General features: G+C 71.4%; 104 protein-coding genes, 4 pseudogenes and 1 riboswitch (2 of these 109 running past the window's edge). Of the genes and pseudogenes, 37 read left to right on the plus strand and 71 right to left on the minus strand.

All coding sequences use genetic code 11. The features are described from left to right. Window positions 1-728, plus strand: partial view of an ArsR/SmtB family transcription factor gene (locus ACQP10_RS18310; RefSeq protein ID WP_346021521.1) — the 3' portion only. 244 nt of this gene lie to the left of the window's left edge; only the last 728 of its 972 coding nucleotides appear in the window; the start codon falls outside the window, past its left edge; it ends in the stop codon at window positions 726-728. 27 nt (window positions 729-755) lie between these two features. Here the strand turns inward: ACQP10_RS18310 and ACQP10_RS18315 are convergent, their stop codons facing one another. Continuing rightward, window positions 756-1,109 carry a hypothetical protein gene (locus tag ACQP10_RS18315; RefSeq protein ID WP_433541788.1) on the minus strand — a complete coding sequence of 118 codons (354 nt, stop codon included), beginning with the start codon at window positions 1,107-1,109 and terminating at the stop codon, window positions 756-758. Window positions 1,110-2,184: 1,075 nt separating this feature from the next. Then, window positions 2,185-2,332, plus strand: a riboswitch (cyclic di-AMP (ydaO/yuaA leader). Between the two features lie 11 nt (window positions 2,333-2,343). On the opposite strand from ACQP10_RS18315, the gene ACQP10_RS18320 reads away from it, so the two are divergent. Then, window positions 2,344-3,093: a glycoside hydrolase family 25 protein gene (locus ACQP10_RS18320; RefSeq protein WP_346021519.1), complete on the plus strand. Its 750-nt coding sequence runs from the start codon at window positions 2,344-2,346 to the stop codon at window positions 3,091-3,093. Window positions 3,094-3,096: 3 nt separating this feature from the next. Here the strand turns inward: ACQP10_RS18320 and ACQP10_RS18325 are convergent, their stop codons facing one another. The 3 genes from ACQP10_RS18325 to ACQP10_RS18335 all read right to left on the minus strand — a co-directional run bounded on the left by ACQP10_RS18325 (window position 3,097) and on the right by ACQP10_RS18335 (window position 8,431). Continuing rightward, complete coding sequence (locus ACQP10_RS18325) at window positions 3,097-4,296, minus strand: cytochrome P450 (protein WP_433541789.1); 1,200 nt, start codon at window positions 4,294-4,296, stop codon at window positions 3,097-3,099. A gap of 197 nt (window positions 4,297-4,493) precedes the next feature. Then, complete coding sequence (locus tag ACQP10_RS18330) at window positions 4,494-7,685, minus strand: BTAD domain-containing putative transcriptional regulator (RefSeq protein WP_433541790.1); 3,192 nt, start codon at window positions 7,683-7,685, stop codon at window positions 4,494-4,496. 134 nt (window positions 7,686-7,819) lie between these two features. Beyond that, window positions 7,820-8,431, minus strand: coding sequence for a TetR/AcrR family transcriptional regulator (locus tag ACQP10_RS18335; RefSeq protein WP_346021516.1), 612 nt, complete (start codon window positions 8,429-8,431; stop codon window positions 7,820-7,822). A 95-nt stretch (window positions 8,432-8,526) separates the two neighbouring features. Between ACQP10_RS18335 and ACQP10_RS18340 the strand changes: the two genes are divergently transcribed. Next, window positions 8,527-10,020 carry a carboxylesterase/lipase family protein gene (locus ACQP10_RS18340; RefSeq protein WP_392571880.1) on the plus strand — a complete coding sequence of 498 codons (1,494 nt, stop codon included), beginning with the start codon at window positions 8,527-8,529 and terminating at the stop codon, window positions 10,018-10,020. Between the two features lie 185 nt (window positions 10,021-10,205). Here ACQP10_RS18340 and ACQP10_RS18345 read toward each other — a convergent pair whose 3' ends face one another. The 5 genes from ACQP10_RS18345 to ACQP10_RS18365 form a co-directional block, all read right to left on the minus strand. Then, complete coding sequence (locus ACQP10_RS18345; protein WP_346021514.1) at window positions 10,206-11,360, minus strand: hypothetical protein; 1,155 nt, start codon at window positions 11,358-11,360, stop codon at window positions 10,206-10,208. Between the two features lie 198 nt (window positions 11,361-11,558). Beyond that, window positions 11,559-12,221: a cytochrome c oxidase assembly protein gene (locus ACQP10_RS18350; RefSeq protein ID WP_433541791.1), complete on the minus strand. Its 663-nt coding sequence runs from the start codon at window positions 12,219-12,221 to the stop codon at window positions 11,559-11,561. Then, window positions 12,200-12,487, minus strand: a complete 288-nt coding sequence (locus ACQP10_RS18355; protein WP_433541792.1) for a hypothetical protein — start codon at window positions 12,485-12,487, stop codon at window positions 12,200-12,202. Before ACQP10_RS18355 ends, ACQP10_RS18350 begins: the two co-directional genes overlap by 22 nt. Beyond that, window positions 12,484-13,038: a DUF2243 domain-containing protein gene (locus tag ACQP10_RS18360; RefSeq protein ID WP_433541793.1), complete on the minus strand. Its 555-nt coding sequence runs from the start codon at window positions 13,036-13,038 to the stop codon at window positions 12,484-12,486. Before ACQP10_RS18360 ends, ACQP10_RS18355 begins: the two co-directional genes overlap by 4 nt. 239 nt (window positions 13,039-13,277) lie before the next feature. Then, a complete protein-coding gene (locus ACQP10_RS18365) occupies window positions 13,278-14,159 on the minus strand; it encodes a LysR family transcriptional regulator (RefSeq protein WP_433541794.1) in 882 nt (293 codons plus the stop codon). 125 nt (window positions 14,160-14,284) lie between these two features. On the opposite strand from ACQP10_RS18365, the gene ACQP10_RS18370 reads away from it, so the two are divergent. Beyond that, on the plus strand, window positions 14,285-14,959 hold the full coding sequence (locus ACQP10_RS18370; protein WP_346021510.1) for an alpha/beta fold hydrolase: 675 nt from the start codon (window positions 14,285-14,287) through the stop codon (window positions 14,957-14,959). Between the two features lie 54 nt (window positions 14,960-15,013). On the opposite strand, the gene ACQP10_RS18375 is transcribed toward ACQP10_RS18370, so the two are convergent. Next, a complete protein-coding gene (locus ACQP10_RS18375; RefSeq protein ID WP_433541795.1) occupies window positions 15,014-16,153 on the minus strand; it encodes a hypothetical protein in 1,140 nt (379 codons plus the stop codon). 189 nt (window positions 16,154-16,342) lie between these two features. Then, window positions 16,343-17,281 (minus strand): RNA polymerase sigma-70 factor, encoded by a 939-nt coding sequence (locus ACQP10_RS18380; protein WP_433541796.1) that lies wholly within the window; start codon window positions 17,279-17,281, stop codon window positions 16,343-16,345. Window positions 17,282-17,490: 209 nt separating this feature from the next. Between ACQP10_RS18380 and ACQP10_RS18385 the strand changes: the two genes are divergently transcribed. Together ACQP10_RS18385 and ACQP10_RS18390 are read left to right on the plus strand one after the other, a co-directional pair. Beyond that, a complete protein-coding gene (locus ACQP10_RS18385; protein ID WP_433541797.1) occupies window positions 17,491-17,988 on the plus strand; it encodes a carboxymuconolactone decarboxylase family protein in 498 nt (165 codons plus the stop codon). A 14-nt stretch (window positions 17,989-18,002) separates the two neighbouring features. Continuing rightward, window positions 18,003-18,764, plus strand: coding sequence for an SDR family oxidoreductase (locus ACQP10_RS18390; RefSeq protein ID WP_346021506.1), 762 nt, complete (start codon window positions 18,003-18,005; stop codon window positions 18,762-18,764). A gap of 93 nt (window positions 18,765-18,857) precedes the next feature. Here the strand turns inward: ACQP10_RS18390 and ACQP10_RS18395 are convergent, their stop codons facing one another. Beyond that, on the minus strand, window positions 18,858-19,502 hold the full coding sequence (locus ACQP10_RS18395) for a flavin reductase family protein (protein ID WP_433541798.1): 645 nt from the start codon (window positions 19,500-19,502) through the stop codon (window positions 18,858-18,860). A 150-nt stretch (window positions 19,503-19,652) separates the two neighbouring features. Then, window positions 19,653-20,531 carry an alpha/beta hydrolase gene (locus ACQP10_RS18400; protein WP_346021504.1) on the minus strand — a complete coding sequence of 293 codons (879 nt, stop codon included), beginning with the start codon at window positions 20,529-20,531 and terminating at the stop codon, window positions 19,653-19,655. Between the two features lie 294 nt (window positions 20,532-20,825). Here ACQP10_RS18400 and ACQP10_RS18405 point away from each other — a divergent pair, with 294 nt between their 5' ends. Then, window positions 20,826-22,790, plus strand: a complete 1,965-nt coding sequence (locus ACQP10_RS18405) for a BTAD domain-containing putative transcriptional regulator (RefSeq protein ID WP_433541799.1) — start codon at window positions 20,826-20,828, stop codon at window positions 22,788-22,790. 4 nt (window positions 22,791-22,794) lie between these two features. Here ACQP10_RS18405 and ACQP10_RS18410 read toward each other — a convergent pair whose 3' ends face one another. Next, the gene (locus tag ACQP10_RS18410) at window positions 22,795-23,565 is read right to left on the minus strand and encodes an SDR family NAD(P)-dependent oxidoreductase (RefSeq protein WP_433541800.1); all 771 of its coding nucleotides are present in this window, start codon (window positions 23,563-23,565) and stop codon (window positions 22,795-22,797) included. On the opposite strand from ACQP10_RS18410, the gene ACQP10_RS18415 reads away from it, so the two are divergent. Both ACQP10_RS18415 and ACQP10_RS18420 read left to right on the plus strand, forming a co-directional pair. After that, window positions 23,564-24,019, plus strand: a complete 456-nt coding sequence (locus ACQP10_RS18415; RefSeq protein WP_433541801.1) for a substrate-binding domain-containing protein — start codon at window positions 23,564-23,566, stop codon at window positions 24,017-24,019. The two genes, ACQP10_RS18410 and ACQP10_RS18415, sit on opposite strands and share 2 nt — an antisense overlap. Window positions 24,020-24,458: 439 nt before the next feature. Then, entirely contained in the window at window positions 24,459-25,577 is a 1,119-nt protein-coding gene (locus ACQP10_RS18420; protein ID WP_399500761.1) for an epoxide hydrolase family protein, read from the plus strand. Between the two features lie 26 nt (window positions 25,578-25,603). Here ACQP10_RS18420 and ACQP10_RS18425 read toward each other — a convergent pair whose 3' ends face one another. From ACQP10_RS18425 to ACQP10_RS18435, 3 genes are all read right to left on the minus strand, one after another. Next, on the minus strand, window positions 25,604-26,836 hold the full coding sequence (locus ACQP10_RS18425; RefSeq protein WP_433541802.1) for a multicopper oxidase domain-containing protein: 1,233 nt from the start codon (window positions 26,834-26,836) through the stop codon (window positions 25,604-25,606). Between the two features lie 50 nt (window positions 26,837-26,886). Beyond that, on the minus strand, window positions 26,887-28,248 hold the full coding sequence (locus tag ACQP10_RS18430) for a hypothetical protein (RefSeq protein WP_433541803.1): 1,362 nt from the start codon (window positions 28,246-28,248) through the stop codon (window positions 26,887-26,889). Window positions 28,249-28,578: 330 nt separating this feature from the next. Then, window positions 28,579-29,796: an MFS transporter gene (locus ACQP10_RS18435; RefSeq protein WP_433541804.1), complete on the minus strand. Its 1,218-nt coding sequence runs from the start codon at window positions 29,794-29,796 to the stop codon at window positions 28,579-28,581. Between the two features lie 327 nt (window positions 29,797-30,123). On the opposite strand from ACQP10_RS18435, the gene ACQP10_RS18440 reads away from it, so the two are divergent. Next, window positions 30,124-30,768, plus strand: coding sequence for a TetR/AcrR family transcriptional regulator (locus ACQP10_RS18440; protein ID WP_346021499.1), 645 nt, complete (start codon window positions 30,124-30,126; stop codon window positions 30,766-30,768). A 4-nt stretch (window positions 30,769-30,772) separates the two neighbouring features. Continuing rightward, window positions 30,773-31,594: a class I SAM-dependent methyltransferase gene (locus ACQP10_RS18445; RefSeq protein WP_346021498.1), complete on the plus strand. Its 822-nt coding sequence runs from the start codon at window positions 30,773-30,775 to the stop codon at window positions 31,592-31,594. A gap of 120 nt (window positions 31,595-31,714) precedes the next feature. On the opposite strand, the gene ACQP10_RS18450 is transcribed toward ACQP10_RS18445, so the two are convergent. The 11 genes from ACQP10_RS18450 to ACQP10_RS18500 all read right to left on the minus strand — a co-directional run bounded on the left by ACQP10_RS18450 (window position 31,715) and on the right by ACQP10_RS18500 (window position 44,692). After that, window positions 31,715-32,908: a TIGR04053 family radical SAM/SPASM domain-containing protein gene (locus ACQP10_RS18450; protein WP_399500764.1), complete on the minus strand. Its 1,194-nt coding sequence runs from the start codon at window positions 32,906-32,908 to the stop codon at window positions 31,715-31,717. Next, on the minus strand, window positions 32,905-34,326 hold the full coding sequence (locus ACQP10_RS18455) for a nitronate monooxygenase (RefSeq protein ID WP_399500765.1): 1,422 nt from the start codon (window positions 34,324-34,326) through the stop codon (window positions 32,905-32,907). Before ACQP10_RS18455 ends, ACQP10_RS18450 begins: the two co-directional genes overlap by 4 nt. Further along, window positions 34,319-34,891, minus strand: a complete 573-nt coding sequence (locus ACQP10_RS18460) for a hemerythrin domain-containing protein (RefSeq protein ID WP_346021495.1) — start codon at window positions 34,889-34,891, stop codon at window positions 34,319-34,321. Before ACQP10_RS18460 ends, ACQP10_RS18455 begins: the two co-directional genes overlap by 8 nt. A 21-nt stretch (window positions 34,892-34,912) precedes the next feature. Further along, window positions 34,913-35,395: a hypothetical protein gene (locus ACQP10_RS18465; RefSeq protein WP_433541805.1), complete on the minus strand. Its 483-nt coding sequence runs from the start codon at window positions 35,393-35,395 to the stop codon at window positions 34,913-34,915. Window positions 35,396-35,432: 37 nt separating this feature from the next. Next, window positions 35,433-36,119, minus strand: coding sequence for a respiratory nitrate reductase subunit gamma (narI, locus tag ACQP10_RS18470; RefSeq protein ID WP_346021493.1), 687 nt, complete (start codon window positions 36,117-36,119; stop codon window positions 35,433-35,435). Next, window positions 36,116-36,829 carry a nitrate reductase molybdenum cofactor assembly chaperone gene (gene narJ / locus ACQP10_RS18475; RefSeq protein WP_399500766.1) on the minus strand — a complete coding sequence of 238 codons (714 nt, stop codon included), beginning with the start codon at window positions 36,827-36,829 and terminating at the stop codon, window positions 36,116-36,118. Before narJ ends, narI begins: the two co-directional genes overlap by 4 nt. After that, window positions 36,826-38,376 carry a nitrate reductase subunit beta gene (narH, locus tag ACQP10_RS18480; RefSeq protein WP_433541806.1) on the minus strand — a complete coding sequence of 517 codons (1,551 nt, stop codon included), beginning with the start codon at window positions 38,374-38,376 and terminating at the stop codon, window positions 36,826-36,828. Before narH ends, narJ begins: the two co-directional genes overlap by 4 nt. Next, the gene (locus tag ACQP10_RS18485) at window positions 38,376-42,008 is read right to left on the minus strand and encodes a nitrate reductase subunit alpha (protein ID WP_433541916.1); all 3,633 of its coding nucleotides are present in this window, start codon (window positions 42,006-42,008) and stop codon (window positions 38,376-38,378) included. Before ACQP10_RS18485 ends, narH begins: the two co-directional genes overlap by 1 nt. Window positions 42,009-42,426: 418 nt before the next feature. Further along, window positions 42,427-42,588: a hypothetical protein gene (locus tag ACQP10_RS18490; RefSeq protein WP_346021490.1), complete on the minus strand. Its 162-nt coding sequence runs from the start codon at window positions 42,586-42,588 to the stop codon at window positions 42,427-42,429. A gap of 179 nt (window positions 42,589-42,767) precedes the next feature. Continuing rightward, entirely contained in the window at window positions 42,768-43,583 is an 816-nt protein-coding gene (locus ACQP10_RS18495; RefSeq protein ID WP_346021489.1) for an MFS transporter, read from the minus strand. A gap of 332 nt (window positions 43,584-43,915) precedes the next feature. Then, on the minus strand, window positions 43,916-44,692 hold the full coding sequence (locus ACQP10_RS18500; protein ID WP_433541807.1) for an SDR family oxidoreductase: 777 nt from the start codon (window positions 44,690-44,692) through the stop codon (window positions 43,916-43,918). Window positions 44,693-44,893: 201 nt separating this feature from the next. Between ACQP10_RS18500 and ACQP10_RS18505 the strand changes: the two genes are divergently transcribed. Then, window positions 44,894-45,766, plus strand: a complete 873-nt coding sequence (locus ACQP10_RS18505) for a helix-turn-helix transcriptional regulator (protein ID WP_346021487.1) — start codon at window positions 44,894-44,896, stop codon at window positions 45,764-45,766. A 58-nt stretch (window positions 45,767-45,824) separates the two neighbouring features. Here ACQP10_RS18505 and ACQP10_RS18510 read toward each other — a convergent pair whose 3' ends face one another. Beyond that, the gene (locus tag ACQP10_RS18510) at window positions 45,825-47,129 is read right to left on the minus strand and encodes an MFS transporter (RefSeq protein ID WP_346021486.1); all 1,305 of its coding nucleotides are present in this window, start codon (window positions 47,127-47,129) and stop codon (window positions 45,825-45,827) included. Between the two features lie 504 nt (window positions 47,130-47,633). Further along, window positions 47,634-48,320: a TetR/AcrR family transcriptional regulator gene (locus ACQP10_RS18515; RefSeq protein WP_433541808.1), complete on the minus strand. Its 687-nt coding sequence runs from the start codon at window positions 48,318-48,320 to the stop codon at window positions 47,634-47,636. 137 nt (window positions 48,321-48,457) lie between these two features. Here ACQP10_RS18515 and ACQP10_RS18520 point away from each other — a divergent pair, with 137 nt between their 5' ends. From ACQP10_RS18520 to ACQP10_RS18530, 3 genes are read left to right on the plus strand one after another with little or no spacing between them, the layout of a single operon-like run. Then, window positions 48,458-49,903, plus strand: coding sequence for a purine-cytosine permease family protein (locus tag ACQP10_RS18520; RefSeq protein WP_399500770.1), 1,446 nt, complete (start codon window positions 48,458-48,460; stop codon window positions 49,901-49,903). Next, window positions 49,900-51,531, plus strand: coding sequence for an amidohydrolase (locus ACQP10_RS18525; RefSeq protein ID WP_433541809.1), 1,632 nt, complete (start codon window positions 49,900-49,902; stop codon window positions 51,529-51,531). Before ACQP10_RS18520 ends, ACQP10_RS18525 begins: the two co-directional genes overlap by 4 nt. Next, window positions 51,528-52,628, plus strand: a complete 1,101-nt coding sequence (locus ACQP10_RS18530) for a C45 family autoproteolytic acyltransferase/hydolase (RefSeq protein ID WP_433541810.1) — start codon at window positions 51,528-51,530, stop codon at window positions 52,626-52,628. Before ACQP10_RS18525 ends, ACQP10_RS18530 begins: the two co-directional genes overlap by 4 nt. Before the next feature lie 272 nt (window positions 52,629-52,900). On the opposite strand, the gene ACQP10_RS18535 is transcribed toward ACQP10_RS18530, so the two are convergent. Next, window positions 52,901-53,638, minus strand: coding sequence for a class I SAM-dependent methyltransferase (locus ACQP10_RS18535; RefSeq protein ID WP_433541811.1), 738 nt, complete (start codon window positions 53,636-53,638; stop codon window positions 52,901-52,903). Between the two features lie 358 nt (window positions 53,639-53,996). On the opposite strand from ACQP10_RS18535, the gene ACQP10_RS18540 reads away from it, so the two are divergent. Together ACQP10_RS18540 and ACQP10_RS18545 are read left to right on the plus strand one after the other, a co-directional pair. Then, window positions 53,997-54,797, plus strand: a complete 801-nt coding sequence (locus tag ACQP10_RS18540; RefSeq protein ID WP_433541812.1) for a hypothetical protein — start codon at window positions 53,997-53,999, stop codon at window positions 54,795-54,797. After that, window positions 54,794-55,171 (plus strand): GntR family transcriptional regulator, encoded by a 378-nt coding sequence (locus ACQP10_RS18545; RefSeq protein ID WP_390002070.1) that lies wholly within the window; start codon window positions 54,794-54,796, stop codon window positions 55,169-55,171. Before ACQP10_RS18540 ends, ACQP10_RS18545 begins: the two co-directional genes overlap by 4 nt. A 174-nt stretch (window positions 55,172-55,345) precedes the next feature. On the opposite strand, the gene ACQP10_RS18550 is transcribed toward ACQP10_RS18545, so the two are convergent. Beyond that, entirely contained in the window at window positions 55,346-55,921 is a 576-nt protein-coding gene (locus ACQP10_RS18550; RefSeq protein ID WP_346021474.1) for a helix-turn-helix domain-containing protein, read from the minus strand. Between the two features lie 116 nt (window positions 55,922-56,037). Here ACQP10_RS18550 and ACQP10_RS18555 point away from each other — a divergent pair, with 116 nt between their 5' ends. Next, a complete protein-coding gene (locus ACQP10_RS18555) occupies window positions 56,038-56,874 on the plus strand; it encodes an EamA family transporter (protein ID WP_433541813.1) in 837 nt (278 codons plus the stop codon). 38 nt (window positions 56,875-56,912) lie between these two features. Then, on the plus strand, window positions 56,913-57,620 hold the full coding sequence (locus tag ACQP10_RS18560) for a B3/B4 domain-containing protein (RefSeq protein ID WP_433541814.1): 708 nt from the start codon (window positions 56,913-56,915) through the stop codon (window positions 57,618-57,620). On the opposite strand, the gene ACQP10_RS18565 is transcribed toward ACQP10_RS18560, so the two are convergent. The 3 genes and pseudogenes from ACQP10_RS18565 to ACQP10_RS18575 all read right to left on the minus strand — a co-directional run. Then, window positions 57,597-57,911, minus strand: coding sequence for a hypothetical protein (locus ACQP10_RS18565; protein WP_433541815.1), 315 nt, complete (start codon window positions 57,909-57,911; stop codon window positions 57,597-57,599). The two genes, ACQP10_RS18560 and ACQP10_RS18565, sit on opposite strands and share 24 nt — an antisense overlap. Window positions 57,912-57,988: 77 nt before the next feature. Further along, window positions 57,989-60,898, minus strand: coding sequence for an ATP-binding protein (locus ACQP10_RS18570; protein ID WP_433541816.1), 2,910 nt, complete (start codon window positions 60,896-60,898; stop codon window positions 57,989-57,991). A 77-nt stretch (window positions 60,899-60,975) separates the two neighbouring features. Beyond that, window positions 60,976-61,203, minus strand: a pseudogene (locus ACQP10_RS18575) (AfsR/SARP family transcriptional regulator); the annotation flags it as partial. A gap of 198 nt (window positions 61,204-61,401) precedes the next feature. On the opposite strand from ACQP10_RS18575, the gene ACQP10_RS18580 reads away from it, so the two are divergent. Together ACQP10_RS18580 and ACQP10_RS18585 are read left to right on the plus strand one after the other, a co-directional pair. Continuing rightward, on the plus strand, window positions 61,402-61,830 hold the full coding sequence (locus ACQP10_RS18580) for a DUF4267 domain-containing protein (RefSeq protein ID WP_346021469.1): 429 nt from the start codon (window positions 61,402-61,404) through the stop codon (window positions 61,828-61,830). A 76-nt stretch (window positions 61,831-61,906) separates the two neighbouring features. Beyond that, on the plus strand, window positions 61,907-63,217 hold the full coding sequence (locus ACQP10_RS18585; RefSeq protein ID WP_433541817.1) for an FAD-binding oxidoreductase: 1,311 nt from the start codon (window positions 61,907-61,909) through the stop codon (window positions 63,215-63,217). Between the two features lie 235 nt (window positions 63,218-63,452). Here ACQP10_RS18585 and ACQP10_RS18590 read toward each other — a convergent pair whose 3' ends face one another. Next, complete coding sequence (locus tag ACQP10_RS18590; protein ID WP_390002081.1) at window positions 63,453-63,947, minus strand: GyrI-like domain-containing protein; 495 nt, start codon at window positions 63,945-63,947, stop codon at window positions 63,453-63,455. Window positions 63,948-64,317: 370 nt separating this feature from the next. Here ACQP10_RS18590 and ACQP10_RS18595 point away from each other — a divergent pair, with 370 nt between their 5' ends. Together ACQP10_RS18595 and ACQP10_RS18600 are read left to right on the plus strand one after the other, a co-directional pair. Further along, window positions 64,318-65,130, plus strand: coding sequence for a phytanoyl-CoA dioxygenase family protein (locus ACQP10_RS18595; protein ID WP_433541818.1), 813 nt, complete (start codon window positions 64,318-64,320; stop codon window positions 65,128-65,130). 61 nt (window positions 65,131-65,191) lie between these two features. Next, on the plus strand, window positions 65,192-66,016 hold the full coding sequence (locus tag ACQP10_RS18600; RefSeq protein WP_433541819.1) for an RNA methyltransferase: 825 nt from the start codon (window positions 65,192-65,194) through the stop codon (window positions 66,014-66,016). A 370-nt stretch (window positions 66,017-66,386) separates the two neighbouring features. Here ACQP10_RS18600 and ACQP10_RS18605 read toward each other — a convergent pair whose 3' ends face one another. After that, on the minus strand, window positions 66,387-67,601 hold the full coding sequence (locus tag ACQP10_RS18605; RefSeq protein WP_433541820.1) for an amidohydrolase family protein: 1,215 nt from the start codon (window positions 67,599-67,601) through the stop codon (window positions 66,387-66,389). A 102-nt stretch (window positions 67,602-67,703) separates the two neighbouring features. Here ACQP10_RS18605 and ACQP10_RS18610 point away from each other — a divergent pair, with 102 nt between their 5' ends. Together ACQP10_RS18610 and ACQP10_RS18615 are read left to right on the plus strand one after the other, a co-directional pair. Further along, a complete protein-coding gene (locus ACQP10_RS18610; RefSeq protein WP_346021463.1) occupies window positions 67,704-68,171 on the plus strand; it encodes a MarR family winged helix-turn-helix transcriptional regulator in 468 nt (155 codons plus the stop codon). Window positions 68,172-68,488: 317 nt separating this feature from the next. Beyond that, the gene (locus tag ACQP10_RS18615; RefSeq protein WP_433541821.1) at window positions 68,489-69,739 is read left to right on the plus strand and encodes a M4 family metallopeptidase; all 1,251 of its coding nucleotides are present in this window, start codon (window positions 68,489-68,491) and stop codon (window positions 69,737-69,739) included. Window positions 69,740-69,841: 102 nt separating this feature from the next. Here ACQP10_RS18615 and ACQP10_RS18620 read toward each other — a convergent pair whose 3' ends face one another. The 15 genes and pseudogenes from ACQP10_RS18620 to ACQP10_RS18690 all read right to left on the minus strand — a co-directional run bounded on the left by ACQP10_RS18620 (window position 69,842) and on the right by ACQP10_RS18690 (window position 86,292). Further along, window positions 69,842-69,937 carry a zinc ribbon domain-containing protein gene (locus tag ACQP10_RS18620; RefSeq protein WP_386150776.1) on the minus strand — a complete coding sequence of 32 codons (96 nt, stop codon included), beginning with the start codon at window positions 69,935-69,937 and terminating at the stop codon, window positions 69,842-69,844. 45 nt (window positions 69,938-69,982) lie between these two features. After that, complete coding sequence (locus ACQP10_RS18625) at window positions 69,983-70,333, minus strand: hypothetical protein (RefSeq protein WP_433541822.1); 351 nt, start codon at window positions 70,331-70,333, stop codon at window positions 69,983-69,985. Beyond that, window positions 70,294-72,639, minus strand: coding sequence for a BTAD domain-containing putative transcriptional regulator (locus tag ACQP10_RS18630; RefSeq protein ID WP_433541823.1), 2,346 nt, complete (start codon window positions 72,637-72,639; stop codon window positions 70,294-70,296). The genes ACQP10_RS18625 and ACQP10_RS18630 overlap by 40 nt, the downstream gene beginning before the upstream one ends. 376 nt (window positions 72,640-73,015) lie before the next feature. Further along, on the minus strand, window positions 73,016-73,378 hold the full coding sequence (locus ACQP10_RS18635; RefSeq protein ID WP_433541824.1) for a hypothetical protein: 363 nt from the start codon (window positions 73,376-73,378) through the stop codon (window positions 73,016-73,018). Window positions 73,379-73,587: 209 nt separating this feature from the next. Then, window positions 73,588-73,752: pseudogene (locus ACQP10_RS18640) on the minus strand (IS3 family transposase); the annotation flags it as partial. A 482-nt stretch (window positions 73,753-74,234) separates the two neighbouring features. Continuing rightward, window positions 74,235-75,947: a glycerol-3-phosphate dehydrogenase/oxidase gene (locus ACQP10_RS18645; protein WP_433541825.1), complete on the minus strand. Its 1,713-nt coding sequence runs from the start codon at window positions 75,945-75,947 to the stop codon at window positions 74,235-74,237. 4 nt (window positions 75,948-75,951) lie between these two features. Then, entirely contained in the window at window positions 75,952-77,472 is a 1,521-nt protein-coding gene (gene glpK / locus ACQP10_RS18650; RefSeq protein WP_433541826.1) for a glycerol kinase GlpK, read from the minus strand. 23 nt (window positions 77,473-77,495) lie between these two features. Beyond that, on the minus strand, window positions 77,496-78,926 hold the full coding sequence (locus tag ACQP10_RS18655) for an aldehyde dehydrogenase family protein (RefSeq protein ID WP_433541827.1): 1,431 nt from the start codon (window positions 78,924-78,926) through the stop codon (window positions 77,496-77,498). Next, the gene (locus tag ACQP10_RS18660) at window positions 78,923-80,182 is read right to left on the minus strand and encodes an ABC transporter substrate-binding protein (RefSeq protein WP_399500781.1); all 1,260 of its coding nucleotides are present in this window, start codon (window positions 80,180-80,182) and stop codon (window positions 78,923-78,925) included. Before ACQP10_RS18660 ends, ACQP10_RS18655 begins: the two co-directional genes overlap by 4 nt. Before the next feature lie 11 nt (window positions 80,183-80,193). Continuing rightward, the gene (locus ACQP10_RS18665; protein WP_346021455.1) at window positions 80,194-81,210 is read right to left on the minus strand and encodes a branched-chain amino acid ABC transporter permease; all 1,017 of its coding nucleotides are present in this window, start codon (window positions 81,208-81,210) and stop codon (window positions 80,194-80,196) included. Further along, window positions 81,207-82,088 (minus strand): branched-chain amino acid ABC transporter permease, encoded by an 882-nt coding sequence (locus ACQP10_RS18670; RefSeq protein WP_346021454.1) that lies wholly within the window; start codon window positions 82,086-82,088, stop codon window positions 81,207-81,209. The genes ACQP10_RS18665 and ACQP10_RS18670 overlap by 4 nt, the downstream gene beginning before the upstream one ends. Window position 82,089: 1 nt before the next feature. After that, window positions 82,090-82,806 carry an ABC transporter ATP-binding protein gene (locus ACQP10_RS18675; protein WP_346021453.1) on the minus strand — a complete coding sequence of 239 codons (717 nt, stop codon included), beginning with the start codon at window positions 82,804-82,806 and terminating at the stop codon, window positions 82,090-82,092. Continuing rightward, on the minus strand, window positions 82,803-83,546 hold the full coding sequence (locus ACQP10_RS18680) for an ABC transporter ATP-binding protein (protein ID WP_346021452.1): 744 nt from the start codon (window positions 83,544-83,546) through the stop codon (window positions 82,803-82,805). Before ACQP10_RS18680 ends, ACQP10_RS18675 begins: the two co-directional genes overlap by 4 nt. A gap of 46 nt (window positions 83,547-83,592) precedes the next feature. Beyond that, on the minus strand, window positions 83,593-84,753 hold the full coding sequence (locus tag ACQP10_RS18685; protein WP_433541828.1) for a M24 family metallopeptidase: 1,161 nt from the start codon (window positions 84,751-84,753) through the stop codon (window positions 83,593-83,595). Between the two features lie 9 nt (window positions 84,754-84,762). After that, the gene (locus ACQP10_RS18690) at window positions 84,763-86,292 is read right to left on the minus strand and encodes a class I adenylate-forming enzyme family protein (protein ID WP_433541829.1); all 1,530 of its coding nucleotides are present in this window, start codon (window positions 86,290-86,292) and stop codon (window positions 84,763-84,765) included. Window positions 86,293-86,476: 184 nt separating this feature from the next. On the opposite strand from ACQP10_RS18690, the gene ACQP10_RS18695 reads away from it, so the two are divergent. Then, window positions 86,477-87,127: a TetR/AcrR family transcriptional regulator gene (locus tag ACQP10_RS18695; RefSeq protein WP_346021449.1), complete on the plus strand. Its 651-nt coding sequence runs from the start codon at window positions 86,477-86,479 to the stop codon at window positions 87,125-87,127. 62 nt (window positions 87,128-87,189) lie between these two features. On the opposite strand, the gene ACQP10_RS18700 is transcribed toward ACQP10_RS18695, so the two are convergent. From ACQP10_RS18700 to ACQP10_RS18710, 3 genes and pseudogenes are all read right to left on the minus strand, one after another. After that, window positions 87,190-87,768: an MFS transporter gene (locus tag ACQP10_RS18700; protein ID WP_433541830.1), complete on the minus strand. Its 579-nt coding sequence runs from the start codon at window positions 87,766-87,768 to the stop codon at window positions 87,190-87,192. 41 nt (window positions 87,769-87,809) lie between these two features. Then, window positions 87,810-88,214: pseudogene (locus tag ACQP10_RS18705) on the minus strand (MFS transporter); the annotation flags it as partial. Further along, window positions 88,211-88,750 carry an ArsR/SmtB family transcription factor gene (locus ACQP10_RS18710; RefSeq protein WP_433541831.1) on the minus strand — a complete coding sequence of 180 codons (540 nt, stop codon included), beginning with the start codon at window positions 88,748-88,750 and terminating at the stop codon, window positions 88,211-88,213. The gene ACQP10_RS18710 and the pseudogene ACQP10_RS18705, both read right to left, overlap by 4 nt. Before the next feature lie 200 nt (window positions 88,751-88,950). On the opposite strand from ACQP10_RS18710, the gene ACQP10_RS18715 reads away from it, so the two are divergent. Beyond that, window positions 88,951-89,709: a hypothetical protein gene (locus ACQP10_RS18715; protein ID WP_346021446.1), complete on the plus strand. Its 759-nt coding sequence runs from the start codon at window positions 88,951-88,953 to the stop codon at window positions 89,707-89,709. Window positions 89,710-89,938: 229 nt separating this feature from the next. Here the strand turns inward: ACQP10_RS18715 and ACQP10_RS18720 are convergent, their stop codons facing one another. Both ACQP10_RS18720 and ACQP10_RS18725 read right to left on the minus strand, forming a co-directional pair. Beyond that, window positions 89,939-90,850, minus strand: coding sequence for an MBL fold metallo-hydrolase (locus ACQP10_RS18720; protein WP_346021444.1), 912 nt, complete (start codon window positions 90,848-90,850; stop codon window positions 89,939-89,941). Window positions 90,851-90,874: 24 nt separating this feature from the next. After that, window positions 90,875-92,140, minus strand: a complete 1,266-nt coding sequence (locus tag ACQP10_RS18725) for an MFS transporter (RefSeq protein WP_433541832.1) — start codon at window positions 92,138-92,140, stop codon at window positions 90,875-90,877. A gap of 132 nt (window positions 92,141-92,272) precedes the next feature. Between ACQP10_RS18725 and ACQP10_RS18730 the strand changes: the two genes are divergently transcribed. The 4 genes from ACQP10_RS18730 (at window position 92,273) to ACQP10_RS18745 (ending at window position 94,839) form a co-directional block, all read left to right on the plus strand. Beyond that, on the plus strand, window positions 92,273-92,482 hold the full coding sequence (locus tag ACQP10_RS18730; protein ID WP_346021442.1) for a hypothetical protein: 210 nt from the start codon (window positions 92,273-92,275) through the stop codon (window positions 92,480-92,482). Beyond that, window positions 92,469-93,860, plus strand: a complete 1,392-nt coding sequence (locus ACQP10_RS18735) for an amidase (RefSeq protein ID WP_346021441.1) — start codon at window positions 92,469-92,471, stop codon at window positions 93,858-93,860. Before ACQP10_RS18730 ends, ACQP10_RS18735 begins: the two co-directional genes overlap by 14 nt. Window positions 93,861-93,984: 124 nt before the next feature. After that, window positions 93,985-94,548 carry a TetR/AcrR family transcriptional regulator gene (locus tag ACQP10_RS18740; RefSeq protein ID WP_433541833.1) on the plus strand — a complete coding sequence of 188 codons (564 nt, stop codon included), beginning with the start codon at window positions 93,985-93,987 and terminating at the stop codon, window positions 94,546-94,548. Window positions 94,549-94,596: 48 nt separating this feature from the next. Beyond that, window positions 94,597-94,839 carry a hypothetical protein gene (locus tag ACQP10_RS18745; RefSeq protein WP_433541834.1) on the plus strand — a complete coding sequence of 81 codons (243 nt, stop codon included), beginning with the start codon at window positions 94,597-94,599 and terminating at the stop codon, window positions 94,837-94,839. Here the strand turns inward: ACQP10_RS18745 and ACQP10_RS18750 are convergent. Together ACQP10_RS18750 and ACQP10_RS18755 are read right to left on the minus strand one after the other, a co-directional pair. Next, on the minus strand, window positions 94,832-95,428 hold the full coding sequence (locus ACQP10_RS18750) for a response regulator (RefSeq protein WP_390002153.1): 597 nt from the start codon (window positions 95,426-95,428) through the stop codon (window positions 94,832-94,834). The two genes, ACQP10_RS18745 and ACQP10_RS18750, sit on opposite strands and share 8 nt — an antisense overlap. Then, window positions 95,428-95,895 (minus strand): sensor histidine kinase, encoded by a 468-nt coding sequence (locus ACQP10_RS18755; protein WP_433541835.1) that lies wholly within the window; start codon window positions 95,893-95,895, stop codon window positions 95,428-95,430. Before ACQP10_RS18755 ends, ACQP10_RS18750 begins: the two co-directional genes overlap by 1 nt. Window positions 95,896-95,981: 86 nt before the next feature. Here ACQP10_RS18755 and ACQP10_RS18760 point away from each other — a divergent pair, with 86 nt between their 5' ends. Further along, window positions 95,982-96,938 (plus strand): IS481 family transposase, encoded by a 957-nt coding sequence (locus ACQP10_RS18760; protein WP_433539471.1) that lies wholly within the window; start codon window positions 95,982-95,984, stop codon window positions 96,936-96,938. Window positions 96,939-96,992: 54 nt separating this feature from the next. Here the strand turns inward: ACQP10_RS18760 and ACQP10_RS18765 are convergent. From ACQP10_RS18765 to ACQP10_RS18775, 3 genes and pseudogenes are all read right to left on the minus strand, one after another. Then, a pseudogene (locus tag ACQP10_RS18765) lies at window positions 96,993-97,376 on the minus strand (histidine kinase dimerization/phosphoacceptor domain-containing protein); the annotation flags it as partial. A gap of 199 nt (window positions 97,377-97,575) precedes the next feature. Then, window positions 97,576-98,265, minus strand: a complete 690-nt coding sequence (locus tag ACQP10_RS18770; protein WP_346021436.1) for an ABC transporter permease — start codon at window positions 98,263-98,265, stop codon at window positions 97,576-97,578. Then, entirely contained in the window at window positions 98,262-98,975 is a 714-nt protein-coding gene (locus tag ACQP10_RS18775; protein ID WP_346021435.1) for an ABC transporter ATP-binding protein, read from the minus strand. The genes ACQP10_RS18770 and ACQP10_RS18775 overlap by 4 nt, the downstream gene beginning before the upstream one ends. Before the next feature lie 314 nt (window positions 98,976-99,289). Here ACQP10_RS18775 and ACQP10_RS18780 point away from each other — a divergent pair, with 314 nt between their 5' ends. Further along, window positions 99,290-100,165: a glycosyltransferase family 2 protein gene (locus tag ACQP10_RS18780; protein WP_433541836.1), complete on the plus strand. Its 876-nt coding sequence runs from the start codon at window positions 99,290-99,292 to the stop codon at window positions 100,163-100,165. Window positions 100,166-100,313: 148 nt separating this feature from the next. Here the strand turns inward: ACQP10_RS18780 and ACQP10_RS18785 are convergent, their stop codons facing one another. The 9 genes from ACQP10_RS18785 to ACQP10_RS18825 form a co-directional block, all read right to left on the minus strand. After that, window positions 100,314-101,075: an aminoglycoside adenylyltransferase family protein gene (locus ACQP10_RS18785; RefSeq protein ID WP_433541837.1), complete on the minus strand. Its 762-nt coding sequence runs from the start codon at window positions 101,073-101,075 to the stop codon at window positions 100,314-100,316. Between the two features lie 82 nt (window positions 101,076-101,157). Then, window positions 101,158-101,748 carry a rhodanese-like domain-containing protein gene (locus ACQP10_RS18790; RefSeq protein ID WP_346021432.1) on the minus strand — a complete coding sequence of 197 codons (591 nt, stop codon included), beginning with the start codon at window positions 101,746-101,748 and terminating at the stop codon, window positions 101,158-101,160. A gap of 132 nt (window positions 101,749-101,880) precedes the next feature. Further along, complete coding sequence (locus tag ACQP10_RS18795; RefSeq protein ID WP_433541838.1) at window positions 101,881-103,278, minus strand: MBL fold metallo-hydrolase; 1,398 nt, start codon at window positions 103,276-103,278, stop codon at window positions 101,881-101,883. Window positions 103,279-103,545: 267 nt separating this feature from the next. After that, window positions 103,546-103,815 carry a metal-sensitive transcriptional regulator gene (locus ACQP10_RS18800; protein ID WP_346021430.1) on the minus strand — a complete coding sequence of 90 codons (270 nt, stop codon included), beginning with the start codon at window positions 103,813-103,815 and terminating at the stop codon, window positions 103,546-103,548. An 85-nt stretch (window positions 103,816-103,900) separates the two neighbouring features. Further along, on the minus strand, window positions 103,901-105,076 hold the full coding sequence (locus ACQP10_RS18805; RefSeq protein ID WP_433541839.1) for a hypothetical protein: 1,176 nt from the start codon (window positions 105,074-105,076) through the stop codon (window positions 103,901-103,903). 387 nt (window positions 105,077-105,463) lie between these two features. Next, window positions 105,464-105,859: a VOC family protein gene (locus tag ACQP10_RS18810; protein WP_346021428.1), complete on the minus strand. Its 396-nt coding sequence runs from the start codon at window positions 105,857-105,859 to the stop codon at window positions 105,464-105,466. Window positions 105,860-105,933: 74 nt separating this feature from the next. Beyond that, window positions 105,934-106,659 carry a helix-turn-helix domain-containing protein gene (locus ACQP10_RS18815; protein ID WP_433541840.1) on the minus strand — a complete coding sequence of 242 codons (726 nt, stop codon included), beginning with the start codon at window positions 106,657-106,659 and terminating at the stop codon, window positions 105,934-105,936. Between the two features lie 303 nt (window positions 106,660-106,962). Then, complete coding sequence (locus ACQP10_RS18820) at window positions 106,963-107,388, minus strand: VOC family protein (protein WP_392571999.1); 426 nt, start codon at window positions 107,386-107,388, stop codon at window positions 106,963-106,965. Window positions 107,389-107,659: 271 nt separating this feature from the next. Further along, the gene (locus ACQP10_RS18825) at window positions 107,660-108,595 is read right to left on the minus strand and encodes a LysR family transcriptional regulator (RefSeq protein ID WP_346021425.1); all 936 of its coding nucleotides are present in this window, start codon (window positions 108,593-108,595) and stop codon (window positions 107,660-107,662) included. A 134-nt stretch (window positions 108,596-108,729) separates the two neighbouring features. On the opposite strand from ACQP10_RS18825, the gene ACQP10_RS18830 reads away from it, so the two are divergent. From ACQP10_RS18830 to ACQP10_RS18845, 4 genes are all read left to right on the plus strand, one after another. After that, window positions 108,730-109,986 (plus strand): MFS transporter, encoded by a 1,257-nt coding sequence (locus ACQP10_RS18830; RefSeq protein ID WP_346021424.1) that lies wholly within the window; start codon window positions 108,730-108,732, stop codon window positions 109,984-109,986. A gap of 41 nt (window positions 109,987-110,027) precedes the next feature. Continuing rightward, window positions 110,028-110,675 carry a cysteine hydrolase family protein gene (locus ACQP10_RS18835; protein ID WP_346021423.1) on the plus strand — a complete coding sequence of 216 codons (648 nt, stop codon included), beginning with the start codon at window positions 110,028-110,030 and terminating at the stop codon, window positions 110,673-110,675. 251 nt (window positions 110,676-110,926) lie between these two features. Beyond that, a complete protein-coding gene (locus ACQP10_RS18840) occupies window positions 110,927-111,208 on the plus strand; it encodes a hypothetical protein (RefSeq protein ID WP_346021422.1) in 282 nt (93 codons plus the stop codon). Next, window positions 111,201-112,089: the 5' portion of a polyprenyl synthetase family protein gene (locus ACQP10_RS18845; protein ID WP_346021421.1), read on the plus strand. Its footprint extends 101 nt past the window's final position; 889 of the gene's 990 nt are visible here — the first part of the coding sequence; its start codon is at window positions 111,201-111,203; its stop codon lies beyond the right edge, outside the window. Before ACQP10_RS18840 ends, ACQP10_RS18845 begins: the two co-directional genes overlap by 8 nt.

A 112,089-nucleotide genomic window follows, 5' to 3' on the forward strand; every position in this document is an offset into this window, starting at 1 on the left:
CCACCGCGCCCGGCTTGGATCTGGAGCTGGCCACCATGCGCGCCACCCCGCCCGAGCGGGTCCGCGCCGACCTCGCCGGAATGGACGGTCCCCGACTGGCCGCCTTGCGTGAGGACCCCGCGCGCGGGCTGGCGGAGCTGTCGGAGGTGATCCGCGCCTACTGGGACGTGGCGCTGGCGCCGTACTGGCCGGGCATCCGCACCCTGCTCGACGGCGACATCCTGCACCGGGCCCGGCTGCTGGCGGAGGGGGGCGTGGAACGGCTGCTCAACGACCTGGACCCGACCGTCCGGTGGGAGGACGACGCCCTGCTCGTCGGGCACCGGCACGTGTCGGGCGGGCGGAGGCTGGGCGGGCGGGGGCTGCTGCTGGTGCCCTCGGTCTTCATCTGGCCCCGGGTCTTCTCGGTCACCGTCCCGCCGTGGCAGCCCACGCTGCGTTACTCGCCGCGCGGGATCGCCACGCTGTGGGAGCGCCGCCGGACCGAGGTGCCCGAGGCGTTGGCGGCCGTGCTCGGCCGCTCCCGGGCGATGCTGCTGGGCGAGCTGGCCGCCCCGGCCTCGACCACCGAGTTGAGCCGGCGCACCGGTATGTCCATGGCCGGGGTGTCGCGGCACCTGACCGCTCTGCGCGCGGCGGGGCTGACCGGCGCGCACCGGTCGGGCAGGTTCGTGCTCTACGCGCGTACCGAGGCGGCCGAGACCCTCCTCTCCGGGCAGCCGCGCTGAGCCGATGCCCTCACGACCGTCCCCGGGTCAGGGGAGGCCGTTGCGCCCGCGGTAGTCGTTCCACGCCCGGACGCAGAAGTCGTGGCGCCAGTCGTCCTCCCGGAAGTTACGGCAGGCGTAGGCGGCGTCGAACCGGAGGCCCACGCCGCCGGGGCCGCCATGGCCGCCGGGACCGGCGGGACCGGCGGGGGCGTCACGACCGTCGCGGGCCGATGCGCCGGGGGCGCCGGGGGCGCCGCCGTCGGCCCGGTCCCGCGGCCCGGCCCCGGAGCCGGGCGACCCCGGACCGTGCCCGTGGTCGTGGCCGTGCGGGGTGCGGGGGGTGCGCGGCGGGTTCGGGAGGTCCCGCGTCTCCCGGTGGCCCGGCCCTGCGCCCTCCACCCGCGGTCCCGCGACGCCCTCGGTCCCCGGCCCCGTTCCCGCTCTCCCCCGCGCGGCGGCCTCCGGCGTACGGCGTGCCGCGGCGTGCCGCCGCTCCCCCGCCGGGCGCGGCCGTCCAGCGCCTCCGCCGCGCCCGCCCGGGGCCGTACGAGACGGGGCTTCAGCTCGCGGACGACCATGACCCTGCCGGGTGCGGAGGACGGCGTGCGGGCGGCCCGTGGCGGGTGGACGACCGCCGTGCCGCGCGGGGCGAGCGACGGCGCGGGCGCCTGGGCCGCCATGACGGAGGGCCGGTCGGCCACCGGGGACCAGCCGGAGGACCAGACGCCGAGCCCGGCGGCCACCAGGAAGGCGCCGATCAGCGCGGGGCGCAGCATCCGGTCGCGCCGGGGACGCGGACCCGTCCAGGAACGCGGCGGCTCCTCGCGCGGGGAGCGCGACCTGGCCGAGGTGGCGATGCCGGCGTCCACCAGCGACCCGTGCACGAAGGGGTCCCCGGGGTTCTGCGCCGGGCCGTCGTACCGGGCCGCGGGGCGGACCGGCGGACGGGCCGGGGACGCGGCGGGTCCGGACGAGGTGTCCGGGGGCCCGCCGTACGGCCTGCGACCGCGGGGACCCGCACCGGGTCCGCGCCCGCGGGCCGGATCGTGGTCATCCTGCATCTCGCCTCCCCGTCGCCGGAACCGATCCGCCCTCCAGCCTGCCGAACATCACCGCCCGTACGCGTCAGGTAACGGCGTGCTCTTACGGAGCTGTTACCAAGGGGACACCACGAATCCCCATAGACCGGACGTCATGGACGGGGTCGCCGTCGGCGGCGACCACCCGGGAGCCCGGCCGCCACGGCGGGCGGCCCGGTCTCCGGCCGGTCCGCGCGGTGAGGCGTCAAGTTTTTACCATGGGCCCGGATCCCCGGCGGCCACGGCGGTCCGGAGCCCGCGGAAACCCCGGCGCATCCCGCTCCACCCCAGGTCACTTGCCCTTTCCGTGGGGCGGCGCATACCTTTGGTCATCGCGGCCCGAGAGCCGCTTCATTGACCGGACCCGACGCCGTCCTGTGGCGATACCCGCCGACGGCGTACGGACGCCGAATCCGCGCCTTCTCAGCGGAACCGGGGACCCACCTTTCCGGGGTGAATCGGACGCCCTCCATCAGCGCGCCCGTAGGGCACTTCCAGGCCCGAACCCGTCAGCTAACCCGGTAGGCGACATGGAAGCAAGGAGTCGACACCCCATGCGCAACCCCCGGATCAGCAGGTTCGGAAACCGCCTCGGCCTGGCCCTCGCGGGCACGGTCCTGGCCGGTGCCGCCGTCGGCGGCGCCGTCCCCACCGCGGCCCTGGCCTCGTCCGCCGGGCACGCCACGGCCGCCCAGCACGTCTCCCAGCAGGAGGCGCATCCGCTCACGTACGGCCTGGACATCTCCAACTACGAACCCACGTACGACTGGAACGCCAGCTCCGCCCAGTTCGGCATCATCAAGGCCACCGAGGGCACGGGATTCCGCGACGGCTCCTTCGCCCGGCACTGGAGCGAGCTGGGCAAGAAGGGCATCGTGCGCGGGGCGTACCACTTCGGTCACCCGGGCAACGACCCGATCGCCGAGGCCGACCACTTCCTGTCCGTCGTGAACGCGCAGCCCGCCAAGCGCGGCGACCTGCTCGTCCTGGACCTGGAGGCCACCGACGGCCGCTCCGTCGAGGAGGTCAACGCCTGGGCCAAGACCTGGCTGTCGTACGTGAAGGACAAGACCGGCGTCACGCCGATGTTCTACAGCGGCCTGAACTTCGCCGAGACCTACGGCAGGGGGCTGGAGCAGTACCCGCTGTGGGTGGCCGCGTACAGCATGGACAAGGGCGCCATCACGCCGCCGGCCGACTGGAAGACGTGGACGATCCACCAGTACACGGAGTCGCCCATCGACCAGAACGTCTCCGCGCTGAGCCCGGACCAGCTCCGCGCCCTGGGCCGCCAGACGGCCTGACGGTCAGGCGTCCCAGGTGACCGGGAGGCTCCTCACCCCGAAGATGTCCGCGATCTCCGGGCGCAGGGAGACCTCCTCGGCCGGTACGGCCAGGCGCAGCGTCGGGAAGCGGCCGACCAGCGCGGGGAACGCCACCCGCATCTCGACGCGGGCCAGCTGCTGACCCAGGCACTGGTGGACGCCGTGTCCGAACGCCACGTGCCCGCCCTCCTCCCTGCGGAGGTCGAGCACGTGGGGGTCGGTGAAGCGCTCGGGGTCGCGGTTGGCGGTGTGGTTCGACAGGACGACCGTCGTACCGGCCTCGATGGTCCGGCCGCCCAGCTCGACGTCCTCCAGCGCCGTCCTCATGAACATCTTCGCGACGCTCAGATACCGCAGCAGCTCCTCCACGGCCCGGTCGGTGAGCGCGGGATCGGCGCGCAGCGCGGCCAGCTGGCCGGGGTTGCGCAGCAGCGCGAAGGTGCCCAGCGCCAGCATGTTCGCGGTGGTGTCGAGCCCGGCCGCCAGCAGGATCAGGCTCATCCCCCTCAGCTCCTCGTCGGTCAGGTCGCTGTCGGTGAGGTCGCTGAGCACGTCGTCGGTCGGGTCGGCGCGCTTGGCGGCCACCAGCTCCGCGAGGTACTCCTGGGTCGCGGTGTAGGCCGTGATCAGGGTCTCTTCGTCCGTCTCCCCGTTGAGGAACGAGTCGATGTGCTCCTGGAAGGAGCCCCGGTCCTCGTACGGCACCCCCAGCAGCTCACAGATGACGATGGCGGGGATGGGCTTGGCGAACGCGGTCACCAGGTCCGCCGGCGGCCCGGCCTTCTCCATGGCGTCCAGGTGCTCGGCGGTGATCTGCTCGATCCGCTCGGTGAGCAGGCGCATCCGCCGTACGGTGAACTTGCCCATCAGCGGTTTCCGGTACCGGCTGTGCTGCGGATCGTCCATGAGGATGAACTCGCCGGGGGACGCCGGAGGGGCCTCCATGCCGGAGTAGTCGATGAACGGGTGGTGGAGCATGAACTCCTTGCGCGAGCTGAACCGCGGGTCGGCCAGGACCGCCCGGACCAGGTCGTATCCGGTGACCAGCCAGCCCCGGTGCCCGTCGGGGAAGACGTAGCGGCTGATGGGGCCGTGCCTACGGGCGTCGATCAGCTCCGCCGGCGGGTCGAAGGGGCAGCCGGGCCGGCGCTCGGCCGGTAGCGCGGTGACGGTGTGTTCCATGATCGTTCCTCTCCTCGGCCCGGGTTCCAACGGCATCCACCATCGTCGGCCGCGCTGACATCGGGCCGTCGCCGTACTGACACGGCCGCTGACACGGCCACCGCGTGCGGGCCGCCGGCCGGCGGGCTCGGTCACGGCGGCGATCACCCGGTGTGCCGGGCCCCCGTCGATCGGCCGCCCGCGGTCGCGCGCGGCGTTCAGGGAGCGAGGGTGATCTCGGCCAGCTCGCGCCAGTCCCGCCGACGGCCGTCACGGGTCGCCTCGGCGAACGCGGTCTCACCGAGGCGGCTCCGCGTCTCCGCGGCGATCCTGGCGCCGTCCGGCTGCGAACGGTCCGGTGTGCCGCGCACGCCGTCGCTCGCCGCGAGCAGTCGTGCGGCCTGTTCGTGGTCTCCCCGGCGCAGCGCGAGGTCCGCGATCCCGAGCAGCACCCCGGCGATCGCCGGCGGATACCCCGTCTCCGCGGTCTCGCGGAGCGTCTCGCTCCAGTGCGCGCGGGCCTCGTCGAGATCCTCGATGAGGTAGCCGTACAGGCCCGAGGCCCTAACGCAGAGCCAGACGCCCGGTTCCCCGCCGTCGCCCAGCGCCGCCCGGGCCGCCGCCAAGTGCCGGCGCACCTGGTCCGGCTCGCCGCGCCAGCGCGCCAGTTGCGCCTTCGAAAGCGCCAGCTCGGCGAGCACGTGCGCGTCCGGCCAGGCGATCCCGTCCGCGCACCGCTGCGCCTCGGCCATGGCGGAGGCGCAGGCCCGCTCATCGCCGAGCAGCCAGTGCAGCTGGGCCTGCCGCGTCCGCAGGCCGACCACGTCCTCGGTCGCGCCCATCTCGGTCAGCGCCACGGCCGCCTCCTCGTAGTGCTCGCACGCGCGCGCGAACTCGCCGCGCATGGCGAGCCGATCGGCCAGAAAGGCCAGCGCCAGCGAGATCCCCGACCGGTCGCCCAGCGCGCGGAACTCGGCCAGGGCGATCCCGGCGTCGACGTCCACGCCGGTCTCGTCGCCGTCGTGCGTGAGCCGCAGCCGGCCGCGCGTGAGCCTGGCCTGCGCGCGCACCCATGGATCGTCGCCGGCGATGAGCGGCTCGAACGCGGGCAGGAACTCCGCCGGCTCCCGCAGCATCCGCTCCAGCGGGGCGACGAACCCGAGCAGCGGGTTGCGATGCCCGCCGCGCCGGGTGAGCCGGTGCGCCCGGAGGATCCACTCCCGCGCCTGGTACTGGTCGCGGCCGGGCCCGGAGGTCGCGAACACCGTCACGATGAGATACGCCGTCGCCCGCACCTCGTCGGGCACCGCACCGGGCACCTCGTCGGGCAGCGAGGCCGCCGCGACGCTCAACTCGGCGCCCTCGGCCCGGTGCCCGCTGAGGAACCAGTACCAGCCCACGGCCGAGACCAGCCGCATCGCCTCCTCGGCCCATCCTTCGGCGATCGCCCGGCGCAGGGCCGCGGCGACGTTGTCGTGCTCGGACCTGAGCACGGCCAGCCACTCCAGCTGCCCGGCCCCGCGCAGGTGCGGCTCGGCCGTCTCGGCCAGCTCGGTGAAGCAGGCGAGGTGCGCCCGGCGCGTCCGCTCGGTCTCCCCGGCCTCGGCGAGCCGGTGCGCCGCGTACTCCCCGATGGTGTCGAGCATCCGGTAGCGCGGCGCGCCGTCGCCTTCGGCGAGCAGCAGCGACTTCTCGACCAGCGCGGTCAGCAGGTCGAGCACCTGCTCCCCGGCGAGCGTCTCGTCCCCGCACACCCGTTCGGCCGCCTCCAGGCTCGCACCGCCGGAGAACACCGAGAGCCGCCGCAGCACGCGGCGTTCGGCCTCGGTCAGCAGATCCCAGCTCCAGTCCACGACCGCGCGCAGCGTCCTGTGCCGGGGCAGCGCCGTACGGCTGCCGCCGGTCAGCAGGCGGAACCGGTCGTCGAGCCGGTGCGCCAGCTGGCCGACGGACATGGTGCGCAGTCGTGCCGCGGCCAGTTCGATCGCCAGCGGCATCCCGTCGAGCGCCCGGCAGATCCGCGCCATGGCCGACAGGGTGTGCGCGTCCGCGCCGATGTCCTTGCGCACCAGGCCCGCGCGGTCCCGCAGCAGCCGCACCGCGGGCGAGGCCCCGGCATCGGAGGGGCCGGCCTCCTTCGCGGGCAGGGCGAGCGGCTCGACCTGCCACAGCACCTCCCCGGTGATGCCGAGCGGCTCCCTGCTCGTGGCCAGGATCCGCAGGCTCCGGCACTCCCCCAGGAGACGGTCCGCGAAAGCCGCGGCCGCCTCGATCACGTGCTCGCAGTTGTCCAGGATCAGCAGGGCCGCGCGCTCGCGGACCGCGGCGATGAGCCGGTCCATCGGCTCCCCGCCCCGCGCGCCGCCGAGCAGCCCCTGGCCGCGCAGGCCGATCGCGGCGAGGGCGGCCTGCGCCGGATCACCGCCCGCCGGCACCGGGGCCAGTTCGACCAGCCACACCCCGTCCGGCAGCCCGGCGAGCATCGTCCGGGCGGTCTCCGTGGCCAGCCTCGTCTTGCCGGAGCCGCCCGCCCCCGTCAGGGTGACCAGCCGGTGCCTGCCGGCCAGCTCGGCGACCGCGGAGACGTCGTCGTCCTTGCCGACGAAACTCGTCAGCTCGGCGCGCAGGTTCGTCCTGCGGTTCCCCGCCCGCTCGCCCAGTTCTCCCCGCTCGCCCGGATCGCCCAGCTCGCCCCGGAGCAGAGCGGTGTGCAACGCGGAGAGCCCGGCCGACGGGTCGGCGCCCAGCTCCTCGGCGAGCCGCTCGCGCGTCCGCTGGTACACGGTCAGCGCCTCGGCCGTGCGTCCCGTCTCGGCGAGGGCCCGCATCAGTGCCGCCACGAGCCCCTCTCGCAGCGGATACGCGGTGACCAGCCCGGTCAGCTCGGAGACCAGTTCCGGGCCGCGGCCGAGACGGATGTCCGCCTCCACCCGGTCCCCGAGCGCGGCGGCGCGGAGCTCTTCCAGGCGCGCGACCGCGGCGTCGAACGCGTCGCTGTCGCGCAGTCCGACGTCCTCCATGGCCGTGCCGCGCCACAGTGCCAGGGCCGAGCGCAGCAGATCCGCCCGCGCCGCGGGCCCGGCGGCGCGGGCCTGATCGGCCAGGCGCTCGAAACGGCACACGTCCACGGCGTCGGGGGCCACGGCCAGCCGGTACCCGCCGGCGTCCGCCTCGATCACGCCGTCCGGCAGCACCCTGCGCAGCCTGGACACCAGCGCCTGGAGGGCGTTCACCTCGTCCGCGGGCGGCCGTCGCCCCCAGATCCAGTCGACCAGCCTCGCACGCGTGACGGTCCGTCCGGGTTCGAGGGCGAGTACGGCCAGCAGTGCGCGCAGCCGGGTCCCGGGGACCTCCACCACGGCTCCATCGCCGTTCCGGACCTCGAACGGCCCGAGCAGTCCGACTCGCACACCGGTGATTGTCCCGCACACCGGTGGTCGGGCCGAACTGCGGCGACGGCCGGCGGCGGCCGTAGCCGGGTGGGCGTCATCGGCGTCATCGCCGGCGATGGAGCGTCGACCCTGTTCCTGCGCGCGGGCGCGGGTCACGCACGCCGGTCGTTCCCGCTGAACAGCCTGTCCAGATGCAGATCGATCGCGGCGAGTGCGTCCCGGGGCCCGATCACGCCCAGTTCGATCAGGGGGGTGAGGCCGGTGAGGGCGAGGAGCAGGTTGGTCTCGGTCGCCGGGTCGCGGTCAGAGTCGATGTGTCCGTCGGCGATCGCTTGGCGGACCAGCCGCTCGATGAGGGCCCGTCCTTGGACGAGGCCACGGCGCGCCTGCTCGTGGACGGCCTCGTCGTGCAGCGCCTCCAGGACGTAGGCGGCGCTCATCCGGCTGGTCGCGCGGGCGTCGGCATGGAAGGGGAGCATTTCCACGAGCGTCAGCCGCAGCACGTCACGGGGGTGCGGACGGTCACCGAGCTTCTCGAGGCCCTGGCCGACGCGCAGCGAGGTCTGCTCGGACGCGAAGTCCATGGCGAAGGAGAGCATGGCGGCCCGGGAGGCGAAATAGTGTTGCAGCTGCCCGAGGGAGATGCCCGCCTCCTGCGCCACCACGCGCATCGTCAGATGCGCGACGCCGCGCTGCCCCACCACCCGCCACAGCGCGCGGGCGATCGTTTCGCGGCGTCCGCGGTGATCCACCTGTTTCGGCATCGCCGGCCTCTTCCTCGTATCCCGGGCCTTTCCAATACAGTTGACATAATACAGTTGACCCATAATCCTGGGGCCCGACAGGGAAAGGAAGCGCCATGCCCGAACAGCCAAGGGTGCGGACCACGGAAGGTGTGGTGCAGGGGCGCCGACGGCAGGGGCACGCGGTGTTCCGCGGCATCCCCTATGCCCAGCCCCCGGTGGGAGCGCTCCGCTTCGCCGCGCCCGCCCCGCCGCACCGCTGGGAGGGGACGAGGCAGGCGGCGGAGTTCGGCCCCGTGGTGCCGCCGTCCCTGCCGGTCGACGCGGGTCCGCCGCAGGGCACGGACTGGCTGACGCTCAACGTCGGCACTCCGGATCCGGGTGCGGCAGGACTGCCGGTGCTGGTGTGGATCCCCGTGGGCGGCTACATCTCGGCGGCGTCGAGCGACCCGATGTACGACCCGGCGGCGCTGGCCGAGGCGGGACTCGTCGTGGTGACCGTCAACTGCCGCGTGGGCGCGGAGGGCTTCGCGTTCCTCGACGACGCGCCGCCCAACCGCGGATTCCTCGACCAGATCGCGGCGCTGGAGTGGGTACAGCGGAACATCGCCGCCTTCGGAGGCGACCCCGGCCAGGTCACCGTGGCCGGACAGTCCGCCGGGGCAGGGTCGGTCGCCGCCCTCCTCACGATGCGGCGGGCGCGCGGTCTGTTCCGGCGGGCCATCGCCCACTCGGTGCCGGGGCTGTACAGCACCCCCGCGCTGGCACGGCAGGTCACCGCCGCGCTCGCGGACCGGCTCGGCGCGGCGACCCCCACCGCCGCGGCCCTGCGCGACACCGACCCCTGGCGCCTGGCCGCAGAGCTCACCTCCTTCAACGCCGGCCTCCATGCACACCGGGAGAGCTGGGGACGGCTCACGGAGACCGGCACCGCCCTTTGCCCCGTCATCGACGGCGAGGTCCTCCCCGAGACGCCCTGGTCCGCGCTGGCCGGCGCGCGCGCGAGCGGGACCGAGCTGCTCGTCGGCCACACCCGGGACGAGTTCCGGCTGTTCAGCGTCATGAGCGGACGGCAGGGCACCTTCACCGAGCAGGACGCCCGTGCGGCCCTGGAACTGCTCGCCCCCCAGCCGCACGGCGCGAAGGCGTACCGTGCCGCGTTTCCGCAGGCCGGCCCGGAAGAGCTGGTGGAGACGGTGTACTCCGACGCCCTCTTCCGCATGCCGTCACAGAAGCTGGCCGAGACGAACGCCGCAGCCGGCGGCACCTCGTATCTGTTCGAACTGCGCTGGACCGCCCCGGTCCTCGGCGGCGCCCTGGGCGCCTGCCACAGCCTCGACGTCCCCCTGGCGTTCGGCACGCTGGACAGCCCCATCGGCGCGCGGCTCATCGGCGACGAGCCCACCCCTGAGGCCATCGCGCTCGCCCGCGAGCTCAAGGAGACATGGATCCGCTTCGTCACCACCGGCGACGCGGGATGGGCCGCCTACCGACCCGGCCAGCGGCTCACCCGCGTCCTGGACGCCGAGTCGGAGACCCTGCCCTACCCCGAACACGCCTCCCGCCGGATCTGGGAAGGCCACTCCCCCGCCCCCTTCGATCTCTCGTAGGGCTGCTCACGATGGTCGGCCGGAAGACCCGGTGGTTCCTCGTGTGCCGCGGCCTCGACCGTGGCCGGCGGGTGTTGCGCGTCGATCGGATCGCACGGGCATCGGCGACGGGCGTGCACTTCGAGCCGCGGGAGGCCCCCGGAGGCGACCCGCGCTGAAGCCGACTCACCGGGCCGTTCGGGCCGTCAACGCGGATCGGGCGAACGCTCCCCGGCGGCGGCACGCAGCTCGGCGATCACCGCCCGCTCCCGCAGCGCCGCGGCCTCGGCCTGCAGCGCCTCGATCCGCTCGCGCAGGTCCGCGCTCCTCATCTGCTCCAGGGTCAGCAGGGTGCGGACCTCGTCCCGCTCCGCGCGGGCCTGGGCGGCCTCGGCCGCGGCCCGGTCGGCGGCCTCGGCCACCCGGCGTGCCGCCCGCTTCTCGGCGTCGGCCGCCCGCCGTTCCGCCCGGGTCGTCCTGATCCTGGCCTCGGACGCCTCGGCCTGGGCCTTGGCCCGCGCCCGCGCCTCCTCGTCGGCGCGGGCCAGCGCCCGGTCCCGCTCGGCCTCCAGCACCCGGGCGCGGGCCTCGGCGGCGGCGACGGCCCGTTCGGCGGCGGCCCGCGTCTCCTCGGCCTCCGCCGCCGCCCGCCGGGCCAGGTCGCGCTCGGCGTGCGCCCGTTCGGCCAGCTCCCGCTCGTGCGCGGCCCGCGCCTGCGCCTGCCGGGCCGCGGTCTCGGCCGCCTCCACCCGCTCGGACATCTCCCGCACGCCCGTGTCCATGGCGGCCTCGGCCCGCTCGGCCCGCCGCCGGGCCTGCTGTTCGGCGTTCTTGGCCAGGCGCTCGGTGGCGGCGGCCTCGTGCAGCGCGGCCAGGGCCTGCTCCCTGGCGGTCTCGGCGTCGGCCAGCGCGATGTCCCGCTCGGCGTTGGCCTCCTCCACCTGCCGCACCATGGCGTCGCGCTCGCGCCGGGCGTGGCCGGTGGCCTCGCGGGCGAGCCGTACCTGTTCCAGCGCCTGCTCGCGCTCGGCGTGGGCGAGCGCCACCCGGGCGTGCGCCTCGGCCTGCACGGCGCTGAGCCTGGCCTCCACCCCGGCCGGGCTCAGCTCGTCGGACAGGGCCTTGGCCAGCGGGGCGATCGCCGCGGCCATGCCCTTCTCCATGCGGTCGTAGAACTCCTCGGCCCGCGCCAGCGTGCCCTCCAGGCCCGGCGCGGCCCGCTTCAGCTCCCGCTCCCGTTTGGCCATCGCCTGGCAGCCGCCCTGCGGGCAGTAGGCCCGGGGGCGTCCCCGCCCGGGGCGCTGCTCGATCGGCGCACCGCAGTGCTTGCATGCCGTCACCACGCCTGCCTCCCTGACCACCGGACGAGCGTAGCCTTTTCCAATTTCCAGAAATAAAAAAACAGTAATTCGGGCATGGGCGTGTCGCGAGGATCGTCCGCCGGCCGTGTGTCCGGGATCATCCGCCCGGCCGTACGTGCGGAACCCGGCCCCGGAACGGCCACCGGCCCCCGGACGCGACCGCTGTCTCGTCGTTCCCCGGGGACCGGTCCCGGCCGCTTACGATCCGGAGACGGCGGGTGCGGCCGGTTCGGGGGTGAGGCGGTTCCGCGGAGCGACGCGCGACCGGGCGGGCCGCCAGGTCGTCACCAGCGCCAGGGCCAGCAGCAGCTCGGCGATGTCGCCGCCGTAGTACATGATCTCCGCGGCGCCCAGCAGCTCCGGCCCTGGGGCCGTCACGGCGACGAACAGCCCGGCGTACATCAGTTGCGACAGGGTGGCGTGCGCGGCGATCGACACGCCCAGCACGACCAGCCGCTTCGGCACCGAGGGGCGTCGCGGCGCCGGGTCAGGCCCGGCGATCACCCAGGCGAACAGGAAGCCCGCCAGCACGAAGTGCAGGTGGACGAGCGGGTGCAGCAGCGGGTCGGCGCAGGCGATGCCGTACAGGGGGGTGAAGTACAGCGCGGCCATGCCGCCGACGTTCAGTGTGAACGCCACCCAGGGGTCGGTCAGCACGTGCGCGGGACGGCTGCGCAGTACGGCGGTGACGCGGCGCGCGCGGGCGGCGGGCAGCGACCGCAGCAGCAGCGTCACCGGGGCGCCCAGCACCAGCCCCAGCGGGGCGAGCATCGCGATGAGCAGGTGCTGCAGCATGTGCCCCCGGAAGTCGGTCTCGGCGAACGCGGCGACCGGCCCGGTCAGGCCCGCGGCGAGCAGCACGGCCCCGGTGGTGAAGGCCGCCGTGCGCCACCGGCTCCACCCCTGGGCTCGCGCCGCCGCAGCGCCGCCGCCGCCAGGTACGCCGCCAGCAGTACGGCGACGCCCGCCACCGGCAGCGCACCGGAGAGCCCGCCGTGGTGCGCCTCGTGCGCCAGGAGCGAGGCGTCGCCGGCCCGCCGGGTGAGGAGGTCCGCGGCGGCGACGGGCGTCCCGTGCGCCGGGGGGATCACGGCGGAGAACACGGTGGGGCTCACGGTGGGGCTCACGGCGTCGCCATGGTGGCACGCGGGGTGTCGCGGCAGAGGTCCACCGTCGGGCCGCCGCGCTGCAGCAGCCAGCCGGCGACCATCAGCAGGACGCCCAGCAGCAGGAAGCCGATGTCCCACCACGTCTGGTAGGCGTCGGTGCGGACGTGGTGGATGCCCAGGACGTGGTGGTCGATGATGCCCTCGACGAGGTTGAACAGTCCCCAGCCGAACAGGATCCAGCCCCACAGCATCCGCGAGCCCCACACCCGGCCCCTGGAGCGGGTGACCCGCGCGTGCAGCAGGCTCAGGCCCACCAGCACCGCCAGCCAGCAGAACACATGGAAGAGCCCGTCCCACAGCGTGTTCATCCGCAGGCCCGGAACGGTGTCGGCCGGGTAGTACCCCACCCCGATGTTGTCGGTGTTCGTACTGGTCAGCATGTGGTGCCACTGCAGGACCTGGTGCAGGAGGATCCCGTCGACGAACCCTCCGAGCCCGACCCCCAGGAGCGTGCCCGGCAGGGCGATCTCCCGTCTCGTCGCCACCGCTCCGGCCGTGGTGTCTGTCATCTGCGAGCCTCCTCGTCCGTCTCCGTCCGGTGCAGCCGCCGCGTCGTTCGTCCCGAGCCCGGCGGCGGCCCACCGGCACCTGCCGCCGATCCGGAGGAATATGCCGGAGCTCTCCCCGTTCCGGCGGGGCGACGTGGGAGAACGGGCTGCGAAAAGCCCGGAGCAGATCGAATGGTAGGTCTCCGGATCATCGCGGCGGGGTGCGGAAACGCCGCCGCGGAGGGTCCTTGGCCCGGCCCTTACCCGGGTACGGCGAACGCCCGGCGGGCGTGCGCGAGCAGCTCGCGCACCGCGGGGTTGGACGTGCTCTTCCACACCAGGACGAGCAGGGCCGGCGTCTCGACGTCGTCGAGGGGCAGGGCGACGAGCCGGTCGCGATGGTGTTCGGTCATCGAGGCGCTGAGCACGGCGACGGCCAGCCCGCGGGCGGCGAGGTCGGCGACGGCGTCGGGGGCGCTCGCCTGCAGCGTGACCGCCGGTTCGAGTCCCCGCGCGGCGCAGGCGCGGTCGAACACGGTGCGCACGCCGGTGCCGGGCGGCATGCACACGAGCGGGTGCGCGCACAACTCGGCCAGGGTCGTCCGCGGCCGTCCCGCCAGGGCGTGGTCCGCCGGGACCGCCGCGACGAGCCGCTCGCTGACCACCGTCAGCGTCTCCAGCCCCTCGGGGAGGGCGGCCGTCCCGGCGAGCGCCAGGTCGAGGGCGCCGGTGCGCACCCCCTCCGCGAGCCGGTCGGAGCCGTCCTCCAGCAGCGAGATCTCCACGCCGGGGTGGGCCCGGTGGAACGCGGCCAGCGCCTCGAACAGCGGCGTGACGGTGCAGCCGACCACCATCCCGGCGGTGAGCCGTCCGCGGACGAGGCCGGTCACCTCCCCCACCGCCCGGCCCGCCGCACCGGCGGCGGCGAGCGCGGCGCGGGCGTGTTCGAGCGCGGCCTTGCCCGCGACGGTGAGGGTGGCGACGCGCGCCGAGCGGTCGAACAGCTCGGCGCCCAGCTCGCGCTCCAGCCGGCGGATCTGGGCGCTGACGCCGGACTGGCTGATGTGCACCCGTTCGGCGGCACGGGTGAAGCTCCGCTCCTCGGCGACGGCGACGAAGTACTCCAGCTGACGCAGCTCCATAAGCGTTGATTCTAGATCTCAGCAGAATCATCTGTTGGACTTCTGGCTCGGAGCCGTCCAGGCTGGAAGACGCCGGCGACCCGCGCCGGTTCCCGAGCCGATCGACCGATTCAAGGAGCACGACCTTGGCGACCTTCGTCCTCGTCCCCGGCATGTGTCACGGCGGCTGGAGCTACCGGCCCCTCACCGACCGGCTGCGCCGGGACGGCCACGAGGTGTACCCGCTGACGCTGACCGGGGTCGGCGAGCGCGGCCACCTGCTGAACGCCGGGGTGAATCTGGAGACGCACATCCTGGACGTGACCGCCGTACTGGAGGCCGAGGAGATCCGCGACGCGGTGCTGGTCGGCCACAGCTACGGCGGCATGGTCATCACCGGGGCGGCGGACCGCGTCCCGGACCGGGTGGACTCCCTGGTGTACCTGGACGCCGTCGTGCCCGGGGACGGCGATTCCTGCTGGGACCTCGTCCCCGGCCGGGAGCGCGAGTGGTACCTGGACGTGACGGAGACCGGGTACGCGACACGGCCGCTGCCGTTCTTCGACCCGCGCGCTACGCCGCACCCCCTCGCCTCGCTGCTCCAGCCGATCCGGCTGACCGGCGACCTCGCGCGGTTCCGGCGCAGGGACTACGTGTACGCCACCGAATGGGACGGAGAGTCGCCGTTCACCACCGTCTACCGGCGGCTGCGTGAGGACCCGTCGTGGACGACGCACGCGCTCTCCGCCCGGCACAACCTCATGCGGGACGCGCCCGACGACCTGCTGAAGATCCTCCTTGAGGTCGCCGGGACCGCCTGAACCTGCCCCGCCCGAGTCCGGCCCGTCACGCCCCGGGGCGTGACGGACGCCCGGCTAACGGTCCCGGGCCACGTAGGTGACCGTCGCCGGATGGGCGACCCGGGTCGCACCGTCGTAGCAGGCGTGCGTGATGGACACGAGCCCCGTGGCGGATGCCTCCGTCCAGTTGCCGTACAGGTTGCAGAACTCCGCGCCGTAGCCGAACGCGGTGACCTGGACGTTGCCCGGGTAGCCGTATTCCACGTTGACGCTGCTGAAGGAGACCCGCCTCAGGCCGGACCCGGCCCCTCTGAGGTCTATGCTCCCGGGCACCGAGTTGTAGCTGACCGGGTACGGCGTCGGCAGGTAGGGGCTCACGGTGTCGGGGGCGTTGTCGAAGGTGTAGGCGAACGCCGTGTACGGCGCGACGGGCGCCCAGACGACGGCGTTCGCCCGATGGTAGGTCAGGTTCCACCCGGTGTTCAGCGGGGCGCCGGCGGCGTCGTGGCAGCGCACCACGATGTTCTGCGCGGCCGTCGTCGCGCTCCAGCCGCCCAGCTTGCAGCGCGCCGGAACGGCCGGGTCGACCGCGGTGACCTGGATGCTCCCGGCCAGGCCCGTCGAACCTAGCCCCGGCAGGGCGACCCGCCACAGACCCGGGGACGTCCCCGGCGTCACGGTGTTCACGGCGGTCGGCGCGGAGGAGTTGAACTGCGTGGCCACGGCGGAGCCGTTCCAGCGCACGTATCCCAGCGACTGGGACGGTATCGGGTGTATGTACTTGCCGCTGTAGCTGAAGGTCACGGAGAACCACGGGGCGGCCACCGGGCCCACGCCGTACCGGTGGCACTGCACCGCCACGATCAGGTCGTCACCCGACGGCCACTGATCCTGGACCTGGCACCAGTCGGGAGAGGAGGAGATCGCCGTGACGTGGGCCACTCCCCCGGCCGCCAAGCCGAACTGCGGGAACCTCACGAGCACCTGGCCGGGGTCCCCGGTGGTGGCGTCGGCTTTGAGCCCGGAGGTCCACGTGCCGAACTGGTAGGAGACGGTCGGGGTGGAGCCGCCCCTGACGACGGCCCACGCCCAGCGGGGCAGGTCGGCCGCGCCGTCCGCGGCGGACACGGCGGGCACGGCGGGCACGGCGAGCCCGGCCGCGACCAGGACGGCGGCACAGAGCGTGCGGGTGATCGCCTTCCACAACCGGAGCATGACGTCCTCCATCCGCGGCGGGGCGGTGGTCGTGAGCGTGGACGGCGCGGGTGCGCCCCTGGGCCCTTGATAACCCGCCGCCCGACCGCCGGGAAGGCCCAACCTCTTCGCCGTCCGGCCCCCGGCCGGCCCGCCGCCGGGTCGGCGTCCGGCACGTGAGGTTCGCCGGCGCCGCCGGTCCCGCCGAGCTCAGCGGGTGACGGCGGTCTCCCGCTCCACACGCGACAGCTTCTCGGGATTGCGCACGTGGTAGGCGCCGGTGACGTAGCCGTTCTCCACGCGCACCGCCACCACTCCGTCGATCTCCCCGTCGACCCTTACGAGCAGCCCGGGGCCGCCGTTGATCTGAACCGGCTCGACCGACCGTTCCGCGTCGCGTGTCCACCAGCCGACGGCCAGCAGGCGAGCCACGTTGTCGATCCCCACGACGGGCCGCAGCAGGGCGTGCCTGATCCCGCCGCCGTCGCTCAGGGCGACGACGTCGGGGGCGAGGACGTCGAGCAGGCCCTGCAACTCGCCGGTTTCGACCGCCCGCTGGAACGCCTGGAGCGCGGCTCGGGTCTCGGCCGGGGAGGCGGTGCCGCGCGGCCGGCGCGCGGCGACGTGTGCCCGCGCCCGGTAGGCGATCTGGCGTACCGCGGACGGGCTCCTGCCGACGGCCTCGGCGATCTCGTCGTAGTCCAGGCCGAACACCTCGCGCAGCACGAACACAGCCCGCTCGGTCGGCTGCAGCGTCTCCAGCACCAGCAGCATCGCCATCGAGACGCTCTCGGCCAGCTCGACGTCCTCGGCCACGTCGGGCGCGGTCAGCAACGGCTCGGGCAGCCACGGCCCGACGTAGGACTCCCTGCGCCGGCCGAGCGCGCGCAGCCGGTCCAGCGCCTGCCGGGTGACGATCCGCACCAGGTAGGCGCGCTCCTCCCGCACGGTGCCGAGGTCGACGTCCGCCCAGCGCAGCCAGGTCTCCTGCAGGACGTCCTCGGCGTCGGCGGCCGAGCCGAGCATCTCGTAGGCGACGGTGAACAGCAGGTTGCGGTGGGCGACGAACGCCTGGGTGGCGGGGTCGACGTGGCCGGCGCGGCCAGGCGGCTCGGCCGGGTCCGCGCCTCGTTCGCTCCGCTCGGTCATGTCCCGCTCCCGCCTGTTCGTTCTCAGCGCCGCCACACGCACAAGACGCCGGTCCCCACCGCTTCGTAACACCTACGGCGGGTGGCCTATGTCACATGGCCGTGCTGTTACAGGGACAGGGGCTCCGGCGTCTCGTGGTCGTCAGGACGCCGCGCGAACGATTCGCACGGCACCACGACGAGTTGAGAACGAGAAGGGAAGCCTCCCCCATGTCCACGCCCACGACGACCGGCCGCCGGTCGCGCATGCCCGATCCACTCCCCTTCCTCCCCGAGATGGCGGTGGTCGGCGAGGGCCTGCACAAGGCCCTCCGGAACGGTGTGATCCCCCCGACGACCATCAGCCTGCTGCAGCTGCGCGCCGGACAGATCCTCGGCAGCACGTACTTCACCATCAGGGAGACCGCCGGCCTCCGCAAGCTGGGGGAATCGGAGGAGCGCATCACCGCCGTGGCCACCTGGCGGGACGCCACCTGCTTCACCGACGCCGAACGGATCGCGCTGGAGCTCGTGGAGGCGGTCCTCACCCCGAACCCGTCCGGGGAACGCGTCCCCGACGAGCTGTACGCCAGGGCGTCTGCGCTCTACGACGACAGGGCGATGTGGTCGCTCATCATGGCGATCGCCCACATCGGCTTCTTCACCCCCGCCGCTCTCATCGCCAAGCCGATCCCCGGCATGCCCCCCGGCCGGAACTACAGCGAGTGAGAAAGGCACACCACATGAGCATCACCACGTTCGCGGTGGCCGGAGCGACCGGGCGGCTGGGCCGCCACGTCGTCGACGTCCTGACCGAGAGGGGGCACCGGGTCGTGCCGATGTCCCGCGCCACCGGCGTGGACATCATCACCGGTCAGGGTCTCGCCGAGGCCCTCACCGGGGCCGAGGTCGTCATCGACGTCGCCTCCTGGCACTCCTCCGACCAGGACGCCGCGACGGAGTTCTTCCGTACGTCGGCCCGCAACCTGCACGAGTACGGCCGGAAGGCGGGGGTCGCCCAGATCGCCATGGCGTCCATCATCGGCGCGGACAAGGCCACCGCCGGTTTCCTCGCCGCCAAGAAGGTGCACGAGGAAGCCCTCCTGTCCGGTCCGATCCCCGTCCGCATCCTGCGGGCCGCGCAGTTCCACGAGTTCGTCGGACAGCTCCTGGACTGGCAGCAGGGCGACGTCGCCTACCTCCCGGAGCTGCCCACCCAGCTCGTGGCCTGCCGCACCGTGGCCGAGGAACTGGTCGGCCTGGCCACCGACCCCACCGCCCCCGCCGCCCCGGGAACACCGATCCCCGAGATCGCCGGACCTCGCAAGGAGAGCATGGCCGAGGCGGCCCGGCTCCTCGGCGCCCGCCGGGGCATCAAGATCGTCGGCGTCGACGGGTCCGGCATGCCCGATGCCGAGCTCGCCGCCGCCGGCGCGTTCCTGCCCGGCCCGCACGCCACGCTCGCCGGACCCACCTTCCAGGAGTGGCTCGACACCCAACCCTGAGCCGACTTTGCCCTTGTTCTCGGAGCCCCCACCACCCGGAGTCCCGAGAACAAGGGCCCCTTCCGAGGCGTGGCACAGCTCGTGCCGGCCGCCCTACACGGTCACGCCCGTGAGCCGGAGGTCGTGGGGCATCTCCCAGCCCGCGGCGAGCCGGGAGGGATGGATGTTGTCCCCGCCGCCGAAGAACTCGCAGAACTTCATGATGAGCGGGTCCCAACCGACCGGGTCGATGTGATTCGTCCCCGGGATGATGAGCTCCTCCTCGACGTGGACCCGCACGACCTCGACCTGGAAGGCGGTGGCGTGCGGCTCGGGGACGCCGAACGGGTGGACCCCGATGACCCGGCACTCCAGCTGGATCGGGCACTCGGCCACCCGGGGCGCCCGTACCAGGTCCGCGGGCTGTTCGGTCAGCCCCGCGACGGCGAACTTGTCCGGCTCGTACCGGTAGCCCTGCCGTGCCTTGTGCGGCGGGACCACCCGCGTCCCGGTGGTCAGCGCGAGCCGGTCGACGGCGTCGACCATCGCCGAGGAGGGCAGGTTGAGCACGCACTCGCGCTCGCGCAGCAGGTTCGCCGTCGTCTGCGCGCTGTTGCCCAGGCCCAGCATGCAGCACTCCCCCAGCCACCACGCCGAGGACATCGGCGCGAGGTTGGTGGTGCCGTCCTCGTTGCGGGAACCGATGAGCACCACGGGCGTGCCGAAGTACATCACCTTCAGGTCGAGGGGCTTGTGCACCGAAGAGTCCTTTGCGAGTTCTGTCCGATCAGGTCGTCCCCCACTATGCGGAGATCCGTCCCCGGGCCGCTGGCGGTGATCGGACGCCGTTCTCAGAACGGCGTCCCCGCCGCTCCGGCCGGCCTGCCGTACGGCGGGGCCGCGCCGCTTTCAGCGGGTGAGCAGGTCCCGCAGGGCCGCGGCGACCTCGGCGGGCGCCTCCTCGGCCATGAAGTGGCCGTGGGCGACGGTGGCGTGCCGCAGGTCGGACGCCCAGGCGCCCCACAGCGCGGCGGCGTCGTAGCCGAGGGCGGCGCCCCAGTCCTGCTGGAGCACGGTCACCGGCATCCGCAGTCGGTTCCCGGCCTCCCGGTCGGCCCGGTCGTGCTCGACGTCGACGCCGGCCGAGGCGCGGTAGTCGGCGACGATCGAGGGCACCGCGTCGCGGCAGGCGTCCAGGTAGGCGGCGCGGACGTCGGCGGGCACGGCCCCCGGGTCGCCCGTCCAGACGTCGAGGAAGTGGCCGAAGAAGGCGTCGGCGCTCGCGGCGATCATCCGCTCCGGCAGGCCGGGCGGCTGGGCCATCAGGTAGAGGTGGAAGCCGACGGCGGCGGTCACGCCGTGCATCGCCTCCCACATGTCCAGGGTCGGCAGCACGTCCAGGCAGGCCAGGTGGGTGATCGTCTCGGGGTGGTCGAGCCCGGCGCGGAAGGCGACCAGGGCGCCGCGGTCGTGCCCGGCCAGCGCGAAGCGCTCGTGTCCCAGCGCGCGGGCCAGGGCGACGACGTCGGCGGCCATGGTGCGCTTGGCGTAGACGTCCGGGCCGGTCTCGGCGGGTTTGTCGCTGGCGCCGTAACCGCGCAGGTCGGGGCAGATGACGGTGTGGTCGGCCGCGAGGTCGGCGGCGACATGCCGCCACATCAGGTGCGTCTGCGGGAAGCCGTGCAGCAGCACGATCGGGCTGCCCGAACCGGCGACGGCGACGTTCAGCGACACCCCCTCGGCGACGGGGACGCGCCGGTAGTCGAATCCGGTGATGACAGGCGGCATGGTCTCGCTCCTGGTTGTCTTCTCGGGTGGGACGTCCTCAGCCTGCCGGGCGCCGATGAGCATCCGATGAGCACGCGCCGGACACCCCGAGCCGGGCGTCCGGCGGGCACCCCGGACCGGGATGCCCGCCGAGCCGAACCCCGTGCGGCCGGGTTCCCGCCGGACCGGACGCCGTACGGCCGGGCGCCCGCCGGTCCGGGCACCATGGCCCGAGCGGGTAGCTTGACCGGGGGCGATGCCGGAGAAAGGAAGCCGGGGAAGGACGGCCGGACGCCCGGAGAGGACGGTCGGGGGATGCGGGTCACGTTCGGGGTGCTGGGGCCGGTGGCGGCCTGGGACGGCGCCGGGGACGCGATCGCGCTCAGGGGGCCGCGGCACCGCGCGGTGCTGGCCCGGCTGATCGTCGCCCGCCGCCGCGTCGTCCCGGTCACCCGCCTGGTGGAGGACCTGTGGGAGGACCCCTCCCCCGACGCGATAGGCACGGTGCGCACCTTCGTGGCCGCGCTGCGCCGCGCCCTGGAGCCGGAGCGCCCGCCCCGGGCCCCGGCCCGCCTGCTGGTCACCGAGGGGCCGGGGTACGCGCTGCGCGCCGAGCCCGGCGCGGTGGACGCCTGGTGCTTCGAGGATTCGGTGGCCGCCGCCGCGACGCTGCCTCCCGCCGAGGCGCTGACGCGGCTGGAGGAGGCGCTGGACCGGTGGCGTGGACCCGCCTACGCCGAGTTCGCCGACGAGGACTGGGCCCGCGCGGAGCGCTCCCGCCTGACGGAGCTGCGGCTGCACGCGGTCGAGCGCCGGGCCGAGGCCCGGCTGGCCCTGGGTCTGGCGGCCGAGGCGGTGCCGGACCTGGACGCGCACGTGGCCGGGCATCCCTGGCGTGAGGACGCCTGGCGCCTGCTGGCCCTCGCGCTGTACCGCACCGGCCGCCAGGGTGACGCCCTGGCGGTGCTGCGCCGGGCGCGGACGCTCCTGGTCGAACAGCTCGGGGTGGACCCGGGGCCGCGGCTGCGCCGCCTGGAGGCGGACATCCTCGGTCAGGCCCGCCACCTCGACCCCGACTCCGCGGCGGCCGGCGCGGCCCGGGTGTGGGCGCGGGCGACCGCGGCCTACGACCGCGCCGTGGCCTCCGGCGCCCGGGCGCGACTGGAGTCGACGGTGGGCCTGCTGCGCAACCTCGCGGTGACCGGCGCGGGCGGCCTGGAGGAGTCGCGGCGGCACCGGGTGGCGGCCGTCGCGGCGGCCGAGGAGCTGGGCGACGCCGAGCTGACCGCCCGCGTGATCGGCGCCTACGACGTCCCGGCGATCTGGACCCGGGTCGACGATCCGAAGCAGGCCGCGCGGGTGCTCGCGGCGGCCGAGCGCGCCCTGGCCGCCCTCCCGCCCGGCGGGCACGAGGCGGCGCGGGCGCGGCTGCTGGCCACGATCGCCGTGGAGTCGCGCGGCAGCCGTACGGCGCGCGGGCTTAAGGCGGCCCAGCAGGCCGAGCGGCTCGCCCGCGACCTGGACGACCCCGCGCTGCTGGCGTTCGCCCTCAACGGCGTGTTCATGCAGACCTTCCACCGGGCTGGCCTGGCCGCGCGCCGCGACGGGATCGGCGCCGAGCTGGTCGCCCTGTCCGCCCGGCACGGCCTGGTCACCTTCGAGGTGCTCGGGCATCTCATCCGCCTGCAGGCCCGCGGCGCGCTCGGCGACTTCCCGGCGGCCGACCGCCACGCGGAGGCGGCCGACCTGCTGGCCGGGCGCAACGAGCTGCCGCTGGCGGGGGTGTTCACCCGGTTGTACCGGGCGATGCGGCTCGCCGAGGCCGGCCGCGCGCCGCAGGCGGAGGTGGAGGAGGCCTACGCCGCCGCGCGGCCGGACGGCACCGGCATGCCGGGGCTGGAGCGCGGCCTGCCGCCGCTGGCGCTGCTGTGCCTGCGGGTGCGCCGGGACCTGCCGCTGGGGATCGGCGGGCACACCGACTGGGGACCGTACGAGCCGTGGGTCCTGCCCCTGGTGCTGCTGGACCGGGGTCGCCACGACGAGGCGGCGGCGCTGCGCGCGGTCCCGGACCCGCCCGGCGACCTGCTGCAGGAGGCCCTGTGGTGCCTGGTGGCGCGTGCGGCGATCGCCGTCGGCGACCGGGAGGCGATGGAGCGTGCCCGGGCCGCGCTCGTTCCCGCGGCGGCGGAGCTGGCCGGGGCGGGCAGCGGCGTGCTCAGCCTGGGCCCGGTCTCCGCGTACCTCGACGACCTCGCCGCCGCCCTCCGCTCATCGACGTAACCTCCTATGACTCGGGATCCTGTGCGAGCACCGACCGTCCGCCGTCGACGGGCACGGTCGCGCCGGTGACGAAGCCGGCGTCGTCGGACAGCAGATAGGCGATCGCAGCCGCGACCTCTCGGGACCGCGCCACCCGGCCCAGCGGGTGCAGCAGCGCCATCTCCCGCTCGATGCGGGCCGCGGCCGCGGGCTCCTGGGAGTCGAGGAACTCCGCGTAGCGCTCGGTGTCCACCGAGCCCGGCGCCACGGCGTTGACGCGGATGCCGTGCGGCCCGTACTCGACCGCGAGCGCCCGGGTCATCCCCTCGATGGCCGCCTTGGCCGTCACGTACGGCAGGCAGCCGGGGACCGCCCGGCGCGCCTGGTGTGAGGAGAGGTTGACGATCGCCCCCGGCGTGCCCGCCGCGAGAAAGCGGCGGATCGCAGTGGCGCACCCGACGACGGCGGCGTTGAGGTTGGCCGCGATGAGATCCAGCACCTGTTCGGTCGTGGCGGAGTGGACGGAGGCGTCCTGGAACACGGCGGCGTTGTTGACCCAGCCGGCGAGGGGGCCCGCGGCCTGCGCGAGATCGGCGGCTCGCCCCGCCACGGTCTCATCGGCGGCGTCACCGGTCACACCGATCAGGCGTGCGCGGGCGGGATGGCCGTCCATCCACGCCAGTTCCGCCGGGTCGCGCTCGATGGCGACCACGGCGCCGGCGTCACCGAGGAGATGCTCGACCACCGCCTTGCCGATGCCACGGCCCCCTCCCGTCACCACGTACGAACGGCTCATGCTCCTCTTCCTTCCGTCGATGCGCTCTCGGCCGCCGAAACGCGCCATGCGGCATCATGCGGGCTATCGGGCGGCCCTGACCGAAGCCGGCCACATCCTCGCCGACGGCAATGTGCGGCTGACCGGACACGGGCTCGCGCCGACCTGCGCCGCCGCGAAGGAACTGCTTTCGACGCCGGACCGTCCCTCCGCCGTCTTCGCCGCCGACGACACGCTCGCGGCGGGAACACTGCGGGCCGCACATGACCTCGGCCTCGCCGTACCCGGTGATCTGGCGGTGGTCGGTTTCGATGACAGCGAGCTGGCCGAGGCCCTTGATCTCACCACCGTGCGCCAGCCCCTGGAGGAGTCCGGCCGTGCCGCGATGGAACTTCTCATGCAACGGCTCGACCGGCCCGGAACCGTCCGCGAAGTGGCGCTGCGACTGCAGCTGATCCCACGCGGCACAAGCTGACCCCAAGAGATGGGGCTTCCCCTCTCAGGCTTCCTCATCGTCATCGGATGCGCCGGGGTCACGAAGCGTACGGCGGCCGGATCGGACCGCCACAGTTCGTGATCAGGCGGGCCGGAACTTGCGGCCCAGCACGTGGATCATTCCCGCCGAGGCCGGCCGTCTGGTCATTGATCGGATTCAGCCGCTGAGCGTCTTTTCCTGCGGCCGGAGCGCTCGGGCCGGGTCGGGCGTGGACGGTGGGGACCGGGACGACGAACCGCGCCCTCCTCGACGAATGGGCTTACATCCGCGCTCACGCCGGCCACCACACATCGTTGGCGTTGCCAATGAATCCATGTACAGTTGGCCATGCCAACATTGTTGCGGCCAACGAAATGGGCGCCATGGTCACGGATGCCCTCCGGCCATCAGGCGTCGAGTGAACCCCCGGAGTGAAACCATGATCAAGCCGTTCCGCATCGACATCCCCCAGGCGGACCTCGACGACCTGGCCGACCGGCTCTCCCGCACCCGCTGGCCCGACGAGGTCGCCGACGCCGGGTGGGACTACGGCTTCCCGCTGGCGCGGCTCAGGGAACTGGCCGAACACTGGCGCACCGGCTACGACTGGCGCGAGCACGAGGCCGAACTCAACGGGCTTCCGCACTTCACCACCGAGATCGAAGGGCAGAACATCCACTTCGTCCACGTCCGGTGCCCGAAGCCGGACGCGCTCGCGCTGATCCTCACCCACGGCTGGCCCGGATCGTTCCTGGAGTTCCTCGACGTGATCGAGCCGCTGTCGCGCGACTTCCACCTGGTGATCCCGTCCATCCCGGGGTACGGATTCTCCGGGCCGACCCACGAACGCGGCTGGGACATCGTCCGGGTCGCCCGCGCCTGGGCCGAGCTGATGCGCCGTCTCGGATACGAGCGCTACGGCGCGCAGGGCGGCGACTTCGGCTCCGGCATCTCGATGGCGCTCGGCGCGGTGGCCCCCGATCAGGTCGTCGGGGTGCACGTCAACTACCTGCCGACCCGCCCGGTCCCGGACGCCGGCATCGAACTGTCCGAAACGGATGAGGCCCGGCTGGACAAGATCAGGAAGCTGATGGCGAACCGCCCGCCGTACCAGGCGTTGCAGGCCACGACCCCGCAGACCATCGGCTACGCGCTGACCGACTCGCCGGTCGGCCAGCTGGCCTGGATCGCCGAGCGGTTCGCGCAGTGGACGGATCCTCGCTCGCCGATCAGCGACGAGCGGATGCTCACCGACGTCTCCCTGTACTGGCTGACCGCCACCGCGGCCTCCTCGGCGCGGCTGCACCGCGATGCCCCGCGGCGGACCGAGCCGTGCCCGGTACCGGTCGGCGTGGCGGTGTTCGCGCACGACATCACGCAGCCGGTGCGACCGCTGGCCGAGCGGCTGTACGACATCAGGCACTGGTCGGAGTTCGAGCGCGGCGGCCACTTCGCCGCGATGGAGGTGCCGGAGCTGCTCGCCGAGGACGTCCGGGACTTCTTCCTCGCCCGCGTCGAGGACGACCCTCGGGACGGCGCCGGACGGGACGGCGCCTGAGTGCGCCCGCGACCCGTGCGGAGGGTTCACCGTCCCGTCACTTCGAACAGGCCGTGGGCGCCTGCCTCGGCCTGGCGCATCGTGTGGTCCACCACCGGATAGGTGCCCTTCTCCGGGAAGACGAGCTCGACGAAGCCGCCTTGCGCGGGGGCCAGGCCGAGCACCTGCGCGCCGCCCGGGTCCTTGGCGCGGAGCCGGTAGGCGCCTTCCTGGTAGACGGTGTCGAACGGCACCCCCACCACGTGCAGTGCGGTGCCCGAGTTCGGGCCGGCGGCGACGGCCCAGATGCGTACCCGCTCTCCGGCTTCGGCCCGCAGCGGGGCGTGGTCGTAGCCGGCGGCGGTGCCGTTGAACATCCACCCGTCGGGATCACCCTGCCGGATCTTGGCGACCTGGGGCTGTCCGCCCGGATCGCCGAGATACAGCTCGCCCTGGACCAGGAGGTACTCGCGGTCCACCTTCGGCAGGTCCGGCGGGTCGATGATGACGGCGCCGTACATGCCGTTGGCGATGTGCTGGGTCATCGGCATGGTCGAGCAGTGATAGAGCCACGCGCCGGCGAAGTCGGCGCGGAAGCGGTAGGTCAGCCGCTCGCCCGGCTGGATCGTGCGCATCGGCCCGTCCGGCGCGGTCGCGCCGGCGTGGAAGTCGATGCCGTGGCCCATCGTCGCGCCGTTGACGAACGTCACGACGAACACGTCGCCGACTTCGCCGCGCAGCACCGGCCCCGGCATGGTCCCGTTGAAGGTCCACACGCGTTGCCGCACCCCGGGTGCGACCTCCTGGACGAGTGTGTCGTCGGCGCGGATCTCGACGTGGTGCTCCGTGCCGCCGGGAGCGGGCCTGAGCGTCGCGTCGTACGGTTTCCAGCCCGGTGACATGGGCGCGGCCAGGTCCAGCCGGGCGGGTTCGCCGGCGGTCGTGCCGTGCCCGTCGTGACCGGTGCCCGGCTGGGGCCGGGACGCCGTGACCGTGCCGGTCGGGACGAGGCGCATGGTCATGCCCGCCGCGCGGTGCCCGGCCACCGTGCACCAGCCGTCCACCGGCTCGCCCAGCGGCGCCGTCTTCAGCGTGACGCTCTGGCCCGGGGCCAGCATCGGGGTGCGTTCACCGGTCGCCAGGCGCAGGTCGTGCCGTTGCGCGTCGGCGTTGGTGACGCGCAGCGTCAGCACGGTCCCCACGGGCGCCTCGATCACGGAGGGTCGGATCCTCATCCCGGACAGCGTCACCTCGACCGTACGGGAACCGGTCGCGGTCACCGTCGCCGGTCCCGATCCGCCGGTCGTGGCGACGACGATCGCGGCGGCCGTCAGCAGGCAGCCGACGACGGCCCCGGCGGTGACCGGCAGCGATCGCCGCCACGTCCCGCCGCCCTTCGCCGGGTCGTCCGCCCCGGCGGCCCCTCCGCGGCGGCCGCGGGCCGGGTACCGGCCGGGCGGGCTCGGGTCAGGGCGGTCACGGCCAGGATGATGAAGGCCAGCACCGAGCCCAGTACCAGCGCCCAGCCCAGCGACGTCACCGGCCGCGGCAGTGGTAGCAGCAGCAACGGCAGCCCCAGGTTGAGCGCCGCCAGCCGGACCGTCCAGCCGCGCTCCAGCAGCGCCGCGTTCCGCTTGAACCGGGCCGGCCCGCCGCCCAGCACCGCGGGCAGCAGGTGCAGCAACGAGCCCAGCAGCACCTGGGCGACGAACCCGACCAGCACCAGCGGTCGCAGCGGGTCCAGTGCCGCGGCGACCTCGTGCGCCGGGCGGGTGGCCACGACCACCAGATCGGCGGCCAGCGCCACCTCGAACCAGATGATCGCCGCTCCCAGCGTCCATGCCGCGCCGGTGCGCGGCCGTCTGCGCCGTAGCGCGTCGGCCAGCGGCGCGAGCACCGCCAGCGCTCCGGCCGCGTACACCGCCAGCCCCGCCAGAGCCGCCCACCGCCGGTCCGTCAACAGCCCGGCGACCGCCACCGTCAGACCCGGCGCGGCCAGCCACAGCCCCACGCGCGACGCCTTCCGGGTCACCTCCGACATGCGGGTCCGCAGGACCGTCGGCCACAGCGTGAACAGCGTGCCGAGCACGGTCAGGCCGATCCAGCCGAACACGTTCACCTCGGCATGCGCGGCGCGCAGCCGCTCATGGACCGCGCCGTGCCCGACGTCGGCGGCCAGCAACCCGCCCAGGGCGCCGCCGACGGCCAGTGCCGCGGCGGCGGAGACGTACCAGCCGATGACGTGCCCGAACCGGCCGGGCAGCGCCTGCCGGACGAGCAGGGCGAGGACCGCCCCGTGCCACAGGATCGTCCCCACCACCAGCGCCGCACCGGCGGCGGCCAGCTGCCACGGTCCCACCGACATCCCGGCCAGCACCGCCACCGTCGCCGCGTTGAGCAGGGCGAGCCTGGTCAGGCTGTCGCGCTGCGACGGGGAGCGGACGCGCGTCAGCGCCACGGTGAAGTGCTCGCTCCAGATGAGGACGGCGGTGCTGACCGCGCCCAGCAGGAACACGTGGATCAGCAGCCAGCGCGGTGCCGGGAGCATGTCGCCCGCCAGCGCCACCACCGGGGTCAGGCTCAGCCAGCCGACGACGATCGCGTTCGCCCGCAGGTGCCACGACGCGCGGGGGCGTGGCGGCGGTGGCGGGTCGGGCGGCCGGCGCTGCTCTATCTGGATGTAGGTCGGCATTCGGGCATCTCCCTATCGTGACCGGAGCGCGTCAGCGTGTTCGCGCATCCGTCGAACACCGTCTGAACGCCCTGCCCGGACGCCCACCCCGCTCCGGAGGAGCGTGAGTCGCACCGGCTCACACACGGCGGTCCTCCCACCGGTCGAGAACCTCGGACACGGGACGGCGGGGCACGCGCGGGACCGGCGGGCCGGGGGCGGCACCACCAGCGGCACCGTGAGCTGCCCGCCGACCCACAGCGCCGCGAACAGCACGTGCAGGAGTCGGGCCACCGGCCACCACGTCATCGCGCGCTCCCGGAGCAGGCCGTGTGCGCCGTACCCGAACGGCTACGCCGACGCGGTGCGGCGCCGCGAGGCCGTCAGGCGGACCACGGTCATCGTCAGCACCACGGTCAGCCCCGAGACCAGGGCCAGCAGTCCCAGGCCGAGCCCGTAGGAGCCGAGTTCACCGTAGATGAAGCCCATCAGCAGTGGCGGCACGAATCCGCCCAGCCCTCCCGCGGCGCCGACCAGCCCGGTGACCGCGCCGACCTTGTCGGCCGGCGCGGCCTGCGCGACGAGCGCGAAGGTGGCACCGCTGCCCGCGCCCAGCGCGGCGGCCATGGTCAGGAAGGCGATCGTGCCCACCGGCATCAGGCCGGGCGTGAGGGCCTGGACCGCCGCCCCGGCGGCGACCACGGCGAGCACGCCGACCAGAACGGGGATCGAGCCGATCTTGTCGGACAGCCAGCCGCCGATCGGCCGCATCACGACCGCGAGGAGCACGAATCCTGCCATGCGGTTGGCGGCGTCGGCCTGCTCCAGCCCGTAGCCGGTCTGCAGGTAGGCGGGCAGGTAGACGGAGAAGGCGACGTAGCCGCCGAACGTCACGGCGTACAGGACGCAGGCCTGCCAGGTGATCGGCAGCTTGGCGGTGGCCGCGAGCCGTCCCAGCAGCGGCTGCGCCGCGACGGTGCGGCCCGGGGCGTCGCGCATGACCAGCCAGGCGGCGACGGCGTAGAGCGCCAGCGCGGCCGCGGTGATGAGGAAGGGGGTGGCCGAGCCGCCGAACTTGACGAGCTTGACCGTGGTCAGGGCGCTGATCGCGGTGCCGCCCATGCCGGCGCCGAAGATGCCGATGGCCAGGCCACGGCGGTGCGGCGGGAACCAGGCGTTGACGAACGGCACGCCCACCGCGAACACCGTTCCGGCGATGCCCAGGAAGAAGCCGCCGACCAGCAGCATCGGCAGCGAGCTCTGCCCGGCCAGCCCGATGAACAGGACGGGCACGATGCTGGCGGCCGAGATCAGCGGGAACATCACCCGGCCGCCGAAGCGGTCGGTGAGCGCGCCGACGGGGATACGGCCCAGCGAGCCGACGATCACTGGGACGGCGACCAGCAGGGCCTGCTGGGAGGACGACAGGTCGAGCAGGTCCTTGAACCGCGGCCCCAGCGGGCTGAGCAGCGCCCAGGCCCAGAAGTTCAACGCGAATCCGAGGGTCGCGAAGCCGAGCATGAGCGCGGGTCTGCCGCTGACGACGGCCGGGTCCTTCTTGTCGGACATCATCATCCTTCCTCATAACTGTCATCACGCACCGAAGCGTGCTTCCTGGTACATCCCAGCGGAGGGGCCCGGCGCGGGGTATTGACCAAGGTCCCTGTTCCGGATGACCTCCGGTCCGTTCCGGGAGGGCGGTGCACCGGCACGAGACGCCGGTCACATCCGGCCGGAGACGGGCGGCCTCATCGGAGACGACCGGGGTGAGTCCGCCGGAAGCGGCCAGGGGCGGGCCGGCCGGCGCCGGGCATCTCATGCACCGCTCGGGTCGGCTGTACGGCCGCTCCCGCGTACGACTTGCCAGCCATTGAACAAGTGTTTAATATCTTGAACATGTGTTCAGCGTCCCCGGATCTGACCGCCCAGGCCAAGATCCGCAACGCGGCCATCGCGCACTTCGCCCGGGACGGCTTCCAGAAGGCCAACCTGCGCGCCATCGCGGCGACCGCGCGAGTGAGCCCCGGCCTGGTCATCCATCACTTCGGCAGCAAGGAAAAGCTCCGGAGCGTCTGCGATGACCACGTCCTGCGCATCTTGGTCCAGCGGGCCGACAACGCCCGCCCGGGCGGCATGCAGGACCTCTTTCGCGAATATCTGTCCAACCCGGAGGAGTACCGCCTCCAGGTGCAGTACATGCTGCGCGCGATCGAGGAGGACACGCCCGCCGCGGCCACGTTCGTCAACACGCTGGTGGACGAGTCCGAGGAGATCCTGCGGGCCGGGATCGCCGACGGCTCGATGCGGCCATCCTCGGACGTGCGGGCGCTGGCGGTGCTGAGCGTGCTCAACAGCGTGGCCACGCTGACCATGCCGCCGCCCCTGGCGCGGGCGCTGGGCCACGAGCGGTTCGGCCCCGACGTGCTACGCCGCCTCGCGCTGCCCACGCTGGAGCTCTACACCCACGGGCTGTTCACCGACGATGCCGCACTGAAGGCGGCCCGGGCCGCGCTGGACGAGTCACCACAGAAAAGGGACTGACACGATGGCCATCACCCTCCCCGATCTCACGCCGCTGGAGAACACGCTCTGGCTCACCCTGGCGGGCAAGGCGCTCGACTACCAGGCCGAGCACCCGATCCTGCGCGACAAGACGGCCTATGACATCGTCAGGAAGCTCGACTACGACGCCGGGCGGTTCAAGCTCTCCGCCAGCCCCATCGTGGGCATCGCGCACCGCTCCCTGGTCATGGACAACATCGTGCGGCGGTTCATCGCCGAAAATCCCGACGCGGTCGGGCTCGACCTGGGCGCCGGACTCGACACCCGTGTCTACCGCGTCGACCCGCCCGCCACCGTCGAGTGGTACGACGTCGACCTGCCCGGCGCGGCCAAGGCCAGGCGACTGCTGCTCCCCGAGCGCCCCCACGCCCACACCATCGGCTCAGACCTCAACGACCCCCGGTGGCTCAACGAGGTCCCCACCGGCCGTCCCGCCGTGATCGTCGCCGACGGCCTGATCGGGTTCCTGTCCAAGGAAGAGCTGGCCACCCTCCTCGACCGCCTCATCCGACACTTCCCCACAGGCGAGATCTGCTTCAACGGCTACACGAGGTTCCACGTGTGGGCGGCCAGGAAGTACGCCGGCACCCAATCCGTCGCCCCCTTCCTGAGGTCTCCCGGCTTCGACACCCCACAGGACATCGAGCGCCTGGAGCCTCGCCTGAAGCTGGTGCGCGAGATCTTCCTGGCCCGCGAGCCCGAGGCCGCCGACTACCCGTGGACGACCCGCCTGGCCGGCTTCCTGACCGCCTGGAGCACCTCCATCTCGCGCAAGGGCACCGCCGTCCAGCACTACCGCTTCTAATGCCTGTACGGCGTACGGATCTTCACCTGGGCTGAAGGCTCCGGATCCACAAGATGGCTCCGCGTGGATACAGGTGTCGATCGAGCCCCGGGTCCCTCGCCTTTTCAGGCGAGGGAGATGTCACACATGGGGGGCGAGTTCTCGCTGGTAGGGGAAGCTCCCCGGCTGGTAGGCGCACCAGGGTTCCTCGCCGAAGACGTCACCGCCGCAGGCGTAGGCGCGCGATCGGGAGCCGCCGCAGATCGTCCGGAACTCGCACGCCCCGCATCGCCCGCCCAGCCGATCGGGGTCGCGCAACCCGGTGAACAGCGGCGCGGACCGGTAGATGTCGGTCAGCGGCCGCTCGCGCACACTGCCGGCTCCCACCGGCAGGAAGCCGGACGGGTGCACGGTCCCGGTGTGGGAGACGAACACGAAGCCGCGTCCGGCGTTGACGTCGACGGGCGGGCGGCGGACCCGCCGCTCCTCGATCAGCCCGTCCCGCTCGGCCCGCCGGCGCAGCGTCCGGTAGAGCGGGCCGAGCGCGAGCGCGTCGGCGTGGTCCACGCCGCGTTCGGCCAGGATGAGCCGCTGCACGGCGACCCGGCGGAAGTGGTGCGCCTCGGTGGTCTTGACCGGGATCGTCGTGCCGAGGTCGTGGACGAAGTGCAGCACGTCCTCGACCTGTGCCGGGCTCAGCTCCGGCAGGGCGCGCCCCCTGCCGGTGGGCACGAGGAAGAAGACGCTCCACAGCAGCGCGCCCTCATCGCGGACCAGGCGGGCGATGCCCGGCAGGTCGGAGAGGTTGTGGCCGGTCACCGTGGTGTTGATCTGCACCTTGAGCCCGGCTTCGCGGGCCGCCCGCCAGGCCCGCAGCGTGTGGGTGAACACGCCGTCGTAGCCGCGGAAGGCGTCGTGGACGGGAGCGCTCGCTCCGTCGAGGCTGAGCGAGACGGCCGCGGCCCCCGCCTCGCGCAGCCGGGCGAGGTTGCCTGAGGTGAGCGCCGGGGTGGCCGACGGCGACACGGCCGGGGCCAGGCCCTGGGCGCGGCCGTACCGTACCAGGTCGAACAGGTCGGGCCGCTCGAAGGGGTCGCCGCCGGTGATCACGAACAGCGGGGCGGGTGAGCCGAAGGCCGCCACCTGGTCGATGAGCCGGTACGCCTCGTCGGTGGTCAGCTCCAGCGGGTGCCGGTCGGGTACGGCTTCGGCGCGGCAGTGCAGGCAGGCCAGTGGGCACGCCCGGGTGGCCTCCCAGATCACGATGAACGGGCCGGCGGCGACGTCGCGCCGGACCCGGCGAAGCGGCCGGGTGTGGTGCGGGGTGTCGGTCATGCGGGTGCTCCCAGCAGGATGCGGTGCACGACGTCGGCGGCCGAGTGGTTCTCCGGCAGCCCGTCGAGGAAGGAGGTCTCCTGGCCCAGGGTGAGCAGGGCGGGCTCCCGGTAGCCGTCGCCGCGGTGCTGGCCCAGGCCGATGGCGGCGGTCAGGCCGTTGCACAGGCACTGGCGGCCCGCGGCCTCCTCGGCGGACCCGCCCTTGCGTACGTAGGTGTCGACGGGTTCGGCGGGGCAGCGGTAGCCGATCGCGCCGCCGGGCTTGACGTACGGGGTGCGCAGGTAGCCCAGGTCGCACAGCCGGGGCCGCCGCTCGTGGACGCCGGGCTCGGACAGGGTCCCGGGCACCTGCGCGACCTTGAACGGGAAGCCGGTCGGCGAGGCGCGCGGGTCGTTGCGGACCTCCAGGGTCCCGGCGGCGGCCTCGCGCAGCAGGCGGCGCCTGAGCCCGTCGTCGAACCCGGATTCGCGGCACAGCGCGAACGCCGAGCCGACCTGGATGCCGGTGGCCCCCACGGCCAGCGCGCGGGCCAGCCCGCCGGGCGTGCCGTAACCGCCGGCCAGCCAGAACGGTAACCCGAGCTCCGCGACCTTGCCGGTGTCGACCTCGTCGCGCGGGCCGTACAGAGGTTCGCCGGCCTCGTCCAGTCGCAGGCGGCCGCGCGGCGGCGCGCTGTGCCCACCGGCCACCGGCGTCTCCACGACGAACCCGTCGGGCCGCGTCTGCGGGGATCGGGCCAGGTAGGCGGCCAGCACGTGCGAGGAGACGATCGCCAGCAGCTTCGGCCGCCGCAGCGGCTCGGCGGGGCGGGGCGACAGCGCGGCCGGGTCGAGGCCGATCGTGTGCCGCGTGTCGTCGGCGCCGGCCACGGTGACCGTGATCTCGGCCGGGCGGTGCGCGGCGAACTCGTCGAGCAGGTGCGGGATCTCCGCCGGGATGCCGGCGCCCATCAGCACGTAGTCGGCGCCGGCCAGCATCGCCCCGTAGACGGCGGCCGGCGTGGCCAGCTGGACCTTCTCCAGGTAGTTGACGCCGATCAGGCCGTCGTGCCCTTCCCGGGCGAGGAAGACCTCGGCGAAGTTGGCGACCGCGATCAGCTCGTCGCGGGCGTGATTGGGCCGCAGCCCGAGCCGGGGCACCGGCCGGTACGGCTGCCCGGGCTCCGTCCCGCCGGGCACGAAGTAGCGGCCCAGCACCCGCTCGGCGATCTCGGGCACCGGGAAGCGGGCCAGCGCCCGGCGCAGGTGCCCGCCGGGATCGCCGCGCTGCAGCCGGCGGGCCAGGGTGATGTCCAGCGCGGTGCCCGACACCACGCCGAGCTGCCCGGTCCGGGCGACGGCCCGCGCCAGCCGCCACCCGGACACCGCGACGCCCATGCCGCCCTGGATCAGGACGGGGGGCGCGGCCTCAGACACGACGCGCCCGCATCGTACGCGCCCAGGTCAGCAGATCGGTGGTCGTCTCCCTGGCCGCGTCGCGGGTGGCCAGGATGTGCACGACGTCGTCCTCCGGCAGCGTCTCCACCATGATCGACAGGCCGTCGCAGTCGCTCACGTGCGGCAGGATCTCGCGCACCAGCTCGATCCCCCACGCGGCCTGGTCCGCGCCGATCTCCTCCAGGTCGTTGAGCATCACCAGCTCCGCCAGTTCGGCGAGCTCGCGGATGCCCCGGATCGTGTCGTCGTGGTCGCTGAGCAGCTTGTCCACGTGATGTCTGCCGAAGATGGGCAGCAGCCCCGGGTACACGGCCTCCTCCTCGTAGCGGAAGTGCGGCCCGATGGCCTCCGAAAGCGTCTCCACCAGTTCTCTGACCCGCGCCGAGTCGCCGCTCTTGAAGGCGTCGATCAGCGCGAGCAGCAGATCCCTGACCTCGCGATGCTCGGCGTGGAACGCTTCGGTGAAGTGATCGGCGATGGACAGCACACAGTCCTCCAGCTGTGGGATGGGTGCTCGTGCGGTGACGGAAGTGCCGGTTCGCATGGGTTCACCGTTCCGGGCTCGTTACTCGGCGGCGGAGAGCGTGGTGCTCGTCGCCAGCAGGGCGGCGCCGGTGACGGTCAGCAGCGCGCCCAGGCCGGTGACCAGGGTGCTGAGCTGCCAGGCCTGGTAGGCGTTCAGCAGCGAGGCCCGCAGCATCTGGCCGGTGAAGGCCGTCTGCCGCAGCGCGGCCAGTTTCTCGTCGTCGCCGCCGGCGGCGAGCAGTTCGGCGCTGACCTCCGCGTACGTCCGGCCGCCCGTGGCCGTCAGCACGTTGTGCCCGATCACCTGGGCGTACGCCCGGGCCTGCGGGCCGGTCAGGACGGGCTTGCCCTCGTGGGCGGCGAGTTCGGCGGGCAGCCCCTTGCCGGGGAAGCTGATCGACTGCTCGCGCAGTTCCGCCTGGATATCGGCGCGGGCCTTCCACCCCCGGACGGCCATGACCGGGCCCGCGGCCGTCATCGCGGCGCCCAGCAGCCCCGCGGCCGCCGCTCGGACAACGTTCATTTCTCACTCCTTGCCGTGAAACGCTGGATGCCGGTCGTCAGCGCACGCCGAGCGGGCTGCGTCGCCGGTAGACGACGTAGGGCCGCCACAGGTACGCGATCGGCGCCGACCACACGTGGACGAGCCTGGTGAACGGCCAGATCGCGGCGAGCGCCCACGCCGACAGCGCGTGCAGCTGGAAGATCAGCGGCACGTCCGCCATCAGGTCGGGGTCGGGGCGGAAGGTCAGGACGCCGCGGAACCAGACGGCGATGGTGGCGCGGTAGTCGTAGCCGCCGCCGAGCAGGTTCTTGCCCACGGTCGCGGTCATGCCGAGCAGGATCACCGCGGCCAGCACGGTGAACAGGACCTTGTCCGCGCGGGTCGTGGTGCGGCGCACGCGCGGGCTGGTGAAGCGGCGGGCCAGCAGCAGCCCCAGGCCCGCGACCACCATGAGCCCGGCCACGGTTCCGGCGCTCACCGACACCAGGTGGTAGAGGTGCTCGTCGACGCCGACCGCCTCGGTCAGGCTCTTCGGGATGAGCAGGCCGAGCACGTGACCGCCGATGGCGGCGAACGCGCCGAGGTGGAACAACGGGGAGCCGAGCCGCAGCAGCCGGCTCTCCAGCACCTGCGTGGTACGCGTCGTCCAGCCGAACTGGTCGACGCGCCAGCGCCAGATGTGACCGACAACGAAGATCGTCAAAGCGATGTAGGGCACGACCACCCAGAGCGCGACGCTCACGGCCGCACCTCCAATTCGTTCAGGGGCGGACCGAACGGGGCCAGCCCCACATCCTCGGCGGGCGGTCCCGCCAGTGCGAGATCGGCCACCGCGGCCCGCTCGGCCTCCGACAGGTCGGGCAACTCGGCGCAGAGCGCGTCGAGGACCCGCGCGTACGGCGAGCCGCCGTCGTGCAGCGCGGTGCGGATCAGCTCCAGGCCCTTGCGGTGCTGGCGCAGCGCCGCCTCACCGGCGGTGGGACCGGCCAGGGCGGCGAATTCGCAGACCACGGGGAGAAAGTCGGGCAGCTCGCCCTCCGGCGGGGTGAGCCCGGCCGCCCGGTAGCGCTGCTTGAGCGTCAGCAGGGCCATGCCGCGGCGACGGGTGTCGCCGTGCAGGTAGTAGGTGAGGTAAAGACTGGACTTGCGGCGCAGGTCGAACGTCTCGACGTAGGCGCGCGCCAGCGCCATCGGCTCGGTGGCGCGGAACCACTCGACGAACCGCGTCAGCGACTCGCGCGCCGCCGACTCCGGCAACCGGCCCACGGCCGCGGCCAGTTCGTCACGGGCGGCGATCAGGCCGGGGTCGGGATACTGCAGCAGCAGCGACACCAGCCGGAGCAGCGTCGCCCGGTCCTGCGGGGAGAGCTCGGGCAGCGCCCGCCCGGCGCCCCGGGCGGGCTCGCCGGGCGCGGCGGGCGTGAGGCGGCGGGGCCAGGTGCGGAGCTTCACGCCGCCCCTCCCCTGCCGACGAAGAGCTTGAGCCCCACGCGGCCGTCGCCGCGGCGCCCGGTCACGCCGGCCGGGTGGAACTCGCTCATCCCGGGCCCGCCGTCACCGTCCAGGCTGCACCCGTCCACCTGCGCGGACAGCGCGGCGGCGTCCTCGCGGTGGGCGGCGGGCACGACGTAGCGCTCGTCGTACTTGGCGATGGCCAGCAGCCGGTACATGTCCTCCATGTCCTGCGCCGTCATCCCGGCCGACTCCAGCAGGTCCGAGGCCACGCTGCCGTCGAGGGTGCGGGCCCGCATGTACGAGCGCATGGCCGACAGCTTCATCAGCACCCCGGCCACGACCTCGGTGTCCCCGGCCGAGAACAGGCTCGCCAGGTACTCCAGCGGGATGCGCAGGTCGGTGATGGCGTGGAAGACGTTGTCGGGGTCGTCGGCGTCGGCGCCCATGCCGGTGACGGCGTCGAGCACCGGCGACAGCGGCGGGATGTACCAGATCATGGGCAGCGTGCGGTATTCGGGGTGCAGCGGCAGCGCCACCCGGTAGCGCATGGCCAGCCGGTAGATCGGCGAGCGTCGCGCGGCCTCGATCCAGTCCTCGCTGATCCCGCTCGCCCGGGCGGCCGCGGCCACCTCGGGGTCGTCGGGGTCGAGGAAGACCCGGCGCTGGGCCTCCAGCAGGTCGCGCGGGTCGGCGACGCGGGCGGCGTCGAGGACGGCGTCGGCGTCGTACAGGATGAGGCCGATGTAGCGCAGCCGGCCGACGCAGGTCTCGGCGCACACGGTCGGCTGCCCCGCCTCGATGCGGGGGAAGCAGAAGGTGCACTTCTCGGCCTTGCCGGTCTTGTGGTTGACGTACACCTTCTTGTACGGACAGGACGAGACGCACATGCGCCAGCCGCGGCAGCGGTCCTGGTCCACCAGGACGATGCCGTCCTCTTCCCGCTTGTACATCGCACCGGAGGGGCAGGCGGCGACGCAGGCCGGGTTGAGGCAGTGCTCGCAGATGCGCGGCAGGTGGAACATGAAGGTCTTGTCGAACTCCATCTTCACCTTCTCCACCATGGCCGCGAGGTTGGGATCGGCCATGGCGTGCTCGGGGGCGCCGCCCAGGTCGTCCTCCCAGTTCGCACCCCAGGTGATCGCCATGTCCTGCCCGGTGATGGCCGACTTGGGGCGGATGACCGGGACGTGCGGCCCGGCGGGGGCGTTGATGAGGGTGTCGTAGTCGTAGGTGGCCGGCTCGTAGTAGTCGTCCAGCTCCGGCAGGTTCGGGTTGGCGAACAGGCTGAGCAGCCGCTTGCCCCGGCCGCCGGAGCGGAGCTTGAGCCGCCCGTGCCGGTCGAGTTCCCAGCCGCCGCGCCAGCGCTCCTGGTCCTCGTAGCGCTTGGGGTAGCCGACGCCGGGCTTGGTCTCGACGTTGTTGAACCAGACGTACTCGACGCCGTCCCGGTTGGTCCAGGTCTGTTTGCAGGTGACGGAGCAGGTGTGACAACCGATGCATTTGTCCAGGTTCATCACCATGGCTACCTGTGCCATGACACGCATCAGTAGGTCACCTCCTGGCCGCGGCGGCGGATCACAGTGACCTCGTCACGCTGGTTGCCGGTCGGCCCGTAGTAGTTGAATGCGTAGGTGAACTGCGCGTACCCGCCGATGAGGTGGCTGGGCTTGAGCAGCAGCCGGGTGAGGGAGTTGTGCACGCCGCCGCGCCGGCCCGATCTCTCGGTGAGCGGCACGTTCACGTTGCGGTCCTTGGCGTGGTACATGTACACGGTCCCGGCCGGCATGCGGTGCGAGACGACCGCCCTGGCCACGACCACGCCGTTGCGGTTGTACGCCTCGATCCAGTCGTTGTCGGCGACCCCGATCGTGGCGGCGTCCTCGTCGCTCATCCAGATCGTCGGCCCGCCGCGCGAGAGGGCGAGCATGTAGGCGTTGTCCTGGTACTCGGAGTGGATGGACCACTTCGAGTGCGGGGTCAGGTAGCGCACGGTGACCTCGGCCGCCCCGCCGTCGCCCTGGTCGCCGTAGTGGCGGCCCATGTTGAGCGGCGGCCGGTAGGCGGGCAGTTGCTCGCCCAGCTCGGTGATCCAGTCGTGGTCGAGGAAGAACTGCTGGCGGCCCGTCAGGGTGTGCCAGGGCTTCTCCCGCTCGACGTTGATCACGAAGGCGGAGTAACGGCGCCCGCCGGTCTCCGACCCGGACCACTCGGGTGACGTGATCACCGGCTGCGGCCTGGACTGCGTGTCGGCGAACGTGATGCGCTTGCCCTCGTGCTCGGCCGCCAGGTCGGCCAGCTTCGTGCCGGTGCGCCGCTCCAGGGTCTCGAATCCCTGGGTGGCCAGGCGGCCGTTGGTGGTGCCCGACAGCGCGAGGATGGCCTCGCACATCCGGTCGGCGGTCTCCAGCGAGACGCGTCCTTCGCCGGTGGTGCCGTTCTTGCCGGCCAGGTAGTCGAGCTCCGGGCCGACCCGGTAGGTCACGGCCTTGGTCGTCAGGCCCAACTCGGCGAAGAGCGGCCCGATGGAGCGCATGCGCTCGCCGACGGCGGCGTAGTCGCGTTCGATCGTCACGAGCTTCGGCATCGTCTTGCCGGGTACGGGCTCGCATTCACCGTATTTCCAGTCACGCACCCGGCCGCCCGGCTGGGCGAGCTCGTCGGGGGTGTCGTGCGTGAGCGGAACGGCCAGCACGTCGGTGCGCTTGCCCAGGTGATCGGCGGCCAGCTCGGAGAAGCGGTCGGCGAGGGCGAGGAAGGCGTCGTAGTCGCTGCGTGTCTGCCACGGCGGGGCGATGGCCGGGTTGAACGCGTGCACGAACGGGTGCATGTCGGTGCTGGACAGGTCGTGCTTCTCGTACCAGGTGGCGGCCGGGAGCACGATGTCGGAGAACAGCGCCGTGGACGTCATCCGGAAGTCGATCGCGGTGAGCAGGTCGAGCTTGCCCTCGGTGGCCTCTTCGCGCCAGGTCACCTCGGCCGGGTGCAGCCCTTCCTGGTTACGGGTCTCGGCGTCGGTGCCGAGCAGGTGCCGCAGGAAGTACTCGTTGCCCTTGCCGGAGGAGCCGAGCAGGTTGGCCCGCCACACGGTCAGCACGCGGGGGAAGTTGGCCGGGTCGCCCGGGTCCTCGGCGGCGAAACGGAGATTTCCGGACTTCAGTTCGTTCACGACGTGCTCGGCCACCGGGATGCCGGCCCGGCCGGCCTCGTCGGCGAGGGTGAGCGGGTTGCGGTTGAAGGTCGGCTGCGAGGGCAGCCAGCCGAGCCTCGCGGCCTGGGCGTTGCAGTCGGCGAACGACTTGCCGTCGAAGGCGCCGGAGCCGAGCGGGCTGGCGAGCTCACCCGCTCCGAACTGCTCGTAACGCCACTGGTCGGTGGCCAGGTACCAGAACGCGGTCCCGGCCATGTGCCGGGTCGGCCGCTGCCAGTCGAAGGCGAAGGCGAGGTGCTGGAAGCCGGTGATGGGGCGGACCTTCTCCTGGCCGACGTAGTGCGCCCAGCCGCCGCCGTTGACGCCCTGGCAACCGGTCAGCAGCACCAGCGTGAGGAACGAGCGGTAGATCTGGTCGGAGTGGAACCAGTGGTTGGTGCCCGCACCCATCGCGATCATCGACTTGCCCTGGGTGCGCTCGGCGTTGCGGGCGAACTCGCGGGCGATTCTGGCGGTCGTCGCGGCGGGCACCGAGGTGATCTCCTCCGCCCACGCCGGCGTGTACGGCTGGCTCGCGTCCAGGTACGACTCCGGCCACTCCCCCGGAAGGTCGCGGGTGACGCCGTACTGGGCCATGAGCAGGTCGAAGACCGTGGTGACCAGTTTGCCGCCCACCTCGGTGACCGGCACGCCACGGCGCATGACCGTGCCGCCCTCGGTGGCGCCCTCGTCGAAGCGCGGCAGGTCGACGGCGACCGCCCGCTCCGACCGGTCGAACAGCGTCAGCTCCGGGTTCGCGCCGTCCAGGTCGAGGTTCCAGCGGCCCTCGCCCTCCTGGCCCCAGCGGAAGCCCAGCGAGCCGTTCGGCACGACGGGCGCGCCCGTCTCGGAGTCCAGGAAGACGGTCTTGAACTCGGCGTTCTCACCGGCGTCGTCCCCGTCCCCAAGCAGGTCGGCGGCGGTGAGGAAGCGGCGCGGCACGTACGCGTCGCCGCGCGGTTCCAGCGTCACCAGGAACGGAAGGTCCGTATATTTCCGGACGTAGTCGGTGAAGTAAGGGACCTGGCGGTCGCGGAAGAACTCCGTCAGCACGACGTGCCCCATGGCCATGGCGAGCGCGCCGTCCGTGCCCGGGTGCGGCGCCAGCCAGTCGTCGGCGAACTTGACGTTGTCGGCGTAGTCGGGGCTGACCGCGACCACCTTCGTGCCCTGGTAACGGGCCTCGGTCATGAAGTGGGCGTCCGGAGTGCGGGTGACCGGGATGTTGGAACCCCACATGATCAGGTAGCGGGAGTTCCACCAGTCGGCCGACTCCGGCACGTCCGTCTGGTCGCCCCACACCTGCGGGGAGGCGATCGGCAGGTCGGCGTACCAGTCGTAGAAGGACAGCAGTGTGCCGCCGATCATCGACAGGAACCGCGTGCCGGCCGCGAACGACGCCATCGACATGGCCGGGATCGGCGAGAACCCCACCACCCGGTCGGGACCGTACTGCTTGACCGTGTGCACGTGGGCCGCGGCCATCAGCTCCAGGACCTCGTCCCAGCTGGAGCGGACGAACCCGCCCTTGCCGCGCGCCCGCTTGTACGCCCGCGCCCGCTCCGGGTCGCCGGTCAGCTCCGCCCACGCCAGCACCGGGTCGCCCAGCCTGGCCTTGGTCTCGCGCCACATCTCCAGCAGCACGCCCCGCACGTACGGGTAGCGCACCCGCGAGGGCGAATAGGTGTACCAGGAGAAGGACGCGCCGCGGGGGCAACCGCGCGGCTCGTACTCGGGCGAATCGGGTCCGACCGACGGGTAGTCGGTCGCCTGGTGCTCCCACGTGATCAGCCCGTCCTTGACGAACACCTGCCACGAGCACGATCCCGTGCAGTTCACGCCATGCGTCGAGCGCACCACCTTGTCGTGCGCCCACCGATCCCGGTAGAAGCGATCCCAGCCACTCGGGTTTATCTGGTGCAGGGTGCGGCCGTCGGCCGATACCTCTGATTTGGTGAAGAACTTCCGGGCGGCGAGCAACGGCCCCATGCCGGGGGTGGAGTCGATATCAGTCACAGGTCTTCCTCGCCCCAGGGGTAACAGCGGACATGGGTCAAGACTCGTGCCCGCCTCCCGGCCGGCGGCAGGGACCAAAGTCACCCGCCACTGGCCCGATGGGCCATTGGTGCAGACCCACAGGCACAGAGACGGCCCCGCCCTTCGCGGCGCGTTCGGGGGATCAGCGCAACCTCGTGTTCACTTACCGGTGGCGGCCGGCGTAGTGAGCCGGCCGGGCTTCCGTACCCCGAGTCGTGGGGGCCACGGAAGCCCGGGACCGGAAGCCGGCGGATCGTCGGCCGACCGCGACCAGGGCGGCGCGGTACTCTCGGCCGATGGCGAAGATCTTGGTCACGGGCATGTCCGGCACCGGCAAGTCCACCGCGCTGGAGATGCTGGCGGCCCGGGGTCATCGCGCCGTCGACACCGACAGCGACCGGTGGAGCCACTGGGTGACCCTGCCGGACGGATCCACCGACTGGGCGTGGCGGGAGCCGGCCATCGGCGACCTGGCCGAGGTGGAGCCGTTGCTCAGAGCGACCTGCACCGCCTCGGCCAGGTCGTCCGGCAACTTGAGGAACTGGCACAGACGACGCCCTGACCAGGGGTCGCAGGAACGGGCACTCCGGTCCTACCGCTTGTCGGTCAGGTTCCCGTCCGCCGGCGTCCCTCATCGACGTGTTGAACGTTCTGGACGGCGACGCTCACGTAGCGGCCGGCCGCCGAACAGGGCCGCGCAGGACCCGACGGTCAGCAGCCCACCGGCGAGGAAGGTGCCCCGTACACCGCCGCCACCTGATGAGCGCCGAACGCGTACAGGCCGAGCATGCCCACCGCCTGCGTGGACACGGCGGCGGTCAACGCGGACCACGGAAAGCGGTCCAGGAACGCTCCGGTGACGCTCACTCCGGCCAGGCACGCGACACCGAAGACCACGAACAGGACGCTGACCGCGCTCGGGGAAAACCCGCTCACGTCGCCCAGGAACGTCACGATGTAGGTGTATCCCGTGAACGCCTCGGTGGCGGACAGGGCCCCGGCCGCCAGTACCGTCCCGAACCGCCGCACGTCGGGACTGCTCGCGTACGCGGCGGGCTCCTCTTCCGGACGCGAGGTCGGCAGCAGAACGGCGATCGTCACCAGAGAGATGAACCCCAGAGCCGCCAGCGTGGCGATGGGTACCTGCCAGTCACTCCGCTGGCCCAGCCAGGTCCCAGCGGGAACACCCAGCACGAGAGCGAGCGAACCGGCGACGGACAGCGCCCCGACCACACGTCCCCGCACCTCGGACGCGAACAGGCCCACCGCGACCGGTCCCATCACGGCCCAGAACAGCGCCTGGGCGAGCGCGGTCAGCAGCCGCGCCACGAGGAGCAGCCAGTAGGAGGCGGCCAGCGCCGCGACGAGACTGGACACCACGAGCGCGGCCAGCAGTCCCGTGAGCACATGACGTCGGGGCACGGCCCGCACGACGTGGGCAAGCGGCACGGACGCGATGGCCACCGTCACGCCGTATTCCGGTGGCACCCCCACCACGGCGACGCCTCGACCGCCACGAGCCGGCATGGCCGGAGAGTGACCGTCATCGATTCGGCGCCGGGGCCTGTATCGAAGTCCGCTGTGGCGTCCCTGCCGCGTTGAAACCCGTGTGCGTGCAGAAGATCGACAACGAACGAGGTCTCCGGCAAGAGGGTTGATCGACCAAGACCAACCTGAATACCGGAGACCTCGTGGCCACCTCAGCGGTGACGAGGCGGTTCGACCTGACCGATGCGCAATGGACGGCACTGGAACCGCTGCTGCCGGAGCCGAAGCGGTCAGGACGGCCGTCGCCGTTCAGCGAGCGGCAATTGATCGACGGGATCCGCCGGCGGGCCCAGGGCGGGGTGCCGAGAGGGTCAGCTGGGCTGGCGGGTGGGCATGATCGTGACCTGCTGGAGGTTCACGCGCGCCGGCAGCGTGGCGATGAAGCCGACGGTTTCGGCGATGTCCTGCGGCGTGAGCCACTCCATCGTCTCCTTGGAGCCCTCCAGCCACTGAAGCGCGCCGTCGTCGGTGACGTGGCTCTGCAGCTCGGTACCGACGATGCCCGGTTCGAGCGCCGACACCCGCACGTTCTCGGCGCCCAACTCGACGCGCAGATGACGCGAGAGGTGGGTGACGTACGCCTTGGTACCGGAGTAGACGGCGAAGTTCGGGAAGATGTTCTGCGCCGCGATCGACGAGGTGTTGATCAAGTCGGCCACGCCGCGCTCGCCGGCGGTCTTGACCAACTGCGGGGTGAACGCGCCGATGACGTTCATCAGTCCGGTGATGTTGAGGTCGATCTGACGCCGCCACTGATCGGTGGCCAGCTCCTCGATCGGGGCGGGCAGCATGACGCCCGCATTGTTGAACAGCAGATCGGCGCCGCCCAGCTCGGCGGCCACCCGGTCGGCGGCCGACCGCACCGCCGCGGCATCGGTCACGTCAACGGCGATCGCCAGGGCGGTGCCGCCGTGCTTCTCGATCCGAGAGACCAGTTCGTTCAGCCGGTCCGCGCGCCGGGCCAGGACGGCGACGCGCGCGCCCAGCTCCGCCAGGTGTTCGGCCGAGGCCTCGCCGATGCCGCTGGAGGCGCCGGTGACGACTGCCACGCGGCCGGTCAGAGGCTTGGTACGGGTTTCCGTGGACATGGGTGCACGCCTTCCGAAAGGTGAGGGGTCAAGGGACGGAACGGTGGCCGACAGCCGTCGGCCGCATCTCCAGCACACCACCCCTGAGCTCCGGTTACGGGGCTTGAGCAGGCCCTGAGCAGGCAGGTACCGGGAAGGCGGGTACTGGCAGGGCCACCCAGCCAGGAGGTCGCCACACATGGCCGCCCCCATACTGGTGGCATGGACCGTGGTAGCGAGCTCGCCGACTTCCTGCGCTCCCGTCGCGCCCGCCTGACCCCCGATCGCGCGGGGCTGGCCCAGGACGGCCGCGCCCGGCGGGTGCCCGGACTGCGCCGCGAGGAGGCCGCCCGCCTCGCCGGTGTGAGCACCGAGTACTACACCCGTCTCGAACAGGGCCGTGCCGGAAACCCCTCCCCGGAGGTCGTCGAGGCCCTCGCACGTGCGCTCCAGCTCGATCTCGCGGAGCGGGAGCACCTCACCGACCTGCTGGCACGACCGACACCCGCCCGCCGCGCCCCTGTCGCTCCGCAGCGGGTCCGCCCGGGCCTGCACCTGATGCTCCAGACCCTGGAGCACGTCCCCGCCTTCATCCTCGGCCGGCGCACCGACGTGCTGGCCACCAACCGCCTGGCGCGCGCGGTCCTGACCGACTTCGACGCCCTCCCCGTCCCACAGCGCAACCTCACCCGCTACTACCTACTGGACCCGGACGCCCGTGACCGCGTCGGAGACTGGGCACAGATCGCCGCCGAGACCGTCGCCATCCTCCGCCTCGAGGCCGGTCGTCACCCGCACGACCGGCGGCTCGCCGACCTCGTGGGCGAGCTCACCCTGCGTTCGCCCGAATTCACCACCTGGTGGAACGACCACCGCGTCCTGCGCCGCACCCACGGCACCAAGCGCTACCACCATCCCGTGGTCGGCGATCTCCACTTCGCCTACGAGTCCTTCCAGCTTCCCGACGACCCCGACCAGACCCTGTGCGTCTACAACGCCGAACCCGGCTCCACCACCGCCGAGTCCCTGCGGTTGCTGAGCAGCTGGACCACACCCGGTCCCCGGGAGCATGCCCCCTTCACAGACGCACGGTGAGCGCCGAAAGCCGGGTTTCAACGCGGCAGGGACGCCACAGCGGACTTCGATACAGGCCCTAGGCGAGAGTGCGCGGGGCCTTGTCATCGGTTGAAGCGTCGTCTCCGGCCGTGGAGGCTTCTCCGGTGAAATGGCGCAGCTGCGGGCTGAGCGCGGCCACAGCGGCGGTCAGGCCGAGCAGTCCGCCCAGCACGATGAGGGCCGCCGCGCCGCCCAGTGCCGCGGCCAGTGCCCCGCCGAGGACCGGCCCGAGGGGCTTGAGCGCCATCCCGCCCATGCTCAGGACCGCGCCCATCCGGCCGAGCATCGCTTCCGGCACCATTCGTGTGACCACCACGTCCATCACCACGTTCAGTGAGGGCGTCGACAAGGTGATGAACATCAACGGGATCATCGGCCACCACGCCCCCCAGGGCAGTGCCGTGGCCGCCAGCGCGGCACCGAAGACCGTCACGACGGCCAGCAGTAGTCTGCCGGGAGGCAGGAGCCTGCTGATGCGGCCCGACAGCAGCGCACCGGTCAGTCCGCCGATACCGAGACCGGCCAGGACCGTGCCGGTGACGCGCGCGTCACCGCCGCGTTCGCCGACGAGCACGATCAGCGGGATCAGGAACGCTCCGCCCAGCAGGTTGAGGACCATCACCGCCGCGGTGACCTCCCGCAGGCCGTGCCGGCGCCACAGCCATGTGATGGCCTCAGCCGCTTCCCGGCGCATGCTGCGCCGGATCGGCCGTTGCTCCCCGCCATCATTTCGCGCGGAGGTTCGCGGCTCGTCCGCCGGGCGGCGCGGCACCTTCGCAAAAGCATAGAAAAGCGTGGCGGCAAGGAAGGTGATGGTGTCGACGACGAAGGGCACCGCCCGCCCCAGGCCGTACAGCAGGCCACCGAGCGGAGGGCCGATCAGCCCGGCCGCGTGGGTACGAGCCTCCTCCTGCGCATAGGCACTGTGCAGCTGGCCCGAGGGGACGATGCCGCGGATCGCCGTGCCTTGGACGGGACCGATGAACGCGGCGCACAGCCCGTCCAGCGCTGCCAGCGTGACGAACTGCCAGGCCTGTACATGACCGGTGACGATCAGCGCCGTCAGCAGCGCGGAGACAACCGCTTGAAGGCCCTGAGCGGTGAGGAGCGTGCGGCGGCGGTCCCACCGGTCCACCCAGACGCCGGCCGGTATCTGGACCGCGACGAAGGCGACGGTGCGGGCTCCGGCGACGATGCCCGCCAACCCGGGCGAGCCGGTGAGCGCCAGCACCAGCAGCGGCATGGCGAGCCTGGTGAGCTCCGACCCCAACTCGGAGACCGCGCTGCCGACCCACAGCAGCTGAAAACGCACGTTCTTGCGCAGCGGGACGATGTCGGTCACGAAGCGTCTTCCTTGGATGCGGGGGCGCGGCCACCTGGCCTGAGGCGCCGCTTTCGGAGGCGAAGGCTGCGCCGGTTCCGGCTTCGGACAGGCACGGCGGGACCCGGAGAAGATACCTACCGGAGATGACGCTGTCTACTGAATAGAGCGGTCAGCGGCATACGTGCTTTCCAAATCGGAAGCGGGCCCATGAAGGCGGTCGTCACCATTTGGCGCGGGACCAGCCGGTAGAGGCGATTGATCGAAATCACTTCACGGTCGCCACAATCGCACTGCCATATCCTCGCCGGGGCCAGGGTCTTGCCGCCCGGGCGACGATCCGCAGCGCATCCCGTCGACGCTGCCCGAGACCCGCTGCCGACAAGTACGGAACAGGCCGGCCCCGACCGGGGCGAGGCTGATCGCGTTGATCGTGAACTGCCGAGACGGCGCCCTTGGACGCACCGTACGCACCGGTGATCGGCGTTTCGGTGTGCCCACCCCCGTTCGAGGCGGTGGCGACGATCACACCGCCGTCGTGCTCCCGGAGGCAGGCGATTCGGGCGTGCTCGTCCTGGGCGGACTCGTGCTGCCGCGAAGACCTCCTTGCGGCAATCCGAGTTCCCGCTCCGCGATGGTGAACACCAGATCCACGGTCGCCGGGTGCGGGGCCGAATCATCGTTCGAATACGAGTCGAGTCCGTCGATCACGACGAGAATCACTACGCACGCGCTCTCGGGATCATCGGTGATGAAATCGCCGGTACGCACGCCCTCTCTGATCACGACGGTCAAGGCGTTGCGGGTGATGGTCTCTTGCTCGGCGACGATCTGCCGCAACCTGGGGCGGTACCGGGAGAGGTGCCGCGCGTTGAGCCAGAGCCGCCCGAGGTTGAGGAACTGGGGGTCGTTGATGCGTTGCAGGAACCGGGCGAGTTGCTCCCGTGGTTCCAGATCCCGCTCTGCGGGCGGCAGCAACGCCTCACGTTCCTGCGAGGCCGCGCTCTCGAACGCCTCGCAGAGGAGCAAGTCGATCGTCGCGAAGTAGTGGCTGATCAGTCCGGGTCTCACCCCGAGCGTGTCCGCCACGGACTTCATCGTCACGCGTTCCAGGCCGTGCTCCAGGGCGAGGCGTCCCGCGGTCTGAAGAATCTCCGTTCGACGTTGGACGGGGTCCTTGCGAGTGCGAGGAGCACGAGGGCTTGACGTCATATAGATCACACTATTGAATTGGCAGCCAATAGTCTATTGGCGCCAACACCAACAGGCTGTGGTCATAGCGGCTCCTCTACTCGTGCGCGGAAGGCGGCGAGGACTCCATCGTCTCGCTTCGTTGAAGGAAGTACCTGATGACTCAGCCCTGCACCGCCCACGACGCGAACCCGGAAGCCGCGGGCCTCGATCGCGCCGGACGCATCGAAACCCGCGGCATCGATGTCGTCCCGGACAGCGAGCGGCATGGATCGCCACGAGAACTCTTCGCCATCTGGGCGGCACCGAATGTCAGCTACCTGAGTTTCGTCGTCGGCGCCGCCCTCATCCTCATGGGGCTGTCCCTGATCGAGTCCGTCGTGGTGATCATCGCCGGCAACCTGCTGTGGATCATCACAGGATTCATCTCCGTCAGCGGACCCGTCGCGGGCACCACCGGCTCGGTCGTTTCCCGCGCCATGTACGGGGTCCTCGGGAACAAGGTCGTGATCACCGTCACCGGCTGGTTGATCTCGGCACTGTATCTCGCCTTGAACTGGTCGGCGGCGTCCGTGGCCGGTATCGGACTGGCCAAGCAGATCGGCCTGCCGGACTCCGCCGCGCTGGACGCGGTGGTGATCTGTGCGATCGCCGCTGCCACAGTGCTCATCGCCATCTACGGGCATGCCACGATCGTCCGCCTGTACACGGCGCTGACCGTCCTGCTGACCATCGTGTTCCTCGTGATCTCAGTTCTTGTGCTCGGCCGCACCGACTGGTCGTACGCGCCGGCCGAGCCGCTCACCGGGCTCGCCCACTTCGTGGTCCTGGCCTCGGGGTTCACCATCGTCGCGTCGACCCCGCTGTCGTACGGCAACAGCCCGGACCTCGCCCGCTACCTGCCACGGAACACAAGCGGCACGGCCATCACCCTGTGGGCCGCCGCCGGCGCGTTCCTGCCGAGCATCGTGTTCACCTCCATCGGCGCGTTCGCCGCGACGACCCTGGACATGAGCGACCCGCAGGCGGCCCTGGAGAGCATCATGCCCGCCTGGTTCGCGCCGATCTTCGTCATCGCCGTCGTGGTGAACACCATGGCGAACAACGGCATGACCGCCTACAGCGCCGGCCTGTCGATGCAGTCGATCGGCGTACCCCTCCCCCGTGTGCCGGCCGTGCTGGTCGTCGGCATCATCGGCACCGTCATGACCCTGTTCGCGATCCTGGTCTTCGACTTCCTCGCCACCGTCAACACGATGCTGGAACTGGTCGTCGTCGTCACCGGCCCCTGCATGGCCGTCTACGCCACCGACATCATCCTGCGCCGGAACCGCTACGACGGCGTGGCACTCCACGACCAGAGCCGCACCGGCCCCTTTTGGTATCGGGGTGGCGTGAACTGGGCGGGCGCCCTGGCCACCGTACTCGGCGCCATGGCGGCCACCCTGTGCGCAAGCTCCAGCTTCTGGTCCGGGCCGATCTCCGCGCGCATGGGCGATCTGAACCTCGCGCTGCCCGTCGGCGTCCTGGGGGCGGCTCTCCTCTACTGGCTTTTTTCGAAGGCACTGCGGACGATCCCCGCCGGCGGAACAGGAGCAGCATGATCGCCGATCACATCCTCCGCGCCGCGGGGATCGAGAACTTCGACGACACCTGCGAACCAGGCGCGGCCCACGCCCTGGCCATCAAGGACGGCACGATCATCGCCGTCGGCGGCGACGAGATCCTCGACCACCTTCACGGGCACGACACCGTGCTCCATGAGTTCCCCGGCGCGACGATCACTCCGGGGCTGACCGACGCCCACGCCCACCCTGTGTGGGGATCGATCGAGATCGGAGGCGGTCTTGATCTCGGGAGCGCCCGGACGCTCGACGAGGCGTGCGCCGTGATCGGGCAACGGCTTCACCGGCTCCCGGAAGGAGCATGGATCACCGGATTCAATCTCGACATCAACGTATTCGGCGGTGATCCCACCGGCGCGGTGTTCGAGGAGCGTTTCCCGGGCGCCCTGATCTCACTGATGACCCGCGACGCTCATGCCCTGGTCGTCAGCCCAGCCGTCGTGGAAGAGGTCGGGCTCACCGGAGATGAGACCTTCGACGATGCGTCACAGGTCGTCGTCGGCGCAGACGGGAAACCCACCGGCTTCATCGTCGAACTGCAGGCGATGGCCCTCATCCTCGATCACTATCCGGACATCCCGGTCGACACCGCGGCCGGCTACGTCGCTCATCAGCTGCGCCTGCTGGCCGCTACCGGCCTGACCGGCCTGCACGCCCTGGACTTCACCGACCCGTCCGAGGCGGTCTACCGGGAGATCGAGGCCACCGGTGAGCTGCCGCTACGGGTGCGGTGTTCACCGCTGGTCCCCGCCGACTCCGGTCGCGGCGTGTGGGAGACGATCGCGGCGCAACAATCGCTGGCCGGGCGACGCTGGTCTGTCGAGGGCGTGAAGTTCATGCTGGACGGCACCGCGGACAATGGATCGGCCTGGTTCGAGCACCCCGACGTCTTCGGGCAGAACCAGAAGCCTCTGTGGAAGGACGTCGGAGCGTACCGAGACGCCGTTCGCTTCTTCACAGAGCGTGGAATCCCGACCGCCACCCACGCGATCGGCGACCAGGCGGTCCGCTTCGCGCTCGACGTGATCGAGGAGGTCGGCCGTCCCGAGGCCGGCCCGCACCGGATCGAGCACATCGAGTCCATCCCCGACGACCTGCTGGACCGTTTCGCCGCGCTCGGCGTCGTGGCGAGCCTCCAACCCGTCCACGGGACACGGATGACGAACCCCGACCAGAGCGACAACTGGTCACACCGCATCGGACCGGAACGGGTCGCTCACGGATGGCGTACCAGGGATCTGATCGACCATGGAGCCGTGGTCGCGCTCGGGTCGGACTGGCCCATCGGTCTCGGCGACCCCCGGGTCGCGCTGGCCGACGCCCAGCTGCGACGTCCCGTTGACGCCCCCGCGGCAGCGCCGGTCCAACCCGATCAGCGCATCACGGCCCGTGAGGCCTACGCGGGAATGACGCAAGCCACCGCGTTCGCGGCCGGTGCCCAGCGCCGTCTGGGCCGCATCGCCCCCGGCTATCTCGCCGACCTGACCGTCTTCGCCGACAACCCCCTGGCCCTGTCCCCCGAGCAGCAGGCCGTGAACCCGGTACTGGCGACCGTGGTGGATGGTGACGTGCTGCTCCACACCCCGAATGAGGCCCCCACGAAATGACGCAGGTTCCGTTTCATCGCCCCGAGGCCAGGTTGCACGTCACGGCCGAGGACACCCGGCCACGTCACCGTGGCCGAAGTCGCGGCAGGCGGCTCGCCGCCACCCTGCCCGGCGCCATCGACGCCTACGACCGCCTCTTCGCCGCCGGCGGCATCGACCCTGACGTTGTTCGGGACGACGCCCACCGTACTCTTGACGCCGTCAACGCCTTCCGGCCGCACCTGGCCGAGCAGATCAAAGGCATCGCCGATGGTGCCGGCGTCGAGACCTGGCGCGTCGCGGCCCTGAACGCGCGCACCGAGATCCTCGCCCGCAGCCGCACCGTCCCACCCGGCGAGTGCTCGACGATCGTGCGGGAAGTCACCGACGCCGAGGGCAGGCGCACTCACCTCGGTGTGCAGACGTGGGACTGGCACGTCGAACTCAGCCCCTACTGGCACACCATCGATTCCGGCGGTGGCGCCCACCGCTACGTCGGCATCACCGAACACGGGATCCTCGCCAAGATCGGGGTCAACAGCGCAGGACTCGCACTCCATTTCAACATCCTCGGGCACCAGGGTGACCGCGCCGGCGGCATCCCCATGCACGTCCTGGCAGCGCTCGTTCTCGAAGAGGCCGATCACGTTGATCACGCACTCGAGATCCTCCATGAGGCCCCCATCGCTTCATCGGGGTCCTTCATGCTGTTCGATCAGGCACGCGCCGTGCTGCTCGACCTCAGTCCCGCCGGAGTGTTCGAGGTACCTGCGGTGGCGCCCGGGACGTGTCTTCGCACCAACCACTTCCTCACGCCGACTCCCTCCCAGCACGAGAAGGCCTGGCTCTATCAGCCCGACTCCGGCGAGCGCTTCACCTTTCTGAAGGACCGCCTCGCACGCACCAGACCGGCGAATGCCGATGAGATGCTCCAGCAACTCGTCACCGGCCCCGGCGAACCTGGAGTGACGCTCCTCCCCGATATGAGCAGAGAACTCGGGCTACGCTGGGCCAGCCTCGCCACAGTGCATCTCGACCCGGCGGCGCGAATCGCCCGGGTGCTCGACGGTACTCCCGCCGAACACGGTGACCGCCCCTGGTACGACCTTCACGCCTAGGGTCTGTTTTGTGGATCACTGACCCGCAGGCCCGGCGCGCTGGTGATGGGGAAGGTCTCGGTGCGCAGGTGCAGGTCGCCGACGTCGGGGTGGTGGAAGTGGGTGCCGGGCGTGAGCCTGCCGGATCGAGGAAGATCATGCGCAGCAGGTTGTCACTGAAGATGAAGCGGTTGTGGAGCACGTTCGCCAGCGGGTTGCGGACGAGTACGTCGCCGGACCAGCCCAGGATGTAGGCCAGGGCCACCGTCCAGTCGTTGAGCAGGGCCAGCACTTCAGGTATGACGCGCTCGACGCCGTGCCAGGAAGACGAACTCTCTTCCTGGCCGGTCAGGCGCATCGCGAACGTCCTCCACCACATAGCCGTGGGCGACCAGATCCCCCTCGACCTCTTCTCGCTCCCGGAAACGCAACGTCGAATCCGACGTCAGCACCTGTCCGTCCGCAGCGAAAACGTAGGTCCAGCGGAACTTCACCAGAGGCAGGCTCACCTCGATCAGTTGAACCCAGCTCTCGACGGAGCCGACGCCTGGGATCTCCGTCACGCGGTAGGAGAACTCGCGGGTCCATTCTTCCCGGGCGCGTCCGGCCGGATCGCGGGTCTCGAAGACCAGATGCCCTCCAGGCCGCAGTGCTTCGTAGGCTCCCCGCAGCGTCTTCTGCCATGTCTGCGGATCAGCGATGGCCTGGGCGACGTTCGCCGTCATCGTCGCCAGATCGACCTGTAGCGGCGGCAGGTCTGTCGCGTCACCGCAGATCCAGCGCACTCGCTCACTGCCCGGTTTGGCGTAAGCGACGTCGATGGACGCCAGAGCGGGATCGACGCCGACGACCTCGATCCCGCGGTCAGCCAGAAGAAGTGCGAACACCCCTGTGCCGCAGCCGATGTCCAGCACTCGGCGTGCCTTGAACTCTTCCGCCATCCGAAGGTAGGCATCAAGATCGCTGCGGTCGGGGTCGAGCGAGTCGTAGATCGCGGCGAGCCGTGGATGCCCGAAGCATTCGTCAGCCATACGGCCGAACGTATGCGGGGCCAAGGCCGAACGGCTACCGAGTTTCGAGGCGGGAGCGGCGCTGCGTCTCGGCCATACCCTGGCAGTGATGGCGGGAAATCCAACGGATATCGCCGGCCAGCGTCGACGTAGAGCATCCAGGCAAGGCCGGCGGCATCCTCGGCCCGATGCGCGGCGCCCGTCAACTGGCGCACCAGCTCTGCGACGCTCTTGCATCGGAGCAGTTCAGAGGCATACCCGTTGGGTTCTCCGCGGGTGGGGCCTGAACACGTGGCGGCGGCGCGTTGACTTTGTCGCAAAGTATGACTCACCATGTTGATACAAAGCTTGCGACAAAGCCTGCGACAAGGGAGGCGCCATGACTCGTGAACCATCACCGGACGCCGGTCCGCCGACGCGTGCGACCGACCTGCGCCTGGCGGGCGAGTGGCTGGCCCGCCACGACCTGGCCGGAACTCGCCCCACCCGGCTGCTGGCCAGCCGGCTGGCGGTACGGAGGCAGGCCCGCCTCGCCGCTCACGTCATCCTGGGGGCGCTGATCATCGCGAGCGCGCTCGCCAGCGTCACCTTCGGCGGCACCCGGTCGCAACTGCCGGCCCTGACCGTCGTCGTGGCCGGACTGCTGCTGGCGCAGTTGCTGCTCGACCGGTGGGTGCGACGCGTCGACCAGCGGGCGGGCGCGACGCTGTCCCGCAGGGCCGCCCATCTGATCCAGCCCGGCTGGCGAACCGTGCTCGGCCGGCCGTACGCCGTCTTCACGGTCGCCACCTTCGCCGGTGCGATGGTGCTGGCCGGGAGCGCCCTGGCCGTTCCCGGCCCCACCGTGCGGCGGCTGGCCGTCGTCCTGCTGATCGGCCTGCTCGGCGCGACCGCCATTTTTGCCCTGCAGCTACGCCATCTGCTCAGGCATCCGGTCGTGGCGGAGGACGAGGAGTCGCTGACCGCCGATGTCATCATGCGCGTCGAAGACGCCCGCGTCCTCGCCACGCCGAACGTGCAGTGGTCCCTGCCCATGGTGCTGCTCTTCGGCACCGCGCCCGGCTGGTGGAGCGCCGCTTCGGTCGCCTACCTGATCCTGGGCCTGGCCGCCTTCATCGCGCTCCACACCAGGACGCCGTCGAGCGCGACGGTGGCCCGGCGGGCGATGAGCAACCGGTGATCGTCATCGACGCGGCCTCGCCGGTGCCGCCATTCGAGCAGCTACGGGCCCAGCTCGCCCGGCAGATCCAGGACCGCACGCTGGCCGTGGGTGCCCGGCTGCCGACCATCCGCCACCTCGCGGCCGACCTCGGCCTGGCCGTCAACACGGTCGGCCGGGCCTACCGGGAGCTGGAGGAGGCGGGGTTGATCGAGACACGCGGGCGGGCGGGCTCATACGTGTCGGCCGCCGGCGAGGAGGGTCGGCAGCGGGCCCGCAAGGCCGCCGCCGACTACGCGGCCGTGGTGGCCAGCGTCGGCATCGACGCCGGCGAGGCGATCCGCATCGTGCAGGCGGCTCTGACATCCCGCGGGGCGGCACCGACCTCGTCATGACCGCGAACCGTCCAACGCCTTCGCCGACCGCCTGGCTCCGGTGCCGCTGGAGTGCCGGGACGCGTTGGAGGTCATCGCCGCCTACGGTCGTTTCCGGGGCGGCCTACGTGCGTGGATCCGCCGTACCTCGGCGGCACGCAGGAACAGACCCCGCCACGAGGCGGTGCGCGCCTTCTAGGCGGGGCCGGGGGGCAGGTGGACGGTCATGATCAGATGGCAGGTCCCGTTTCCCGAACCGCGGTAGGTGTGGGCGGTGTCGCCGTCGAAAGTGACCGTCTGTCCCGCCTTGACCGGGTACTCGGCGCCGTCGACCACGAGCACCATCTGTCCGGCGGTGACGCTGATGGTTTCGGTCACACCGGCCTGGTGGGGGTGGCTGGGGTACTCCTCGCCGGGTTCCAGCGTCCAGCGCCAGATCTCGGTGGCCGCCGGGCCGCTGGTGGTCAGCATGAGCCGGGCCTCGCCGCCGTGCTCGCCCCTCCACAGGGGCATGACGGCATCGGCGCCCACCACCCGGACGCGTTCTTCGGGGCGGCCTTCCATCAGGGCGGACACCGAAACGCCGAGGGTGTCGGCGAGGCGGACCAGGGTGGCGAAGTTCGGGTTGCCCTGGGCTTTCTCCAGCCCGACCAGGGCTCCTTTACTGACCTTGGCACGGCGGCCGAGTTCGTCCAGGGACAGCCCGGCGCGGGTGCGGGCCGCGCGGACGTTGTGCGCGAGTGTCCGCAGTGCCGCCTCGGTCTCGGCCATCGCTTCACCCCTCCATGAGCGGATCAGTGGAATGAACCACTCAGTCGTTCTGTTGACGACTTACGGTCGGTTCGTTGTACAGTGTAGTCGTTCCATTGATATTAAGGGATGTACCCGTGATCGCTCTGCTGCTGGCCCTGGGCAGCTCCCTGGCCTACGGTTGCGCCGACTTCCTCGGCGGCCTCGGGGCCCGAAAGGCTCACGTTCTGCGCACCGTGATGATCGCCGCCCCGGCCTCGCTCACCGTCGAACTCCTGCTGTGGCCCTTCCTCGGTGCCTCCTTCGCCCCCGCGACCCTTGCCTGGGGCGCGGCGTCCGGTGTCGCGTCGGCCGCCGCGTTCGCTCTGCTCTACCGCACGCTCGCGATCGGTCCGATGAACGTCCTGTCCCCTGTCACCGCGCTGGTCTCGGCGATGCTGCCGGTCGGCGTCGGGCTGCTGCAGGGTGAGCACCTGGGCCTGGCCGGGCTGATCGGCCTGCCGCTGGCGCTGGCGGCCGTGGTGCTGGTCAGCGCCGGACACGGCGCGAAGTCGGCCCGCCCGTCACGCACCGCGCTGTTGCTGGCCTTCGGCGCCGGGGCCGCCATCGCCCTGCAGCTGGTCTTCCTGCACCAGGCGCCCTCCGACAGCGGCGTGGGCCCGCTGATCATCGGCCGCGCCGTCTCCTCCGCGACCACCCTGGCCGCGGCCGGGCTGATGTACCGCAGGCTCGGCTCGGAGAAGCCCGCGTACGCGATGTCGGCGACGGCCGGCGTGCTGGACTCGGTGGCCAACCTGCTGTTCCTGCTCGCCGCCCGCAGCGGCGACCTCGCCGTCGTCGCCGTGATCACCGCCCTGTACCCCGCCGGCACCGTCCTGCTCGCCCGCGGCGTCCTCGCCGAGCGCATCCACCGCGGCCAGCTGATCGGCCTGGGCACCGCCGCCGTCGCCGTCAGCCTCCTCGCCCTCACCTGATCCCGCAGCCCCACTGCCTTCCCGGAACGGACCACCCGATGACCACCTTCCGTATCAGCCCCGCCGTCGCCGGTGCCTTCCCTGACACCCTCATCGCCGTCGTCACCGCCACCGGTCTGCGCGGCGACGAGCCCTGGCCCGCCACCATCGCCACTCTGGAGGACCTGGAGGCGCAGCTCGCCGACGGCGCCTGGCAACCGGCCGACGAAAACGACCCGCGCATCGAGTCGTGGCATACCGCCTACCGCTCCTTCGGCACCAACCCCCGCCGCATCCGGCCCAGCGTCGACGCCCTGGGCCGCCGCCTCGCGAAGAAGGGCACCCTGCCCCGGATCAACCCGGCCGTCGACTCCTACAACGCCGTCTCCGTCCGCCACGGCCTGCCCGCCGGCGCCTTCGACCTCGACCACGTCACCGGCGACGTCGAGATCCGCCACGCAGACGGCAGCGAGACCTTCACCCCGCTCGGTGAGGCCGGCACCGTCGAGAACCCCAAGCCCGGCGAGATCATCTACACCGACACCACCGACGTGCTCACCCGGCACTGGAACCACCGCGACGCCCACCGCACCCGCGTCACCGAAGACTCCACCCGCGTCGCCTTCATCCTGGAGACCGTCGCCGCCACCCGCGACGGGCACCTGCTCAAGACCGCGGCCGACGACTTGCAGACCCTGCTCCAGCCGCACTGCGAGAAGAGCACCGTGCACTACCTCAGCCCGTCACACCCCGACACCACCGCCTGACCACCACCCCTGGGCCCCTTCGTCGCCCGCAGCCTGGACACCGCACGCGCGGCTGCCTACCTGGCCACCTTGTCCGGTCCCGAGCGGCGCGCCCGCGTCGCCCTCGCCGCCGACGACCTGGACCCGGTCACCGGGCGGGCCCGGCTGTCCTGCCGGCGCGCTGAAGAGATCTTCAACGACCTGACCAAACCGCTCGCGCACCCGGATCTCACCGACCTGGAAAACCTCGTCGCCCATGCCGAGGGGCAGGTCGCGTACCTCGTAGTCGACCGTCTCGAAGACCGCGTACACGTTCGTCCGGTTCCTCTCGCCCGGTGTCATCGGAACGACGACGCAGCTCCGGGAAACGTCCGGCCGTGCCCGGTCCGCTAGGTGGTGGTTCGCGACCGGGCCTCGGCGGCCCAGTGGGGTGCGTTCCATTGGTCGGCGATGATGGCGGCCTGGGCGAAGTGGGCGGCGGCCTCGTCGGCGCGGCCGAGGAGGCCGGCCAGTTCGCCGAGGGTGTGAGCGACCGGGCGCAGCGCCATCGACAGGCTCGCGGCGCCCGCCGGAGGGCCGTTGCGGTGCGGAAGCAGCGTCGCGTAGATCTCCTCGGCGGCATCACGGTCGTTCAAGGCGACGACGGCCATCGCGCGCAACGTCGCGAGGAAGGTGAAGAAGAAGTCGGGGCGGATCGGGCTGGATGACGCGCGGACCTCGCGAGCTTCGGCGTCCAGACCGTTGGCGTGGAGAGCGAGCGCGAGCAGGTCGGAGGTCATGGAACCCAAGGTCGCGTGGAGGGCGCGGACATCGTCCAGGTGCGCACCGAGCGTGCCGTCGTTCAGCCGGATCGCCGCCAGGGCGAGTTGGAGAAAGCCCTCGGCGTGCACCGATCCGGCGCGCCGCATGCCCTCGTCGGCCTTGACGTAAAGGAGCTCGGCGTCGGCGGATCGGCCTTCGATGAGCGCCAGGGACGCCAGCGTGATCTCGGTGGCGGCGATCGCCTCGCGCATTCGGTAGGCGCGCGCGAGTTCCAGGGCCTCGGTGGTCATCTGTCGCATGGTCACCGGGTCGTTGGCGGTAGCGGCGACGGCAGCATGGTTGAGCAGCCCGGTGACGCGGTAGACGGGTAGGTCGTGCTCGATGCCGATCTCCACGAGCTCCCGGCAGAGGGCGGCGTCGCCGTGGACTTCGGACAGGATCTGGAGTGCCGCGGCCCGCAGCCGGGGGCCGGTGGCGAGGTCGAGTGCCTCCTGCGCCGCCTCCAGAACGGTCGGGTCGTCCTCGCCGACCAGTTCGTTGGCGTACGCAGTCAGGAGCCGGGACCGCACCGGAGGGGGCAGGTCGCGCTTCAGCAGGCGGCTCAGGCGGTCGACGATGGGCCGGTCCACCGTGCCGTACGTACGGGCCTGCCAGGCGGTCGGTTCTGTCCATGCGGTGAATGCGGCGATCATCAGGTCGTCGCGGCCCAGGGACTCTGCGTACTCCACGGCTTCACGGCGTGTCTCGCGGGCGGCCGCGACGGCTCCCGCCCGGATCTGCGCGCGCAGCAGCCTGCCGAGCAATTCGACGCGTTCGTCCGGGCCGGTCGAGTTGGTGACGGCGTCGGTGAGGAGGTCGGCCGCCACGTCGTGGGCGTAGCGGGCCTCGGCGAGCTCGGCGGCCTGGACGCAGTAGCCGACGGCCTTCGGTGAGCCGGCGCGCGCGTAGTGGTGGGCCAGCGCGGCGATGTCGTCGGTGCCTTCAAGGGCGGCGGCGATCCGGCCGTGCATCCGGGTGGCGCGCAATCTGCTGAGGTCGGCGATGAGCGTGTCCCTGACGAGGGCGTGGACGAAGCGGACGCGTCCGGGGGCGGGCTCGTCGAGGAGCCCGGCGATGACGCCCGCGTCGAGGGCGTCCATCACGCCGTCCTCGTCGGTGTCTGCGGCCTTGACGAGGACGTCCACCGAGCTTTCCCGGCCTGCGACCGCGGCCAGCCGGAGGATGGCCACGCCTCCTTCGGGCAGCCGTGCGAGCCGGCGGCGCAGGACGTCCCGTACGCCTTCGGGGACCTCGGAGAGGGCGACCAGCGCGCCTTCGCCATTCAGCAGCCGGGCGCTTTCGCGCACGTAGAACGGGTTTCCGCCGGTGCGCTCGGCGATCCTTGCGATGGTCTCCTCGTCGGCCTCGCATTCGGCCCGTACGAGCCGCGCGACGGCCTCGCCGTCCAGCCCCGGCAGCGCCAGGCGGAGGGGCGTGGCGCGGGCGAGGGAGGCCAGCGTTTCGGTGAGGTGCGCGCTCTCGTCCGCGCGGTACGCGGCGACGACCAGGAGCGGGGCCCGCATGCCGAGGCCGCCGCCGAGCAGTTCCAGCGTGGCGGCGTCCGCCCAGTGCAGGTCGTCCAGCATGACGGCGACCGGGCGTTTCGTGGCCACCGCCGCGAGCCACCTCCACACGGCTTGGCGCAGACGGAACCGTCCCGCGGTGGCGTCGGCGTTCACCGGCCCGGTGTCGGTGAGCAGCGGCGCGAGGTCGCCCGCGAACTCCCCCGGCGACGTGGTCGCGGCGACGGCTCTCAGCGCCTCGGTCCAGGCCCACGCGGGTGGCGCGCTGTCGACGTCGGGGCAGCGGCCGACGGCGACCAGCCACCCGTCACGTTCGAGCCGCCTGCCCAGGTGTTCCAGCAGCGTCGACTTGCCGAGCCCGGCCTCGCCGGTGACGAGGGCGATGCCGGCGCCGTCGGCGGCGGCCTCGGCGGCGGCCGTGACCAGGGCCGACAGCTGTGTTTCGCGTCCGATGAACGGCGCCTCGTTGATCGGAGCCGGCCGCGGCCGCGGCGCGGTCGGCGGCGGCGGGGGTACGGCCGCGCGCAGGACGTCCGTGCGCCGGGTGAGGATCGCCTCCTCCAACGCCGTCAGGTCCGGGCCGGGGTCGAGCCCGAGCTCCTCGGCGAGGATGCCGCGGGCGCGGCGGAGCGTGGCCAGCGCGTCGGCTTGGCGACCGCTGCTCCACAGTGCCAGGGCGTGCAACCGCCAGCCTTCCTCGCGCAGCGGCTCGTCGCGGGTGAGCCGCTCGGCCTCGGGAACGACCGCGGCGGGGTCGCCGGTTCGCAGACCTGCCGCGACGTGCAGTTCGGTGGCGACCAGGCGCAGCTCGTTCAGCCGGGCGGTCTCGGCGGCGGCCCACGGCTCGTCGGCGACCTCGGCGAACGCCGGCCCCTGCCACAGTCCGAGCGCCTCGGCGAGCCGGGCCTGGGCGAGGCGCGGGTCGGTGTCCGTACGGGCCTGGCCCAGCAGGTCCTCGAACCGCCACGCGTCCACCGACTCCGGGGCAGCCGCAGCGCGTAGCCGGGCGGCGCGCTGACCAGCAGCCGGGCCGGCGTGCGCGGCGGACGTCCGGGCTCCAGCAGCCGGCGCAGGTTGGACATGTACGCCTGCAAGGACATCAGCGCCCGCGCCGGCGGCTCCCCGCGCCACAGGTCCTCGATCATCCGGTCGACCGGCACGACCTGCCCGCGCGCCGCCACCAGCAACGCCAGCACGCCCCGCTGCCGCGGCCCGCCCAGGGGAACGGGCTCGCCGCCGACCTCGGCCGCGAAAGAGCCCAGCACCCGGACGAAGACCATGATCCGCACATTTTACGTGGACGTTCCAAACCTTCTCCAAATCCCTTCCAAACACCCGGGAGCAGTCTGAACACGTCGCAACCGATGAAGGGCCGGAACAGATGAGCGTCAACACCCGGGACATGGAGATCGTCCACCGCGTGCTCCGCCGTGTCCGCGGCTGAACCCTGCCCGTCCGTACACGCAAGGAGAACGACCATGTCGCTGAAGAAGCTCAACACCGTCCTGGCCGCCGTCGTCGTCCTGTTCACCCTCTACCTCGGGTCGTCCTTCGTCCTGCCCCTCGGGACCACCTTCCCGGGGCTGGCGAACTGGCCCTCTGACGGCAGCGGCTTCTCCATCGTGAAGGGCAGCCGCGAGATCGCGATGGGCCTGACCATGGGCATCCTGCTGGTGACAGGCCACCGCCGCCCGTTGGGCTGGGTCCTGCTGATGGTGGCCGTCGCCCCGTTCGGCGACATGGTCAACGTCCTGGCCCACCACGGATCCACGGCCGCCGCGCTTGGCATCCACGGCCTGACCGCGGCGCTGATCGCGGTCACGGGGTCGCTGATCCTCCGCGAGACCAGCAAGGCCCGCAAGGCCCCGAAGGCCACCGCCCCGGCGCCCGCCGCGCAGCCCGCCTGACGTCCGCGCCCCCGCAGGGGTGGCCCCAGAACACGTATTCCTTCGCATTTCTGAGAACTCGACCAAGGAGAAGACGATGACGATCAACGATCTACGCGGTGTCCTCAAGGGGCGCGTGCTCCTGCCCGGTGACGACGGCTTCGAGCAGGCGGCCACCGCGTGGAATCTGACCGTCAGGCAGCCGGTGGCGGCCGTGGCGGAGGCCGCGGATGCCGACGACGTGGCGGCGCTCGTGCGTTACGCGCGTCGGGCGGGTATGACGGTGACCGCGCAGCCGAGCGGCCACGGCGCCTCCGGCGACGTGGAAGGCCTGATCCTGTTGCGTACCGGACTGCTGAACGAAGTGGAGATACGCGCGCAGGAGCGCGTGGCCCGGGTGGGCGCGGGCGTGAAGTGGGGGCAGGTGCTCGCGGCGGCCGGCCCGCTGGGCCTGACCGGCCTGTCCGGCAGTGCGCCAGGGGTCAGCGTCACCGGCTACACCCTGGGCGGCGGGGTCGGCTGGTTCAGCCGCAAGCACGGCTTCGCCTCCGACAGCGTGCGGGCCATCGACATCGTGGACGCCGACGGCGAACCCGGCCGGGTGACCGCCGAATCCGATCCCGACCTGTTCTGGGCGTTGCGCGGCGGCGGCGGGGACTTCACGATGGTGACCGCGCTCGAACTCGAACTGCATCCCGCGCCGGTCCTGTACGGCGGGCGGGTGATCTGGCCGGAGCACCGCACCAGGGAGGTGTACGACGCGTTCCTGGACATCACCAGCGAAGCGCCACGTGAACTCAGTGTCTGGATCAACCGGCTCCAGCCCCCCGGCGCGCCGCCGATGGTGACGCTGGACCTGGCCTACCTGGGTGAGGCGGCCCAGGCGGAGGACCTGCTGGCGCGCATCGACAAGATCGACGGTGCGATCTCCGACAGCCGCGGCGTCGTCCCCGTCGCCGACCTGGGCACCATCACCGCCGAGCCCACCGATCCGGCCCCATCCATCGCTCGTGCGGAACTGCTCACCGGGCTGGACGCGGACGCGGTGGAGCTGCTGCTGGCCAAGCCGGTCGAACCGCTCATCAACCTGCAGATCAGGCATCTGGGCGGGGCGCTCGCCGAGCCGGGCGACGGGGCCGGTGCGAGCGGCGCGGTGGCTGAGCCGTACCTGCTCGGCCTGCTGGGCCTCGGCCTGCCGCACGCGGCCGATGCGACGCGCGCCAAGCAGGCCGAGGTCGTCGCCGACCTGGGGGCCTACGTCAGCGGGCGCAAGCCGTACACCCTGCTGTCCCCCGGCGAGACGGCGGCGCAGTCCTTCTCCGGCAGCGCGCTCACGCGGCTGCGGGAGATCAAGCAGGCCCGTGACCCGCACAACGTGTTCCGCGCGAACTACCCGGTACTCGGATGAATCGGTCCCCACAGGTCACGGCCCCTCCCCCACCGGGGCGGGGTCGCGCCGAACCCCACGTGACAGATGTCGCCGCGAGCGCTGTGAAAGGCGCACCCCGTCCGGAGACATCTCCTGGTCAGAGGAACCAGGCCGGATGATCGAAGCCCGCCCGCCAGCTGGAGCTGCTCGTTGAGGTGCCCGTGCTCGGGCCGGATGGATCCGCGGTGCTGGCGTCCGGGTGCTCGCCGGGTCGTCACGCCGGCTCGACGGGCAGCCAGAGCTCACAGGTCGCGGTGCTGAAGTCGTTCGTCGGTTCGAGCACCGCGACGATCTCCGGGCCTGGCCGCAGACGCCACGGGTTGAAGGGGAACCACTCGGCTGCGGCCGCGGCCCAGGTCTTCTGCAGGGTCCGCGGATGCGGCCCCGCGGTCCGGATGACCACCCATGTGCCGGCCGGGGCCTCGATGATGTCGAGGCCGCCGGGGATCGGCGTATCCGGGGACACGGCGACCCCGTGCAGGTAGGTCAGCTCGCTGCCCTCGTCGCAGTCAGGATGGAGGTCGTCGCTGACCGCGAGCAGACCGCTCGGCTCAGTGTTGCCCAGTGCCTTCAAACGCAGGTGCTCCTCCGCCGACAGCGCGGCGATGTGCCGCTGGATGTGCGGGTTGATGCCATGGCGGATCAGCGGAACGCGGGCAGCGTGCCCCACGAGCCGGAACGCGGGATGGTCGACGATGCGGGTGTCCATGTATTCGCTCCCTTCGGCGGTCAGGCGGAACTTGAACCGGTGGTGCGACGGGGCCTCCGGCGCGTCGCATGTCACCAGGGCCGACGCCGTGGACCGCCCGGAATGCCCGCCCGAATGCCTCGTCGAGCCGCGTCCGTGCCGAATGGCGGCATTTAGCCTGCCCTATCGGACCTCGGATGACGTCGGCGGAGTCGGTCGGGTCGAGATCATCAGACCTTCTCCCGACGTCGACCTTGGCTGAAGGCGCACCGGTCGCGGCCGACCGCTGCGGTTCGATCCGATCGTGCGCCGGCGCTGTTGCCGCACACCCGACAGAAGCGGCGCGGAAAGTGTCGGGCGATCGGGACCGATGTCGCCGCACGATGGGGGCATGGATGACACGACCTTGGTATCCCGCTTTGTTCGCGACGGCTTCGTGAAGTTGGAGGGTGCCGTCGCGCCGCGTGTGGCCGCGGACTGCGCGCGGCTACTGTGGCGAGAGACGGGCTGCGAACCGGACGATCCAGCGACGTGGACACAGCCCGTGCACTGGGTGGCCGGCATGGCACAGGGGCCGTTCGCCGCCGCACCCAACTCCCCGTTTCTCCACCATGCGTACGACCTCCTCGTCGGCGCGGGGCGCTGGGAGCCGCGCTACTCGCTGGGCACGTTCCCGCTGCGCTTCCCGCACCAGGAGGAGCCGAACGACGCGGGCTGGCACATCGAGGGCAGCTATCTACCGGAGGGCGAGAGCTGGTACTTCACAAATGTGCGCTCCCGCGGCCGGGCGCTGCTGATGCTGTTCCTGTTCAGCGAGGTCGGTGAGGAGGACGCCCCGACCCGGATCCGGGTCGGCTCACACCTCGACGTGCCCAAGGTGCTGGAGAAGTACGGGGAGGACGGGGCGAGCGGGCTGACCCTCGCGCCCGATCTGGTGGCGGCGTCCGACCACCGGCCGCTCGCCCTTGCCACCGGGTTCCCGGGTGACGTCTTCCTGTGCCACCCGTTCCTGGTGCACGCGGCGCAACCACACCATGGGGTGAGGCCGCGCCTCATGGCCCAGCCGCCGCTGATGCCGGCCGCGCCGTACGAACTGGAGCGGGCCGACGGCGCGTACTCGCCCGTGGAGATCGCGATCCGCCGGGGCCTGGGACGGGATACCCCCGGCCCGGACGGGGACGGCGCCAACGACAGCGCCGGGTAGACGCGCTCGGCGCGGCAGGCGGGGCATGGGTGGGTCATGTACGACGGAGGCATGGATAGCGGTGGGTCTGCGGGTGAGTGGCCGCAATGCACGATTCCAGCAGTGGCAGGCTCTCCTCCGGAATCGGACCAAGCGGCAGCGTCGCGGTGAATTCCTCGTGCAGGGCGTGCGCCCGATCGCCATGGCCGTCGAACACGGCTGGCAGATCCGGGAGCTGCTCTACAACACCGGCGTTCAGTTGTCCGGCTGGGCACATGAGGCTCTGGACACAGTCCGAGCCGAGAAGATCGCCGTCTCCCGTGAACTGATGCACGAGCTGGGAGGTAAGGCGGACACGGTTCCGGAGCTGCTGGCCGTGGTCGCGCTGCCGGAGGACGACCTGTGCCGAATCCCGGCCGCGCCGGCCATGCTCACCGTCGTGTTCGATCGGCCCACCAGCCCCGGCAACATCGGGACCCTCGTCCGGTCCGCAGACGCTTTCGGCGCCTCCGGGATCATCATCACCGGCCATGCCGCCGACGTGTACGACCCGAAGGCGGTCCGGGCGAGCACCGGCTCGCTGTTCGCCCTACCCGTGGTCCGGGTGCCCTCACACCAGGCCGTTCTGTCCTGGGTCGCTGACGTCCGCGCCAACGGCATCGGCATGAGCATCGTGGGGACCGACGAGCACGGCGCACTGGATGCCGCCGAGTACGACTTCACGCAACCCACGCTGACCTTGATCGGCAATGAGACCACCGGTCTCAGCTCCGGCTGGCGTGAGGCCTGCGACCAGCTCGTCCGGATCCCGATGTCCGGGTCCGCCAGCTCCCTGAACGCGGCGACCGCCGCGACTGTCGTGCTGTACGAATCGGCACGCCAGCGGACCGCTGCCGCCCGGCGGTAGCGCACTGATCGCGGGCGACGGCCCGGCGCCGAACCGGACACCATCGCGCTGCCTGGCCTCTCGATGATGCGCGCCCAGCCGGCCCACGGCGCCCTGTCGGGCCCGGCAGGTGACTTTCGCGGCGCCGTGTTCGCGCCGCCGTAGTTCGGCGCCGCGATCCGCGATCTCAGGGGTCGATCTCCCAGAAAAGCGCACCCGCCTCTTCCGGGCCGGTAAGGATCTTCACCAGGGGATCCGGGTCAGCGCCCGGAGGGAGATCGACAGAGAGGCAGGTGCCCTGCAACCACTCGTGAGCCAGGCCGGAAGTCGCCACCTCACCATGAAGGAGCCTGCGGTCCCCGCCGTGATACCGCACGACGGCGGACTGCGGTCATTCCGTCAGGCGGGTGCCGCGACGCCAGATGGCGCGGGTGTTGAGGGTGTCGCTGATGTTGCTGGTCGGGTCGCCGTCGACCAGCAGAAGGTCGGCACGGAGCCCCTCGGCGATGCGGCCTCGGTCGCTGAGGTGGAAGCGGCGGGCTGTGGTCGCTGTGGCTGCTCGCAAGGCCCGTGAGGGTGTGAGGCCGGCGGCCACGAGGTACTGCAGTTCGTGGTGCAGGCTCGCTCCGTGTGCCAGGCCCCCGAAGAACGTCTCTGGCATGGAGACGTCGGTGCCGGCCAGCACGTCGATGCCGGCGGCGTCCAGAGCGCGCACGGTGTCGTACACGTCGTCGAGCTTGCCCTGCGGGTAGCGGTTGTAGCTGGAGCGCAGGGTCTGGTCCCACTTGCTGTCGAGGCGTGCGGCGACTCGGGGGTCGCCGGCGAGTGCGCTGCCGGTGATCCCCATCATCGAGGCGTTGAGGCTGATGCAGGGAATGACGAACATGCCCGCGTCCTTGATGAGGCTGATGATCTCGGCGGTGTGCGGCTGGTCCATGAACACGTGGGTGACGCCGTCGATGCCGGCTTCGGCGGCCATTCTGGTGGCCTCCACGGTCAGCGCGTGGGCCACGGTGAGGGCACCGTACTTCTTGGCTTCCGCTACACCGGCGTTCACGGTGGCCTGGTCGAGCGATGGCAGCCCGGGATGTCCCTCCACGCTGCCGTCGTCGATCATGAACTTGATGAAGTCAGAGCCCCGAGCGAGGAGTTGGGGGACGAAGGCGGCCGCTTCCTCCGGAGTGGTGGAGAACGGCATCAGGGGCATCACCGGCGGGAGGTCCCACTTCGGCCGGAATCCTTCGGGCATCAGCTCGCTCGGGTGACCGCCGGGCGGTGTGATGGCGAAGCCGGCGGAACGCACGTCGGCCACGGTGTCGTCGTCGGTGATGAGCCCCCGGTTCTCCCGGGTGTTCATCCCCTGCATCTCCAGTTCGGTCGTCACCCCGAACCGCAGGGCGAGCGCCAGGGAGCCCGGGGCGGAGTGAACATGGGCATCGATGAGTCCCGGCAGCAGTGTGGCGCCGCTGCCGTCGACCGTTTCGCTGCCCCGGGGAGCATCGCCACCGACACGAGCGATCCTTGCGCCGTCGATGACCACGGTCTGCACGCCGAGGGTCTTCTCCCCGTCGAAGACCCGGGCGTTGGTGATCGCGGTGAGTGCCATGGCAGTCCGCCTCGTTTCCTCGCTCGTGACATTTGCATACCCGATGCTATGTATTTGCAAGAAGGTATGCAAATGTGCGGGTGCGGGCCTAGACTCGGGCACATGAGCAGCGCGTCTTTCTCTGAGCGGCCCCCCGACGACCTGGTGCTGGACCAGATCGGCCCGGCGCTGTCACGTCTGCGACGACGCGCACCGGCATCGAGCAAGGATCTCTCCCGCAACCTCGTACTCAATGTGATCGCCGATGCGCCGGGCGAGACGACCGTCGGCGGCCTCGCCGCCGAGATGGGCGTCACCCAGCCGGTGGCCAGCCGGACCGTCGCCGCCTGCATAGAGGAGGGGTTGCTGCGCCGGGCGGCGTCCCAGTTCGATGGACGCCGTACCGTGCTCGAACTCACCGAGCACGGCGAGGCCGAACGCAACCGCTTCGCCGCCGAACAGCGAAAAGCGTTCCAGGAGATCACCGCCGCCTGGTCGCCGGAGGAGCGGATCCGGTTCGCGCGCCTCTTGGTCCGATACGGCGTCGACGCCGCCGCATGGTCCAGGAAGCAGGCCGCAAGGCACGACTGAGCGAGCGGGCCCCGGCATCGGGTTCGAGACCGGCCGACATCCGGACGGCCGACGAAGAGAGCCTTTGAGGTCGCGTCGAGGCTGCCGGAAGCCGTGATGGCCGGGCCCTGCTTCGTTGGGTTCACGGCCGAAGTCACGAGGACTCCTCCCGGGGGCTGGAACACGTTTTCCGGCCCCCGGCCCGTGCGCCCATCGAGAGGCCATACGCCCGAAATATGAGGATGTGCAGGGTTCTCCGCCCCTCATGTCGATGTCACCATTGGGGCAGCCCTGGCCGGCCACGGCTCCTTGCGCTTGCGGATGAGGAGTCATCGCGTATGAACCCCAAAACCACGCTGGGAGTGTTCGCCCTCATGACGGTCGTCGCCACGGGCACGCCGGCGCCGGCGAGCGGCGCGCAGACCACGGGCACGGTGCCCCGGCTCGCCACGGCACACGGTGCGGGCACGGACGGGAACCTCTCCTCCGGCCAGACGCTCCTCGGCTCAGGCAACGGTCACTTCAACGGCAACCCGGTGACCATCCAGACCACGTACTCCGGGGGCCTGTACTCCCTGAGCGACCCCACCCGCCCCGGCCTGAACTGCGGCCGTTTCAACGGCCCCGTCTTCACCAAGTCGACCGACACCTGGGGAAACGGAACGGCCCTCGACCTGGAGACCGGCTGCGTCGACGTCATGTTCGCCGCGCAGAAGCACTGGGACATGCTGCGCGACTGGCTGGGACGCAACGGCGTCGACGGAGCCGGCCACGCCTACCCGGCGTCCGTCGGCGTGAACCAGGTCAACGCCTACTGGGACGGCGTCCGCGCCGCCTTCGGTTACAACACCGCCCACACCAAACAGCTCACCTCCCTCGACGTGGTCGGCTTCGTGTACGGCGGCATCGTCTACGAAAAAACCGGCTCCTACGGCGGCGACGGCCTGGAGGCGCAGTCCCTCAACCGGTCGGCCAACGAGATCTTCGGCACCCTGACCGAGCACTACGTCGACCACCCCCTCGCCCTGGACGAGCCGGACTACCTGATCGGCGAGGAGGTGAACGTGGATGGCGGGGGACCGATGATGCACATGTACGACCCCTCACTGACGGGTCACCGGAGCTGCTACCCTCCGCCCCAGGGCACACTCCCCGACGGCGGACCGCAGGACCACTGGTTCTACCTGCTCGCCGAGGGCACCAACCCGCCGGGCAAACCCGCCAGCCCGGTCTGCGCGGGCCCGTCCTCACTGACCGGCATCGGCATCCAGAAAGCCGCCCGGATCTTCTACCAGGGACTCCAGCGCAAGGCCCTTGGCTGGTCATACGCCAGGGCACGCCTGGCCACCGTACTGGCCGCCAAAAACCTCTACGGCTGCGCCGAGGCGAACGCGACCAAGGCCGCGTGGACCGCCATCCGCGTCGGCCCCCAGAGCGGCGAGCCTGCCTGCCCGTTGCCCACTCCTTCCGCTGCTTCCAGTCCTTCCGGCCCCTTCCTCTCTCCCAGCGAGATCACGGTCACCCCGCCCTCGGCCAGAGTCAGCCCCGGCGGATCCATCACCGTCCGGTTGACATCCTCTCCTTCCTGAAAGGAGGAGATTCCCACGGTCACCCGCAGGAGTTCCTGTTTCATCGGGCCGCGCCTCCCCGGAAGCCTCCGGGGCCGGTCTCACCGACCCTCCGCAGGCGTTTCACCCGTCCGCCAGGATGTCGGTCGCCGCGTCCACGTCCCGGTCGTGGACCGCACCGCAGGAGAGGCAGGTCCACGACCGGACGGAAAGCGGCATCGAGTCTCCGTTGGGTGCCGAAAGCCCGTTGCTGTCAGGTGAGGCTCACATCCGGGGTTCGTGCGCGGACAGGCCCTCGGCCGTGAGTGGGCGCTGGGCCTGGAGGAGGGCGGATATCCGCCGGGCCTCCGTCGGCACGTTCTGGATCACGGCCAACTCGTGAGCGCGGCGCAGGCAGGCGGCCGCTTCGGCCGGGCGCCGCAGAGCGGTGAGACTGTCGGCGCGCAGGCACAGTGCCACTCGTTCCAGCACCCGGTCGCCATAGCGGCGGGCGTCGGTGAGGAGCCGTATCGACAGCGTCTGCGCGTCAGCGTGGCGACCGGCTCTCACCGAGGCGTGAAGGTCGGCCAGCGAGATCAGCGAGGACATGCGCGGGTTGCCTGCCGCGAGCTGCATGGCCCTGTCCAGCATCGGGCGTGGGTCGCCCCCTGAAGGGGGGCCAGGCGCGCGAGCAGGACGGCCTCGCTGAGGGCGTCACCCACCCTGGCGGCCATCGACACGGCTTGGGTGAGGTGTGCCAGGGCGGCCTCTGTGTCTCCCAGCGCCAGTTCCGCGGCGCTGAGGTTGGCCAGCGTCAGCGCCTTGATGGAGCTCTCGCCCAGCAGCGGCAGTGCTTCCTCGGCCAGGGCGAGGGCCTTTTCGCGCCGATACCGAAACGCCTCGACCGCGCACAGCGAGGCGAGCATCGCCCCCGCGCCTTGCGTCTCGCCGTGGTCGCGGCACACCCGTAGAGCCAGCTGCGAGGTCTGCTCCCAGTCCACGAACTGTCCGTGGATCTCGAACAGCCGAACGCCGGCCAGCGCGAGGTCCCAGCACATGGCGGCGTGTCCGCGTTCGGCGGCGTGACGAATGCCGGCGATCAGGGTCTCGCGCTCGGCCGCCATCCACCTCATCGGCTCATCGGGCAGCACCCGGCCCCGCGGCCGCCAATGCGGGGCGCCGCTGTCCAGCAGGCGGAACCCTCCCCTGTACTCATCACGCGCACAGGCGTCTTTGACGAGCGCCAGCAGGCACGACAGGAAGCGGTCACGAACGGTGTCCTGCACCGGCCCGTTCCCGGCACGCTCGCGGGCCAGCAGCCGGATCAGATCATGAAAGCGGTATCGCTCCTGTCCAGCGACGTCGAGGCCCTCAGGCTGGAGCAGCTGCCGTTCGGCCAACCGTTCCAGCAGGTCCCCGCCTGTGCTGACAGGAACCATCAGCAGGGCGGCGGCCATCCAGGCGGTGAAGGTGGGCACCGGCAACAGACCAAGCCGCTCGAACAGGACCCGCTCAGCGTCAGGCAGGTCCTGATAGCCGGCCTCCAGACTGGCGCGCACATCCCGGTCACCCACACGCAGCTCATCCAGCCGCCGTTCCTCGGTGAGTCTCGCGGCCAAAACCTCCGGGGTCCAGCCGGGCCGGGTCACCAGCCGGGCGCCGGCCACGCGAAGAGCGAGCGGCAGCCTGGCGCACAGCTCGACCAGCGGGGCCGCATGGCCCGGTTCGATGCGGGCGATCCGGCTCACCAGCAGCGTGGCGTCGGCGGGAGGCAGCACATCAAGCTGAATCAGCAACGCCCCGGAATCGACTACCAGCTTCTCGAATCTGCTGCGCCCGGTGACCACCGTCACGCAGCCCGCTGCTCCTGGGAGCAGCGGCTCCACGTGCGCGGACCCGGGCGCGTTGTCGAGGATGATGAGCATCCGTCGCTCCGCCAGGATCTGGCGGTACAGTGCGACGCGGGCGGTGTGGTCCTCAGGGATGAGGATGACGCCGAGCGCGGCCAGAAAGCGGGGCAACACGTCGGCTGCGGGGTGCCGGCCGAGGTCGGCATAGAGTTGCCCGTCGGGGAAATGATCGCTGGAATGATGGGCCCAGTGCAGCGCCAACCCGGATTTGCCGACGCCGCCCACTCCGCTGATGACGGCCACGTTCGCCGGGCCGTGCAGGAGCTGATCCAGCACGCCCAGTTCCTTCGTACGGCCGGTGAAGGCATGCACGTCGGGCGGCAGCAGGCGGGGGGCCGGATCATGGCGGAGCAGTTCCTCATGGAGGCGGCGCAGCGGACCGCTCGGCTCGACGCCGAGTTCCTCCACCAGCTTGGCGCGGGTCTGACCGTACAGCCGGAGTGCTTCAGCGGGGCGACCGGCTGCGGCCAGGGCACGCAACCACAGCTCGATGAACGATTCACGCAGCGGTTGTTCGGCCACCGCGGTGGCCATATCACCGGCGCATTCGGCGAAGCGCCCCAACAACATCAGAGCCTTCGCACGTGCCTCGATCGCTTCCAGCCGTGCCTCCCGCAGTGTGGCGGCCTCGACTTTGATCTCCTCCAGATCGTGCAGCCCGCCGTACGGCGCGCCTCGCCACAGGGCCAATGCCTGATCCAGCAAGGGCAAGGCACGCTCGGCCGGCGCGGCGGCAGCGCGTTGGATCAACTGTGTGAACCGGAGCGAGTCCAGTTCGTCATCGGCAACGATCAGCATGTAGCCGCTGCCGCGGCGCACCAGCCTGTCTCCGACCATGGCGCGTAACCGATGCAGATGCCAGCGGAACGTGCTCGGCGAAGGCGCCGCGGATGGCCATGCCGCCTGCGCCAGGGCATCGCCGGACACCGGCCGGTTGGCGTGGCACACCAGCGCCGCCAGCAAGGACAGCTGCTTGCCGGCCGGAATCGTCGCGCCGTCGACCGTTACCGCCCCGAGCACCCCGAAATCCACTCAGCCGATTATGAGGTTCCCCCAGCCGGCAATCCATACCGCGACCTGAAGAGGTCGGTCGTGATGCGAGCAGCGGGTGTGGTCCAGGCTGATCGCCAGGGAAGCTTGGAAGGCGGGATGACTGCCGTCGGCGGGCTCCGATCCTGTCCGTGCGTTGACGTCGCGGCCGAGCGGATCCGATGACGTCTCTGCTCGAGAGGCGACCCGGAGCGTGATCACCCGGTCAGAGTGGGCCCGAACGGGCCGCCACGGGCCACCTCACGCAGCGATTCCAAGTGACAGGCTCCGAACTGTGCGGAGCCACGGGAGTCGTTGGCGCGGGGCCGTCTTCGCGCGAGTAGATCTCGCTCGGGCAGCCCTCGACGTCCATGCGGCCTCAGCAGAAGCCGAGACCGCCGCCGCCCGACGTCTGGACCTGGCTGGAGTGGATCCAGTAATTCGTGCCGTCATGCTGGTTGGGAAGGGAGTACCACAGATTGCTGCCGTTGACCGTGGAACCGACATGGGCAAAGCAGTCCGGATAGATGGTCGTGCCCTTCTTGCAGACGTACGCGATGTTGTCCTGGTTGGTGAATGGGGTCGTCCTCACGTTTGCGTCGTACTTGCAGGAAAAGACCATCATGGTGGTGGCCTGCGTGGTGGCCTGGGCCTGAGCCGGAGTCATGAGTGTGAAACTCGTCAGAGCCGCGGCCATGCCGAGCGCTGACATCCACAGGCGGCGGGTCTTGCGATCGTTCACGATGATCTCCCTCGGGTCGTTGATCGTGAAGCACACTAGGGGCCGGCTGTTGGGCCGCTGTTGGGTCTTTGTTGGATGCCTGGCGTTGATCCTCCGCAAGGGCGTGTACTCCTCGCTGATCTCCGGTTGGCGAACCGCGCGGGATCATGGCGCGGCGCAGGCGCCGGCCCACCCGGTTGGCCGGCGGCACGTTCATGGCCGTCGTCGCGCACCGTGGTACGGATCGTCTTACCGCGGAGGGCACCGTGCAGGCCGAGCTCACGCATCAGCCGGGCGACGGTGCAGCGCGCCACCTCGATGCCTTCACGGTGCAGTCGCCGCCAGACCTCACGAACCCCGTAGACGCCGTAGTCGCCGGCGTGGACACGGCTGATGTGCTCCGCCATCTGCGGCGTCCCGGCTCCAACAGGGAACCAACGTGAACCAAACAGAGCCCTTCTACCTTGACGGCATGAAACTGCAAAAGCTGCCCTTAGCCCTCGCCGGTGCCGCGATGCTCTGCTTGCCGGCCCTGACTCCGAGTGCGGCCTGGGCCGACCCTCTGCCGTCAGGCTGCATCAACAAGCTCTATACCGCCTCCGCCTCATCCCAGGCTTGGTGCACAAGCGGGGTCGGGTACGTCGCCGCCGGCGTCCAGTGCCGGACCAGCGGTGGAAGCACGAAGTGGTTCTGGGGGGACTGGGCAACCGTCCCCGGCAGGACGTCGTACGCCTACTGCGAAGTGCCCTACATCCACGCCATCGCCAGCTGGTACAGCGTCACGCGGTGACAGAACCCGCCCGGCCGCCCGTTGGCGCTCCGGTGACACTTCGCGATCTTTAAGCGTTGGGGCCACAGGGCAACGGCCACCGCGTGATCATTCGGAGTTCGTGAAGACAGCGCGGCTGTCCGGCGCGCCCAACCGGACCGCTTCCGCGGCCGAGTCGTCCGCTTCCGCGTGCGCGCGCCGCTCGGCCTCGACCCTGGCCCGGTAGGCGTCGATCTCCCGAGTCCTCCGTGCGTCATCCCAGGACAGGGGGTCGGCGACGATCGCGGACACCTCGGCGGCGGCTTCCGTCCCCCGGTGGGTGCTCTCGATGGAGACCCGCGATCTGCGGGTGAGCAGGTCGTCGAGGTGCAGGGCGCCCTCGTGCGTGGCGGCGTAGCGGAATTCGGCCTTCAGGTGGCCCTCGGCCCCGGTCACCGGCTCGAGGAGTGACGGATCCGCTCCGGAGGGCGCGAGCACCTCGCCGATCAGCGAGCCGTACCGGCCGAGCAGGCGGTGGATCGTCCACACCGGTACGCCGTAGCGTCCGGCGAGGAGGCCGGCCTGGTTCTTGAGCGCCGGGTAGCCCTCCGCTCCGAGCAGCGGCACGCGGTCGGTGACGCCGGCCGGGAGCGGACGTCCGAGGTCCGTGGCGGCGGCGTCGACGGCGTCGGCCGCCATGACGCGGTATGTCGTGTATTTGCCGCCGGCCACGGAGATCATGCCGGGCTGGGTGCGGGTGACGGCGTGCTCGCGGGACAGCCTGGCGGTCTGGTCCGTCCCCCCGGCGAGCAACGGCCGGAGCCCGGCGTAGACGCCCTCGATGTCGTCGCGCGTGAGCGGTGTGGTCAGGACCTCGTTCACGTGGTCGAGGATGTAGGAGATGTCGGCCTCGGTCGCCGCCGGATGCGCCTTGCCCAGCGACCAGCTCGTGTCGGTCGTGCCGACGATCCAGTGCGCGCCCCAGGGGATCACGAACAGCACCGAGCGCTCGGTGCGCAGGATCAGCCCGGTGGTGGAGTGGATCCGGTCGCCCGGCACCACGAGGTGCACGCCCTTGGACGCCTGGATGTTGTACTGTCCCCGCCGCCCGGCGAGGCGATGCAGGTCGTCGGTCCACACGCCGGCGCAGTTGACGACCACCGTCGCGGCCACGTCGGCGTGCCGGCCCGTCTCGACGTCGCGTACGCGGGCGCCCACGATCCGGTCGCCGGCCCGGCGGAACTCCACGACCTCGGCCGAGTTCAGCGCCGTGGCTCCGTAGCCGGCGGCGGTGCGAGCCACCGTCATGGTGTGCCGGGCGTCGTCGACCTGGGCGTCGTAGTACCGGATCGCGCCGACCAGCGCGTCCGGGCGCAGCGACGGGCACAGCCGGCGCGCGGCGTTCCGGGAGAGCTGCCGGTGGCGGGGCACGGACCTCTGTCCGGCGATGGTGTCGTACAGCGTCAGCCCGGCGGTGACGTACGGGCGTTCCCACAACCGGTGCCGAAGCGGATAGAGGAACGAGACCGGCTTCACCAGGTGCGGCGCGATGCGGGTGAGCATCAGCTCCCTCTCGCGCAGCGCCTCCTTCACCAGGCCGAAGTTGAGCTGTTCCAGGTACCGCAGGCCGCCGTGGAACAGCTTGCTCGACCGGGACGAGGTGCCCGCGGCGAAGTCGCGCGCCTCCACGAGGGCGACCCGCAGGCCCCGGGTGGCGGCGTCGAGTGCGACCCCGGTGCCGGTGATCCCACCGCCCACCACGAGGATGTCGAAGTGCTCACTCGCGAGCCGCCGCCAGTTCTCGGCGCGTTCACGCGGGCCCAACCTGGTCGTTTCGATCATGTGGTTACTCTCCCGTCCAGTTCAGGGATCGGCTGACAGCCTCCCGCCAGGCGCGGCGCCGGCCCCGTCGCCATCGCTCGTCCTTCTCCGGAAGGAATCGTGCTCCTGTCCGCCAGTGGCCGCGCAGCGTGTCCAGATCGGGCCACGCCCCCGTGGCGAGACCGGCCGCGTAGGCCGCGCCCATCGTGGTGGTCTCGACGTTCTCCGGCCGCACCACCGGCAGGCCCAGATGGTCGGCCTGGATCCGCAGGAACAGGTCGTTGGCCGCCATGCCGCCGTCCACCTGCAGTTCACGCAGTCGCATCCCGGTGTCGCTCCGCATCGCGTCGAGCACCTCGCAGGTCTGCAACGCGGCGGCCTCCAGCGCCGCTCGCGCCAGATGCCGGCGGTCGGCGTACCGGGTCAGGCCGACGATCGTCCCCCGCGCGTCCGGCCGCCAGTGCGGGGCGAAAAGGCCCGAGAACGCCGGCACGATGTACACGCCGCCGTTGTCCTCGACGGCGCCGGCCAGTTCCTCGACGTCCGCCGCCCGCTCGATGATGCCCAGGTTGTCCCGGAGCCACTGCACGAGCGCGCCGGTGACCGCGATCGACCCCTCCAGCGCGTACACGGGAGGGTGGCCGCTCCGCTGGTACGCCACCGTCGTGATCAGGCCGTGCTCGGAGGCCACCGGTTCGGCCCCGGTGTTGAGCAGGACGAACGACCCCGTCCCGTACGTGTTCTTCGCCTCGCCCGCGGCGAAGCGGGTCTGACCGAACAGCGCCGCCTGCTGGTCGCCGAGCACGCCCATGATGGGGACGCCGGGGATCGGCCCGTCGCGGTGCCCGCGCCCGAACGCTCCGATCGACGGCCGGATCTCCGGCAGCATCGCGGTGGGCACGCCGAGCTCGCCGGCGATGGCGGCGTCCCAGCGGGTCGTCGCCAGGTCCATCAGCAACGTCCGGGACGCGTTCGTGACGTCGGTACGGTGCACGCCGTGGCCGGCGCCGCCGGTGAGGTTCCAGACCAGCCAGCTGTCGATCGTCCCCGCGGCCAGTTCGCCCCGCTCGGCCGCCGCCCGGGCACCGCCGACATGATCGAGGATCCAGCGGATCTTGGGCGCCGAGACGTAGGTGCTCAGCGGCAGCCCTGTGCGCTTCCGGTATCGGTCGGCCCCGTCCGGCCCGCCCAGCTCGCGGCACAGATCCTCGGTCCGCGTGTCCTGCCAGACGATCGCGCGGTGGACCGGCCGTCCCGTGCGGCGGTCCCACACCACCACGGTCTCCCGCTGGTTGGTCACGCCCACGGCCGCCAGCGCGCCGGGGACGAGTCCCGCCGCGCCGAGGGCCTCTGCGACCACCTGCCGGGTGTTCGCCCAGATCTCGTCCGGGTCATGTTCCACCCACCCCGGCCGGGGAAAATGCTGGCGGTGCTCGACCTGGGCGGTCGTCACCACCCGGCCCCCGAGATCGACCACCAGGGCCCGGGTGCTGGTCGTGCCCTGGTCGATGGCGAGGACGTGGCCTTCGGCGGCGCCCGTGCTCACGGCTCGTGACTCCCTTTCGGCTCTCAGTACTGGATGGACTTCGGCTCGCAGAAGTGCTCGACGCCGAACACGCCGAGCTCGCGGCCGATGCCGGAGGACTTGAAGCCGCCGAAGGGCGCGAGCGGGTTGAACCGCCCGCCGTTGACGTCCACCTGCCCGGAGCGGATTCGGCGGGCGACGGCGGTCGCGCGCTCCTCGTCGTCAGACCACACGCAGGCGGCCAGCCCGTACCGCGTGCCGTTCGCGATCTCGACGGCTTCCCGCTCGTCGCCGTACGCGATCACGCTCAGCACGGGGCCGAAGACCTCCTCCTGCGCGACCTGCGACGAGGGGTCCACGTCGAACAGGACGACAGGGGTGACGTAGTGGCCGGTCCGCGGCCTGCGCGCCTCCGCCTCCCGGTCGCGCAGCATCCGGGCGCCCTGGTTCAGCGCGCCGGCGACGTAACGCTCGGCCCTCTCGGCCTGCTCCTTGCTGATCAACGGCCCCATCGTCACGCCCGGGACGTGGCGGGCGAGGTACGTCGCGAGCAGCTCCTCGACGCGTCCCGCCATGGATCGCGGGACGAGCAATCGCGTCCACGCCGTGCAGGTCTGCCCGGAGTTGAGGAAGCAGTTCGCCAGCGTCACCTTGACGGCCGCCTCCAGCCGGGAGTCCGAGACGTCGTCCAGCACGATGCTGGGCGACTTGCCGCCCAGTTCGAGGGCGACGCGGCCGCAACGCTCCACGACCTGCGCGCCGACCCGCCGGCCGACCTCGGTGGAGCCGGTGAACGAGAGCATGTCGACCCGTGGGTCGCCGACGAGGGCCGCGCCGATCTCCGGGCCGCCCAGGACCAGGTTGAAGGCCCCGGCGGGCAGTCCGGCCCGGTCGACCGCGCGGGCGAGGCCGAGCGCGGTCAGCGCGGACTGCTCGGCGGGCTTGAGCACCATGGTGCAGCCCGCCATCAACGCGCCGGCCAGCTTGGCGACCGGCTGGTGCAGCGGATAGTTCCACGGTGTGATGGCGGCCACGACGCCGACCGGCTCCAGTTCGACGGACGAGTTGCCGATCCGGCGCTGCCACGCGATCTCACCGGCGGCCTCGGCGGTGGCGTCCAGCACCGTGGCGGGCAGCCCGACGTGCAGCTTCTCCGCCAGAGCGTCGGGCGCGCCCAGCTCCTGGACGACCAGGTGCCTGAGCTCGTCGGCGTCCTGGCGAAGCTGCGCGGCCAGCGCCCGCAGGGCCTGCGCCCTCTCTTCGACGGACGTCGCGGCCCAGGCCGGCCCCGCTTCGGCCGCCGCCGCCACCGCGGCGGCCGCCTGCTCCGGGGACGCTTCGGAGACCTCGGCCACCGGCAGCTCGGTGCGCGGGTCGACGACCGTCCTGGTCTCGCCGGCGCCGGGCTGCCACGCGCCGCTGACGTAGGCGCCGTGCGGTTCGACGGGGACGGGAGTGTTCTCGTGCCGGGTCATGACAGTTTCGGAGTCTTTCCTTCGTAGCTGATGGGTTCGCCGAGCATCCGCCAGTTCTTTCCGTCGAACTCCTGGAGCTGCAGCGTCTCGATCGGGAACGCGTCGCCGGCGCCGGTCTTCACCTTGAGACCGGGCGCGAGGTACGGGTTGTCGAAGTCCATGGCGCGCACCGCGTCCATGAAGGCCTGCCGGGTGGGGCTCTTGGTCTGTTCGAGCACCTTGACCAAGGTGTCGCAGATCGCGTAGCCGTTGACGCCCCAGACGCTGGTGACGTCGAACTTCCCGTACTTCTTGGCCGATTCGAAGTAGTGCTTCATGCCCTCGTCGCCGGACCAGCGCGGGTCGGTGGGGTCCTTCAGGTATCCGGCGGTGATCACGCCCTTGGACGCGTCGAGCCCGGCGGGCTGCAGGGTCGACTCCACTCCGGCGGAGATGTTGTTGAGGTAGATGACGGTGTCGGCGCCGAGGTCGGCCTTCTTCTTGATGGCCTGTGCCCCGAACTTGGGCGTGGTGGCGGCGAGCAGGAAGTCCGGCTTGCCCTGCAGCAGCTTCACGACCTGGGAGTCGACGGACGCGTCGGACGTCTCGTAGCTCTCCTCACCGACCAGTTGCAGGCCCGAGTCCTGCGACAGCTTCTTGAAGGCGTTCAGGTAGTCCTTGCCGAGGTCGTCGTTCTGGTAGAGGATCGCGACCTTCGCCCCCGGCTTGGACTGCTTCATGTGCTCGACGTACACCGCGGTCTCGGTGGCGTAGGCCGGCTGGTAGCCGATGGTCCACGGCCACGTGTCCGGTGAGGCGCCCCATTTCGTGGCGCCGCTCGAGATGAAGATCTGAGGTGTCTTCTGCTCGTTCAGGTAGGGGTAGATGGCTCCGTTGACGGCGGTGCCGATCGAGTTCAGCACGCCGAAGACCTTGTCCTGCTCGACGAGCTTCTTCGCGTTCTGTACGGCGCGCGAAGGCTGGTAGGCGTCGTCGAGCATGGTGAACTCGACCTTGCGCTTCTTGCCGTCCCCCATCGTCACGCCGCCCTTGTCGTTGACCTCGGCGAGGCAGGACTGGATGCCCATCGGCAGCGGCGCGTAGGCGGAGGTCGGGCCGGACAAGGAGGTGGTGGTTCCGAACATGATCGAGTCGTCGGTGATTCCGGGGTCGCCGTCCCCGGCGGCCGTCGTGCCGCGACCGCACGCCGTCAGCAGCAGGGGGATGGTCACGAGGACGAGGGGGGCTCGTCGCAGCACCCGCCGAGATGAGGGCATGGTGGCTCCTTCTAGGTGGTCTGTGATGGTGTGCGGTTCAGGGGGAGGCGGTCGCGGCCGCCGGTGGAACGGCGAAGTCTCGCCACGATGTCGGTGAGGCGCCCGGGCAGCAGGATCACGGCGAGGATGACCGCGACGCCGTAGACGACGCCGCCCATGGCCTCGTTGACGCCGGACGTCCAGGCGGGGACGAAGACGATGAACGCGCCGCCGATGACCGCGCCCCACAGGGATCGGGAGCCGCCGACGATCGCCCCCACCACGAGGTTGATGGCGAAGAGGAGGGTGAACGCCTCGGCCGCCACCAGTCCGACCACGTACGCGTAGAGGACGCCGCCGACCGCCGCCATGCCTGAGCTGACGGCGAACGCCATGATCTTCGTCTTTGCCGCGTTGACGCCGATCACCCTGGCCGCGAGCTCGTTGTCGCGTACGGCGGTGAGCCTGAGGCGCCATGGCCGGCGCAGTGCGTAGGCGAGGGCGGCGAAGACCACCGCGCCGACTCCCAGGCACACGACGTACATCCACTGGTCCTGGGCCAGTCCGGCCGGCGCGGACGCCTGTCCGGCGTGCACCGGCAGGCCCTCCGAGCCTCCGGTGAACTCGAAGCGCTTGATGACGATCGGGGTCAGCACGCCGAGCGCCACCGTCACCAACACCAGGTAGACGTCGGTCAGCCGCAGCGCGCACGCGCCGACGAGCAGCCCCACGACGGCGGCGACCAGGAAGGCCGCGACACTCGCGATGGGCACCGCGAAGGGCATCCCGGTGTTGATCAGCAGTGCGCCGGTGTAGGCGCCGATCGCGACGAAGAAGTTCTGCCCCAGCGAGATCGGTCCGGCGAACCCCGTCAGAAGGTTGACGGACAGGACCATCACCGCGAAGACGATCACCTCCGTCATCTGGTGCACCTGGAACGGCGGGGACACGAAGGGGAAGATCACGAAAGCGAGGAGAACGGCTGCCTGGATCGCGGTCTTGACGGTGACCACGTCCCTGAGCCGGGTGACGACACCGGTCCGGCTCATACCCGCACCACGCCCTTCCTGCCGAACAGTCCCGTGGGCTTGACGAGCAGGACGCCGACGATGATCACGAACGGCACGAGGATCTTCAGGTCGCCGCCGACGAACGGCAGGTAGGTCGAGCCGAGGACCTCGCTGATGCCGACGATCATGCCGCCCACGACCGCCCCCGCCGCGCTGTCCAGGCTGCCGAGCACCGCCGCGGCGAAGGAGTAGATCATGATGCCCGACATCATGTTCGGCTCCAGGAACACCTGGGAGGCGACCATCGGGCCCACCAGGGCGCCGAGCGCGGCGGCCAGCCCCCACCCGAGCATGAGCATCCTGCTCACGGGGATGCCCACCAGCCGCGCCGAGTCCTGACTGTTCGCGGCGGCGCGCATGGCCAGGCCGAGCTTGGTGCGCTGGAAGAACTGGAAGACCGCGACCATCGCCACCACCAGGACGGCGAGCATCCCGATGGTCTCCTTCGGGAGCTGCACGGCGCCCAGGTGAATGTTGCCCGCGGGGAACAGGGACGGGAAGTCCTTGACGTTGAACTGCCAGATCCAGCCGGCGAGCTGGTTCATCACCAGCATGAGGCCGATGGTGACGATGACGACCGAGAGTGTCGGCCCCCCTTGGATCGGCCGGAGCGCGACCCGCTCGATCGCCGTGCCGAGGCAGAAGGAGAGGACGACCGACAACAGGACCGCGAGCCAGATGTGCAGGCCCCAGTGGTTGAGCTGCCAGGCGATGAACGCGGAGAACATGGCGATCTCGCCCTGCGCGAGGTTGACCACCCCGGTCGTGCGGTAGATGATCGCCAACGCCAGCGCCAACGACGCGTAGATGGCTCCGTTCGTGAGCCCGACGAGAAGTTGCTGGAGGAACAGGGTCATGTCATTCCGCCCCTAGGTACACGCGCCGGATGGATTCGTCGGACCGCACCGTCTCCGGGTCGCCCTCGAAGACGACCCGCCCGGTCTCCAGCAGGTAGACCTTGTCGGCGAGGCGGAGCGCCTGGTCGGCGTTCTGCTCGACGATGAGCATCGTCGTCTCCTCGCCGCGCAGCGTTCCGAGGATCTCGAACAGCTCGGCGATGACGATGGGCGCGAGCCCCAGGGAGGGTTCGTCCAGCAGCAGGAGACGGGGGCGCAGCATGAGCGCGCGGCCGATCGCCAGCATCTGCAGCTCGCCGCCGGACATGCCGCCCGCCTGCTGGCCGCGCCGCTCGCCCAGCCGGGGGAACAGCTCATAGACGCGTTCCATGCCGGCCCGCAGTTCGGCCTTGGACTGCTTCACCGAATAGGCGCCCAGCCGGAGGTTCTCCTCCACGGTGCACTGGGCGAAGGTCCCGCGTCCCTGCGGCACGTGCGCCACGCCCATGCGCACGATGTCCTCCGTCCTGCGCCCGGTGAGCTCGTTCCCGTCCAGGACGATCGAGCCTGTGACCTTGGGCACCATTCCGGTCAGGCTGCGCAGCAGGGTCGTCTTCCCCGCGCCGTTGGCGCCCAGGATGACCACGGTCTCGCTCCGTCGCACACTGATCGACAGGTCGTGCAGAACGTGGACCTTGTCGTACTTGGCGTTGACGGCGTCCACCGACAAGAAGGTCATAGCCCGCCTCCCAGGTATGCGGCGATCACCTGAGGGTCATCGCGGACCTCGGCGGGGGTGCCGTCGGCGATCTTGACTCCGGAGTTGAGCGTCACGACGTGCTGGGCCAGTCCCATGACGAGCCGCATGTGATGCTCGACGATCAGGATCGTCAGGTCGTACCGGGCCCGGATCCGGGTGATCAGCTCGCCCAGTTCCTCCACCTCCGAGTGGCTGAGCCCTCCGGCCGGCTCGTCCATCATCAGCAGCCGGGGGCGGGCGGCGAGTGCCCGCGCGATCTCGATGCGCTTCTGCGTCCCATAAGGGAGGCCGGGCACGCGCTCATGGGCGATGTCGGCCAGGTCGATCTCGTCGAGCAGGCTCATGCAGTAGTCCTTCAGCTCGCGCCGGCGCAGGCGCGGCCCGCCACCGGCGCGGTCGAGGAGCACCAGGGCGCCGCTGACGACGTTCTCCAGGACGGTCTGGTCGGGGAACAGTCCGACGTTCTGAAAAGTGCGCGCGATCCCCAGACGGCTGATCCTGTGGACCGGAACCTTGAGCAGGTCCTCGCCGAGAAAGCGGATGCGCCCTGATTTTGGCTGGTAGATCCGGCTGATGCAGTTGAACAGCGTCGTCTTGCCGGAGCCGTTGGAGCCGATCAGCCCGGTGATGGCTCCCTGCTCGACCGTGAAACTCACCCCGTCCAGGGCTTTGACCCCGCCGAGGACGATCCTCAGATCGTCGATCTCCAGTAGCGGCATGTGCCCGCAAACCTTTCCGCGTACCGACCAGGCGTCACAACATGGCCTACGAGAGCGACCACGGCTCGATCGGCGTCTTCGACAGACACTCCGCACCGTCCTTCGTGATCACCACGGGCCGTTCGAAGCGCATTCCGCCCACGCCGGGGAGGTTGCAGGTGAGGGCCATGACCTCCATGAACCCCTCCTCCAGCACGATGTCCGGGTCGCTCACGTACGGCATGCGCACGTCCGTGAACGAGGGGAACCACTCGTTGCCGAAATGGCCGATGCCGTGTCCGAAACCGCGGATGATGTCCTTCCAGCCGTTGGAGACCGCGAACTCCCGCGTCTCTCTGGCCACCTCGCCGATGGTGCGGCCCGGCTTCAGACCGGCCAGCAGGAACTCGCAGCTCTGCACGTACGCGTCGATGAGCTGCCGCTTCTCCGGCGTGACCTTGCCGAGGACGGCGTTGTGCGACACGTCGCCGAGCATCAGCCCGTACATGCCGTGCACGTCGAGGACCAGGAACTCGTCGCGCTGCGTGATCTTACGGGTGGGAGGCGTGCACGCCCCCGTCCAGCTCCGGTGGCCGGAGCCGATCTCCTGGCCGCCGGTGAACGTCCAGGCGAACTCGCTTCCCGCGTCGCGGAGGGCCTTCTCGGCGATGCCGGCGATGTCGATCTCGGTCAGGCCGGGCCGCACCTCCTTCATCAGCACGTCCTGGGCGGCGTCGCACATCGCGCACGCCTGCCTCATCAGCTCGATCTGGGCGGGGTCCTTCAGCAGGAACCACCTGTCGATCTCCACCGTGTGGTTGACCAGCTCGGCCTTCGGACACAGATCCCGCAGGATCTGGTGCTCCTCCCAGGTGATGTTCCCCTCGGGCAGGTACCAGGAGTACCCGCCCTCGAAGGCCACGGTTCCCGCGTCGAGTCCCAGCTCGCGCAGCCGCTCGGCCGCGCATTCCATCATCGACTTGCGGCCGTAGGGCCGCACGTTGGGCATGAACCCCTCTTCCCGGATGCGCACCGCGTCCATGTTGACCGTCAGCAACTGCGGTTCACCCTTCGCGGGGATCACCAGCGCGCTGCGCCACGGGACGAAGAGCCCGACAAGGTGGGTGATCATCTTCAGGCGGGTGGCGACCAGGGCGTCGATGCCGTCGCGGGTCAGGGCCTCCTGGATATCGGCCAGGCGCTTGGCGTAATCGATCTGGACATGCATTCGGACTCCTCAGTCTTTGTTCTGCGCCGCCGAAATCCGCCGGAGATCCGTTTTCAGAATCTTTCCGGAGGCGTTCCGTGGCAGGTCGTCAACGAAAACGAAAGTTCTCGGGCACTTGAACCCGGCGATCCGAGCGGCGCAGTACGCCCTCAGCTCCTCGGCGGAGGGGCGCCGTTCGGCGTCCGCGGGAACGATCCAGGCCTGGACGGACTCGCCCCACAGTTCGTCTGGCACACCGATGACCGCACAGTCCCTGACCTCCGGATGGCCGGCCAGGCAGTCCTCGATCTCGCGCGGGTAGATGTTCTCCCCGCCGCTGATGATCATGTCGGTCTTGCGGTCGACGATGTAGACGAACCCTTCCTCGTCGACCACGCCGAGGTCGCCGGCGGTGAACCACTCCCCCTGCAGGGCCTGCGCGGTGCGCTCCGGGTCCTTGTAGTACTCGTCGAAGCGTCCCGCGCACTTGCTGAACACCTCGCCGACCTCGCCCGGGGGCAGCACGCGACCCTGCTCGTCACGGATCTCCACCTGGGAGCCGAAGGCGGGCTGGCCGCAGCAGCGGTCCTTGCGTCGCTGGTCACGGGGGTGGAGCCCGGTGATGTACCCGCTCTCGGTCGATCCGTAGAACTCGTACAGCACCGGCCCGAAGTTGGCCAGGGTCCGCTCCTTGAGCCGGGTGCTCATCGAGGCCCCGCCGGTGAACAGCATCCGTACGCCCCGCGGCGCCGCGCCGGTGACCTCGGCCCGCTCGTTGAGCATGCCGAGCATCGTCGGCACCATGAACGAGCAGGTGAGGTCGTCCTCCTGGAAGGCGCTCAGGACGGCGGCGGCGTCGAACGATGGGCGGACGAAGACCGAGCCTCCGGCCATCAGGCACATCAGCGCATAGAACGTCACACCATGGAAGAAGGGCGCGAGCGCCAGGAACCTGTCCTCGCGCCGGAACCCGAACTCCACCACTCCGTACAGCGTGCACACCGACGTGCGGTGCTGGGAGCGCACGACACCCTTCGCGTTGCCCGTCGTCCCGGAGGTGTACATCATCCAGAAGGGGGCGTCGGGATCCGGCCGTACGTACGGCTCGGCGGGTTCCATCGCCGCGGAGAGCGCGACGAGGCTCGGCAGACCTGATCCGGCGACGTCCCGCAGGGCCAGGACGCGCGCGTCGCCCAGCCGACCGGCATCCAGGTCGTCCGCGACGATCGGCAGGGTGTCGTCGTCCACGAACAACCATCCGGCGTCCGAGTGGGCCACGAGCCGCCGCAGTTCAGCACCGCGCAGCCAGAAGTTGAGGGTCACGAAACGGACGTTCAACTTCGACGCGGCGTGGAGTAGTTCCAGATATTCGATGGAGTTTCTGGCGCAGACGGCGATCGCGTCCCCGGGGCGCACACCCAGTTCGAGAAGCGCGGCCGCGGTCCGGTTGCTCCGCGCGTTCACCTGGGCGTATGTCAGCCGTCTCGTTTCGTCGGCGAGGCACAGGGCGTCCGGGCCTTTCACCGCCCACAACTTCAACGACTCACCAATGGTGAACACGGATTCCCTCTCCTCCCAAAGTCGGCGCGTGCCATGACATGCAGGAATAGCCTCGTATGTCGCGCTTGGCACTTGCGAGTGCCATGTTGGCACTGTACGGTGCCACGAGTATCCTGACCGCGTCAAGGGGCTTCTCCGGGAAACGCCTGAAGCGTTCGAGTCCCAGAGCTAGGAGGACGATCGAGTGGCCACGACGCCCAATGAGCAGGCGCCGCACGACGACCCGCAAGCCACGCTGGCCGAGGAGCAGAAGAACGCGGCGCGCAGGCACATCTTGCGCACCGCGCGCTCCGTCGGCGCCTCACGCGGCATCAAGCTGCGGATGGAGGACGTCGCCGAGGCCGCGGGGGTCAGCCGCCGCACGTTGTTCCGCTATTTCGGGACGCGCACCGAGCTCATCAGGCAGTCGTTCGCGGATGGCATCGCCGAGTACGCCCGGCGAATCCCCGCGCCCGAGGCCGGAGAGTCACCGCGGGACTGGCTGTACCGGGCAGTGCGCGCCAGCCACAATCTCAACTCTCACATAGGACGGCTGTGGTGGGATCTGGCGGCCGGGGCGGACGACGCCGAGGGGTTGCAGGGCGTGTTCAACCCGCAGGCCCGCGGCGAAATCATCCGGACATTCCTCATGAACAGCTGGCGCATCTACGGAGGGCACGGCGAACCGCCGGAATGGCTGTTCGCGGCGTACTGCATTCACATGAGCGCCTTCTCGACGCAGATTCTCACCGGCGACTGCGAATACGACATGGAGCATGCGACCGAGATCACCACAACGGTCCTGGAATGCCTCGTGATCAAGGCGATCAACGAGACCTCCGCGTCGCAGGACTGATCCGGCGCCCTCCTCCTGCCCAGGCGAATCCGGGCGTGCGGGGGAACCGCGGGCGATGACCGTCACCCGGATGCGGTCTGCACGGCGATCTCTTCGGCGGGGTCCTGGCCGGCCGGTTCGGCTTGCGGGCGCGCGCTGCGCAGTGCGGCCTCGACGCGGCGGTTGCCGGTCATGGTCGCGGTGACGGCGGTCATGGTGAGCAGGAGGCCGGCGGCGGCGTAGAGCGGGGTGCGCAGGTCGTAGGTGGTGGCCAGCCAGCCGCCGAGGAAGGCGCCGAAGGGGGCGGCGCACATGGCGAGCATGCGGGAGGTGGAGGCGACGCGGCCCATCAGGTGGGCCGGGACGATGGCCTGCCGGAGGGAGGGGCCGAGCACCATCGTGGCGCCCATGCCCGCTCCGCAGACGGCGAGCGCGAGCCCGGCCACGTACGGGTTCGGGGCGGAGGCGAGCCCCAGGATGGCGAGGCCCTCGACTGTGGCGGTGCAGGTCAGCGCGGTGCCGGTGCCCAGGCGCCGGCCGAGGAAGGAGGCGATGCCCGCGCCGAGCAGGCCGCCGGCGGCCTCGGCGGTGAGGAGCAGACCGAAGCCGAAGGCGCCGACGCCGAGGCGTTCGCGGGCGAACAGGGCCAGGATGGTCTCCACGGCGAGGAAGGCGACGTTAGGAGCGCGGGGTCGCGGCCGAGCAGATCCGGCAGATACGCCGTGGCGGCCGTGTCGAAGAACAGCCCGCCGAGGGCGAGCAGGAACGCGACGGCCGTCAGCAACGGGATGCTCAGCACGTCGAGCGCCGCCGCCGCGGCGGGTACGGCGAGCAGCGCCGCACGCGCGGCGTCCGTTACCCACATCGTGCGGCGGCGGTCCCAGCGGTCCACCAGCGCACCGCCGAGCACTCCGAACAGCAGCCAGGGCAGTGTCCCGGCGGCCGTGACGACGGCCAGCGCCATCGGATCCCGGGTCAACGTCAATGCCAGCAGCGGCAGCGCGGCATGCGTCACCCCGTCACCGAGCGAGGACACCGTCTGCGCGGTCCACAGCCGCCCGAACCCGGTGGGTGACTTCGCCGCGTCATTCGTCGGATTCGGGGTCACTTGGCGTCCTCCTCGACCTGCCGGCGCGGAGCCGGCCGGAACAGCGCGAAGACCAGCGACACGTCTGGAAGCGATGGATCGGACAGCGTCCGGTACTCGTCCGCCAGTGCCTGCAGGCGTGCCCCCAGCTCCGTGAACTGCTCCTCGGTGAGTCGCAGATGTGCCATCCGTACGTGCCGCTCGCCATCCACCGGTGACCCCTCCAGGTCCGCCACCGCATTCCGCAGCAGCACGTCCGGCTGCCCCGGCCCTGGATCCGGCAGCTCGATCGACTGCGCGGCCATCGCGTAGTACCGCTCGGTGACCCCTCTCACTTTCCGCGTCCGCACCACCTTCACCAGGCCGGCCCGCTCCAGCAGCCGCACGTGATAGCTGGAACTCCCCTTCGCAAGGCCCACCCGCTGGGCGATCTGCGTGATCGTCGCCGGCTCGAAGCGGAGCTCGGCCATGATCCGGTGACGCGTGAGATTGGAGACGGCGCGTAGCTGCTCGTCGGTGGTGACGTGGAACGTCTCGGGGAGATCATCGGTAGGCACGCGGTCAATGGTCAATGACTCTTGACCATTGCGCAAGAGGTCTCCCCGCCAGGCACAGAAGGCGTCAGTAGTGACAGACCCGACAGGCGATCCGATCCGGTGCCAGCGCGCTGAAAGTATGCGTTCAGCTCATGTTCAAGGCCACTGAAAGTGGTGATTCCTAACGTTCTGCGCGGGAAACTTCAACCGCAAGGAGCGACATGAGGTCAATCGCAGCAATCGCCGCCACAATGGTGCTCGTCTCCTCCCCGGCCGCGGCCGAACCCGAGGAGAGCGACCGGGAGATCCCCCTGGCGCACATCGAATACACGAGCGGTCTCACCGTGGACTTCTCCGACAGCCAGCCCTCCAACGAAGTGGGGATGTCCCAGCTCGGGATCATCGGCCGCGCGCCGCTCATCGCCTGGGATCGGAGCAACAGCTACCTACAGACCTACCTGGAGATCACCCCGCCCGACGTGCCGGTGCCCCAGCGTCTCGTCGACGACCACGGCCCCGACCTCCCCGCCGAGTTACAGCGGCGGCGGATCACCAGCGAGCCGGTCACCGTACGCGGCCTGACCGCTCCGGCCGGCGCCGTGCTCTCCGCCTCGTGCACCGCCGAGTACTGGAGCTGGCACCTCTGGCACGACAACGCCAAGGCCGGTATGGCTCCCAAGTCGTACACCACCCACGACTTCGGCGGTTTCAAGGAGCGTCGCGCGGAGAGCTTCGTCTTCAACTGCCTGCCGGAGGGCTCGCCGAGTCACCTGTGGGCCCAACACCGGGTGTACTACTGGAACGGCACCAGCTGGTGGAAGCACGCGGATGAGAAGGTCGGCCCCGGGCTTCAGGCGGAAGAGGTCAAGGGCAGTGTCAAGCGCCACCGCAAGGTCACCTATGGCGACAACTGGGGGTCCAGCCCCGACTGTCTCAGCGGGGCTTGCAAGTACACCCGTGAGGGGCGTTTCACCAGCTGACGGGTGACCGGTCGCCCGCGGAAGGCTCAGCCGCACAATATCGATCAGCGATGGGCCGTTGCGATGAGGCGTCGCAGCGCCGCGTGGGCGGGTGGGCCCCATGTGGCCTTGCCGCCTGGCCGGCCGTGGACACCGGCGTCGCCGACGTGGAGGCCGACGAGGGCGCGGATCACGGTTCACGGCTCACGGCTCACGGCGGAGTGCGCTCGCCGTACGGTCGCGGAGCGTGTCAGTGCGAGTGGGCGGGGACAGGTGAGAGCCGGTAGGCGCCCTGATCGGCGATGACGCGGCCGGCTGTGGGCGGTGCGAAGTGGGTGCCCAGAACGAGGGTGTCCGTGTCGGCGAGTGAGTCGAGCAGCGTGCGGCGCGTGGTCTCGGACCGCTGCGGGTCGATGTCGACGCAGGCGCCGATGGCGGGGTGGGCGAGCTGGACGGGGTGGTGGATGCAGTCGCCGGTGATCAGAGCCGTCCGGCCGTGGCTGGTCAGCTCGACGGCGACATGGCCGGGCGTGTGGCCGGGCGTGGGAAGAAGGCGCAGGCCCGGGGCGACGTCGACGCCCTCGGCGGGGACGTCGACGAGGTCGAGCAGCCCCGCGTGCTCCACCGGGATCACGGAGTCGCGGAACATCTGCCGGCGTGCCTCTTCCATGTCGTACCCGGCCCAGAACTCCCGCTCGGTGCGGGAGGTCAGGTAACGGGCGTTGGGGAAGGTGGGCACCCAGTCACCGTCCACCTTCTGCGTGTTCCAGCCGACGTGGTCGGCGTGCAGGTGGGTGAGGATCACCAGATCGACCGAGTCCGGGGGGAATCCGGCGGCGGTGAGGCCCCGAAGGTAGTCGGTATCGAGGTCGTGCCAGGCGGGGTTGGCGCGTTCCTTGCCGTTTCCGATGCCGGTGTCGACCAGGATGCGCAGGCCACCGAGGGTGAGCGCGAAGCTGTGGCTGTCAAGGCGGAGGATGCCCTCGTCATCGGCGAAGTCGGGGCGAAGCCAGTCCTGAGCGGTGACGAGGGCGGGGGTGGCGCCGGGCAGCAGCCACGGTCCGGTGGCGGGCGGCAGAAGGGTCTCGTCGATGCGGTGGACGGTGACGTCGCCCACGGTCCAGGAGGTGGCGGTCGGTTCGGTGGCCGGTGCGGTGCTCATGTTCAGTCTGTCCTCTGGATCTCGTTACGGAAGGTGGTCGTGTGCGTGGTGGACCGTCCTGCCTCTCGACACGGTGAGTACGGCCAGGGCCGTGACGGCGAGCAGGGCGCAGGCGATGGCGTAGGCGTGGGCGGCGGTGCGCAGCCCGTAGTGCTGGGTGGCGGCACCCGCGACGATGGCGGGCAGGCTCATGGAGAGGTAGCTGAGGACGTGGTAGGCGGCCAGGGTTGCGGCACGGTCCTGCTCGTAGAGTGAGGCGAGTGTCATGCGCAGTGCCCCTTGGGAGACGGCGCCGAAGGCGACCCCGGCCAGGGCCGCGCCGGCGTAGACGGCGGGCAGGCCGGTGCCGTGCAGACCGCTCACCGTCAGGGCCGCGGCGGGGATGACGGCGAGGCTACCGCCGGCGGTGATGCGGTGCGGCGCCGTGCGACGCAGTGTCCACACGGTCAGGGTGGCCGCGGCGGTGAGCGTGAAGAAGACCATGCCGCCGACCGCCTGCGGGGCATCGGGAGCCACCAGGTGCACGAGCGCCGGCCCGAGGGAGGAGTAGAAGCCGCCGAGGGCCCAGATGGCGACGACACCGGCGCCGGCCGCCAGCAGGGCGCGACGTGCCGACGGGGGCACGGCGAGTCGGGGGCGAAGGGAGCGCAGGGCGCCGGGGTGAGGGCGGGCCGTCTCCGTGGTGAACATGACCGCGAGCGCCTGGGCCGCGAAGAGGACCGCCAGTACGACGTACACGGTGACCGTGGGGGCGGGTGCGAAACGGATGAGAAGTGTGGAGGCCAGGACGCCGGCGGCCATGCCCGCCACCGGAGCGATGCTGTTGGTCAGGGCGGACCGGCCGGGACGCCGGGGGTCGGCCAGGTCGAGGAGTGCCGCGCCCGCGGCGCTGGTGGCCGCGCCGGTGGCCGCTCCCTGCAGGATGCGGGCGGTGATCAGTGCACCGGCGCCGTCCGCCGTGGCCAGCAACACCATGGAGGCGGCCTCCACCAGCAGGGCGCCTACCACGACGGGGCGTCGTCCCAGGTGGTCGGAGAGCGCTCCGGTGGTGAGCAGAGCCAGCAGCAGGGCCAGGGCGTAGGCGCCGAACACCACGGTGATGGTGAGCGCGGGCAGGCCCCAGGCGTCCTGGTAGCGGGGGTAGAGCGGGGTGGGCGCACCGGATGCCGCGAGGAGGGCGGCGAGGACCGAGGCGTTCAGGCCGAATGACGCCGCGCGATGGTTCGTGCCGTTGGGGACGACATGCCGTGGGGACGGTGCGGGGGCCCGCGGTGCGACGGTCGACGACATAGGACTCCTCGGACGCTAAAAGCAATCGGTTTGCCTTAAGAAACCGTAGGTCGTACTGTCGACTAAAGCAAACCATTCGCTTTTGGAGTGGGGTCGCTCCAACGCTCCAGCCCCGATCAGGAGAGACCGTTCATGCCAGCCGTCGAACTCACGCCGCCCGAAGCGGCCCGCTGGGCCGCCCGCGCCGGGCTCCCGCTGCCGGCCGACCGCCACGCCGCGGTCGCAGCCACCGCCAACCACATCCACTCCGTCGTCGCGGTCCTGCGAGAGCTGGACTTCGGGGACACCCCGCCCGCCCCTGCCCACCGCACGGAACAGGAGAAGCCCGATGCAGCCGTATGAACTGTCCCTGACCGCGGCCGCCGAGGAGATCCGGGCCCGGCGGCTGTCCCCCGTCGAGCTGGCGGACTCCGTCCTTCAGCGCGTCGCGCAGTTGGAGCCGCACCTTCAGGCCTACGTCACCGTCGCCGCCGAGCACACCCGCGGGGCCGCGCGTGAGGCCGAACACGACATCGCGGCCGGCCGCTATCGCGGTCCGCTGCACGGCATACCCATGGGCCTCAAAGATCTGATCGACGTCGCGGGAGAGGCGACATCGGCCGGCTCCCGGGTCCGCGCCGACCACCGCGCGCAGGCCGACAGCACGGTCGCCGCGCGCCTGGCGGAGGCCGGTGCGGTCCTGCTGGGCAAGACGCACACGCACGAGTTCGCCTATGGCCTGACCACTCCGCAGACCAACAACGCCTGGGACCGCGGCAGGGTCGCCGGCGGTTCCAGCGGCGGGTCAGCCGTCGCCGTCGCATCGGGCATGGCGACCTTCTCAATAGGGACCGACACCGGCGGATCGATCCGGGTACCTGCCGCGCTCAACGGGGTCGTCGGCCTCAAGCCGACCTACGGCCTCGTCCCCCGTCACGGCATCACGTCGCTGTCCTGGTCGCTGGACCACGTCGGCCCGATCACCCGCACCGTCGAAGACGCGGCTCTGGTCCTGACCGCTCTGGCAGGACACGACCCGCGCGACCCGGCCTCGCTGGCCTCCCCCGCCGTGGACTACCGGCCGGGTGAGGTCACGCACCTGACGGGGCTGCGCGTCGGTGTGCCGCGCACCTACTACTTCGACCACGTCGACCCTGAGGTGGAGTCTGCCGTCCGGCGCGCCATCGGGCGGCTGGAGGCCCTCGGCGCACAGCTCGTCGAGATCGACATCCCCATGACCCGCTACATCCAGGCCACCCAGTGGGGACTGATGGTGCCCGAGGCCACCGCCTACCATGAGGGCACCCTGCGTACGGTCCCCGATCTCTACCAGGCCGACGTCCGCGTCCTCCTCGAGGCCGGTGAGCTGATGACCGCCGGGGACTACCTGCGCGCCCAGCGCTCCCAGACGCTGATGCGGAGGGAGTGGGCCCGGGTGCTCAAGGGGGTCGACGTGATCGCCGCCCCCACCGTCCCGGCGACCGCCGTCAAGGCCGGCCAGGAGACGATCAGCTGGGCCGACGGCACCGTCGAGAGCGTCTCCGACGCCTACGTGCGCCTGTCGTCCCCAGCCAACATCACCGGAATACCGTCCCTGTCCGTACCGGTCGGCCACGACACGGCCGGCTTGCCGATCGGCATGCAGCTGCTCGGCCGGCCTCTCGGTGAGCGCACTCTCCTGCGGGTCGGTCATGCCCATGAGCAGACCCAGCCCGCCCGCGAGCTCGCGCACGCAGCGTGAGCAAGTGCCTGGCCCGGCCGAATCACCCCGGCCGGGCCGACAGTAGGAGTCGCATGGCGGCCAGTTGATCGCAGGAGGGAGGACGGATCACTAGACGCAATGATTTTGCTTTAAGGTGGGTGTCATGAGCAGGCAGATGGTGCGTCCTGGCGGGCGCAGCGCCCGGGTCCAGGCGGCGGTGCACACCGCCGTGCGCGAACTCACCTCCGAGGTGGGGCGGGACGCCCTGACGGTGCCGATGGTCGCCCAGCGCGCAGGTGTGACGCCGTCGACGATCTACCGCCGATGGGGCGACCTGCAGGAGCTGCTGTCCGACGTAGCGGTCGAGCGCCTGCGGCCCGACACCGCACCCAAGGACCACGGCACCCTGCGAGCCGACCTGACGGCCTGGGCCGAACAGTTCCTCGATGAGATGTCCTCCCCCACCGGCCGCACCTACATCCGCGACGCCCTGCTCGGCGACCAGGACGGCGGCAACGCCGGCCAGTGCTCCGCCTACGCCGCCGAACAGATCGATGTCGTCCTCACCCGCGCGAGGACACGCGGAGAGGAGACACCCGACGTCGAGACGGTCGTCGACCGCGTCGTCGCCCCCCTGATGTACCGCATCCTCTTCCGCCCGGACGGACTCGATGCCGACTACGCCCGCCGGCTCGTGACACGAGCCCTCGTCTCGACCGGCCGGTGACCGAGAAGAGCCGCAGGAACCGCAGGTGGGCCGGGCGCCGATGAAGTAGTGAGGAAGACGCGTTCAAGCCCTACCGCCGACGACGCCCCGGCGAACCCGCTGAAGGTGACCATGGACGTGGTCGCCGCCTACGCCGACGCCATGCGCGAGATGACCGGCCGGTACGGCAAGCCGCCGGCACCCGCCACCCGCGCCCGCCGCCTGGCGTCGCCGTCGGCGCCGTACAAGCACCTGGCCGCCCACCGGCAGGTGCCGACCATGACCCCGAAGTGTCGCCGGAGCATCAGATGAGCCCCCGCTCCATGGCCACGACGACCGCCGCGGCCCTGCTGTCGACGCCGAGCTTGGCGAAGACGTGTTTCAGATGCGTCTTCACCGTCGTCTCGCTGATGAGCAGGGCGCGGGCGATCTCCTTGTTCGCCGAGCCCCGCGCCACCAGGCGCAGCACCTCCAGTTCGCGCGGGCTCGGCTCCTGGACCGGGGGCCTGCCGATGAGCGCGGACGCGATCGACGGGGCCAGGACGGCGCCGCCGGCGGCGGCCGTACGGACCGCCCGGTGCAGGTCCTCCCGCGGTGCGTCCTTCAGCAGGTAGCCCGCCACTCCGGCGGCCATGGCCCGCGTCACGTCGGCGTCCGTGTCGTACGTCGTCAGCACGATCACCTTGATCTCCGGGTGGTCCACATGGAGCCGCTGGATCGCGCCGACACCGTCGAGGCCGGGCATGCGCAGGTCCATCAGCACCACGTGCGGCCGCGCCCGCCTGGCCATGACCAACGCCTCGAACCCGTCGGACGCCTCCGCCACGACCTCGATGTCCGCCACGTGGTCGAACATGCCGCGCAGTCCGTCGCGGACCACCGGGTGGTCATCGACGATCATCAATTTGAGGGGATGCGCAGGCACAGCGCCGTCCCTTCTCCCGGTGCCGACTCCACCGTCAGTGTGCCACCCACGCCGCCGGCCCGCTCACGCATGGCCGCCAGCCCGTAACCCGCGCTCCGTACGGCCGGGTCGAAGCCCACCCCGTCGTCGAACACGTCGAGCGTCACCTCGTCGTCCATATAGGTCAGCGTGATCGCCACCCTGCCCGCCCGGGCGTGTTTCGCCGCGTTCGACAGCCCTTCCTGCGCCGCCCGCACCAGCGTTGTTCCCACCTCGCCGGACAGCGGCCGGGGCGTGCCCTCCACCGCCACGGTCGCCGTCACCCCCGACGTCCGCGACCACCGACCGGCCACCTCGGTGAGCGCCGCGTCGAGCCGCGCGTCGGCGAGCGGGCCAGGCCGCAGCGCGTCGACCGAGCGCCGCGCCTCCCGCAGGTTGTCGCGCGCTAGTTGTATTGACCACAAGCGTTGTTAACGCTGATTGGGCTTGATCATGGCGAAGACCTCCGGTGTGGTGGAGCTGTCTAGGAACGCACCACACGGAGGTCTTCGTGTCCCACCGTAACGCCCGGCTGACCGTTCACGGCAGGCGTCTGCTCATCGAGCGTGTCCGTTCGGGCCGCCCCGTCGCCCATGTAGCCGCCGAGATGGGCATCTCCCGCACCACGGCACACAAGTGGGTGCGCCGGTGGAAGCAGGAAGGAGACGCCGGGCTGGCCGACCGTTCCAGCCGCCCTCACAAAACACCGCACCGGACCGCGGCGGACGTCGAGGCGCGTGTCTGCCGGCTGCGACAGGACCGCAAGCTGGGCCCGGCACGCATCGGCCCGATCCTGGGCCTGCCCTCATCCACGGTGCACCGCATCCTGACCCGGCACCGGCTGAACCGTCTTGCGTTCCTGGACCGGCCCACCGGAGAAGTGATCCGCCGCTACGAACGGGCCCGGCCCGGCGAGCTGGTCCACGTGGATGTGAAGAAACTCGGCCGCATCCCCGCCGGCGGCGGCCACAAGGTCCTCGGCCGCCAAGCCGGCCGGGCCAACCGCAGCAGCGTGGGGTTCGACTACATCCACTCCGCCGTCGACGACCACACCCGGCTGGCCTACAGCGAGATCCACAGCGACGAGAAGGCCGCCACCTGCGCCGCCTTCCTGCGCAGGGCCGCCGCCTTCTTCGCCGCCTGCGGGATCGACCGCGTCGAACGGGTCCTGACCGACAACGCCTGGCCCTACCGCAAGAGCTTCGCCTGGCGGCAGGCACTAGCCGACATCGGCGCGACAGGCAAGCTCACCCGCATCTACCGGCCACAGACCAACGGCAAGGTCGAACGCTTCAACCGCACCCTGCTCGACGAGTGGGCCTACATCCGCACCTACACCAGCAACGACGAACGGACCCAGGCCCTGGCAGACTTCATCCACACCTACAACCACCACCGCTGCCACACCGCACTCGGCGGACAGCCACCAATCACCCGCGTCAACAACCCTGCGGGTCAATACAGCTAGTTCCTTGGCCAGTGCGATCCTCTTCTGTGCGGCGGGCAGATCGGGCATCGCCTGCTCGGCCGCCTCCAGCTGGGTGATGATCCCGCTCAGCCCCTGCGCGAGGGTGTCGTGGATCTCCCTGGCCAGCCTCGCCCGCTCCTCCAGCGCGCCGACCGTCCTGTTCTGCGTGCTCTGCCTGGACACGTAGTCCACGAACAGCCCGATCGCCACCACCAGGCCCGAGCTGCCGATGAGCCGCCAGACGGAGTTGGGCTCGTCCAGGTAGCCCCTGGCTGCAAACGTGCTGAGGACCGTCGCCACCGCCCCCACATAGGACCAGGGAGCGGCCAGCATCAGGTACGGCTGGGGCATCAGCCCGAAGATCACCACGTCGAAGGATCGATTCCGCGTCACCAGCGCGATGTAGAGCGCGCAGATGACCGCCAGGTGTATCGCCATCGGGCTGAGCCGCCCGAGCAGCCGCGGTCGCCGTACGACGAAGAAGCCGTGCCAGCCGGCCAGCAGCGCGACGATTCCCAGAGTCAGCGGGTCGGGGGCCGCGTCCTCGCCGAACGAGAGGACCAGTCCGAGCGCCAGACAGGCGTAATAGAGCACGTGGAAGGCGCGCAACCAGCGCGCCTCCCAGATGTTCACGCCCTCACTCCCATCGGAACAGCGTGGTGGCGACGGCCGTGGCCACCACGATTATCCCGGCGAGGACCAGCAGGGGGAAGACCGCGGCGGTCCCGGACCAGGCGACGTGAAGGGCGTCCACGCCGGGGGTCAGGGGCAGGAAGTCACCGATCCGGCGCAGCGAGTCGGGCAGGGCCTTCCTGGGTACGGCCGCGCCGGACAGAAAGATCATCGGGAACATGACCAGCATGCCGATCAGGCTCGCGCCCCTGGTGTTGCGCACGACGGCGGCTATCACGAAGCCGAGCGAGCAGACCATGACCGAGCAGAGCAGGAAGGCGGCGGCCAGTACGGGGACGTTACCGGGCGCCTGCGCGCCGAACACCGCGACCGCCGCGGCCACCAGGAGCACCGAGCCCACCAGGCCCGCGGCGACCTGCGCCACCAGCTGGGCGCCGAGCAGCAGAACGGGTGAGATCGGCGTGGTGGCCAGCCGCTTGAGCACCTTGCGCTCCCGGTAGGAGGCCACGATGCCCGGCAGCGCGCCCATCCCGCCAATGGCGACGATCATCGCGAGATACCCGGGGACCGCGTCGCCGTCGCCGCGCTTGAGCACCAGCAGCATGAGCGGGAAGGCCATCATGAAGAACAGTGAGGCGGGATCGCGGAGCAGCAGCCTGAGCTCGATGGCCGTCAGAGCGGTGAACGCCTTCATCGGTCCGCTCCCTCCAGCGCGAAGTAGGCCTCTTCCAGCGAGGCGGTCCCGGTCTGAGCGACGATGTCGCCCGGCGTGCCCATGGCCCGCACACGGCCGCGGGCGAGGACGGCGACCCTGTCACAGAGCGCTTCGGTCTCGTCGAAGTAGTGGCTGACCAGCACGACGGTGGTGCCCGTCATCTTCAGGTCGTTGACCAACCGCCAGGTCTCGCGGCGCGCGATCGGGTCCAGGCCCGTGGTCAGCTCGTCCAGCACGACCACCTCGGGGGCACCGACCAGGGCGAGCGCGAGCATCAGCCGCTGCTTCTGCCCGCCGGACAGGTCGCCGAACGCCTTCCTGGCCAGAGGCTGGAGACCCCAGCGCTCCATCAGCTGCCGCCAGTCCGCCGCGTCGCGATAGAAGGAGCCGAACATGCGCAGCGCCTCGGCGACCTTGATCCGCTCGGGCAGCGAGCTCTCCTGCAGTTGCGCGCCGATGCGCCGGGCCAGGGCCCGCCGCCGGCGCGCGGGGTCCTCGCCGAGCACCCGCACCGCGCCCGCGTCGGGTCGCCTGAGCCCGAGCAGACACTCAACGGTCGTGGTCTTGCCCGCACCGTTGTGGCCGACGATCCCGAACGTCTCACCGGCCCTGACCGTGAACGTCACCCCGTCCACGGCCCGTGTGTCTCCGTACGTCTTGCGCAGGTCTGTCACCTCGATGGCTTCCATGCCTCAAGGTTCGTGCGGGGGCGAGCCGTACGGCATCATCCATCACGTCGTCCGGCATCCCCCGTTCGGAGGATGGTCGCGCGGTGCGCGACGCCGCCGGGCAGGTGCTGCTGGTCGACCCGACCTGCAAAATGCTCCGCGGCCTCCAGCTGAGGCCGATGCCGTTTTCCGGCCCTTGAGCGAGACAGCCATGGGATTGTCTGACCCGGCGAGCGCATCACGCGCGCGGGTGTGACGTCGCCGGATGAATCGCCGTGTGCCACTAGCATCTTCATCATCCGTTCACCCGTTCGTCGGCCGCTGGAGCTGCTGCTGTGACGTTGCCGCGCATCGGAGTCGTCATCGTGACCATGGGCACCCGCCCTCGGGAACTGGACGCTCTTCTTGCTTCTGTGGCCAGGCAGGACGTGGCGCCCGAGCGCGTGGTGCTGATCGGCAACGCGACCCCGCTGACCGAGGTGGCAGCGGACGTGACCAAGATCCCGCTGGAGGAGAACCTCGGTTGTCCGGGAGGCCGCAACGTCGGCCTGGAGCTGCTGTGCGCCTCCGGTGAGGTCGACGTCATCGTCGAGCTGGACGACGACGGGCTGCTCATCGCCGACGACGTGTTCCGCACGATCCGGCAGCTGTACGCCGCCGACCCCGCCCTGGGGGTCGTCTCCTTCCGGATCGCCGATGAGCAGGGGCAGACTCAACGCCGGCACGTTCCGCGGTTGCGTGCCGGCGATCCGATGCGCGGCGGCCCGGTGACCGCCTTCCTCGGGGGTGCGCATGCCCTGTCGGTGCCGATGCTCAACGAGATCGGCGGCTGGCCCGGGCGGTTCTTCTTCGGGCATGAGGAAACGGACCTGGCGTGGCGGGCGCTCGACGCGGGGTGGAAGATCCTTTATGAGCCCGGCCTGGTTCTCCAGCATCCCAGGACGTCACCGGCCCGGCATGCGGTGTACTACCGGTTGACCGCCCGCAACCGGGTGTGGCTCGCGCGGCGGCGGCTGCCTGGTCCTCTGGTCCCGGTCTATCTGGGCGTGTGGATCGTGCTCACGCTCGTGCGGACCCACTCCGCCTCCGGGCTGAAGACGTGGGCCGCCGGGTTCCTGGAAGGGCTGCGAGCGGACTGCGGCGAGCGTAAGCCCATGAGCTGGGCCACGGTGTGGCGTATGACCCGGCTGGGGCGCCCGCCTCTGATCTGATCCGGGAACGGGAAAACACACGGATTCTGCCGGCCTGCGGCCCGGCGTGGCCCGCGCGGGTTCGTTGGATCTCCGCGATGGCTGCCGGCGCCCCGCGAGTGACTCCAGAAACGATGCCGGTGGAGTGAGTGAGCACCCGGGAAGCGGCTCACGCTTGTTGGCGCAGGCGGTCGATGCGGGTGAGCACGTCGTCCACGTGCGGGCGCACCTGGGCCTTCATCTCCTCGCTCCAGACCTCGTCCTGATAGTGGCAGGTGAGGTACAGGTCCCTGGCGTGCTCCAGGACGGGGCGGTGTTCCGGGGGTAGGCGGGCCATGGCCCAGTCCGCGGCGGCGTCCTTGGTTTTGATCTCGCCTGTGGCGAGGGTGGTCCAGACGCGGGCGAGGGTCAGCAGGACGTTGCGGGTGTCGTCGTCCAGGTCGGCCAGGAGTTCGGGGATTCCCGCAACGCTCGCCCGGACGAGGTCGGCGTGCGGCACCGGGTCCAGGAGCTCGGCGGGAGACGGACCGTTCAGGGGGTGGTCGCCGGCCAGGACCACCGTGAGAACCAGGGCCAGGTCCGGCATCGGGCCGGGCCGGGGAGGCCCGCCCGTCTGGAATTCGCCGCGCAGCCACTCGCCGTAGAGGAAGTCCCCGATCGGCGGGAACCGCCAGGGGCGGACCTCGGACTGGACGACGACGGTGAGTTCGACCGGCCGGACGGTGGGCGTGAGGCCGGAGATCTCCAGCAAGCCCTCGACAAGCGCCCGCCGCTCCCGCTCGTCGAGACTCCGCCGCGTGACGGCCAGGACGTCCAGGTCGCTGGCCGGAGCGAGACCCCCGAGTACGGCGGAGCCGTGGAGATACGTCCCCAGGAGCTCCGGCCCCACGACGCCGCGGACGAGGCCGACGGTCTGCTCGAGCTGATCCATCGCATCAGTATCGGACACGCCCGCTCACCGGCATGACCGTCGGCCATGCCTGCTCAACGACGCTCTGCCCGCCGAGGCCGGTTCACCCGCGCCCGTCGGCCAGGGCGCCCAGTACGGTGGTGATGTCGGTGCGCGGGCCGCGGTTGTAGGGCAGCTTGGCCAGCATCATGCCCATCGCGCAGGTGTCGGACAGGGCGGCGAAGGTCAGCCCGCCGCCGATGGCCGCGGCGAGCCACTTGGCCCGCGGGACCGCCGTACTGGCCAGGATCGAGCCCAGCACGACCGAGCCGGCCACCAGGCGGACCTGGCGCTCCAGGCTCCAGCGGGGCTTGCCCGACGCGACCGGCGCTCCGGCGGCCTGCCAGGCGGTGATGCCACCGGTGAGCACGCGCAGGCCGGACAGGCCCGCGGCCGCGAGGTCCTGCCCGGCCTGGGCGGCGCGCCGGCCGGACAGGCAGACCAGCACCGTCTGCTCGTCCAGGTGGGCGCGCAGCTCGGCGCGGTGCTCGCGCAGCAGGTCCAGCGGCACGTTGCGGGAGCCGGGGATGTGGGCGGTCTCGAACTCGCCGGGGGTGCGCACGTCGATCAGCCGGGGCGCGCGGCCGGACTCCAGCAGGTGCCGCAGGGACGCGACGTCCAGGGCGGGGGTCTCCGGGTTCGCGGCGGTGGTCATGTGGTTCTCCTTGTCGGACGTGATGGTGGCCGGCCGGTTTCCCGGGCGGTCGGCTCCCGGCCGGCCGGTTTCCCGGATGGTCGGCTCCCGAGCGGGCGGTTCCCGGACGGTTCCGGGCCGGTTTCCGGGTGGTCAGCTCTCGGGGGCGGTGATGGTCAGGCCCGCGCCGGCGGCGTCGGCGTAGGCGTCGTCGATGTGCACCGCCCGGCGTCCGGCCCGCCGTAGCAGGCTGGTGGCCGCGGCGGCCCGGTAGCCGGAGCCGCAGTGCACCCACACCGTCCCGTCCGGCACGTCGGCCAGCCGGTCCGGCAGGTCGGGCAGCGGGATGTGCACGGCGCCGTCGATGTGCCCGGCGCGCCACTCGTTCGTCAGGCGCACGTCCAGCACCGCGTCCGGGGCGGGCAGCCCGTGCGGCGCCTGCCCGGCGCGGGCGGCGGCCAGGTCGGCGAACGTTGCGACGGCCAGCGTGCCGAGGCGGATCTCGTCGCCGCCGGCCCACTCCTCCGGGGTGCCGGTCGCGGCGGCGGCCGGCCGGTCGACGCCGATGCGGGCCAGCTCGCGCTGGGCCGCGGCGACCTGCTCCGCGGACTCGCCCAGCAACGTGATCGGCGCGCCCCACGGGGCCATCCAGCCCAGCCAGGTCGACATCGGCCCGTCCAGGCCGAAGCTCAGGGTGCCGGTCAGGTGCCGCTGGGCGAAGGCCTTGCGCGAGCGGAGGTCCACCACCCACTCGCCGGCCGCGATCCGCTCCCGCAGCCGCCCGGCGTCGGCGATCTCGGCCGGGGTCAGGTCGATCAGGCCGGCGCCGGCGCTGTTGCGCGCGCCCATGTGGGCGTAGTAGGCGGGGTAGGCGTCCAGTCCGGCCAGGGTCTGGGCGACGAAGTCGTCGGCCTCCAGCCGCAGCGCCGGGTTGGCCCGCCTCTCGCGGCCGATGGTGGAGTCCGGGGCGTCGGACTGGGTGGCCGAGCAGAAGCTGCCGAACCCGTGGGTGGGCCAGACGTGCGCGCCGTCGGGCAGCAGGTCGGCCAGGCGGCGCACCGAGGCGTGCTGGTGGTGGGCCAGGGTGTGGGCGTGCTGCTCGCCGAGCAGGTCGGTGCGGCCGGTGGTGCCGAACAGCAGCGACCCGCCGGTGAACACCCCTTCGGGGCCGTCGGGGCCGGACAGGACGTACGACAGGTGGTGGAAGGTGTGTCCCGGGGTGGCCACCGCCGAGACGCGCATGGCCTCGGACAGGGTGATCTCGTCGCCGTCGGCCACCGGCAGCCGGTCGAAACCGACGGTGTCGGCTCCGGCGACCAGGTAGGTCGCGCCGGTCACCTGGGCCAGGGCCAGCCCGCCGGAGACGTAGTCGTTGTGCAGGTGGGTCTCGGCCACGTGCGTGACGCGCACGCCGAGCCGGCCGGCCAGGGCCAGGATCCGGTCGATGTCGCGCTGCGGGTCGACCACCAGCGCGACGCGGCCGTCGTGGGCCAGGTAGCTGCGGTCGCCCAGGGAGGAGGTCTCCACCACCTCGACGTGGATCGTGGTCATCGTCGTTACCGCCTTCGCGTTGTCGGGTTCGGAAGCAGGGCCGGGCCGCCGCGGTACGGCTCGCGGGCGGCCGTCCCGGTGACCGTCATCGTGCGTCTCCTTGTCGGAAATACCGGGTGGGGTATCCACCGATCAGCAGGATATACCTAGGGGGGTATCTATCGGTCAGGGGTATCCGCAGTTCAGAAGGGATGCCCGCCCGCCGGGACCGGCGAACGGGCATCCGGGCCGGACGTTCCCGCCGGGCCCGCGAGGCCCTGGGGCGTCTCAGGACAGGGCCAGGAACAGCTTCTCCAGCCGCTCAGGGCTGATCGGCGGCTTCTCGCCGTTCTCCCGCGCCAGCTGGCACTGCTGCAGGCCGGTTGAAATGATCTTGAATCCGGCCCGGTCCAGCGCCTTGGACACCGCCGCCAGCTGGGTCAGCACCCGCTCGCAGTCCTCGGCGTTCTCGATCATCGCGATCACCCCGCCCAGCTGACCGTGGGCCCGCTTGAGCCGGTTGAGGGCGTCGGACAGAACCGCCGCGTCCATCTCCATGCTTCACCTTCTCGCCCGAGGTACGCCCGGCCGCGGGAGGAACGCGGGTTCTCACCACCCCGGGCAGGGCGGCCCGGCGGCGCCCTCACTTCCCTGCAACCATACCCCCATCGGTATTCTTCCCCGCAGCACCGTCCGGCCCCGCCCCCCGGCCGCTCTCCTCCCGCCCGGCGAGCAGACGGCGGACGGCCTCCTGAGCGGCCGCCTCGACCTGGCGCAGCGCCTCCTCCCTGGCCTGGGAACGCGCCTCGGCCACCGCGACGGCGGTGCGCGCCTCGTCGCGCTCGGCGCGCGCCGCGTCCCGCTCCGCGCGGGCGGCCCGCAGCTCCTCCCCCACGGCGTCGCGTCCGGCAAGGGCCCGGTCGCACTCGTCGCGCGCCTGACGCGCCGCGGCCCGCTCCCCTGCCAGCTCCTCCCGCAGCCGGGTGAGCTCCGCGGTGAGCTCCTCGCGGACCCGCCCGGCCTCCGCCCGGGCCTCCTCGGCGTCGGTCAGGGCCCGGTCGCGTTCGGACTCGGCGCGCTCGGCGCGGCCGGCGGCGGCGGTCAGCCGTTCCCCCGCCCGGGTGAGTTCGGCGGTGCGCTCGGCCAGCGCGCCCTCCAGCGCGGTGATCCGCGCCTCCTGCTCGGCCTGCGACGCGGCGGCCCGCTCGCGCTCGCCGGCCGCCGCCGCGGTCAGCGCCGCCAGTTCGGCGGCCCGGTCGCGCGCGGACTCCTCGGCGGCGGCGGCGTGCCGTACGGCCTCGGCGGCGGTCTGCTCGGCGCGGGCACGCTCGCTCTGGTGCTCCCCGACCGCCCGCCAGGCCGCCCGCTCGCTGTCCTCCGCGCGCTCCCGTACGGCGGCGGCCTCGCTCACGCTGGTGCGCGCGGCCTCGACCTCGGCCTTGGCCCTGTCCTGCGCGGCGGCGGCGCGGCGCTCGGCGGCGGTGACGCGTTCGGCGGCGCGCTGCTCGGCGAGCGCGGCGGCGGCCCTGGCCTCCTCCGCGGCCTCCTCGGCGGCGTCGAGCTGGGCCAGGGCGCCGGTGGTGGCGGCGTTCAGCTGCGCGGTGAGCGCCGCCAGCGCCGCGGCCCACTGCTCCCCGCGCTCAGCAGCGGGGCGGCCAGCGCCTCGGCGCGCCGCAGCGCCTCGGCCACGACCGGCGTGTGGGTGGCGGCGCGGGCGCGGTGGGCGGCGGCCCGGCAGGAGTCGCTGCAGTACACGGCCGGGCGCCCACCGCGCCGTCCGGAGATCTCCAGCCGGTTGCCGCAGCCGGAACGGGCGCACACCGGCCCCTGGCGGTCGCGCGGGTCCTCGTCTCCGGACGGCCGTGTCACGGGCCCGGTGTCCTCGCCGCCGGGCGGGCGCGCCGCGAGGCCGATGTCCTCGCCCGCGGGTTCCGTACGGGGTGCCGGTGGAGGGGATCCTGTTTCCGCCATGAGCGTGAGTGACCGCCTGTCGCAGGAGAAGGCCGAGGCCGGACCGGTGAACGCGGCACAACGTTACCGGTGACGGCGGGGCCCGCGTCGGCACGGGCGGACGGGAGACGCCGGCGGCGGTGGGGGCCGGCACCACGACCGAGGTGTCGGCGAAGTCGACCCCGGCGGCGGTGACGCGGATCAGGACCTCGCCCTGGCCGGGGCTCGGCACCGGTCGCCGAGGGCCGGGTCCGGCTCAGCGAAGATCGCCGGTGATGATCCACAGATGCCCGAACGGGTCACGAACGCGGCCCGAGCGCTTGCCGTAAAACCGGTTCTCGATCGGCACGAGCACCTCGGAGCCGTGTTCGACCATGCGTTCGCCGACCGCATCCGGGTCGTCGACGTCGATCTCAAGGAGGACCGCGGAGCCGCCGAGGTCGCTTGGCGACAGCCACCCCCACGAGGAGACGGCAGGCGAGACCCGGAAGGACGAACCACCGATGCGGTGCTCCACGACGGAGGGCCGGCCATCGTCACCCAGTGGGGCCCGGAACACTTCCTCGGCGCCGAGGACGTCATGGTAGAACGCCGATGCGCGGTCCGGGTCGGGCACGATCAGACGGGGAGTCAGGCGGGTATTCGGTGTCATGCCCCCATCGTGGGGCCGGGTGGCGGCGGTGTATTGAACATTTGGGAACGAACCACGCCCGTACCGGCCGGCCGTCAACCGGAGGCGCGACCCTCCCCCGGTGGCCGGTCGCCGGCCGACGGACCCCGCACGGCCAGACCCTCGGCGCGCAGCCACTCGGTGGGCGTGCACCCGGCCATGGCCCGCCACTCCCGAGTGAAGTGCGCCTGGTCGGCGAATCCCGACATGGCGGCCACCTCCGCCAGAGCGGCTTCGCCGGCGGCGGCCACGAGCCGGCCCCGGGCGGTCTCGAAGCGGACGAGCCGTTGGTATTCCTTCGGCGTCACCCCGAGCTCGGTACGCACCATGCCGCTCAGGTGCCGCCGGGAGCACCCCAGCAGTTCCGCGGCTTCCCGCACCCGGGAAGTGCCGGCCAGGGCCGCGAGCGTGGCCCGCATCCCGCGGTGGTCGGCGCGCTCGCCGTACCGGGCCAGGCCGGTGAGCAGGGAGCGTTCGACGAGGGCGCGACGTTGTGGCCAGGACCGGCAGGCCGCCAGACGCTCCGGCAGCTCGGCCATAGCCGGGACGACGTCGGCGAGGTCGATGACATGCCCGGCCAGCGCCGCCGCCGGGACTCCCAGCAGCGCGCCGACACCCGATGGGCGGAGCGTCAGCCACACGCCGCGCGTGCACCCCTCCTGCCTGAGCTCGGCCGCGCTCAGATGGAGCCCGGCCACAACGGCCCGGAGCCGTGTGCGGGACCCGGGCCGCCCGACCCACGCGACCTCAAGCGAATCCTCCTCGGGGATCGTGATGGACACCGTGGACGAGGGAAGCCCGCGATGAACGCCGGCCCGCCCCGGCCCGAGATCGTACGGATCCAGTGTCGCCACGAACGGCGCCAGGGCCGTGGACATCGGATTCGCGCGTACGGTCACCCCGTCACCGTACGCGCCGGAGTCCACAGGGGTGATCTGCGAGCGGCCGGACGGCGGGCGCCGTCCCCCACGGGCGGGGCGGCGGCGCCCGGGGGGGAGAGAGAACGCGCCCGGCGCCCGATCGGCGCCGCCTGGGGAAGGCTGAGCGGCATGCTCCGGGCCCGGCCTGCGGTCCTTCGGCGGCCCTCAGCCGAGCTGTTCGGCCAGTCCGACGATGATGCCCTCGGGGCCGCGGACATAGCAGAGCAGAAAGTCGTCCTCGTACCGCGTCACCTCGCCGACGAGTTCGGCGCCGTGGGCGCGCAGGCGGGCGACGACGTCCTCGATGTCGTCGACGGCGAACATGACGCGGCGAATGCCCAGCGTGTTCGACGGCGCGTTCTTCGGCTCGGGGCTGATCGCCTTCGGCGTGTGGAACATCGCCAGCTCGATCCGGCCGTGGCCGTCCGGGGTCCGCAGCATCGCGACGTCCTGCCGGACGTCGTCGACCCCGATGACACGCTCCACCCAGCGTCCCTCGATCGGTCCCCTGCCCTCCAGTTCCATGCCGAGTTCGACGAAGAACGCGATGACGGCGTCGAGGTCGTCGACGACGATGAGGACGTTGTCCATCCGCTGGATCGTCATGCCGGGTCTCTCCTCGGTGCGGTGCGGTGCGGCCACGGTGGCCGCATCCGTCCATGGGACGGAGCCGCCGGGCCGTTCTCGACATCTTCCATGACATCCTCTTCGAGTCGCGCCCGTGTCGCGGCGGTGCGCACGCCGAGAACGCGCGGCCCGCTCCGTCCGGCTCATGGACGCGCCGGACAGGCACGTCGGCCCCGGACTCCCGGCTCCACCCCGGCTCCCGGTCCCTCGGTCCGGCCCGACGGGGCGGTCGCGTTCAGCGCGGGATCGCCCAGGTCGGCGTCCAGGTCCCGGCGGCGTCGTGGCCGGCCGCCGCGGCGGCGAGATGGGCTCGGAGGGTGGCCAGCGCGGGGTGGGCGTTGTCGCGGTGCCACAGGAGCGAGTGCGGGTAGACGGGTGTGGGGTCGGTCACCGGGATGCGGCGCAGGCCGTGGTCGGCGGGCCAGACGAGGCGGGTCTGCCCGCCCATGAAGGTGGCCAGGGCCGGGGTGTCGGCGATGGTGTCCAGGAGCGCGTCGGAGCCGAAGTTGGGACCGGTCGCCTCGATGGTGAGACCGAACTCGGCGACGAGGTCGTCGTAGTAGGCGGCCCACTCTGTACCGGGGACGACGCCGGGCATCCAGATCCGGTGCCCGGCGAGCTGGGCGATGGTCACCGACCGGGCGCCCGCCAGCGCGTGGGCGGGACCGGTGAGGAGCTGGAGCGGCTCGTCGATCACCCGGACGGACTCGATGTCCTCGGGAAGGGGCCGGCCGGGCATGGCGACGGCGCGGAAGGACGCGTCGATCACGCCAGACCGGATGGCGGTGACAGCCCTCTCGATGTCGAACAGCATCACCACGTCGAGGTCGATCTCGGGGTGCGCGCGGTGGAAGCCGCGCATCATGCCTGACTGTGCGCTGCGCGAAGTGATCACGTCGACGCGCAGCGGACGGCTGCCGGCGCGCACGGACGCGACCGCGCGCTCGGCGACGCGCAGCAGCTCGCGCGCGTGGGGCAGGAACGCCTGCCCGTCGATGGTGAGCTCGGCGCCGCGCGGCGTGCGGGTGAACAGCCGCACGCCGAGGTCGCGCTCCAGCGCGGCGATGCGCTTGGAGACGGCCTGCTGGGTGACCGCCAGCTCGGCGGCGGCCTCCTGGAACTGCCCCGCGTCGACGGCGGTGACGAAGGTCCGGACGATGTCGAGATCCATGCGGACACCCTATGAGTACAACCACTGGTTGTAGCCAAGTGACCCTGCGGTTGTTTGATCTCCAGGCACGGTGCTCGCTTTGATGCTTCCGATCGCGGATCGGTTGTACGGGCGAGAGACGAGGGGCGTCGGACATGCGGAACGGGCACCGGCTGGGACGGCCGTTCGGGTGGCTGTGGGGAGCGTACGGGACCAGCGCGCTCGGCACGTGGCTCGCCTTCGGCGCGTTCCCGCTGATCGCGGTCCAGGTGCTGCACGCCGGGCCGGCGGAGGTCGCGGCGCTGTCCTCCGTGGGGGCGGCGGTGGGCGCGGCCGTGGCGGTGCCGCTCGGCCCATGGGTGGAGTTCCGCCGTAAGCGGCCGGTGCTGATCGGGATGGACCTGGTGCGGTTCGCGGCGTTGCTGACGATCCCCGCCGCGTTCGCGCTCGGCGTGCTCTCCTTCGTCCAGCTCATGCTGGTCTCGGTCGTCGTCGCGGCGGCCGACATCACCTTCCGCGCCGCCTCCGGCGCGTACCTGAAGACGCTGCTGCCGGCCGAGGACCTGCTCGTCGCCAACGCCCGGTTCGAGTCCACGACCTGGACGGCCACGATCGTCGGGCCGCCGCTGGGCGGTGCCGCGATCGGGCTCCTCGGGCCGGTGGCGACGGTGATGGCCGACGCGCTCAGCTACCTGCTCTCGGCCCTGGGCATCCGCGCGACGGGCGACCAGGAGCCGCGGCCCGAGCGCCGGGAGGCCGCGCGCATGCGGGCCGGGGACCTGCTCGACGGCTGGCGGTACATCCTCGCCGACCCGGCGCTGCGCCCGCTGTTCTTCAACACCGCCATGTTCAACGGCCTCGTGATGGCCGTCGACGCGCTGCTGGCCGTCCTGATGCTCGGCCCGCTCGGGTTCACCCCGTGGCAGTACGGCCTCGCCTTCGCCGCTCCCGCGATCGGCGGGCTGCTCGGTTCACGCCTGGCCCGGCCGCTCGTCGCCCGGTTCGGGCAGCACCGGGTCCTGGTCGTGACCGGGGTGCTGCGCGTGCTCTGGCCCGTCGGCCTGGTCTTCCTGGGACCGGGCACCGGAGGGCTGCTGCTGGTGATGGGCGTCCAGCTCGGGCTCATCTTCTGCTGCGGGGTCTTCAACCCCGTCTGCGCCACCTACCGCCTCGAACGCACCGCGACCGACCGGATCACCCGCACGCTGTCCGCCTGGGCGGTGACGACCAAGGCCTCGACCGCGCTTCTGACGGCCGTCTGGGGAGTGCTGGGCGGACTGCTCGGCCCGCGTACGGCCATCGGCCTGGCCGGCGTGCTCCTGCTGGCGACCCCGCTGCTGCTCCCCCGGCGCGCCGCGGCGCGGCGAACCGCGGCTCACGCATCCGATGTGCAGTCGGCCCCCGGCACGTGATCGCGCGTGTCAGGGGCGCCCTCATCACCCAAGGAGAGAAAATGACCGTCACGACCCCGGCGCTGGACCCCCGGACGACCGCGCTGCTCGTCATGGACTACCAGCGGGGAATCCTGGCCTCGCTCCCCGGCCCGGCAGGCTCGGAAGCGCTGCTGTCACGGGTGGCCGGCGCCATCGCCGACATGCGGGCGCACGGCGCCGCCATCGCCCACGTGCGGGTCGGATTCACCGAAACCGACTGGGCGGCGATCCCGTCGGCCAACAGGACTTTCTCCCTCATCGGCGAGCAGCGCCTCATGCACCACGCGGATCCCGCCACGAGCATCCACCATCGGCTCGCCCCCGAGCCCGGTGACATCACCGTCCGCAAGACCCGCTTCGGCGCGCTGTCCACGACGGACCTGGACCGGCGGCTGCGGGATCGCGGAATCACCACGCTGGTCATCGCCGGCGTCACCACCAGCGGCGCCGTACTGTCCACCGTCACCGACGCCGCCGACCGCGACTACCGGCTCCACGTCCTCTCCGACGGCGTCGCCGACCCGGACCCGCAGGTCCACCAGACCCTGATGACCGGTGTTCTCCCGAGACTGGCCCACATCATCGACACCGCCGAACTGCGCTCGCTCCTGCACGAGAGCCGTCCCGCCAGGACGGAGACCGGCGGGACGGCCGGGCCCGGCCGCTGACCGGGTCGGCGTCGCGCGCCGGGCGCGGATCAGCCGTGGTGTCTCGCCGGGTCGCGACGCGCGCGGGTCCGCTCGGCGCGACCCGGTGGCCCTTCTCCGTCTCCCGGCGGTCACCGAATTTCAGCGATAGGCCGCTCGCTCGCCCAAAAACGCCCAAACTTATACCTAGCCGTCAATTGTTGAAAATACCAGCCAGAGCCCCTGGAACCAATTCGCTATTTCCCACCACGGCGGGCTTGAGGGCGTCTTTCGTGGTTCACTTCAATTTAAAAACATCCTTTACGGGCGAGGGGGTTTACGTGCGGGAAGAGAATCCTGCACCTCGGGACGAGGTGCTCTATCTGGCCGCCGGTTTAAGCGATCTCCTTGTGGAGGGGCTGCGAAGTGTCACCCACCGCCTTCCCGGCCTGAGCCAGGTGCGTCAGGAACTGCGCGCCCGCGGCGAGTTGGCGGTCAAACGGCTGGACACGACCCCGCAGCCGCATCTGGAGCTGCTGGCCCGGCAGGTTGTCGAGCGCGGCCTGCATGAGTGACCTTCGGCTCCGGGTGGACCGGGCGCTGGAGCGGTTCGTCGAGGCGGAGATCGCGGAGTTGCTGGCGCTGGACGCCGAGTTGACCCCCATCGCCGACCAGGTGCGCGTCTCGATCGCCGGAGGCAAACGGATCCGCCCGGCATTCTGTTACTGGGGATGGCGAGCTGCGGGCCGGCCCGACGCCGACGCGGTGGTCCGCGCCGCCGCGGCGTTGGAACTGGTGCACGCCGCCGCGATCGTGCACGACGATCTCATCGACCGCAGCCCGTTGCGGCGCGGCCGGCCCACGGCTCACGAGAAACTCGGCGACGCCCTGGCCGTCATGATCGGCGATCTGCTGATGGCCTGGGCGGGGCGGCTGTTCCACACCTCGGGCCTGCCACTGACGTTCCTGGCCCGAGCCGTTCCTTCATGGACGACGCTGGGCCGTGAGCTGGTGGCGGGCGAGTGCCTGGAGATCCTCCGTACCGGAGGCGCCCCCGACCTCGCTCGGTCGCTGACCATCGTCCGGTTCAAGACCGGCTCCTACACCGTCGAGCGGCCACTGCAGATCGGCGCCGTGCTCGCCGGCGCGAACCCCGCGACGCTGAACACGCTGGCGGCCTACGGGCGTCCGCTCGGCGAGGCGTTCCAGCTGCGGGACGACTTGTGGGGCGTGTTCGGCGACCCCGAACGAACCGGCAAGTCGGCCCTCGATGATCTGACGGGCCGCAAACCGACCGCGCTGCTGGCCCTGACGCTGGACAAGGCGTCCGAGCCGGACCGTCGGCGGCTGCATGACCTGCTCGACGGACCGCCCACCCCGGACGACGCCGCGGAGATACGGGACATCATGCGGCGGTCGGGAGCCGTGACCCAGGTACGGCAGATGATCGACGAAC

Source organism: Streptosporangium sandarakinum (assembly GCF_050942225.1).
GTDB lineage: Bacteria > Actinomycetota > Actinomycetes > Streptosporangiales > Streptosporangiaceae > Streptosporangium > Streptosporangium nondiastaticum.

Bases quoted from the DNA above. Each gene is read 5' to 3' on its own strand.
- ACQP10_RS18320 (WP_346021519.1), top strand. From the start codon at position 2,344: ATGCGCAACCCCCGGATCAGCAGGTTCGGAAACCGCCTCGGCCTGGCC.
- ACQP10_RS18325 (WP_433541789.1), bottom strand. From the start codon at position 4,296: ATGGAACACACCGTCACCGCGCTACCGGCCGAGCGCCGGCCCGGCTGC.
- ACQP10_RS18335 (WP_346021516.1), bottom strand. From the start codon at position 8,431: ATGCCGAAACAGGTGGATCACCGCGGACGCCGCGAAACGATCGCCCGC.
- ACQP10_RS18340 (WP_392571880.1), top strand. From the start codon at position 8,527: ATGCCCGAACAGCCAAGGGTGCGGACCACGGAAGGTGTGGTGCAGGGG.
- ACQP10_RS18360 (WP_433541793.1), bottom strand. From the start codon at position 13,038: ATGACAGACACCACGGCCGGAGCGGTGGCGACGAGACGGGAGATCGCC.
- ACQP10_RS18365 (WP_433541794.1), bottom strand. From the start codon at position 14,159: ATGGAGCTGCGTCAGCTGGAGTACTTCGTCGCCGTCGCCGAGGAGCGG.
- ACQP10_RS18375 (WP_433541795.1), bottom strand. From the start codon at position 16,153: ATGCTCCGGTTGTGGAAGGCGATCACCCGCACGCTCTGTGCCGCCGTC.
- ACQP10_RS18380 (WP_433541796.1), bottom strand. From the start codon at position 17,281: ATGACCGAGCGGAGCGAACGAGGCGCGGACCCGGCCGAGCCGCCTGGC.
- ACQP10_RS18385 (WP_433541797.1), top strand. From the start codon at position 17,491: ATGTCCACGCCCACGACGACCGGCCGCCGGTCGCGCATGCCCGATCCA.
- ACQP10_RS18390 (WP_346021506.1), top strand. From the start codon at position 18,003: ATGAGCATCACCACGTTCGCGGTGGCCGGAGCGACCGGGCGGCTGGGC.
- ACQP10_RS18400 (WP_346021504.1), bottom strand. From the start codon at position 20,531: ATGCCGCCTGTCATCACCGGATTCGACTACCGGCGCGTCCCCGTCGCC.
- ACQP10_RS18405 (WP_433541799.1), top strand. From the start codon at position 20,826: ATGCGGGTCACGTTCGGGGTGCTGGGGCCGGTGGCGGCCTGGGACGGC.
- ACQP10_RS18415 (WP_433541801.1), top strand. From the start codon at position 23,564: ATGCTCCTCTTCCTTCCGTCGATGCGCTCTCGGCCGCCGAAACGCGCC.
- ACQP10_RS18410 (WP_433541800.1), bottom strand. From the start codon at position 23,565: ATGAGCCGTTCGTACGTGGTGACGGGAGGGGGCCGTGGCATCGGCAAG.
- ACQP10_RS18420 (WP_399500761.1), top strand. From the start codon at position 24,459: ATGATCAAGCCGTTCCGCATCGACATCCCCCAGGCGGACCTCGACGAC.
- ACQP10_RS18430 (WP_433541803.1), bottom strand. From the start codon at position 28,248: ATGCCGACCTACATCCAGATAGAGCAGCGCCGGCCGCCCGACCCGCCA.
- ACQP10_RS18435 (WP_433541804.1), bottom strand. From the start codon at position 29,796: ATGTCCGACAAGAAGGACCCGGCCGTCGTCAGCGGCAGACCCGCGCTC.
- ACQP10_RS18440 (WP_346021499.1), top strand. From the start codon at position 30,124: ATGTGTTCAGCGTCCCCGGATCTGACCGCCCAGGCCAAGATCCGCAAC.
- ACQP10_RS18445 (WP_346021498.1), top strand. From the start codon at position 30,773: ATGGCCATCACCCTCCCCGATCTCACGCCGCTGGAGAACACGCTCTGG.
- ACQP10_RS18450 (WP_399500764.1), bottom strand. From the start codon at position 32,908: ATGACCGACACCCCGCACCACACCCGGCCGCTTCGCCGGGTCCGGCGC.
- ACQP10_RS18460 (WP_346021495.1), bottom strand. From the start codon at position 34,891: ATGCGAACCGGCACTTCCGTCACCGCACGAGCACCCATCCCACAGCTG.
- ACQP10_RS18465 (WP_433541805.1), bottom strand. From the start codon at position 35,395: ATGAACGTTGTCCGAGCGGCGGCCGCGGGGCTGCTGGGCGCCGCGATG.
- narH (WP_433541806.1), bottom strand. From the start codon at position 38,376: ATGCGTGTCATGGCACAGGTAGCCATGGTGATGAACCTGGACAAATGC.
- ACQP10_RS18485 (WP_433541916.1), bottom strand. From the start codon at position 42,008: ATGGGGCCGTTGCTCGCCGCCCGGAAGTTCTTCACCAAATCAGAGGTA.
- ACQP10_RS18495 (WP_346021489.1), bottom strand. From the start codon at position 43,583: ATGCCGGCTCGTGGCGGTCGAGGCGTCGCCGTGGTGGGGGTGCCACCG.
- ACQP10_RS18500 (WP_433541807.1), bottom strand. From the start codon at position 44,692: ATGTCCACGGAAACCCGTACCAAGCCTCTGACCGGCCGCGTGGCAGTC.
- ACQP10_RS18505 (WP_346021487.1), top strand. From the start codon at position 44,894: ATGGACCGTGGTAGCGAGCTCGCCGACTTCCTGCGCTCCCGTCGCGCC.
- ACQP10_RS18515 (WP_433541808.1), bottom strand. From the start codon at position 48,320: ATGACGTCAAGCCCTCGTGCTCCTCGCACTCGCAAGGACCCCGTCCAA.
- ACQP10_RS18520 (WP_399500770.1), top strand. From the start codon at position 48,458: ATGACTCAGCCCTGCACCGCCCACGACGCGAACCCGGAAGCCGCGGGC.
- ACQP10_RS18525 (WP_433541809.1), top strand. From the start codon at position 49,900: ATGATCGCCGATCACATCCTCCGCGCCGCGGGGATCGAGAACTTCGAC.
- ACQP10_RS18530 (WP_433541810.1), top strand. From the start codon at position 51,528: ATGACGCAGGTTCCGTTTCATCGCCCCGAGGCCAGGTTGCACGTCACG.
- ACQP10_RS18535 (WP_433541811.1), bottom strand. From the start codon at position 53,638: ATGGCTGACGAATGCTTCGGGCATCCACGGCTCGCCGCGATCTACGAC.
- ACQP10_RS18540 (WP_433541812.1), top strand. From the start codon at position 53,997: ATGACTCGTGAACCATCACCGGACGCCGGTCCGCCGACGCGTGCGACC.
- ACQP10_RS18550 (WP_346021474.1), bottom strand. From the start codon at position 55,921: ATGGCCGAGACCGAGGCGGCACTGCGGACACTCGCGCACAACGTCCGC.
- ACQP10_RS18560 (WP_433541814.1), top strand. From the start codon at position 56,913: ATGACCACCTTCCGTATCAGCCCCGCCGTCGCCGGTGCCTTCCCTGAC.
- ACQP10_RS18580 (WP_346021469.1), top strand. From the start codon at position 61,402: ATGTCGCTGAAGAAGCTCAACACCGTCCTGGCCGCCGTCGTCGTCCTG.
- ACQP10_RS18585 (WP_433541817.1), top strand. From the start codon at position 61,907: ATGACGATCAACGATCTACGCGGTGTCCTCAAGGGGCGCGTGCTCCTG.
- ACQP10_RS18590 (WP_390002081.1), bottom strand. From the start codon at position 63,947: ATGGACACCCGCATCGTCGACCATCCCGCGTTCCGGCTCGTGGGGCAC.
- ACQP10_RS18595 (WP_433541818.1), top strand. From the start codon at position 64,318: ATGGATGACACGACCTTGGTATCCCGCTTTGTTCGCGACGGCTTCGTG.
- ACQP10_RS18605 (WP_433541820.1), bottom strand. From the start codon at position 67,601: ATGGCACTCACCGCGATCACCAACGCCCGGGTCTTCGACGGGGAGAAG.
- ACQP10_RS18610 (WP_346021463.1), top strand. From the start codon at position 67,704: ATGAGCAGCGCGTCTTTCTCTGAGCGGCCCCCCGACGACCTGGTGCTG.
- ACQP10_RS18615 (WP_433541821.1), top strand. From the start codon at position 68,489: ATGAACCCCAAAACCACGCTGGGAGTGTTCGCCCTCATGACGGTCGTC.
- ACQP10_RS18620 (WP_386150776.1), bottom strand. From the start codon at position 69,937: ATGCCGCTTTCCGTCCGGTCGTGGACCTGCCTCTCCTGCGGTGCGGTC.
- ACQP10_RS18625 (WP_433541822.1), bottom strand. From the start codon at position 70,333: ATGCAGCTCGCGGCAGGCAACCCGCGCATGTCCTCGCTGATCTCGCTG.
- ACQP10_RS18645 (WP_433541825.1), bottom strand. From the start codon at position 75,947: ATGATCGAAACGACCAGGTTGGGCCCGCGTGAACGCGCCGAGAACTGG.
- ACQP10_RS18655 (WP_433541827.1), bottom strand. From the start codon at position 78,926: ATGACCCGGCACGAGAACACTCCCGTCCCCGTCGAACCGCACGGCGCC.
- ACQP10_RS18660 (WP_399500781.1), bottom strand. From the start codon at position 80,182: ATGCCCTCATCTCGGCGGGTGCTGCGACGAGCCCCCCTCGTCCTCGTG.
- ACQP10_RS18665 (WP_346021455.1), bottom strand. From the start codon at position 81,210: ATGAGCCGGACCGGTGTCGTCACCCGGCTCAGGGACGTGGTCACCGTC.
- ACQP10_RS18670 (WP_346021454.1), bottom strand. From the start codon at position 82,088: ATGACCCTGTTCCTCCAGCAACTTCTCGTCGGGCTCACGAACGGAGCC.
- ACQP10_RS18675 (WP_346021453.1), bottom strand. From the start codon at position 82,806: ATGACCTTCTTGTCGGTGGACGCCGTCAACGCCAAGTACGACAAGGTC.
- ACQP10_RS18680 (WP_346021452.1), bottom strand. From the start codon at position 83,546: ATGCCGCTACTGGAGATCGACGATCTGAGGATCGTCCTCGGCGGGGTC.
- ACQP10_RS18685 (WP_433541828.1), bottom strand. From the start codon at position 84,753: ATGCATGTCCAGATCGATTACGCCAAGCGCCTGGCCGATATCCAGGAG.
- ACQP10_RS18715 (WP_346021446.1), top strand. From the start codon at position 88,951: ATGAGGTCAATCGCAGCAATCGCCGCCACAATGGTGCTCGTCTCCTCC.
- ACQP10_RS18720 (WP_346021444.1), bottom strand. From the start codon at position 90,850: ATGAGCACCGCACCGGCCACCGAACCGACCGCCACCTCCTGGACCGTG.
- ACQP10_RS18725 (WP_433541832.1), bottom strand. From the start codon at position 92,140: ATGTCGTCGACCGTCGCACCGCGGGCCCCCGCACCGTCCCCACGGCAT.
- ACQP10_RS18730 (WP_346021442.1), top strand. From the start codon at position 92,273: ATGCCAGCCGTCGAACTCACGCCGCCCGAAGCGGCCCGCTGGGCCGCC.
- ACQP10_RS18735 (WP_346021441.1), top strand. From the start codon at position 92,469: ATGCAGCCGTATGAACTGTCCCTGACCGCGGCCGCCGAGGAGATCCGG.
- ACQP10_RS18740 (WP_433541833.1), top strand. From the start codon at position 93,985: ATGAGCAGGCAGATGGTGCGTCCTGGCGGGCGCAGCGCCCGGGTCCAG.
- ACQP10_RS18750 (WP_390002153.1), bottom strand. From the start codon at position 95,428: ATGATCGTCGATGACCACCCGGTGGTCCGCGACGGACTGCGCGGCATG.
- ACQP10_RS18770 (WP_346021436.1), bottom strand. From the start codon at position 98,265: ATGAAGGCGTTCACCGCTCTGACGGCCATCGAGCTCAGGCTGCTGCTC.
- ACQP10_RS18775 (WP_346021435.1), bottom strand. From the start codon at position 98,975: ATGGAAGCCATCGAGGTGACAGACCTGCGCAAGACGTACGGAGACACA.
- ACQP10_RS18785 (WP_433541837.1), bottom strand. From the start codon at position 101,075: ATGGATCAGCTCGAGCAGACCGTCGGCCTCGTCCGCGGCGTCGTGGGG.
- ACQP10_RS18790 (WP_346021432.1), bottom strand. From the start codon at position 101,748: ATGACCACCGCCGCGAACCCGGAGACCCCCGCCCTGGACGTCGCGTCC.
- ACQP10_RS18795 (WP_433541838.1), bottom strand. From the start codon at position 103,278: ATGACCACGATCCACGTCGAGGTGGTGGAGACCTCCTCCCTGGGCGAC.
- ACQP10_RS18800 (WP_346021430.1), bottom strand. From the start codon at position 103,815: ATGGAGATGGACGCGGCGGTTCTGTCCGACGCCCTCAACCGGCTCAAG.
- ACQP10_RS18810 (WP_346021428.1), bottom strand. From the start codon at position 105,859: ATGACACCGAATACCCGCCTGACTCCCCGTCTGATCGTGCCCGACCCG.
- ACQP10_RS18820 (WP_392571999.1), bottom strand. From the start codon at position 107,388: ATGGACAACGTCCTCATCGTCGTCGACGACCTCGACGCCGTCATCGCG.
- ACQP10_RS18825 (WP_346021425.1), bottom strand. From the start codon at position 108,595: ATGGATCTCGACATCGTCCGGACCTTCGTCACCGCCGTCGACGCGGGG.
- ACQP10_RS18830 (WP_346021424.1), top strand. From the start codon at position 108,730: ATGCGGAACGGGCACCGGCTGGGACGGCCGTTCGGGTGGCTGTGGGGA.
- ACQP10_RS18835 (WP_346021423.1), top strand. From the start codon at position 110,028: ATGACCGTCACGACCCCGGCGCTGGACCCCCGGACGACCGCGCTGCTC.